We start from the raw sequence: 115,343 nt of genomic DNA on the forward strand, positions 1-115,343 counted from the left end.
GTTAATAATTTAAGGTAGTGCAGTTTCTTAGGCTGTTTTTAGGTGTCTGAAAACTTTATTATATTAGTTCGATCCTATTATTATATAACTATATTTTATCGTCGGTATAATAGATAGTTTTCTAAATTAGGAGAGAATAATTAAAAGATATTAACTCGTTTGGTCTATCTTAGGCATGTTTTCATTTGCTATAATGTGATATGAGATTATTTTGTAAATTATTCCAAGAGAGGATATAAATGAATCTAAAGGAGATATTTATAGTACTTTGCGTGAATTTACCTCAAATTCCTTAAACCTTAAACACTAAGACAGATTCTCTTCAAGGAGATTTAAGTAATTGTAAATAGATAGAGTATAAATACACCCTTCTTACATTGTAAAAATTAAATTGTAATTTTGCCACTTACTATACTCACTAGTATCTTTCTTATATTGTAAAAATTAAACATTATATACTGTACGTCATTTTCAGAAAACTACTACTATAGGTGTTGTTAGAGTTTTCACTTATGTGATAGTTCTCGAGGAGAATAGTTTATTAACCTATAGTCTATATACAGAATGTATGAAGACTATTATGATACGTGATGATGTTTATAAGAAGTTGGTGGAGATAAAGGGGGATAGGAGTTTTAGCGAAGTTATTGATGAGTTGATTGAAGATTCTAAGGAAGTTAGGAATAGGAGGTTAATGAGGTTTTTTGGGATACTAAGTGAGGATGTTGAAATTAAGAGAATTAGGGAGATGTTGAATGAGGATCTTAGCAGACACGTCAGCTCTGATTGAGTTTATGAGAGGTAATGAGGTAGTCAAGAATATCATGTTTGATGCGGATAAGATTTATGTGAGTTCGTTGTCTGTTTTTGAACTACTGTTAGGCAAGGATAAGAATGTGTTGGATTTTATTTCCTCGCTTGATGGAGTTCTTTCTTTAACTAAGAGGGATAGTGTTACTGCCTCTCTTATTTATAAGAGGTTAAAGGAAAATGGGAGTTTGATAGGATTGGTAGATATTCTAATTGCATCACAAGCTATGAATAGGAAGCTAACTGTTTTGACTAAGGATAAGGATTTTGAGAAGTTGGGAGCGATTGTTAATATTGCGTTAATAAAGAGTTAAGCCTATTTGTGCTGTATTTTTACTAACTATTATATTTCTTGTAATTACAGAAATGATATTATTAAAGCAAAAAGTTCGGAAAGTCCGCAAAGCATATTCTGTAATATTTTAAGGCTTAAGTTGTTGAAGTTAATTTTGGTTAAAGAAAGTATTTACTAAGTAATGCTAGGGCAAGTTTTTATTATATTTCTCCTTGACGTGCAGTCATCATTTATCAGCAAAGACCAATTAGAACATCTGGTAATTGTTTTAAGCTAGAGTTTAAATAAAGTTATGGGAAAAAGAAGTTAATGAGATCGTGAATATTTCTCTAGTTTTTTAGACTAAAAAGTATATTTACGTAAATCTGATTCTGGGTAACTAAAGTGGCTTTCATCTTAGTAGCTAATACTGGGGGACCGGATATTTTGACTAATCTTGTAGGTTGCTTACCTTATATAAGGTTATTTTAGTTATTGTTCGAAAGAATGCTCTAACGTTGTTTATATTTTCTATCTAGCCGGAGAAAGATTATAATCTGGGATAGTACTTCGCATAAATTTACCTCAAATTCCTTAAACCTTAAATACCAACATAGATTCTCCTCAAGGACATTTAAGAATTATAAATAGTTTAAGCGTAAATAGTATAAATACACCCTTCTTATATTGTAAAAATTAAATATTATATACTTTACGTCATTTTCAGTAAACTACTACTGGGATTTAACTTTTTTCTTTGGCTCAGTCCGGAAGAATAGGTAAGTCCAAGAGCTGATAGGATAGAAACGAAGGGTAGTTGAAGTCTTTACTCTTGACTATATTATCTTGTTTATGCTATTGTTATTGATATTCTGATCAACGATAAAGTTGTTATTAACTGTTACGGTAACTTAAGGGTAAAATGCAATATCCAAGCTTATCACGAAGTACTCTATCACTATACTAGGGTCTGAGGATTCGAATCTACAATCTGATTATGCATCATTAATGACTTTTCTTTCATCGTGATATGAACTTCACGGTTTGTTTGAAACTGTTGACAACGGTGTAATAGGTGTTTGGTGAGATTTAGGGAATTTGAGAGAAAAGAGGTTACCCTTAAAGGTGATAAGTCAGAATAAGGAACTGTAAAGGTATACGGTGTAGTTTACTTGCTTCTAGTCTGAATCTTATAGAGATTGTTGAGATAACACAGTAAAAAAATAAGAAGTGTCAAACAGTGAGAAAAGCTCACTCAAATGGTCACTGACGAGTTTAAGCTGGTTAATGACTTTATTACACATATGATTATTTCATGTATGGTATATGAGGTCTCCTTTATCTGGCATTTATTCTTAATGTTAACTTTTTCGTTTTATTATCTATATTTTTAAGTATTAGGAACTACTAAAGATCAAGTAGAAGACTAACTTTTTCACAATATAGAAGAGTGTGGTCAACAATTTCATGCATTTGAAATATTTGCATTTATTATCACTCCCCTATCCACTAAATACACTTGAGTATAAAGAATGTTGTAGATTAGGAAGAAGGTCGAGAGCCAACTCGTAATCGTTAACCTATTTGAACTCCAAGGGAAATGAAAGTCCATAGAGGAGAGCCTATGCTTTAATGTCCTAAACCCTTGCTCAGCGTAATCCCTCCTACCAAACGTAACCCACTTGTGCCCAACATTAAACCAGTCAAATGCATTATAAGCTGGTAAACCATCATGCAAGTAAACCACTCGATCAACCCTCTTAAAGTACCTACTCGCGATCTCCTCAATCCCCCTCATGTTAACTAGGACTATTAACACGTGAAAACCACTCCTCAAGCCATGAAGAAAGGAATAGCCTTTGTCACAACATCCCTAACGATCCAAACATAATAGTAATTACCCCTAACGCAAACAACCTTAGTCTCGTCAATAGCGTAAAGACTCAAGGACACTACATACTTAACCCTACCAAGCCTCTTATAATAGTAAAGCAAAGTGGAGTGTGGTAACGTAGTCCTCCAAGAGGATAAGCCAGCTAGATAACTCGCTAAGCCTAACGCGACCTCCTCCCTAACGTGAAATCTTGGCTTAAGATTAATATTATACTCCATTAGGATTAAAATAACTTGGGTGAGCACGGGAATATTCCATCTGTTCATCAAGTGCTCACCAATAAAAATCCCGTGCTCACCCAAAAAGGTATTACGCTAAATAAAAACAATTTATTTCTATAATAGAAGCAACTTATACGATTAATTTCAAATTAATTAAATTGTTGACCACACTCATATAGAAAGTGAAGCCAATTTAGATATATAATATACAAAATTAAGTTTAGATTTTACTCGGAAATTTATAAACTTTATAGAGTATACATTTCCTATGTCAGGTCAAAGATATAAGCGGTCTAGGTTAGATATTGAGCTTGAGATACTTTCAGCTTGCAGAAGTCCTATGAAGAAGACCCCCTTAATGTATAAGGCGAGATTAAGCTTTGAGTTAGCCAGGAAATATCTTGGAGACTTACAAGAGAGAAATCTTCTTTATTACATGGATTAACATTTCACACTACTCGTAAAGGGTATGCGTATCTGGAAAAACTTCAAGAATGGAAAAATAAGAGTGTTGAACTTAGTAGCATTACGGAAGATTTACAAAAGTTCACTTCAATAAATTTAGAAGATAAAGGCGATTATAAGAGGGAGAAAAAGCCGGAGAAAATAGCGGAGTCTTAAAGGTGTTAAGATATAGTTAAAAAGGAATAGGTTATATAAATAATGTTTTTTCAATATTTTTCTATTATAATTTTTCATAATAACATTTATCTTAACATATAAATATTGAGAACTTACGCTGATTTATTAAGAGATCTTAACAATGTAAAGCTGAGGAAATTTCCCAGATTCGTACAGACTTGAGAGAGTGTCCCAAACGCAAATAATTCAATAAATCTATGTACAAGTTTATAGATAATTATTCAAAATACAAGATAAACTGCTGAGAAATTCTGAATTTTCTCTTGAAGCAAAAGGTGGAGTAATACTTAAAGGGAACCGAGAGGGTGTAATACTGATTCCCATGAGCAAACAGGAAAGGATACTATACCCCACCGGTTCCCAAAGAATACTTATCGGCAAAGCATAAAACTCTTGTGAAAATGAACTACGTACTAACCACGTTCACTTCTCTGGTCTCTCCGACCTCTACGTACTGAGAGCATTAATAGTATGGACATGCTCCTACAGGGACGTATGGTGCTACTACCATACCGATATCGTAGTCAGATGGTTCCTAGGAGAACCAAAATCAGAAATCCATAGGAGAGCCAAGAGGCTCAGGATGGAGATAAAGGACGTGTTCCAGAAGTACGTAAAGGAATTGGAGACAAGAATGAACATGCTGAACAATTACCTACCGAGCAGCGCACTATACGGTAGAGTAGGGAAGCTCTGGGCCGTAGACTCCTTCCTCATTGAAGTCCCCTTCAAGACTAACAAGGAGACTTTTAAGAAGAAATTCGAACTTGAATTAAGGAGGAGGAACTACAAGCAAGCAGCTAAACTGCTTTACCATTACTTAAATAGTAAGGTGAGGTTCAAGGGAGAATTCGCTAAGAAGAGGAACTTCGGCTTCAAGGTATTCACTCTCATGTCACCAACAATGATCGTTCACGAGATTCAAGTGGAAATGGCTAACTTCCCCGACAACAAGGTCGGCTTCTCTGTCAGCGGTTACAAGGTGGTGGATAGGGGGTTTCTAGGCAAATCGTCAACTTGGTTGATCGGTTTTCCAAGTTTCAGAAGGTACGTGGAGTTTTTCGGGATCTTCTTGAGGAGGTATTGGAGACCCTACGCGACAAACCGGGAGATGAACTCTTCGTTTACGTAATAGCGTTGATCTACAACGCCATGATCTACACGTCTGTATTGTCACGAGTTCCAGAGAGTTAGGACGTTGAGAAACGAGAGTAGTGTAGGCTATGTTTGAAATTCTGTTTTTCTCCACAACCTATTATTTTCTATTACAATATAGGATTAATCTCTTGCTGTATTGAAAGATGTAATTGTATTTAATGCTTTATTTTATATAATATTATATTTCTCCCCTTCAAGCTTTATTGAATTATTTGCAATCGGGACACTCTCTCGACCAATACCAAGAGTCGAAGACAACCCTCATCACTTGAAACTTCTCTCTCAGCTTCATTAATGCAGAGGCCATCTGGATCTTGGTTTGGAACTCCTTCACCATTCGTACATTTCTCTAGTAGCGTAGGGGAAGGCTCCTATCATGTAAGCTTTCTTGGTGTTCAGATCGTAGATTGCGATTGTTAGTAATTGGACTCCGGATTCGAATCTCTTGTGTGCTTGACACATGATGTAGTTTCCTTGTCCGCTCGCTCTGTTTCTAGCTCTAGCGTATTCCTTGTGGTCGAACGTGTCGTCGATTATGATCACTACTGGTCCTTTGATTAGTTCTCTTAATTTGTCTAAGTAGTTCGTCCACGCTTTTTCCACTTCCTCTAACGCTTTGAGTAGGTTGTAATCTAGGTTGAACGTTTCTGAGATGTTCTTCACGCTAGCTTATGAATGCGATTAAGGCTAGCGCGATAACCTTTTTTGTTAGTCCTTGCATCCTTAGTGTTCCTACTACGAAATTGATGGTGTTTACGAGCTCTGTCTTAGCTCTACTTGCCAAGTCCTTGATCTCGTTTTTCATACCTTTTAATAAAATGACCTAGAATGTTAAAAACTTTCTAGGTAGTACCGTAGACTCGGTACTACTAAGGGAAAATATGATAACTGCTGAATATTATTTTTATTCTTGTACCAATTGTCCATCATTATACTTTCTGTATTTAATTATTTCAAATCTAACTTCTTGGCCTACATCATAAAATTCTTGAGATAGGATAGTTATATTATTATTTTTGAAATTACATATTAAATATCTTGACTCTCCCGAAGCTTCTACTGATTCTACTGTACAAGATAGATTACCTTTTCCTACTTCTACCCATTCTGGCCTAAACCCTATTTCTTGTACTTTTTCTTCCATTAAGTCTCCTGGTAAGAAATTCATTGGAAACTCGCCTACGAATTGCGCTACCCATTTTGTTTTTGGATATTCGTACAGTGTTTTAGGATCACTAACTTGTTCAAATTTGCCTTTATGAAGTACAGCAATTCTATCTGCTAGACTTAAGGCTTCTTTTTGATCGTGAGTTACGTAAATGAACGTACCTTTCAATTCTTTTTGTATTCTTTTCAATTCTCCCCTAGCTATTGTTCTTACTCTAGCATCTAGATTACTCAATGGTTCATCCAATAGGAAATAGTTTGGATTTCTTACAATTGCCCTAGCCAGTGCGACCCTTTGTTGTTGCCCTCCACTGATTTGTGTTACTTTTTTATCTAATATTTCTGTTATGCCTAAAAGTTTCGCCACTTTTTCTACTCTTTCCATTATTTCTTCTTTTTTGATTCCCCTCATCTTGAGTGGAAACGCTATATTATCTCTTACTGACATGTTTGGATATAGTGCGTAGTTTTGAAATACCATAGCAACGTTTCTCTTCTCTGGAGGTTTATCCGTAATGTCTACGCCATCTACTAAAATTTTTCCCTTATCTGATTTTTCAATTCCAGCTAGGATTTTCAATAATGTTGATTTCCCTTCTCCACTTGGTCCTAGTATTACAAAAAACTCTCCAGTCTCTATCTTCTCGGTTATGCCATTAATTACAATGTTTTTACCATATTTCTTTACAATATCTACTAATTCTACAGTCATCCTTTTATCCCTCCCGCTAGATATTCTCCTCTTAGATATTTTTGCAATGCGAAAGTTAAAATTATTACAGGAATTGTAAATATTAGCGAAAACGCTATCCCTGCTAATAGGTTTCCTCTGGTTACATCTTGATATATTGTTACTGGAAGTGTAGAGTGATAAGGGATTAATAGGATTGCATAAGTGAACTCATCCCATGAGAACATCCATGATATTAAGAATGCTGCCGCTATACCGGGTGCTGCTAGTGGCAAGAGAACCGAAAATAACCTATTAAATAAATTTGCGCCATCAACTCTAGCTTGATGTTCAAGGTCAATAGGTATTGACGAGAATGTGCCTTGCAAGATGAACGTAGCTAATGGTAGTGTTATTAGTGTCTGAGCTAGGGCTAGACCTATTACGGATTCAAAAAGGTGAAGTTTAAGAAAATCAACTACTATTGGGATGCCTATTACTATTGCTGGCATCATATTGGTAACTAGTAAAAGGATAATTATGGAATATGATATGGCTCTTGGTAGTCTACTTAAACCATATCCCGCTGGAATAGCTAATGCTATGGTAATGATTCCAACTAATGTTGCTGTTTCCAGACTTTTTATGAACGGATCAATGAATGCTGTACCTTGTAATGCTGTTATTAGGTTATTTAGTGTTAGTGATACCGGTAACAGTGAGGGAAATTTGGCTAAGACAGTATATTTCGGAGAATTAAATGCGAGTAGTACTAAAATGTAAAGTGGAAATAGAAAGTAAATTCCTACTATAATTGCACCTAAATATGTCCACCATCTCATGTTATCTACCTCCGGAGAGTTTGATTACTATGCCAGAAAATACTAGGATGAACCCAAGAAGTATCGTTGCTGAAGCTAAGGCTAATCCAACCTCTGGAAAGGTTGTAGTGTACAAATCGTATATTAAAGTAGTGAGAAGAGGGGGATGCTCGCCAATCAGTATTAATGGCAAAGCAAATATGTTGAATTCTTGCACTCCCCTTAGAATAAGTGATATCCCAATGAAGCTTCTAAGGTTTGGTAGTGTTATGTAGAAAAATCTCCTAATCGGCCCAGCTCCATCTATTGCAGATGCATAATATAATTCCTTTGGTATTGAGGACATTCCAGCCAACAAGATTAAGGCTATAATGGGTGTGTTTTTCCAGCTGTCCGCAATCATCACCACCAATAACGACGTGATTGAAGATTGGTACCAGTTTACGTTAAGACCAAAGAGAGAATGAAGAATTGCGTTAGCGTATCCTCCTGAGGTTTGAAAAATGAAGCTGAAAGTTACTGCTGCAACAACTGTTGCAATGCCCATTGGGATTATTGTTATTGTAGATAAAGCTCTTTTTCCAAAGAATTCTCTACTAAGAACTGATGCAACTAGAAAACCTAGAGCTAACTGTATTGCTAGTGCACCAATTGTAACTACAATTGTATCAATTATTGCGCCAGACAAATTAAAATACGATAGCTCTTTATAATTATATAAAGAGAAACCCCCATGCGGATCTTGAAAACTTAAATAAACGGCTTCAATAGTAGGAAAAAAAGCAAAACCAATTACGTATCCCAATGCAGGAAGTATTAATAAAAAAAGGGTTAACTTCACTTTACTCACCCATATAGTGGTCCAAATACTCCTTCCTCATACTCTTGTGCTACTGTCGCATTATAGTTTTGCAAGAGATACTGGTACATTTCCTTATTTGCTTGGCTCAATATCTGAGGTATTTGTGAATATGGTGCATGATTTACGATTATTTGATTAAACACATTATCTGCTATCTGTCCCCAAACAGTTATCCACGGTACTGGTTCTCTGAAAAATGAGTTCTGTAAGGCTTCCTCTTCAGCTTTGTATAGTGAACTTATATTACCTGGAAGGTTCTGATAAGCTTGCTGGTTCACCGCGGGCCATGAGAGGTATATGATAAATTCTCTTTGAACTTGTGGAGATAGTAAGAATTTAGCAAATTCTATTAGCGCATTAATGTCTGTTGCTCCCTTAGGTATTGCTAATACATCGCCACCTACTAGGTGATCATTGTTTACAGGACCAGTAGGACCAGGATAGAATCCTATGTTGCTCATATTAACACCTTCACTGGCCATAACGCTATAGATATATGGCCATTGATAATCAATAATATAGTAACTACCATCAATTAATCCCTCATAGCTTCCCCAATATCCATGAACGTAATCTGGGTTGAAATATTGTGAGAGATTGTATAGATATTCGAATGCCAGTATATCACCGGAGTCGTTAAATAAGAATGGATTTCCACCAGCCTGAACCATCCATTGATAAAGCTCAGTATAAGTACTATCTGCACCACCTCCTTGGAACATTATTGGTTTTATACCAGTTTTATTATAAATTATCTTTGCATATTGTAACAATTGCGACCAATTTTCTGGTGGAGAAGATAAACCTAATTGCTTGAATAGACTTGCATTATACCACACTAGAGGAATATTGGCTCTAAGAGGGATGAAGTAAATACCATGGTATACTTTTTGTTCATACTGGACTAATGATTGCATCGATGAAATTAGACTAACGTTCTGAGTAATTTGATTTAAATATGGGGTTAGGTTCATTAAATAATGACCATTAAGCAATTCGCCTATAACTAGGTTATCTTCACCTATTATAACTGGACCAACATTACCACTCATTACTAACTCTTCGACACTTTTTACTATATCGCCAGCACTTTCATCAACATAATTAATTTTAATATTAGGATGGGTTTTCTCAAATTGCGGAATTATTATTTTCTGTGTTATGTTAGCTTCGGATGGCGATAAATCGTCAAAATAGGTTATGGTAATTACTTGCGATGGAGATGTTGATGTAGCTGATTGTTGTGATGGTTTATGACTTAGTAGAGTTATCGCAGCAACAGCTCCTATTACGATTATTACTATTGCTACTACTATTCCTACTATTGTAGTTGTGGATAAACCACGTCTAGTTTTTTCCCTTTTGAAGAATTTGTCCGAGCGAGACACAGTATTATATATAGTTTATAGTGTCTAATAAACTTTTTTAAAAGTTAAAGTTACATAAGCTAGAACTTAGTTCTAATTAGATTTATTTATGGATGTTTAAAAACTTTAAATCTACTATATGACTATAATTATCTTTCAAGATAACTAGACGTATAGTTTAGAAATTCAAAATACGAACATCTAAGTTATATACAGCAAAAAGGGAGTAAATTTTTATGTAGTCAATAAGATTAATTTTTCACTATAATCCTAACAACTTTATAGTATTTTCAAATGCCGTCTTAGCCTTTTCTGCGATATCCTCTGGTACTTTAACCTCGTATATCTCCTCCTCTAAAGATCTCTTTACCTTATCTAAGGTTATCATATTCATATATGGACACCTAGCACAAGCACAAGCTTCCGTTGTTACAAGGGGGTAGAATTTCTTACTGGGATTCTTAATCTTCAGAGCGTTTATCATTCCTATCTCGGTTGCAACGATAAACTCCTCGCTTTTGCTCTCTTTTGAGAATTGTATCATTTGGTTGGTAGATCCCACAAAGTCTGCGCTTTCCAAAATTTCTAATGGTGCCTCCGGATGGGCCATTAACAAGGCATTAGGATACTTCTTCCTTGCTAATTCCACTAGTTGTTTAGTATAGTTGGCATGTACTATACATCTACCATTTGGCGGTACTTTGATAATCTTCTTGTTGGGGACTTTCTGTTGAACGTAATTGGCTAGATTAGCATCTGGTCCAAATAGTATTGTATCTGCGTTTAATTTCTGCACAACTTTCACTGCAGTTGAAGATGTTACTATGTAATCTGCTAGAGCTTTGGCGTAAATGCTGGTATTTATGTAAAGCACTACTGGGGCATTAGGATACCTCTCTTTATACTCTTGTAATGTTTTAACGTCAAGCGCGTCAGATAACGTACACCCCGCATTAGGGTCCGGTGAGAGTACTTTCTTGTCTGGATTTAATGCTGAAGCTTGTTCCGCCATGAAGTACACTCCTGCAAATACTATAATCCTAGCGCTAGTCTTCATTGCCTTAACCGCCAGATCGTAAGAATCTCCAGTGAAGTCTGAAACTAACTGAACAGCGTATTCCATGTAATTATGCCCTAAAATTATTGCATTCTTTTCGGTTTTTAGCTTCTTTATTTGACTGAGTAATTCTTCCACTCTTGCCATTTTCCGAACATGTGTTCGTATAGCGATCTAGTATAAAAACTTTTTGCAAATAATAAACTTTTTATTTAACCGAACATATGTTCGAATATGATCTACATTTTTGGCAGTGGCTTAGCGGGTCTTAGCGCTGCAATATCCTTACATAAATCTGGATACAAAGTAACTGTTATTTCAAAGAAAATTGATGGGGGTTCAAGTTATTGGGCCAAAGGTGGTATTGCTGCTGTTGGTAATGACGATTCTCCAGAGCTTCACAAGATCGATACTTTGAAAGTAGGTGATGGGTTATGTGACGTTAAAACTGTGGATTACGTTACAAGAGAGATTCGACACGTTATTAATACAATTGAAAGATGGGGTTTTAGATTTGATGAGGGTTTAAGGTTAGAAGGTGGGCATTCTAGGAAAAGGGTTTTGCATAAGACTGATGAAACTGGTAGAGAGATAACTAATTTCTTTTTAGACTTAGCTAAGAAAGAGGGAATTAATCTCGTTGAGGATAAGTTGATAGCCTTAAAGGTTAAGGATTGCAAGGTCGTAGGATTCGTAACGGAAAGGAGTGGAAGTTTCGATGCTAAAAAGATTGTTTTGGCTACTGGTGGTTATGGTTATTTATTTAAATTTACTTCTAATCCCAGTACGAACGTGGGAGATGGTATAGCCATAGCCTTTAGGGCAGGAGCTTTAGTTTCTGATATGGAGTTTGTTCAATTTCACCCTACAGTTACAACGTTTGATGGACAAGCTTATCTATTAACTGAAACTCTAAGAGGTGAGGGAGCTATCCTAGTAAACGAGAAGAGCGAAAGGTTTGCTTTCAATTATCACAGTAAGGGTGAATTAGCGCCAAGGGATATTTTAAGTAGGGCTATTTATGATCAGTACAAGAAGGGGCATATAGTTTATATCGATCTTTCACCAATTGAAAATTTTGATAAGAAATTTCCAGTATTGAGTAATTATGTAAAAAGGTACGGTAAGAAGTTGCAAGTTTTTCCTGGGGCTCACTATACTATAGGCGGTATTAGGGTTAATACTCGTGGCGAGAGTAATATTAATGGTTTATATGCAATAGGTGAGGTTGCCGATACTGGATTACACGGATCAAATAGGTTAGCTAGTAATTCTCTTGCTGAGGATTTGGTTTATGGTGTGAATCTTGCAAGGTATATTGATAATTGGGAGGGATTAAGTGTTGATGACGCTAAAGAGATTGTTGATGTGAAGTTAAGAAATGGTAATAATGGGCTGAGCTTAGAGGAAATTAGAGAGTATAATTGGAATTATTTAGGGATTGTGAGAAATGGTGAGGTACTGAACAAGCTAGTTAAGATTTACGAGTCTTATACCACTCTTAATGATAACGCTATGCTCGTTAGCTTATTAAGTGCTAAAGGGGCGTTGTTAAGAACGGAAAGCAGAGGTACACATTATAGAGAGGATTACTCAAATAAGAGTTGGGAAGACGGTAAGAGAATATATTTTATGGTGAGTAGGAATTGATTGATTGGATTTACGTTAAGAGGCTCTTAGACTATTTAGAAGAGGACGTAATGCCAGAGGATATTACTACTAAATTTTTAGAGGGTATAAAGGCAAGGGGTGTTGTCAAGTGTAAAGATTCTGGAATTTTAGCGGGTAATAGGTTTATTGTTCCTTTCCTAAAGTACTTAGGGTTTTCTAACATAAACGGGAAGGAAGACGCTAGTGAGATTAACAAGAGTGATGTTGCTTTGATTTTTGAGGGCGAGGCTGATATTTTGACTGTTGAGAGGCTTATTTTAAATTTCTTAGGCAAGCTTTCTGGTATTGCAACTATTACAAACTTGATGGTTAAGAGGGCTAGGGAGGTTAATCCTAATGTAAGAATTTCTGGTACTAGAAAGACTACCCCGGGCTTTAGATTATTCGAAAAGTACGCTATTGAGGTGGGTGGTGGTGATCCTCATAGGTATAATTTATCTGATGCTGTTTTGATTAAGGATAACCACATTGCTTTGTACGGAAATCTTGAGGAGTTGATTAAGAGGATTAAGTCTATGGTGAGTTTTACTAAAATTATTGAAGTTGAGGTTTCTTCTTATGAAGACGCAATAAGGGCGTATAAGGCTGGTGTTGATGCTATATTACTAGATAATATGAGACCTTACGAGATTATACCAATAGTTAATGAACTTAGGGGTAAGGTTATTTTGGAGGCTTCTGGTGGGATTACTCTCGATAATGTTGTTGATTACGCTAAGACCGGCGTTGACGTTATTTCCAGTGGTTATATTACGCATAGTTCAAAATCTTTGGATTTTTCCCTGAATGTAGAAAAAATTTAATTTTGGAAAAACTTTTTAAGTAATGTGTTATAACCTAACGTGTGTTAAACGTTAAGGAATGTAAGCTTGGTTTTAACGAGTGCGTTAAGGCATTAATTGAAAGGATAAAATCGTCAAGTGCTGAAGTTTTTGCTATTATTGACCACTCTGAGAACGCAAAAAAGGTTGGACTTAATTTAGAGCCGACTATCGTAATCTATTTTGGAAACCCTAGGGTTGGTACTTTGTTAATGCTCGAGAATAGGCATGTCGCTTATGAGTTACCGTTAAGGTTCCTAGTCTGGAGCGAGAATGGAATTGTTAAGATTGGTTATAGAAAGCCAAGTAAGGTTGGAGGGGAGTATAATATAAGGAATGGAGAGTTGTTGGAGAAGATGGATAAGCTCATGGAGAGTTTACTCTCTAACCTTTAATTTCTGGATATCTGCTATCAACTCGTCTAATACCATTCTTACGGCTATTAGAGGTTTCTCGTGGGATAGAAAAAATTTTTTGCCTTTTTCAGTTATAAAGTACTTCTTTATATCTTGTCCTCTATCGTTTTTCATAACTTGTGATATTGTTAGTCCTCTTCTTTCTAAGTTTTTCAATATAACGTATATTGAGCCTTCTGGCAGTTTATAATTCAACTTCTCTCTTATTATCTTTTCGAGTTCGTATCCATGTCTTGGCTCTTCTAAAAGTGTCTTTAAAATTAGTAATGTTATAATCCCACCAAGAATCTTTTCTGTTCTTCTCGCCACAAAGAGCTATAGAGGATTTACGGATAAAAAGTTTACCCAAATAATGGTACCTTACTTTTCTTTGGAGGTCTAGGAATCAATGCTATTAATGCTCCAGCGATGAAAGCCATTATGGTTACTATTTCGCTTGCAAATACTAAGTTTGAAACCTGAGATATCGCTCCTACTACTATTGGTCCAATAACTCCCCCACCAGTAACTCCTAGTCCCCAAACTAGCGAGTTGGCAAAACTGGCTGAGTTTCTAGGTACGAAATCTCCAACTATTGATAGCATTAATGGAAATGCGCTGAAGTTAAAGAATCCAAATAGTGACAGTAAGGCAATGTTTGGTATTCTTAGGAATAGAAGTAGCATTATGGCTGCACCAAAGGTCGATATGGCATAAATTAGCCTTCTACCTACTCTGTCTGATAGAAATCCCAGTATCGGTTGCCCAACTACAGCTGCAGCTAGGGCAATGGTAATCACTTCACCTAAATTAACGTTATAAGAGTAACCATAATTTTCTACTAATAATGTCGGAAGGAATTGTGAGATACCTTGGCCAAATATACTTCGTAATAGCGCAATAATTGTTAGTAAGATTACCACAAATAGTGCACTTCTGGTATTGGTCGTATTAGAAAGGGAAGGTGTTTTAGGATCTTCTTCTTTAGTAATAGTAATCTTTAGGAATAATGATGGTAATGCTGCTATTATTGATATTAAGCCTATTATTAAAGCATCTAAGGTCATGTCCTTATTCAATATTGCAAATAGGGATAATGTTAATGTTGGGTAAATCGCTCTACCTAGGCTACCCATTGATCCGTTTATACCCAATGCAATACCCGCATTTCCCTTGTATGTAATTGATAAAACAGCGGCACCTATTGGATGATAGAATGCTGATGCAAAACCCGCTATCGCTACTGAAATAAATGTTAATGGCAAGACGTGGAGTTGTAGTGAGTAGCCGAATAGTATTAGTCCAATTCCCCACAGTAGTATTCCTATTCCCATTATCCTGGAATAGTTAGTAAACTTATCTGCTATTCTAGAAACTAATGGTGAGGCTAATGCGGATATGCCAAAGAAAAATACACCGGATAATATTCCAATTAAGAATTTCGATATGTTAAGATACGTTATTAGAAATGTGAAGGCTACCGGAAGAAACCAGCTATTTCCGTCGTTTATAAAGTGAGATAATGAAGTTAAGGTTAATATTCTGACTTTCATAGGAATAGATTAAAATTTTACCCCTAAAAATTTTACCCCTATAGTTTGGATAAGTCAACAAGCACTCTATATACCTCTGCGTTACTCCACGCTTGTGCAAAACATCCCCTTGGCCTATATGGTGGTATATCATCAAAAATTTCCGGGATATATCCTTGATGTTTGCTGGCGTGGGTTAGAAGGGGATTTAGATATTCTAGCAAAAGTTTTAATTCCATTATGTTGGTTTCAAGTTTTAACTTAGCATCAACGTATGCACCTAGTAGCCAAGGCCATATGGGTCCATTATGATAAGCCTCATCCCTACTTTTCCTATCCCCCTTATATACTGGTTTATAGTTAGGATCTTCTCTACTTAAACTACTTAATCCGTATTGCCTAAGCAATTTACTTTCAATAAGTGTTAAGATCTTAGAAGCTAAATTCTTATCATCTATTATAGGGAATGGTAAAGAAATAGAAAATATCTGATTAGGTCTTAAACTTTTATCGGGAATGTTATCCCAGCTTATATAGTCGTAAAGACTGTTTTGTGAAATGAATTTCTCTGCAAATGATTTCTTAACTTTTTCTGCTATATCTGCTAAATATTCAGCTTTTTCTCCTAGTTCCTTAAGTAAGAATTCAGTTATCTTTAATGCGTTATACCATAATGCGTTTATTTCAACAGCTGCTCCTTCTCTTGGAGTTACTATTCTACTATCATAAGATGCGTCCATCCAAGTTCTTGGGGCTCCTTTGTGGAAAATTAGATTATTAATGTTATAGACTATTCCATTTCCCTTAGAATACCAGTCTATTATATCCAGAACCTTGTCAATCACGCTTCTAATGAAGTTCTTATCTCTTGAGTAAATATAAGTTTTGTAAATTGCGTTTATGGCCCAGAGTGAAATATCGACACCTTTGTATACTGGTTCTCCGTTATAGCTTATGAAATTGTTTGGTAGCATACCCTTCTTTTCAAGATTTAAATATCTGAGAATTATCTGTTTAGCAATATCGTATTGTTTATCAATAAGTAGAAGTCCCTCCAAAGATATGAAAGTATCTCTTCCCCATTCGTCGAACCAGTGATATCCAGCTATAATTGCCCAACCATCTTTTCCTTTAACTACAAAGTCTTTTCCTGCTACAGAAAGAAGCTTTAAAATATCATGATGGTCATTTTCTTCAACGTTTAAATCCTTTGGACGTTGGTCGTAATATACTGTAACTGAGATCTTATTTGAGGTTGAGATAATGCAGAATGGATTATATAAATCTTCTATGTAGTTATTTCCTAACTCTTGATCTAGTTTATAAATAAAGTTATAATACCAATAACCAGAATTCACTAGCTCATACTTATCATAAATTTCAAAGTTCAAAATTCTCTTTCCCTCATATAATACATAAATTATATTTGGCGGATAAATCTCGTATGTAAAGAATTCGTTTTGGAATTTTTTAGCTAGATGGTGACTTCTAAAAGTGATGAAGGGACACAATTTGAATTTACCCCTTGTTGCAATATAGGTAATTGTTATAGCATTGTAACCTTTATGAACCTTTAGAGTTTTTTCCACTTGTGAATAGCCGAAGTCATAATGCCAGGTTATTTTATTGTTACTGTTTTTTTCAACGTTGACTAAATATTTATACCCATCTGGATAATATATGTTAGGATAATAATTAGTTGACATCGGGTATGTATTCCCGTTAATAAGTAAGAAGTCTTCAAACTTAGAAAGTATTAGGAATCTGTGATGTGGCTGGTTTAATGGAACTATTAAGTATCCGTGATAAGTTCTGGAGTTTATTCCACATATCGTGGATGACGCATATCCTCCAGTCCTAGTTGGTAAAAGCCATTCCTCCTCGCACTGGTCTAAGGGAATCATCCAAGGGTTATATATGGTTTAAGAGCTTATTAATTGCTATTATGAATTCAGCGTGAGACCATACTAAAGGTGTAACTGATGTTGGCTCAAAAGTTTCTGGATCAACTTGTTCTGGTAAAAAGCCAGTAGGCAATGCCCTATTAATTACCCATTTTATGTACTCGTTTGCCTTATTTTTATCGTTAATTGACGCATAATATTCAGCTAACCATAATGTTGTAATTATCCAAGGATTCGGTTGTTTTTTCCTTCTCTGATACATATCGTTCTCATACCTTATTACTCCACCGTTTACGATCAATTTATTTTCAATCTCGTTAATGGTATTTATCATAACTTTGTCATTTGCATCTACAAGACCAAAGAAGAATGGAGCATAGAGACTCGAGTCCACGGTTAGATCTTGATTGTTTTCTTCATCTATTCTTCTAACAAACCTTCCATTATATGTCATTCGTTTCAAAACCATTCCTTTTAATAAACTTGACGTATCACTTAAGTCTTCACTTAATATTTCATCTCCTATGTCGTAAGCTAACTTTGCTCCCTTTGTCAACGCACCATAAACTGTAGATACTGTATAAATATGTATGCCGTATCTTTCTTCCCATAGATCAAAAGATGGTTTTGGCAATCCCTCTTCCATAAAGGACATCATAAATTTTAAGGCTGGTTTTACGAACTTCTTATATAATGGAAGTATCTCGTCAATATCTTCATATTTTTCGTAATGGCTAGCTATTGCCCATACTTCTAATGCTGTCTCATCTTCCTGAATCGGATATATTCTTTTCCCTTTATAAAACCAAGGATGCCAAGAACTAGCTAGAGTTGTATTTGGATTGTATTTATGGTATAAGAAACCCTCAGAATTTACTATATTAGAAATGAATTGAAAGTGTCTTAATGCTAATTCTTTGTAGCCAGCTAGATCTAGAGCATAAGCAGCTATTGCAGCATCCCTAGGCCAACAATATTGATATGAATCTCCATAGATCTTTACAAAGGAGAAGTCTGAGGAAGCTATTATTGACCCGTTGATGTCCATGTGATTTCTAATTACAAAAAGGCTTACATCGTAGATTCTCTTAATATCTTGCATTAAACTGTTTCTGAAGAGTTTATTTTTCTTTAACCAATTCCGCCAAAACATATAGGTTAACGTGAACGAGGTCTCTACGTTTGCGAAGTTTATTTTTCTTATTTTTTGCCTTAAATCCTCTAAGTTCTTATCTGCAACAATTACGTAGTATATTTTTACATAGGAATTAGGATCTATATTTGTTTCTATACCTATGCTCGAATTCACATCCCCATTTTCTATACCATTAAGCCCTAAATTACCATCATAAATATCTCCAATCAAATCGCCTTTGCCTACATTATATTCAGAAAATGTCGATGTTGTAGTAAATGCTTTAAAGGCTAGATATCGTTTAGATTTGTAATGGACAATTGAAAGAGATAGAGGATCATAAAATGCGGTATCCCCAAAGGGATTAGAGTATAAATTTATATCATGTATAAAAAATGTTTTTATATTTTTGTTATTACTTTCATTATTTGCTATTTTTATAATAGACATATATATTGGATCCTCAAAATCTAAAAAAATGTAAGAGAGAAGAGAGAGTCCTAATTTCTTAATATCGCTCCTAATCTCAACCATATTTGCTTCATCTAGATATAATACGGTAGTTTCCCATTCTTCATCTAGAGATAGAACGTTCCTATCTTTATCCCAAATAGCTAACCTAATCGGGTTTCCAGAGGTCTGGTTTTCCATTCCTATGTAAGGATAATAAATATCAACTATTCTACCTTTCTCATCAAAGTTTATCAGCATCTTACCATTTCCTATGGAAGAAACTCTCATGGTGAAATGCCTTTCACGTTAATATTGTATCATGAATTCTACTGCCGACATTTATAAACTTGTGTGGATAAATTCTAGAACCTATGATTTCACTACCTTCCCCTATTATTACATCGTCTGCAATTACACTATTTATTATTCTAACTGGTTTCTCATCATTTGACCTTATCTCGACATGCCTACCTATTATCGAATTTTCAATATATACGTTATCTCCAATATAACCTCTGTCCATAATCGCGCTTCTTATTATCTTAACTCCTTTGCCAATCATCGTGAAATTATCTATATTAGATTCCTCTATATATGTATACTCACCTATTTGGCAATGTCTTCCTATAAGCACATCCCCTTCAATTTTTATGAGCCCTTTTTTGAATTTTCTCTGTATTTCCTTTCTTCTCTTCCTTGAATCCGGACTTGTTCCTTGTACAAATATACGTCTATTAGGATCTATCCTTATCCCACCTATTTCAGAATCTGGTAATGTGTGCAAAAGCGTAATCATTGCGTCCAAATAACGCTCTGGAGTACCTATATCAAACCATATTTCCTTCATGGGATATCCATAAATAGGGTAACCCTTATTTATCAGATATGGAATTATATCCTTTCCGAAATCCATTTTACCCATCTTGTACATTTCCTTCACATCGTTACTCTTAAATATCTTCCTTATCTCAGGGGAGAGAATATAAATTCCCGTATTTATGAGATCTGAAGGTGCATCCTCCCTTCTTTTAGGCTTTTCAACAAATTTTCTTATTGCCAAGTCTCCAGTAGTATCGGCTACGCCAAATTCACTAAGGTCTCCTTCATATTTCTTTAACACTATAGTCATTAGCGAGCCTTTAGATTCATGAAATTCTAATGCCTTTACTATATCTAATTTGAATATATTATCACCTTGTACTACTATAATAGGTTCATTGATGTCATAATATTCGATATTTATTCTGACAGAGTCAGCGTTACCTATACTATCTACTCTCGGTTGATACTTAAAGTGAACTCTTGGCTTAATCTTATATCTTGCAGAAAAACCAATACCCTCCTTGAATAAGTCGAATAAAGACCTATAATTTACATATCCTCTTACACCAAAGATAAACTCCTTAATTCCTTGTTTAGCTAACTCTAAAATCGTGTATTCAATAAGGGGTCTATTAAGTAATCTAACAGCTGCTTTAGATGTCTCTATTGTTAAAGGTCGTAATCGAGTAGCCTCTCCACCTATAGGAATTATGACTTTTACATCTGATATATCCCACTTAGCCATCAAATAATATTTATGATTGTTGTAAGTTATAAAAAGATATGAAAAGAATAATATTGGGATTTGAAGTTCATCAACCATTTAGAATTAGAAGAGATTTCTTCTGGAACCCTAGATTTAGGCAAAACTTAGAGGATAGATTTTTCGATACGGATAGAAATAAAGAGATATTTGAGAGAATAAAGAAGAACTGTTATATTCCTGCAACTAATATAATACTCAACTCCATTGAAAGAGCTGAAGAGGAAGGTAAAGACGTTAAATACTTCTTTTCAATTTCAGGTACTTTCTTAGAGCAAGCTGAAAGATGGGGAAGAGAAGTAATAGAGTTGTTTCAACAATTAGCGTATACGCATAAAGTTGAGTTTCTAGCACAAACCTATTACCATTCAATAACTGGACTTTGGGAAGATAAAAGTGAGTGGAAAGAGCAGATTAAAATGCATAGGGATGCTATAAAATCGTTTTTTGGGCAATATCCTACTACTTTTGAAAATACAGAATTAATAACTAAAAGGGATATTATAGAAGAAGCTGAAAAGATGGGCTTTAAGATGATTTTAAGTGAGGGAACTAGCAAGAATTTAAATGGAAGAAGTCCAAATTATGTATATAAATTAAAGGGACATGAGATTAGAATATTGTTTAGAAATTATATATTAAGTGACGATATAGCTTTTAGATTTTCTAATCCAAACTGGGATCAATATCCGTTAACAGCTTCCAAATATGCTGATTGGATAAGTAAGAGTGAGGGAAATGTGGGATTAATATTCGTAGATTACGAGACTTTTGGAGAACACCACAAGGAACATACTGGAATTTTAGAATTTCTCAAATGGCTACCAATAGAGCTTGAGAATAAAGGAGTGGAAATGATAATGCCAAAGAACGTTTACAATGATGTCTACGATGAAATAGAGATCTCTCATATCACATCATGGGCAGATATAGAAAAAGATGAGAAAAGTTGGTTAGGTAATATAATGCAATGGGCTTACGATGACGCAGTCAGAAGAGCTGAAATGCCATCAAAGGAATTGGGTGGCGATTATTTAAGAGTATGGAGATATTTTACTACGAGCGACAACTACTATTATCTTTATTTAGGGCATGGGAGTCCAGCTGAAGTACATTCATATTTTAACGCCTTTGGATCCCCGATAGACGCGTTTATAAATGAATTTTATGCAATATCAACATTTATACATGAGGAGATAAATAAATTAAATATTAGGAATGAGCCTTATATATTCATGTTAGGAGATAAGAGAGCATCAATAGCTTGGAATGAAAAAGAGTTCATGGAAATTATAATGAGAGATGAAAGGTTTAAAACTCATTTGAAAAACTTAAGGCAGTGGTTAGGAAATGAGAAGGATTGAATCATTATGGTTACCTGAGGATATTAAAAAAGTGTGGATGATAACATTTGAATTGCAAAAGATAGCAAGCGTGGGAGGATTAGGAAATGCTGTATATAATATTGCTAAACATCTAGCTGAAAAAGGAGTAAACGTTACGGTTTTCTTACCATCTCATGGAAGACATCTAAATGAATATTATAGGTCTCTCTTAAGTTTAAGGCATATTGACATGGTTGTTGAAGGAAGAAGAAAGGGTATAGATAATAACTATTACAATTATAAAATAGGGTTTGAAGAAGGAAAAATAGATAATTTCAAGGTAATTCTGGTAAAAGGATTAGATTATAATACTGGTAGGGTATTGGATTCGTGGAACGTTTATGATAACACATTGGAGAAAATTTCGTTACTAACAAGAGGATTAGAGGGGTTCACTTTAGGCAATATGTCTAACCTTCCAGATATCATCCATGCACAAGATTGGCACGCTGTAATTCCCGCAGTTAGGATAAAACAGCTATTGGAAGAGAGACGAACAATCATCCCAGTTATTTACACTATTCACTTACTGAATTATATCGGTGTACCTTGGCATTACGCTTCTCAAGACTGGTCTGGAATTGAGGATTGCTGGCATTATATTTGGATGGTAGCTAAGCACGAATTATACAAATATTCATATGTATGGGATGTGTTGTCAAATGGAAAAATTGAGAAATTTGGTTGTTACGAGTCTGATATGGTAAGCAGTGTAAGTTACAGTTATTTAAGTTTCGACGTATTTAATTTTGTAGGAAATTGGGTAGCCAATAAATCATGTGTAACATATAATGGTACGGATTGGGATGTAGAAGAGATTCAGAATAAGGCTGTTACAATGTATGGGACTAAGGATAGAAGGGAGTTAAGGAGAAGGCTACTTTCATCTCTACACTCACTTAGAGTTATTCCAGAGGATTACACTACTGGCAATATGCTATGGAATAGTAGAGGTATGTTAGGATTAAGAGATGATTGGACTTATGATGATTTAGGAGAAGGACCTTTGGTTTTATTTACTGGGAGATTAGTATATCAAAAGGGTGTAGATTTACTTTTTAGGGCTATGAAAACTGTTGTGAATGAAATAAATAATGCTAGGCTTTTGGTTTTTGGAATTCCATCCGGAGATTATAACTTACTTTGGGATATTATACAGAGGGCTTCAGAAATTAAGGATAACATGAGGTTAATAGTAGGTAGAATGGATTTAGATTTATATAAGTTATTTCATTACGTTTCTTCAGTCTTCGTCATTCCATCTAGATGGGAACCATTTGGTATAAATTCAATTGAGGCTATGGCTATGGGGTTACCAGTAATTGCCTATGCTGTAGGAGGTTTAAGAGAAACTGTAGTCGACATTAGAGAGGATAAGGATAATGGAACAGGTTTCTTAATTAAACCTGAAAGTATAGACGAATTAGCTAAAGCTATAAAGACTGCGTTATATTTGTCAGAGGCTTCTGAGCTTAATAGAAGCGATTTACTATATAAGGTGAGTGAGGTCAAAGTAGATAATGCGAGATACTGGGATAAGGTACGTGAAAATGCAATAACTAGGGTTAAGACTAGATTTAGATGGGACGCAGTAATAAACTCTTTAATTGAGTGCTATAGAAAGACTCTCGATATGGCTAAATATAGGGCTTTAGCCTCCTTTTGAGGAGATATTATGAATATAAAGGACGCATTGGAAAAAAAGGACGTCAATTATCTGATAAGGAATATAAGAAGTTTACTCAATTTACTAAAAAGTAAAGATGGATTAGAAAGAGAAGTTGGATGGAAAGCTATAGATTTCTTAATTGAAACCGGGAATGTTAATGAACTAGTTCAGTACAAGAATTACCTAAGATCGTTACTGTGGCACAGATTAAAAGGAGTTAGAGATGACGCTTGGAAACACTTACATGTATATAAGATCTTACAGACAATCGGAATCGAGAGAGCATTAACTGCGCAATCAGACAAGATAAAATGGTCTGCTTGGAATAATGTGCTAAATTTAATTCAACTAGAGATAGTTTCAAAAGAACATATCAGAAGCGTTAGATACGCCTACTGGAGATTGTTAAGAAGTATATATCCGACTATTAGGAAAAAAGCTTGGAGACATTTTGTTAAATTAGTTCATGAAGGAATATTTGACTCCTCAGATAAGGATAGGTTCTTAGAATTTCTAAAGAGTAACAAAGCAAATATTAGAATACTGGCTTGGAAGACAGCTTTTATGCTAGTTAAAGAAAATTTCATCAGTTTAGACGAGTTAAAGACGAATATTAGATATCTAGAAGAGCTAACTATGCAACAAAGTAAAGTTAAAAAAGTTGCTGAGAAATTAATTAAAGAATTAACTTGAAAGTTGGAATTGTAGGAGGAGGGATAGTAGGTTTATTTACTGCTTATTACTTAGGTAAGGAAGAGATAAAAGACATTATAATATATGAAAAAAGTTTCTTAGGAGCTGGCTCTATACATGCTGCAGGATTAATAGAACCATATAGATTTGATAAAATAAATACCATTAGCATGATTAAAAAGATGTTAAAATATAAAATGAATGGAAGTACTGACATAAAGGAAGTTGATAAAGTTTGGCTGATTGAGCTCATTAAGAATCTTGAAAAAGATCCTCCAAAAGAAGCTTGGGATACAATGAGAGAGATGGCTAAATTTTCTTTGTCGGAATACAAGAGGATGGCTGAAGAAAAGAACGATTTCGATTACTATGAAGATGGTCTTCTTGAATTATATCACAATTCTAAAGAGTTTGAGAATGGGATAGAGGATGAGAAAAAGAGTCCTTTTAGTCCTAAGTTTGAAGTAGAGGAGATAAGGGGTTTCGCAGGCGGGATATTCTTTCCGGAACTAAGTAGAATATCTACTGAAAAATTTGTTAATAGAATTTCAAGAGAAATCAGTAACAATATAAAGGTTAGGAGTGAAGAGGTTAGCAAGGTATCTGAAGAAGGATACATAAATGAGGAAAAATATGATTTAGTAATAGTAGCAGCTGGGATTTGGTCTAGAATCCTTAAAATTCCATTAACTGCGTTTAAGGGTTATGGGTACAGAGTAAAAGGCGTTAGCAATTTAAATCGCGCTGCAGTTATTGTAGATTATGGTCTAGCTATCTCGCCATTAAGTGATCACATAAAGATAACTGGAGGATTTGATGCAGACTTTTCAATTGACTCTAAAAGAGCTGAAAAATTTCTAAAAAAGGCTGAAGAATTAGTTGATATTCAATACGTTATCGATCTAAACATGGGTTTTAGGCCATGCTCACCAGATGGTTTCCCAATAATAGGAAGGAGAAATAATCTAGTATTGGCTACTGGAGCGTGCAGATTAGGATGGAGTTATGGGCCCGCTATGGGTAGATACGCTGCCGATCTAGCTTTAGGTAAAGTGAAGGATGTCGGCTATCTTTCACGATACTATCATGAATAGAAGCTGGATATACCAGACCAATAATGTTTAAAGTATAGAAAATTCCCATAAAATTCTAGTGTAATTTAAAAGAAATGGGGCTTAAGAAATAATTTAAACTATTAATACGTAGAGTATTATTGATGAGCGAGAGCCAAGAACTAAGAAGAAAATTGATTGAAGCTAAAAAACTGATATTAGATGGTTTTGTTGACCAAGGAATTGAACTTCTCTCTAAGACAATTACCTCAGAAAACATTAAAGAGTCAAATTGGGTTATATGTAATATAATAGATACAGCAGATTGTGAGGCTGTTGTAAAAACCCTAGATTCCATAGGAAAAATATTTGACATGTCTCCTTGTGCTAATATAAAGAGAATAGTTTACTGTTATGCGTTAAAGAATAAAATGAGTGAATACGTTGATTTAACACTAGACATTATAGTTAAGTTAAATAAAAAGGATTTATTAGATAAACTATACAATGATTTGAAAAATGAAAAAATCAATCCAGAGTTCTTATTGAAGATAGGAATTGCTTACAAGAAACTAGGTGCAGTTAGAGAAAGTAATGAGGTCTTAAGGAAAGCATGTGAAAATGGGTTAAAAGAAGCGTGCGAAAACATTAAAGAAATAGCTAGTAAGATTATGTAATGAGAAAAACTAAAATAGTAGCCACTTTAGGCCCTTCCTCAGAAGAAAAGGTAAAGGAGCTTGCAGAATATGTTGATGTTTTTAGAATAAATTTTGCGCATGGAGATGAAACATCTCATAAGAAATACTTTGATCTCATTAGAACGTACGCGCCAGAGTCTAGCATCTTAGTAGATTTGCCAGGACCTAAATTGAGACTAGGAGAGCTTAAAGAACCAATAGAGGTGAAGAAAGGAGATAAAATAATTTTCTCCCAAAAAGATGGAATTCCAGTTGATGACGAGCTATTTTATTCGGCTGTAAAAGAAAACTCATACATCTTAATTGCTGATGGTACAATACGTATAAGGGTTACATCGAAAAGTAAAGATAGAGTAGAGGGAATTGTTATAGAGGGTGGGGTTTTATTATCGAGAAAAGGAATAAACATCCCTAACGTCAGTTTAAAATCTGGAATAACAGATAACGATTTAAAACTTTTGAAAAAAGCCTTAGATCTGGGAGCAGATTACATAGGTCTCTCTTTTGTAATCAGTGAGGATGATGTAAAGAAGGTAAAGGAATTTGTAAAAGATGATGCGTGGATTATTGCAAAAATAGAGAAGAGTGAGGCGTTAAAGAATTTGACCAATATTGTTAGGGAATCAGATGGAATAATGGTAGCCCGAGGCGATTTGGGAGTTGAGACTGGGTTAGAAAATTTACCTTTAATTCAAAGGAGAATAGTAAGAATCTCAAGAGTATTTGGTAAACCTGTTATTTTAGCAACCCAAGTGTTGACTTCTATGATAAACAATCCTATACCTACCAGGGCGGAAATTATAGATATCTCTAACTCAATCATGCAAGGTGTAGACTCTATAATGTTAAGCGATGAAACTGCAATAGGTAATTATGCAGTAGAAAGTGTAAGAACTCTTCATAATATCATAAGTAATGTCGAAAAGAGTATAAAGCATCGACCAATTGGACCACTAAATAACGAAAGTGATGCAATAGCTTTAGCTGCTGTAAACGCAAGTAAAATCTCTAAGGCAGACGTAATAGTAGTGTATACTAGATCAGGTAACTCAGTGTTGCGCGTATCGAGATTAAGGCCTGAATGCAACATAATAGGGATTTCTCCGGATCCTAAACTATCTAAGAAGTTCAAGCTATGTTATGGTGTAATACCCTTGAGTATAAGCAAGAAAATGGAATCCATAGATGAAATAATAGACATTTCAACCAAACTGATGGAGGAAAAAATTAAGGACTTAAGAGTTAAAAAAATTGTTATTGTAGGAGGGGATCCGAAACAAGAGGCAGGGAAGACTAACTTCGTTATTGTTAAGACATTAGAAAAGCAAAAGAAATGACAAAATTATTGCAAAGATTATGATTATAACAGAGAAGATAGTATTCTCAGTCTTTTTTGGTTTTATAGAACCTTTCTCCAAATCCTTTTCATAAGCTAAATACGTGTATAGACCGTAGAGTATAGTTAGTACACCTAAAATTATCATAACCTCACCGTAAATTATTGGTGCAGACTGAGTATTGTTAGTTGGTTTTAGAAGATGTAAAAAGAGTACAAATTTAGCTATAACAAACCCAAAACCTATTAGAGCGATTCCAGTTCTTATCCAGGCTAATAAGTCCTTTCATTTGCTAGATGATCAGAATTTGACATATTTAAACACCCTAAGGTTAAATACCTATGAATATAATTTGTTTATAAGTGATGAGCTTCCAGGCTTAGATCGATGAAGAGGGATGTGCAAACGCTGAGTTAGGTTTTATATTTACTTTACCAACCATTTACTCGTGGATCCAAAGGAATTGTTAGCAACGTACACTTTGAACTACCTAAGGGGAAAGAAGATTGTAGGCATTGGTACTGGAAAAACTGTTAGAAAATTGATAGAAGTTTTGAGTAAGGAAGAAAATCTTAAAGAAGGCGTATTATTTGTTGCAAGTTCGATCGATACTGAAATTGAACTAAGTAAACGCGGTTTTAAAGTAATTTCCCTTCTTTCTGCTATTCAACCTGAAATTTACGTTGATAGCTTCGATGTAGTTACTAAAGACGGTATTATGATAAAGGGTGGAGGGGGCGCTTTGCTTAGGGAGAAGCTTTTAACATATTTTTCTAAATATAGGATTTTTATAGGAGAATTTAACAAATTAAAGGATTCTAAATTGGTTGATGTTCCGATTGAGGTTATAAACGTTGGTGTAAGTTATGTTAAAGATAAACTAGAGAGAATGGGATTTAATGTGAGAATAAGAGAGGGAAGCGGCAAAATGGGACCAATTATTTCAGATAACGGAAATGCGATTTTAGACGTTTCCGTTAAGACTGAAGACTTGTGCGAGTTTGACAGAATGATAAAGACTATACCATCAATAGTAGAAACTGGGATTTTCTGCAAACAGTTATATAATAAGATAATATTAGCTAATGAAGAAGGTAGAATTGAGGAAATGTATGCGGGGGACGGGATTTGAACCCGCGAAGGCCTTCGCCAGCGGATCTCTCACTAAAGGGTCTTGAGTCCGCCCCCTTTGACCAGCTCGGGCACCCCCGCTCAATTTAAATATAAGCTCGTTTTCCTTAAAAAGTTTTAGAAGAGAATTTACATTTTCTTAAGGACTAATGACGTTAGTGTTGATCTCACACCTTTAGTCGCTCTTATACTTTCAATTATCTGGTTTAACTCGTTAGAGTCCTTAGCTTGAACCTTAACCAGAATATCGTAATCACCGGAAATTTCCATAACCTCTTTAACACCATTAATAACTGATAAACGACGAGTGACTGATGTGGTATAAACGTTAGAATCACATTTAACTGAAATTAGCGCTTCTATTTGTTCAGGTGGCCTTGGCTTTAAAACTCTTCCAGTTACCTCTTCAGCTAATTCTAGTAAATCTACATCTCTATAAAACCTTATAGTTGTATTTGATTTGATTTTAGCTAGAATCTGATCTATTTCAGCGTCACTAATCTTCACACCGAGTTTTTCGTATTTATCCCTTAACGCATGTTTTCCCGTATATTTATCAATAGTATAGTCTCTTGTTCTACCAAACGTCTCTGGAGGCATAAATTCATATGTTCTAGGATCATTTAGCACTCCTGCTACATGAACCCCTGCCTTATGTAGGAAAGCATAATCTCCAGTAATGGGATAGTTAGGTGGCATCGGAATTCCACTGTATTTTTCCACCAAACTCGAAACATATTGTAATTTATCTAGTTTAACGACTTCTATACCAAAATGATATTTAATAGCTGCTGCTATTTGTTGCAAAGGTACTATACCAACCCTCTCTCCAAGCCCATTAACTGTAGCATGAATAATTGTGGCTCCGCCTTCTATAGCGGCTAATGCATTTGCTACCGCTAAACCTAAATCATTGTGAGCGTGAATATCAAACTCTAGGTTTGGTACTTCCCTTGTCAACGCACTGAATAACTCCTTCGTTTTGGATGGATATAGTATGCCTACAGTATCTGCTATACTGACCCTATCTGCTCCTGCATCTCTAGCCGTTTTCGATACTGTTACTAAGAAATCGAAATCAGTCCTTGAACCGTCTTCTGCGGTAAATCTGACTTTTACGCCATGACTTTTAGCATAGCTAATTGTCTCAGCTATTGTCCTTAAGGCCTCCTCTCTAGTTACTTTGTGTTTTGCCTTTAAATGTATATCGCTTACACCATAGAATATTGCTATCCTATCTACTTCCAATTCTGCTGCAATTTCTATATCTCTTTTGACGGCTCTACTATGTCCTACAATTTCTGATGTTATAACACCCTCTTTTTTCAATTTCATTATTCTTTTTATCCCTTCATAAATATCTGGAGATACAGCTGGATGACCAGCTTCTATCATAGATACTCCTAAATCGGATAAGGCTTTGGCTATCTCTACTCTTTGATCTACAGTAAATATTACTCCGGGAGTTTGTTCTCCTTCCCTTAACGTCGAGTCTAAAATACCTACTTTTATCATATAAGTGAGAATCAAGGTAAAGGATATATAATGAATTCGGTAAAGAAAGGTTCGAATTACAAACTATTTTATAGTACTTAGTATCAACTGGTTCACATTCTCTATGCCTATTTTTTTGTAATATCTTTGCAGGATCTCTGCAATCATATCATAAAATTCTTTATTTTTTCTTACCTCATCAAAATGGCTCGAATATACATATATTATAGATGTCTTGATATTATCACTACTTCTTATATCTAGCTCTATCTCATCTAATATCTGCATAACCGTATCGAAATTTACTTTACCTTTAAATTGTCTTAATTTCATAAATTCTGGATCTTCTAGTATTGACATAACCATCACGCTGGCTCTATAATTGATGAAACTTCCTCTCCTTTTAATATGTTAATTATCCTATTAAGCTTTCTATAATTCATTACCACTACCCTTATCTTGGAACGCTCAACTATCTTTATTGCTAGAGGATCTAATAATTCATACGTGCCAGCTTGAACAGATTGAGAACCCTCTAAAATTTTCCGTAAGTCTTGAGTAGTTAAGTGAGGAATAAGTTTTACATCCGCATATACTCTTGGATCTTTCTCGTAGACACCATCCACATTAGTTGCAACAACTAAAGTTTTTGAAGAGGAGGCCTCAGCAACTAGCGCAGCTACTGCCGCAGTTGATTGCCCAGGCTGAAATCCACCTGTAACTACTACCTTTCCATGAGACCAATCTTGTATAAATTCCTCTAAACTTTGAGGGACGTGCATGTACGCTAAATCTTGCAAGGAGAACATTACTAGATAAGCATTAAGCCTTGATGCCCATATACCTAAAAGATCTAAGTAGGCTTCTCCTATTCCGATTTCTCTTGCTAGCTTTATATACCTTCTTGCAGTAGAACCTCCGCCTGTTACAATACCTACTCTAAAACCATTATAAACAAGCTCTCTGATACTCTCCCTTAAGACTATTAAATTGTTTACATTATCTTCATCAAAAAACTTACCACTTATCTTTAAAATAATGTTCATCACTTTACAAAAAAGAGGAAATAATTTTAAAGTTATATTGGATAATCATCTGGTAGCTTATGTCTGAAGTACTTTCCAGTTTCCGGATCTTTAAATAGACCTATCTTCACACCTTTTCTGCCTTTTGGTGCCAATGCCCATACCTTCTCTGGAACTAATTCAGCCTCTTTACCACCTGGTGTTTTTACTTTTACTGGTTTTTTACCCGAACTCATACTTTCTCTATAATACTACTATAGGACTAATTTTATAAACCTTTCCATGAGTTAGATGAAGTATAATGCCTTAAGTCCTTCAAGGGTAATATTAAAGGTTTATTTTAGCCCTTAAATCGCCCTTGTCATCCCACCATCAATTAAAATTGACGTTCCATTAATGTACCCCGCGTAATCTGATGATAAAAATACTAAAAGAGAACCTAACTCATTCTTTATATCCCCAGTCCTTCCAATGGGAATTTGAGAGATTACCTCTCTCTTCCAAATTGCATTAAATGGCTGACCGACTCTTTCTGCGTACCTTTTTAAAGATCTCTTGGCTCCTTCAGTTTCGAAGCTACCCATTAAGATTACATTAACATTTATGTTGTATTCACCCAATTCTTTACCAAGTAGTTTTGCCATTTGGATTAGAGGCGATCTCGTAATATCTGCTAATGAGAACATTCGTTGAGGCTCTTTAACTGTCCAAGAGGATAGAAAGAATATTCTACCCCATCTTTGAGCCTTCATGTATGGATATACCAGATTTGTCAGTTTTATTGCACTTAATAGATATAGTTTAATAGCGTATTCCCAATCCTCCATAGTATTCTCAAAAAAATATGAGGGTTCTTTGGGAGGATTCCCAGAGTTTACAATTAAGATATCAATTCCGTTCATAGTCCTTAAACTGTAGTTAACCAATTCCTCTAGAGATTTGAAATCAGTTAGATCTGATACAAAACCCCATACTGATGGTCCTATTTTCCTCATTTCTGAAACAGCTTTCTCTACTTTATCTCTACTTCTCGAAGATATTACAATATTACACCCTTCCCTTAAAAAAGCCTCAGCAATTCCCCTCCCAATTCCTTCTGTAGATGCTGTAATGAGAACTCTTTTACCAGAAATATTAATGTTCATAATAATTTAGGTATAAAAAGGGATTTTTAGGTTTTGGGAGAAAGCCTCTTAAAGACTTCAGCAATTGAAATAAAATCGAGTTCTGAATATCCTAAGGCTTCAGCTATTTTGTATAATTGAAGTACTAATGATGAAATCGGTGTAATTATCTTTAAATTTTGAGATTCCCTTACGACAATCTCAAGATCTTTCCTCATATGTTTAGTAGCAAACTGAGTAGAGTAGTCTTCTTTTAGTAATTTGGGTGCTTTTAATTCAGTCGTGGGAGATCTAGCACTACTTAACGTAGTTAAAATATTAACAACTTGCTGAGGATCTAACCCAGCTCTTATTCCGAAATTGTAGGCTTCCGCTATAGCTGCCACATAGGAGCCTAAAAGTAAGTTATTTACTAGCTTTGCGTAAAGTCCCATACCATTAGGACCCATGTAAACAACTGACGATGCCGTCTCTTTAGCTATGTCATTAACGATATCAAACTTATCCTTAGGTCCACCTACTAGTACTATCAATTTCTTTTGTTCAACAAATATTGAAGTTCCTATGACTGGAGCATCGAACATTGTACCGCCATTACTTTCTATTCTCCTAGCTAAGTTAATACTTAATGTTGGGCTAATAGTACTCATATCGATTAAAATCTTACCTTTCATCAGTGGTATTAATGGTTCTACTATAGACCTCACTGCATTATCATCAGCTAACATTGTTATTATAACGTCTGATGATTCTATAACTTCTTTAGGATTTAGAGCCCTATTTACTTTATACTCCTTTGCAAAACTCTCAGCTTTCTCTTGAGTTCTATCGTACACCACGTTAAGTTTATTGGCTTTAGCGAGATTAGCTCCTATTCTATATCCCATTATACCTAAGCCTATAAGACCTACTTTCATAAGCTAGCATTGCGTTTAATAGCTAAAAAGATTTTAGATATGTCACAACTATGTCCTTAATTCTTCCCTTAACATCGATTAAATCAATCGATAGTATTATAATTTCGTATTGAGACTGTAACTTACTTAATTTCTCCTTAAGCTCACTAAATGATTTAGCCTCGATAAAGAGATCATATATGTTTCCATATATTCGAACAGCTTCACTCAAATTACTTGTAGAATAAACTGTAACTCTATATCTCCTCATAGATGGTTTAGCAGACGATATAGCTTGTAATTCCCTTTTTCCCACAGTCATTACTTTGGAAATATTGTACCCTCCTACCTCTATCTTGTCTCTTTCCTCGTTTTCTATAACAATAGGGTAATCTGCTAGAACCCTTATACTTGTGGGTTCAGAAAATGCGAAAACAATCTTTTTCTGAAGTAAGGTATCAAGTCCTTTATTTCCTTTTTTAGAGAACCAAGAGGATATCGGTAGGTCTCTATTTAGACGATTATAAACGTATAAGGTCCTTATATTTTTAGATATAACAAAAACTTGTCGATCAGATAGCTTGTAGACTAGTTCTACATCAGGTTTTTCCAAGTTTGGGGGATATCCCCTTTCCGCTAACATTTTACCTACTTCCCTTTTTATTTCATGTTTTATACTCTCGTAATATATTAGGGCGAATTCTCTAATGAGTTCATTTTCCTTCTTCTTAGTCTGTTCATCTAATTCAACACCAAGTACATAACTTTTAGTAAATAATCCAGATAATAACTTGAGCGCTTTGTCAAAGAAATCTTGTTTTATATCTTCTATTTTATTTTGGCACAGATAGCAAGGATGAGTTTGGAATTCTGAAGAGAAATAAAGTTTATACCACTTTTCTGCTATTGGTCCGAGATTCTCCATTGTAGTTTTTATTGAAATAAGATCAGCTATCTTATGATCTTTTATCTTTTCGTCCAAGAACATCATTAATGAAATCTTAATAGCCTTACCCCTTTCTTTATTCTCTAATCCATATCCTAGTCTTGCAAAGCATCTTCCTAAACAGCTGTCACACAAGGGATATTTTGATAGTATTTGCATAGCTTTCTCAATTATCTTATTATCTGATTTTCCCTCCGAAGAGCTTATCAATATTGCCCCTCCTTCTTTTCACCATTTTCAAAAGCTTATTCATGTTGTTATACCACTCTAAAAGTTCTTTTACCTCTTCAACCTCCAACCCTGATCCTTCAGCTATTCTCCTCATTCTCGACTTATCAATGAGACTAGGATTTTCCAATTCCTTATATGTCATAGAATTTAAGGCAGCTAGCCATCTCCTAATTTTTTCCTCTCCTAATTTCAATTGGTCTTCACTAGGAGTGGGAAGAACAACTCCCAAACCCGGAATATGTTGTAGTACTTTAGAAAGGGGACCCATTTTCCTCAAAGCGATGATTTGTGCATAAACATCTCTAAGTGTTAGCTTTCCTTTACCTTCCATAACATCTTCCATTTTCTTTTGTATTTTCTCGTACTCCTCTAATCCTTTAACTTTCTCCAAAATTGATTCTATATCTCCCATTCCTAGTATCCTAGAAACATATCTCTTAGCATTGAATATTTCTAATTCGTCTATTTTTTCTCCAGTACCTATAAACTTTATCGTAGCTCCAGTAGCTGCTACTGCCGACAATGCTCCGCCTCCTTTTGCAGTACCATCCATCTTTGTTATTATTATAGAACCGATTGGACTTACTTGATGAAATCTAGACGCTAAATCGTAGGCTTTTTGGCCAATGGACGCCTCTATGACCAAGATTACATCATCGGGCTTTAATGCCTCGTACATTTCTTTCATTTCCTCTAGAAGCTTATTCTCTTCACCATATCCATGCCTTCCTGCAGTATCAACTATGATTATATCTATTTTGTTCTTTACAAACATATCAACTCCTTTTTTAGCTATCTCAACTGCATTGTAGTTATTTGGTTCTCCATATACTGGTACTCCAATCTGATTGCCTAACTGCAATAATTGTTCATAAGCAGCTGGCCTATACACATCAGCTGCCACTAAACCTACTTTAAAGCCTCTTCTTTTGTAGAAATACGCTAATTTCCCTGCAGTAGTTGTTTTTCCGCTTCCTTGAACACCAACTAGCATTATTATAAAAGGTAACTTTGTGGGATTAACGTTAGGCTCCTTATCTCCGCCAAATAATTTGGAAAGTTCATCATAAACTATAGAAATAAACCATTCTTTTCTTTCTAGAACAGATGGAGGTTTTTCTTTATTCAGCCTTTCTTTAATCTTAGCAGTTAATGAAAAAACTAGTTTTACATTTACATCGGATGAAATAAGAGACTTCTGAAGTTCTTTTATAAACTCGTCTACAGCCTTCTCATAGGGTGTAGATCCCGTGAGGAACTTTCTTACGGCATCCCTTATATTTTCTAACATTATTACTTGACCCTAACTATTTTTCTCCTTCCCATTATTTCCCAATACTCTAATTCCGCATTAGGTCTTATTTTAGAGGCTAGTTCATCTTCTGTTGGTTTTTCGATCTCGAAGGTCTCATAAGTTTCTAAATCCATTACTTGTATTTTGTCACCCATATCTGCAATTATTTGACCAATATGCTTTTCTATAATAGGAACTTCAACTTGCTGATCCACTGGAGCCATTAAAGTTTTCTTAGCTCCACTAAAAACGCCGATTGCAACTACATTAGCTTTTGCGCTGCCGTGTTTACCCGTTTTAGCCTTAGTGATTTCTACAACCCTACAAGGTTCTCCATCTATTACTACATAACTACCTACCTTGAGATCACCGACGGTCGTGTACGTAATGCTCATCTTTAACCCTCTTATGATATAAAAGGTGTTAAACTTTAAACTCTTACTCTTATTAAAAGCGCTCCGAGCTTTGGCCCCTCATCACTTTTCAGGCCTAGCTAGGTCTTCACAGCAGTTTTATTTTATTTAAACCAGATATTAAAGTATGCCATGGAAGATAAGGTGTACAAACTGCAATACTGAAAAAGTATTAAATATTAGCTTTGATATAAGTTCACAAAAAGCCATATATATCTATTGTAATGTGTGTAAGAGGAATACTTTTAATGAGATTCTAGGTTATTATGAATAGGAGTGATGAAATCTATAAAATTGATAGGAATGAAATAACCTGTCTCGGCTGATTAAGCAATATAGTCTTTGTTGGTTATTTTCTCTGGAATATATTGAAATGCGAGAAACTTTAGACCCTTGCTTGCCATAGCTTCAATTTCTAACTTAGCCTTCCTCTGTAGAAAAGTACTTATCTCCTCTTGCCATGCTTTAGTCTTAAACCACTCATAGTTCTTAATCTCCTCAGCTCTCTTTATGTCTGCATCCTTGGCCTTTATTATATAATTCTTTCTCTCAGCTTCACTTAGATAGGGTTTCTTTCTGGAGTTACCAAAGATATCACTCATTGATACGCCCAAAAACTTAGCATCCGGGGTAGCTAGCCTCTCACTCTCATAAGATAAAGATATTGAACCTATCCTGAACACACTGAATATATACCATCCATAGGGATCAGCGTCAGTTAAGATATAAACTGGCAATTTTAGCTCTTCATTAAGCCTTCTAACAAATCTTCGAGTAGCCCTATCTGGTTGACCTGCGCTTGTTACTAAAATGGACTTGTATTGCTTCCAAAAACCAGCTCTATGCAACTGTTGGAATACTGCATCTTTCTCCACTACTAGTACAAATTCTGCATCGACATCAATGAAATCTATCAAATCTGGCGTAGGTTCAATTGCATAGGCACCATGACCGGTTTTACTTAGATCTATTATATCATTTCCACTCCTTATTCTTAAATTACCTACAACTTTACCTTTTTCCTTACTGAGGATTAACATTTCTTCTCTTAGTAGAGATGTAAATACTTCAATATCAACTATAACACTATCAGATTCTTTTTGCTCATCCCACGTATTCTCTTCGGATATAATCTTATTGCCTTCTATTGACTTTAACAAAAGTGAGTGTTTCCCTCTGTAATAAAGGTCACGTATTGTGGGATATTCGTCACTGACTAAAGCATCGTAAATTATTGATGCCATTAACACAGTTTGCATAAATCGCTTCGCTTCATTCAAATCTAGGAAATTCCTCTTTAGTTTCTTTTCTCCCAATAATAACAGCTTTCTTTTTTCATCATAAATTGCATTAGATAAAGTTCTCATCGGAATTTCCATCACCAATGGTTCGCCTTTCTTGAGCTGCTCAACTAGATTAAGGAACTTCTCACGCAATATATTAGCGGCTTTCCTTCTCGCTTCCTTATCAACTTTTGATATAAATTCAGAACTCATTCACTATCCACCCTATATACCTTTCTATATTCTTCGATATTAATTAAATCTAATTTCTTAGAAATAAGTTTAAATAAATCTTCTGAGATCTCACCCTGGTACTTAGACACTAACTCTTTATTACCCGACGCTAAAAAGGTCGCTAGAGATCTACTAACCTCTGGTATATATTTTAAATACGCAAGTAATTTCTTCTTAGCTTCTTGTTCCTTTCTCTTCTCACTCAGATACTGTTTAAGTTTTCGTGCAACTTCCATCAATGCGTTCTTTATTTCCTTCTCTATGTCCTCTACTTCAGCTATACTTTCTTTACCAGCACTCTTATAAGGTATCTTGGTACTACATAAATGAACCATTACTACCATTTGATATTGATCCGACTCAATACCATACCTTTTCCAATCTAGCTCTTCAACGACTTTCCATATGACATCTGATTTCTCATCATAAATTAACGGAATCTTATTGGCATATCTTAAAACTATAGGCTCTTCGCTAACGGGTATACTGCCGCCAAATGCAACACCCGCTTCAACTATGAATGGATGCCCTTGGTAAGCTTTAGGTTTCCTAGTTATAGATGCTGCAAAGTCTGGATTAAAGATCTTTTTCAAACCTAATTCAATTAAATCTTCCCCTATTACAGATAATGAATCCGCTGATGGGGACCTAAAATCCTCATACTTTTTAAAAGTTTCAACTAGCCTAGTTATTTCCTCTTCTGTTAAATTCTTAACTTTCTTATTGGGCTTTAGTCCAGCTAATTCTAAGATTTTATCTGCAGTAGTATCTCCTATACTTTGAAATTCATTCACCAAAAATTCCTTTATGGTATAATCTCTCTTTAAATTATTTATTAGTATCTTTATTTCTTCCCTATCTACTCCATAGGGATGAGGCTTAACTTCTTGCGGTGGCTTAGGAATCTTATTTGTTAATCTTGGATAATATGTTATATTTCCTTCAGGATCTTTAAAGATAAATTCTGCATAGGGGGTTATAATGTAAGTCCTCTTAATATATTCGTAAATTCTTGATTTAGCCTTAGGCCAATCGCCCGGTATAGAAATTGCCACTGACGTTCCATGAAAACCCCTAGTGTTTTCAACAGATCCTCTTTCTACAATTACTGGTTCATTCTTATTTATATCAATTTTTAACTTAAAAGTGTATATTCTTTTAGAATTTATTGGAGAAGTCTCTATTTCTATAGGCTTATCTTGATGCATTTGACTATAGAGAACAGCAGCCTTTACACCCAGACCATACATACCCCTAGTTTGCCTATTTACATATTTTGAACTGTACAATACTCTACCAAAGGCATTAGGAACCTCCTGGGGAGGAATACCTATTCCATTATCAACCACATTAACCTTATATATTTGCCTAGCTTCATCAATTAAGTCAATCGTAATCTTAATATTAGGCAATATCCCATGCACGTCAGTAGCGTCCAGCGAGTTCTCTATTAACTCTCTAACTGTTTGATAAAGAGCCCTCGCTGGATTAGGGAATCCGGCTAGCTCCGGATTCCTTTTAAAGAATTCTGCGGGGGATAAGCTTGTAAACTTTTCTTTAGCAGACATAAATGTTACACCCTATATATTCCAATATTTAGCTTAATAAAGACGCGGCCAAAATAGGAACTATTATTGTCGCGTCTCCGTATATGGTTGCGTGTTTGGCATTTGGTCTAATCTTATTCCAAGATATTGCTTCTCTTGGTTTGGCTCCACTTAAACTACCATCATATTCTTGAGCAGTAGTTACATATACAGCGTAATCTAAACCATCTTTAAACTGATTCCACCATATCGTATGGTGCTTACTTATACCACCTCCTATTATTAATGCGCCACTCTTTTTGCAAGAAAAGACCAGATCTTTAATAAGCCGCATATCCTCAAATAGATTAATCTTAAAGTTCAGAAATTGAGATTGTATAAATAGATTTGTCCCAAAACTACCATCTACTATTCCAGGGACTATTATTGGAACCTTCTTCTCATAAGCTGCTCTTAGAATCGAATTAGAGTCGTTTATTTTCTTTCCAAACTCCCATAGTAACTCATACGCGGCTATTTCCTTTTTATCCTTAGTCATTTCAGGCAAGAATTTCCTTACAACGTCTTCAATAATTTTGCCATAGGATTCAAAGGGAACTAGAATATTTCCTAATCTGTGAATCTCTAGATCTTTTAGCATAGCATCATCAATATCAAAGGAACCTTTGTAATAGACCCCACCAAAGCTTCTAGCCAAATCATGATCTATCGTACCCCCAGTTGTTACTATTATGTTAAAGTATCCTCTTTTCACAAGATCTGCAAATAAGCCTCTTAATCCTGTAGAAACGAGATTTGCAGTAAACGATAGAAACCTCAAATCCGCGTCTTTAATCATTTCTTTAAGAATCTTAGAACCTCTTACTATGCCCTCACTACTAAAACCGTATATCTTATCAAATACATTAATTATATCACTATATTTCTCTAGATCGCTCAATGTTATATCTTCGACTGGATTTTTTAACAAATTCTCTCTATTTATCATCCTTTAGTAACCCCTATAGGTCTTAATCGCATAACCAATTTAGCGATTTTAACCTCATGAGCAACTTTAGCTACCCTATCAACGTCTTTATAAGCTCCTGGCGCCTCTTCAGCTACTACTCTCCTAGTGGCAGCCCTTACTACAATACCCTTTTCAGCTAAAGTTTCAACTACCACATTAGCAGGGTAATTTCTCACTGCAGCTTCTCTAGACATCCACCTACCAGCTCCATGAGGCGCTGTAAACCATGTCCTTCTACCCTCTGGAATTCCAACCATAACGTAACTAGCAGTACCCATACTACCTGGTATTAAGACGATCTGACCAATATTTCTATGATCAGCAGGGATTTCTGGACTACCAGGTGGAAAAGCTCTAGTAGCACCTTTTCTATGTACCAATACTTTCTTCCTTTTTCCCTCAATTACATACTCCTCAATTTTAGCTATATTATGCGCTACATCATAAACTATGTTAAGGTCTAGTTTCTCTGGGTCGACACCAAATACTCTGCCAAAGCTCTCTCTCGTCCAATGAGTAATCAATTGTCTATTTGTCCACGCGAAGTTAGCTCCAGACGCCATTGCATGAAAATAATCTTGACCCTCTCTACTTTCAAATGGAACTGCAGCTAGTTCCCTATCTGGCAGTTGAATGTTGTACTTCTTCATTGCTCTTTCCATAATTTGCAAATAGTCACTAGCTATCTGATGACCTAGGCCTCTTGACCCCGTATGAACCATGACCATTACTTGACCTTCGTGATCTATTCCTATTGCTTTAGCAATTTGAGGATCAAATATCTTATCAACAACTTGAATTTCTAAGAAGTGATTACCAGCTCCTAAAGTTCCCAATTGAGAAGCACCTCTTTGTTTAGCTATTAGACTTACTTTTGAAGGATCTGCCAACTCCCAGCTGCCATGTTGCTCCATATGATTCATATCTTCTTTCCATCCAAAACCCTTATCGACTGCCCATGCTACTCCCTCTGCTAATACTTGGTCTAGTTGTTGAGAAGTTAGTTTTACTTTACCCTCACTTCCTACACCGCTAGGCACGTTTCTATGTAGCTCCTCAACTAACTGAGCTAATTTTGGCTTTACATCTTTATAATCTAAATTGGTTCTGAGTAATCTAACACCACAATTTATATCATATCCTATACCTCCAGGACTGACAACCCCTCCTTCATCAATAGCAGTAGCCGCAATGCCGCCTATAGGAAAACCATAACCTTGATGACCATCTGGTAAAACGTAAATTGATTCTTGAACACCGGGTAAGCAAGCCACGTTAGTAGCTTGTCTTAATGTCATGTCTTGTTTCATTTTCTCGATTAAAACATCATCTGCAAATACGGTAACGGGAACTTTCATACACTCTTGAGTGCCTTTATCGATACGCCACTCGTATGAACTAACTTTAGTAATGTTAATCTGCATTTTTCAATCAAATACAGATATTACTTAGCCTAAATAAAACTATACCTATTAGTGGACTATTTATTTCAATAACCTTAAATTTTCTTTTCAGCTTTTTTGCTCATTTGTTCTAATATCTCATCATATTTCTTTCTCACCTTCTTTAATGAAGAATTAATGCAATCCGTATCAGCCTCCATAACTATCTCTTTAAGAAACTTGTAGGCACAACTTTTACTGTGGAAATATAGTTTATCATTACTAATTTCAATTATTATTCCTTGACCTTCCGGAAAAGATCTTCCACATACATTACAAGTGTATTTATGAGACATAGATTGAACGTTGATTTTATATTTTTAAAAATAACGGTAAATGGTGCTATTCAGTAAATTTGGCGTGATAATTAATGCTAGATCATCTGGACCAGCGATTAAGAAAGCTAATAGAGGAAAAAAATTGGATTAAGCTAACTAAAGTACAAGAGATGTCCTATGAACCAATTAGTAATGGATACAATACACTCATCATTGCACCTACTGGTTATGGGAAGACTGAAGCAGCAATGTTTCCGATATTAAATAGGATGTTAAAAGAAGATGTTAAGCCTGTTACTGTAATTTATATTACACCTTTGAAAGCACTAATTAATGATCTTCTTTATAGAATAGACTGGTGGGCTTCTAGACTAGGTTTTTTAGTTAACAGAAAACATGGAGAAGTTCCTCAAAAGGAAAAGAACTTACGATTAAAGAAAATACCTCACATAATTGTTACTACACCTGAAGGATTAGAAATAGATTTAGACTGGGCTAGTAGATTTAGAGAGCATTATAAAAACGTTAAATGGGTCATAGTTGACGAGATCCATGAGTTAATAAACTCGAAGCGAGGAACTCAATTATCAATACTACTTGAAAGATTAAAGCACTTCATTGGTTACGACTTTCAACGAATTGGCTTATCGGCTACAGTAAGTGATGAGAAAAAAGTAGCTCAATTTCTCTTCGGATCTTCTGAAAGAAAGATGAAGATAATAAGATTAAATGATACGAGAAATTTCGAAATAAAAATAAATAAGATTGACAATAATAATTTTGCTTTGTGGAGGAATGCTGCAGAAAAAATAAACCAACTAATAGAAAAACCTACATTAGTCTTTACGAATTCTAGGTTTTCTACTGAAAGACTTCATGAAGAATTAGAGAAATTAGGAAATAGAGAGATCTATGTACATCATTCGTCAGTTTCTAGAGACCTTAAGAACTTAGCTGAAGGAGAATTAAGAAATGGAAATGCCAAAGCGGTAGTATGCACTAAGACCCTAGAACTAGGAATTCACGTAGGAGATATAAAGAAAGTAATAATGCTTAGACCACCAACTTCAGTATCCTCATTTCTCCAGAGGCTAGGTAGAAGTGGACACATAGTCCATGGAGTTCCTAAGGGAGAAATCATATGCTTCTATGATTTTGACGTATTAGAGTCATTAGCACTATATCTTTCGGCAAAAGATGGAAAAATGGAAAAGCCTTTCATAGATGATGGGCTAGATGTTGTTGCAAGAGAAATAGTAGGTATGATATTGCAAAATCAAAAAATAGACATAAAAGAGGCTTTTGATATTATTCGAGGAACTTATATTTATAGGAATCTAGAATTGTCAAAGCTAATGGATTTAATACAATATTTAGTAAAGAATAATATAATAAAGATTGAAGAGAACTACTTGAAATTAGGACAAGGGTTCTTTAAGATATGGAGGTTCAACAGAGATGCTAGGAGCAGCTGGGGAAAAGACTTCTCAGAGTTCTTTTCACTGATTAACAACGATGAAACATTTACCTTAAAACATAATGGTGTAACCGTAGGTGAGATAGACGCAGTTTACGTATATAAGCATGTGAGAGCAAATGATGTAATAAGGATAAGTGGGAAGTTCTGGAAAGTATTGCGTATAAATACTCATAAGAATACGATAGATGTTACTCCAGCAAATGAGGGTGAAGGTGAGATACCAATATGGAAAGGAGAAAATACATCTAAATCTCCATTAATAGTAGATTATATCAAAAAAATTATAGAAAATTTCAACGAATATTATCTTACAATGAACGAGATAATGGATAAAAGTTCGAAGGAAAGTATAATTAAGATATTTGAAGAGTATAGAAAGTTAGGACTAAAAATACCCTCTGGAGATATAATACTAGTGGAAAATAAGGAGGATGAATGGCTTTACACTGTATTAATTGATGAGAGAATTTCAAATACTTTATCCCATATATTACTTTATCTAGTGACTAAAAAATATACGCTAAACGCTTCTAGTAGAAGTTCAATATATGGCTTTTCAATAAAGGGGACTCCAGTAGATTTATTCAAAGATATCATAAATATGGATCACAGAAAAATCGTAAAAACCATATTGAGATCCATATTGAGATCACCTCTTTATATAGCAACACTTAAGGAGATCCAACCAAGTTTTGGTAAGATATCAAAAATTAACCCAAAAGAAGATAAATTCTTAATAAAAGAAGCACTAAGGCAGACAATAAAAAGATACTTTAGCATAAAGAAAACATTAGAATTTATCAGCAAAGTTAAAGAAGGTAAAATAAAAATGATATATACTGAAAACGCAGGATTGTTGAGAGAAGCGATATTCGCTCATGCACAGATTAGACCTTGGCTGTCTGATCTAAATCTAACCATATATCAAGCGCTAAAAGGTGGCGCGTATACAGTTAATGAGCTATCGGAGATTTTAGGAATCTCAGCTAAAAGTCTTGAAAATAAGTTAAAACAGCTTAGAAGAAATAATAATAAATATAAAGTAACGTCATTCGTAGATGTAGATAGTAGGGAAATTAGATGGTGTTTGTACGAAGATTTCATTGATATCGTTAAATCTGAAGAATATTATTCCTCATTCTCACCTTTAAATAATAATGAGATATTTGCAGTTAGCCTTAAGTCAGGGGATAACCAAGTAGAAATCTTATTTAAACCGTTTGATTTAAGTAATAATCCAGAAGAGATATTAAGGAAAATTCCATTTAATAATATAGAGGAGGCTAAAGTTAGAGAAGCTATAGATACTTCCTATCAATTTCTACAAAAATATTACCATGTAGGTAAAGACATTATAATATACTTACTGCTAAATGCTGTTGCTTACTTGCAAAGCTTAAAATACTCCTAAATAATAATTATCTTATACGTGATGATGCCCTTCAATTTGATTGATGATAAGGGCCCGTGTTACTGAACATTAGATTTATTTTTGCATATCCACTTATGACTCGTGAGAGAAGATGACAGAAAAATTAAATGAGATAGTAGTTAGAAAAACAAAAAATGTAGAAGATCATGTTTTAGATGTAATAGTTCTATTTAATCAAGGAATAGATGAAGTAATATTAAAAGGGATAGGAAGAGAAATTTCTAAAGCGGTAGACGTTTACAATTCATTAAAGGATAGATTAGGAGATGGCGTACAATTGGTAAATGTACAAACTGGAAGTGAGGTTAGGGATAGAAGGCGTATATCATACATTTTGCTCAGACTTAAGAGGGTTTACTAAAGTAGATATCTCACCAAATATTTCTAATAACACTGTAGATGCACTTAACTTGCTTAGCGCAATATCATCCAGTTTACTCATCAATTTCGCTGTTGTACCTTCAGATACCAGATCGTGGAATTTGGAACTTAGAAACTGATACACTGAGATACCACGATTTGTTGCTATTAGATATGACTTTCTTTTGCTACTTACTATATACCCATGCCTCACTAGATTTTCTATAGTTTTTGCATATGTACTGGGTCTTCCAATCCCTTTTGATTTCATTAACGATATTACGTCGGAGTAACTTAGCAATTGCTCGCTTGATCCCTTCCCAGTGCTAACTTTAGGTTGAACCTCTCCTAAAGGTAAATTATATATCTTGAGTGGATACACCTTAATAAACCCACCTTCAGCATTACTTAATAATTCTATATTGACATTATCGTCCTTGCTTAGCTTTATCAAATATTTACTCTTAGTACCCACTGCATGAGACATCTGACTCGCCATAAATCGCCTAAAGATTAAGTCGTAAATTGAGAAGTGCAATTTGCTAAACCTTATTGGATATTTATAAGGATTCTCCTCAATTTCTTGAATTAGTTCATTAACGTCTATAGCTCTAGTTGGTCTTATTGCCTCATGAGCACCTTCTTCTGACGATTCCCACGATCTGGGAACAAAATCCTTAAGTAGACCTTGCTTTTGAAGGTACTCCTTAGCTATTTCTATTCCTACAGAGGAAATGTGAGTACTATCAGTTCTATGATATGTTATTAGGCCAGCCTCAAATAGATCCTGAGCAATCTTCATTACAAGATTAGCTGGTAGTTTGTATCTCATATTAGCCTCAATAAGTAGAGTATCTGTAGTAAAAGGAGGTAAAGGAGACAGCAATATTTTTTCGTCAGAGATTTTTTCAATCTTAACAAGTTTTAAGTTATTTACATACTCCTCCATTTTCTTTCTCTCGCTAAAATACTTTTTAATGGAGTACCCTGCAATGTCAATATAGACCACATAACCCATTGTACTCTTATACTTCATCGTTCTGTCCACTATCCAACCTAAAACCGGAGTTTGTACCCTACCCGCACCATGATTATAACCATTAAACTTCGTTTTTAGCAAGTTACTTAGCGTGAAACCAATCCACCTATCTTCTATCCTTCTAACTATCTGACTCATTACTAGATTAGTATTAATTTTCATAGGATTCCTCAGTGCCTCGAGTATCGCCCTCTTAGTAATCTCATGGTATACTATTCTGTACACATTGGAGTTATATGGAGACAAAAATGAAGCTAAGTCATATGCTATTTTCTCACCTTCAGTGTCTGGATCAGACGCTATGAACACTTTATCCACTGACAACGATAGCTCTCTGAGTAAGTTAACCGTAGTCCCAGATGTTTGAACATTTGTAGAGCCACAGTAGGGACATATATCTGAAGTACCAGAAAATGTCTTATTACAATCTAGGCACTTCTTTACTAAGTCGTAGAATGGCCTTATAGTCCCATTATCCTCTACCTTTACCCCATAATATCCTATGTCCTCTAAGGTTAGATCAACAATATGACCTTTTGAGGCTACTACATCTAGCACATATATTTGATTGCCATCTACTATAATAGTTTCGTATACTGGTACTCTATTTATCACCCTAACCGAAGGTCTGCTAAACATTTTAGCTATAGTCTTTGCTTTTGTTGGAGATTCTACTATGAATAAACCAGTTGATATATTAAAATGTGCTCTATTTCCCTCTTCTTTTCTGGATTCTTCCAATTTAGTTTTTATTTCATGCAAATTTAGACTGGATAATGAAGTAAAATTAGTGTTAGGAAACAATTTCTGCATCTTCTTTTTCAATATTTCAAAGATGTATTTATCATCTACTAGAATTATTGACAACCCAAGAGTTAATCCTCCATTGTAAAGTCTGCTTGCCCTTCCAGATCCTTGCAAATATGTTATCATATCTGGGTACATAATATAGTAATTTGTATTTTGCTTGGTAATCACAAAATTATCTGAAATTAAAGTCTCCTCTCCTATCTCCTTTAACTTATCTTTAACTAGGGAGATATAGTACAGTAATTCTTGTCTTAGTTGTTCTAGTTTTGGATAGTTTATGATCTCCCCTTTTATTATAGAGAACTTTAACAACTGAGCCTCAGAAGGATTCAGTAGTAAAATCTTATTTTGTAATTCCGAGAAATCAATCCCAATCATTTTGCCTACTCTTAGTAAAGTAAATGGATTAGATAACGCATCAAATAGCTTAGCCTTTATTTTTGGGACTCCATAGTATATTACGTATTTTAATCTTTTAGGTTCATCAATCCCTCTAACAGCAACACCATAGTAAGATGCAGAACCTATTAGAATATCTACTTTACCCTCAGAAAAATCATCAAGGAATTTTCTTCCACTAATCGCTAACTTAGCATTAAAACCTAAATCCTCAACATATTTCCTTATTTCATTTAATCCAGATCTCCCATATTCTTTCGAGACCAGAATCAATCCACCACTTCCCAGCTCCTTAACTATTGAAAGATCTAAATTATCAGTGTAAGTGTCAATGATATTCCTAACGTATAACTGAATAGAAGATGGTTCAAAACCAGTTAGTAATCTTAAAGCCTTTTGCTTAATACCTTTAGGTCGTATTGTTGCGCTAGCTATAACTAGTTGGGAAATTTTATCCTTAAATTCGGCTAACTTGAGCTCCAATTCCCTAATTTTCTCTTTAATTTCTTCCGTGTATTCATTGGAGAAATAGTATTTATTTCTTAGTCTAATCAGTTGAATTGCGCTTTCATAGACATCCTTTGGTATCCCTAACAAGCTAACCAATCTATCAGTAGTTTTACCACTTTTGATTACGGCATCTGCGTCGTCTATTGCTACAAAATTTGGCTTAAAACTTGTTATTGAATCCGCGTTCTTATTTAAGTAACTTATTGTTATTACGCTCACTTTCCTTTGATCAACTTTTCCACAAGATACTTGAGCACCTAATTTTTCTAGTCTTTTACAAACTTGTTCCATTAAGGACTTTGTAGGAACAATATATACTACGTCTTGACCGATAAATACGGAATATGTCATCAATGTGGTTGTCTTTCCTAATCCAGTAGGAGCTGACATAGTGAAGCTCTGATTACTTACGAGCCTTCTTAACCACAGTTTTTGGAGTGACCAAGGTTCATATCCAGTTTTATCTTTAAAATATTTAAACACAGTTTCAAATGTTGTAACGTTATAATATAAATTCCAATAATTTTTAATCTTATCATTATCGAGTAGGATATTGTATATTGCCTTTACTTTTGAAGTATGATCTACACCATCTATTTCAGTAATATACGGTAAACAAGTCTCGCATGGTAAACCATTTAGTAATCTGTCACCAGAAATATCCCCACCACAATTAGGGCAGGAATTTTTATACATTACATTAATCATAGCTAGAAAAAACTTTATGATGGTAAGATCTTTTAAAAGAGTTATCGAAGTGTTACTCTATTCGGTTAACTTTTTTAGCTTTATATGAATGTCTATTTGAGATTAAAAAGGTGGAAAAGATGAGCAGCGGAACCCCAACTCCAAGTAACGTAGTCTTAATAGGAAAGAAACCAGTAATGAACTATGTTTTAGCAGCATTAACTCTGCTAAATCAAGGAGTAAGCGAAATTGTAATCAAAGCTAGAGGAAGAGCTATTAGCAAAGCTGTAGACACAGTAGAAATAGTAAGGAACAGATTCTTACCAGACAAGATAGAGATTAAGGAAATCAGGGTAGGAAGTCAAGTAGTAACAAGCCAAGACGGAAGACAATCAAGAGTTTCAACAATAGAGATCGCTATAAGGAAAAAGTAAGTGTCTTAGTTTTTTAGACTTTTCTTTTATTATGCGCTACTTTTAATAGGGAGCTTAACATAAAATATTCTTGCGATATAAATGAGTCAGCCTACAATTAAAGTTGAATTTGAGGGAAAGGCAAAAATAGGGGAAATGATGGGCAATTTTAAAGCTATACAATTAAGGCCAGAAGATTTCTCCAGTCCATTAGCATTGCAAATGGCACTCTCTAGAATATACTCTGAGTTGATGAACATGATGAATCAAAGGCAAGAGCTCCACTATGTTGCTGATGTAAAATTTACAGACTCTATGGGAAACCCAGTAAGCGTAGGAGTAGATTTTGGAGACAAAATACCACCATTAAGCAAGAAAGAAGTAAAAGTAAAGATAACTATTGAATTCTATGACGAAGAGTAGCTCTTCTTTCCAAATAAGGTTTTGCCAAGAAAGAAAGAACAAAGTCGTCAAAGGGATTAAGCCTATATTCAACATTATTTACTTTAGTTATTAGTCCTATTTTAGACATATAGCTTATACTATTGTATGCAACTTTTTTAGAAAAATAGGGCCCTAAAACACAAAAAGCATCACCTATATTAAATTTCTCATATCTAAATTTCTTGTAAAGAAGAAAATATATTATTACCTCCCTCTTTTTAAGCCATCTCATATTCATCAGCCTGGTTATTCATCAACTATTCAGCCCTTACAAGTCCATACATCATTAATTACTTTTTATATTTATAGTATACCTCTTTATATTGCTTAATATGCCTTACGTAGATGTTGGCAATAAAATATGTAGACCTAATGAAGTAAAGGAAATAGAAGAAGGAGATATAATAGTAGTATATCCAGTTACTCTAAACTTAAATGGAAAAATGATAACTTTCCCCCCGCTTTCATTAATCAGCAAGAGGTGCCCAAACGAGATTAAAAATTTGAGCTGGATAGAAGGTATAATATTAAATCAAGAAATTTTTCATAACGTGACTTTTCTCAAATGTGAAAACTATATTGAAGGAGAAATAGAAATTTTAGAACCTGCTCTTCTTACAGCTTTCACTTTTAAACATATGATTGGAGGTAAAATAAAAGGATACATAAGCAAGCTTATTAAAGGTATACCTCTAATAAAAGTAAATAATCAACCAATAATAAGCATAGATAATGGAAAAGTTAACGTTGGACTCTGTTTTTTAGATAAGAGAGATATTCTAGTAAGATTACTGGCATATTCTGTATTTTACTACATAAATCCATCCTTATCGATCTAAGAACTAAGCTTATCCTAATCTTTATCTAAGTTTTCAAAGGATGGATAAGACATCCCCTCAAATGTGAAAATATCCATTTCTTTTCTCTTTTTAGCCTGATACTCCTCTGGAGTACCACTTACGACTATTTCATAAAGCTTTGCTTGTTTGCCATTATAAGGCCTCATAATCCTACCTAATCTTTGAATAAATTGCCTTCTAGAACTTGTTCCAGTTACAATAATTCCTACATTAGCATCCGGAATATCGATTCCCTCATCTCCCACAGTAGTCAAAACAAGAATTCCTGCACTCATAGTTTTAAAGGTCATTAAAATTCTCTTCCTCTCCTCTTTAGACATCTTACCTGTTAAAATTAAGCAATTATACCTTTTTGCTATTTCTTCGGCTTGGTCAACATACTGCGTAAATACTAGAATTTTTCCTTTTTCGGATTTAAGTATCTCGTCCAATGCTCTCATTTTCTCTGAAGCAAAATTCACTATTTTTCTCATTTCATTATAAACCTTCATGGCTTCAATAGCACTTTCATCACCTTTCTTTACTAGTTCAATTAACTCACTTACCTTTCTGCCTTTAGATAGTGTCTTAAACTTATTTAATAGTTCATTGTATCGCTTTCTCTCTTCTAAGGTTAGTCTTACTTTTTTCTGAATTATCTCATAGGAGGCTAGATAACCTAACTTAGCTAGTTCAGTGACTGATTTATAATATACTATTCCACCTATAAGACTAAATAACTCATTGTGTTTGTTATCTTCTCTATGAGGAGTTGCCGAAAGACCCATTCTATAAGGAGCTATTAAACCTTCTGCTATTGCTTTAAATTTATCTGCAGGTAAATGATGAACCTCGTCAACTATTAGCAGGTAAAATTTGTCAAATAGTTGTGGAAGATGCCTATACGCCGTATGATAAGTAGTTATGGTTATTGGCCTTATTCTCTTTTCCTCTGAGTAATAAAATCCAATGTCAGGCCTTTTTGAGGTAAACCTTAGTATAGCCTCTTTCCATTGTAACATTTGCTCTTTGGTAAAGGTTACAATGAGAGTAGGCTTTCTGATCACATCTATACCTTTTATTCCAACTATCGTCTTTCCAGCTCCTGTCGGCAGTGCTATAACTCCCCTATTTCCATTCTTAATCCAATTTTCTATGGCCTCTCTCTGATATTCCCTTAATTGTCCATTGAATTCAAACTCAAACTCTTTGAATGAAAGGTTTAATTCCTTGACCTCTAATCCATTTTCTCTCAATTTTTGCAATAGATTAAAATAATCCATCGGACGTATTATAAATCTTCTATTTTGCTTATCATATTTAATTTTGAGCTTATATTCTCCATTCTCATTTCTTTCATTAATTTTCTCTAGAACGTCCGCAAGATAAGTATATGGTTTCATAATTAGTTTGCCACCATCTATTTCAAAGGAACAATCTAAGAGGTTTTCCTTTAATCTTGTAACATCCTCTTGAGAAAGCTTCACGTCATAATCCTCTAAGATTTCTATTATCTCGCTAGGTTTTACTCCATTTCTTCTAGCTCTTTCCAGATCAATTACAAACTGAGATCCGTTAGTATCTCTTCCCAAATATCTCGAGAACAATAATAATCTCTTAAAATCATCTTCATCCAACCACTGTTTGATATAGAAAGTCCTCAAGGACATTTTTAATCACTTCAACATATATAACCTTTAAATTAGAACCAAGAATATTTATAAGTTCCGAAATATCCCCTACATCATAAATAAAGTATTTATCTCCATTAAAATTCGAGAAAACCCCTATCGAAGGCAAATTATATTTTGACTTGCTCATTAAAAGCAACTTATATATATCATTTAAAAATGGATTTACGTATAAAATTAAACCATCTCCATTATCTAAAGTGATCCCTATAAAGTTCTTGCCTAAGGTTTCCGCTTCAGAGAAACCATATTGTAATGCTTCTTCCAATCCAATCCATGGTAAATTTGTAATTAATTCCTCTACTTTCACAACTATTATGATAGGAAAAGCTGGGTTTAAAATGTATCGTGACCATTAGATTTAATTTAGGAAGATTTTTGCTGAATGAAAATATAAACTAGTTCTCTGAAATGTTATCAATGAAAATAGAGGTCAATGAGAATTTAATTAAACATTTAGAAAACTTATCTTTAATTCAATTAAGTAGTAATGAGGAGAAAATGTTGGAAAATGATATAGCAAATATCATAAAATTCTTTGAGAAGATAAACGAGCTTGATTTAAGTAATGTAGAACCGCTATTTCATCCTCTCCCGCAAGGGAGACTAAGAAAAGACACTCCAAGAGATCCATTAGATAGGGAAAATGCACTCAAAAACGTAAAAAGAAAAGAAAACGGATATATAATAGGACCTAGAACTTACGGTGAATAATATCATGATACTCGATTTAGTAAATGATTTGAAAAATAGGAACTTAGAAGCTGAAGAATACGTTGAGAGAACATATGAGAAAATAGGTAAATATGATAAGTATATCAACGCGTTTATAACTATTAGAAACAAGGAAGAGGTGTTAAGGGAAGTAAAAGAAAACATTAACAAAGGGGGTAAATTAGCAGGAGTACTAATTGCTATTAAGGATAACATCTCAACCAAGGGAATTAGAACTACTTGTGCATCAAAGATGTTAGAAGATTATATACCTCCATATGATGCTACAGTAATTGAAAAATTAAAGAAAGAAGGAGCTGTAATTGTTGGAAAAACAAACATGGACGAATTCGCTATGGGTTCAACGACGGAAACGAGTTATTTTGGTCCTACTAGAAATCCTTGGAACTTAGAAAGAACCCCCGGTGGTTCATCCGGAGGTAGTGGAGCATCTCTAGCAGCCGGATATGTCGAATTAGCATTAGGTAGCGATACTGGAGGTTCTATAAGAGCACCAGCTGCATATAATGCAATTTTTGGTTTAAAGCCATCTTATGGTACAGTGAGTAGATTTGGTCTAGTGGCTTATGCAAACAGTTTAGAACAAATAGGACCAATGGCTAAAAATGCAGAGGATTTAGGATTACTTCTCTCAATAATAGCTGGACCTGATGAGAGGGACGCTACTACAATTGATTTTTCTCTAAATTTTGAGTTAAAGGAGCAAAGCGTAAAAAACGTTAGGATAGGTGTTCTTAGTGATATCTTAGAAATGTCAGAAAAACCAGTGTCTGGTGTGATAAAGGACGTTATAAATAAACTATCTAGTGAAGGAGCAATAATTGAAGATACTAAATTAGGTTATGCAGAATACGCACTACCAGCATACTACATAATAGCAATGTCTGAAGCAAGTTCTAATTTAGCTAGATATGATGGAGTTAGATATGGATACAGTAAATATATGGAAGGTAATTGGAGAGAGGTTTATGCTAAAAATAGAGGAGAAGCGTTTGGTATAGAAGTAAAGAGAAGAATTCTCCTTGGTAGTTTTATCTTAAGTGCTGGATATTATGAGGAATTTTACCTCAAGGCGTTAAAGGTTAGAAATTTAATTAAGAAAAGCCTAGACGAGTTATTCAAAAAATATGATATTTTACTTTCTCCTACAATGCCTATATTACCGCCTAAATTAGGTGAGGTAGTTAATGACCCAGTGAGAATGTATGCAATGGATCTAAATACTGTAATAGCTAACTTAGCTGCAATACCAGCATTATCTATGCCAGCAGGATTTTATAATAACTTACCAATAGGATTACAATTAATGGGAAAATATCTATCAGATATTTATTTAATTAACATATCATCCTATATAGAGAGAAATGTAACAAAATTGTACAATTTAACTGCACCAATTAAGATCTAATAATTTTTTAATCCTATATCCGGTAGAATGTACAATATGCAAAGTAATTTAAGAATCGATACAATAAGTGAGATATTTAAGGAGTTACAGAAAGAGAAGTACCACCTCATTGGCACTCATAGTGCATATAAGAAGTGTCATTGGACTCATTCTGCTCTTGTAGCTAATAGATCTTGCTATAAGGGCAAATTCTATGGAATTGAGAGCCATAGATGCGTACAAATGACTCCAACTGCAGCGTGGTGCTGGTTTAGATGTGTACATTGTTGGAGATTAGAACCAGAGGATGTTGGGCTAGAGTGGGACGATACGAAAATGCCTGCATACGACGATCCGGAATATATTGTAGAGAGGAGTATAGAAGAACATAAGAAAGCCGTTTCTGGATATCTAGGAAGAAATGATGTTAACATTCAAAAAGTAAAAGATGCGATGAGACCAGCGCATGTCGCAATAAGTTTGACAGGAGAACCTACACTTTATGAGAAACTTGGTGATCTTATAAAGGAGTATCATAAAAGAGGTATGACAACCTTTCTTGTAACTAGTGGTGTAAGACCAGATATATTAGCAAGTTTAGAAGAAGAACCTACTCAGTTATTTGTATCTCTACAGGCTCCGAATGAGATGAAACATAAAATGATTAATAGACCAGTAGTTGCTAACTCTTGGCAACTAGTTATGAAGACTTTAGAGATCTTACCAAGTTTTAGTTCACCAACTGTAATAAGATTTACAATGATAAAGGGATACAATATGAGTGAGCAAGATGCAAGAGAATTTGCGAAGTTAATGGAAATTGCAATGCCTACATATATAGAGATTAAGGCTTACATGCACGTTGGACCATCAACCTATAGGTTAAGTAGAGATGCTATGCCAAAACATAAGGAGATAAGAGAATTTGCGAAAATCCTAGCACAATATACTGGGTATAATATCTTATCAGAGCATGTACCCAGTAGGATAGTTCTCCTAAGTAAATTGGATAAGCCGATTAAGATTGGTAATGCGTGGAATGAAAAATGGGATTGGTCTACTATTGATATGGAAGATGATATGAGTGGAGAATATAAGGAAGCAGAACAAGGTTGTACAGAGGGATCAACTTGAAAAGATGAGTCAAACGCTTGTATATTAGCTAAAATTATAGCCTACTCAAAGGACAAGTCGTACGTAACACAATCAGAGCTAGCTAAATTACTTAATTTCTCACAGCAATCAATATCTCGTAAATTAAAGGAATTGGAAGATGATAAACTGATAGTAAGAATAATATCTAAAGAAGGAGAGATCATAAGATTAACAGAAGAGGGAGAAAGATTTTTGCGTTCATGTTTAAGTAACTTAAAAGATGCCATATTGTCGCTTCATAGTCTCGAAATAAAAGGAAATATTGTATCTGGACTTGGAGAAGGAAAAATATTTCTATCAATGGAGTACTACAAAACTCAAATAAACAAAATAATGGGATTTGATCCTTATCCAGGCACGCTAAATATTGTAATATACGACAAACTGTCTCTAGAGAATAGATTACTCTTAGATTCATCACCTTCTTTAATTATTCCAGAATACAAGCAGAAGGATAGAGTATTAGGCGCAGTTAAATTATATCCTGCATCAATTAATAAATTAACACCAGCTGCAGTAGTCATTCCCTTAAGAACCACACATCCAAAGAGTGTAATAGAAATAATTTCCCCATTTCATCTCAGGGAAAAATTGAATTTGAAGGATGGCGATGAGGTAACAATAGAGGTTTATGTTTAACATTGTTGTAAATTACAATACCTCTTTTTAATTTCATTTATTATATCTGTTGTACTTGAATGGGGCCATTTCCTTATTCTCTCTTTTAATCTAATTATTTGAGGACTTAAGCCTCGTTTTTTTAATTCCTCAAGGAGCTTAGTTTCATCAACTTTCTGATCTGGTCCTAGGAAAATTATATCGGGATTTACTCTTTCCACACTTTTTAGAAAATCTTCCTGATCACCTAATATTGCATCAAAAACGTATCTTATACTCTTAATAATTTCTAACCTAGTTTGCTCATCGTTAATGGGCTTTCTACCTTTGATTCTTTCTGAATTAGAATCCCTAGCCACAGTCACGTAAACTCTTCCGTATTTCGATGCCTCCTTCAAGAATTCTATATGTCCAGGATGCAATATGTCAAAAGTACCTGCTACAAATACTTTTTTCGATACATTAGATTTGGGATCTTTATTCTCATAAATCTCCTTTGCGTCTAACAAACCCTCAGCGTAAACAATATCAACTAATGCAGTTACATAATCACCTTTCTCTAAATAATATTTAGAATCCTCAGTATACAATCTAGCTAATTCTACCACTTTATTATTGGCACTGTTAATATCCTTTAATCGTTCATCCATTCCTTTAATATACTTTTCTATTCTTTTCCTTAACTCATCAATATCCATTTTATAGCCTCAGCCTCCATATAATGAAGGTTACCAGGAATTATAATAATATGTGGTGTATTGCCAAAGTCATATGATATAGCCTCCTCTACGGTGAGAGCAATAATTTTCTCATTATCACAACCTAATCTAGCACCAACTATTACAATATCGGATTTGGAAAGTACATTTTTTCTATGTTTCTCTTCAAGTCGCAATAAGATCTGTAATGCTTCATTAGCTGTCATAGCTTTCTCGTCTTTTAAATCTAAATATAGTATGGTATGAAGACCTCTTTTTCTGTTATCCTCAATCACATTATAAGGAGTAGGATCTATAAAATCGTTGTAAGGAAATGTCACTGTAACTGACTTACCGAATTTATAGGAAGATAATAGAGATTTCGATATAAGATAACAATGTACTGAAATTCCTGGAATCACTTTTACCTTATGCCCTCGCTGTTTAGCTTCTACGAGCAGTGAAACGTGAGTTGTAGCTATTAATACATCTCCGATACTAGCTATGCTCACGTTATAAGTTTTATCTAAATAATCCATAATAATCTTCGAGTTGTTCTCTAACAAACTCCTATCCGCTTCAATGAAAGTCTTCTCTCCCTTTACTAATCTCCTTAATATATCAACGTTTATATCGCAAGATCTAGATGTGTATTTATCAAAAATTATAATATCAGAATCATTTAATGCATTTATTGCACTCTCAGTTATGAATTTTTTAGAGATTCCAAGACCTATTAGACTTAAAACGCTCACAAAAAGAATGTATAAAATGGTGTTTAATATTATCTTATCTTAATGCTAGAGCTCACTAGAGGTATCTTAATTGCTGAAGACCTACCAGCACTTTACGTAAAACAAGCTAATAGTGTGGTAATGTCTGACGTGCACATAGGTTATGAAGAGGAAATGTCAAGAAAAGGCATATATATCCCTAGAATACAGAAAAAAAGATTTCTTAATATAACGAACAGAGTACTCTCAGTCTTTAATACTAAGAAGTTAATAGTAAATGGAGATTTCAAGCACACATTTGAAAAACTTACTAGGCAGGAAAAAGAGGAATTAACCGAAATACTGAAATATTTAAAGGATATTGGAGTAGAAATTACAGTAGTGAGAGGAAATCATGATAACTATATTTCATTAGTTACAGAAAAATTTGATAATGTAACATTAGTTGATGAGTTAGACCTTGGAGAAATACTAATAACCCACGGACATAAGGTAATAGAGCCGAGAAACAATACAACTTACATCATAGGTCATGAACACCCGAGATTGTCAATAAGAGATAAGTTAGGCTTTTCTAGGAAACTACAATGTTTCTTGACAATACCTATAAAGGAAAGGGAAAACTCTCAAATTATAGTATTACCCGCAATTGGAATATACCAAGCGGGAAATGATATATCATTGATACATTCAAATTACATGAGTAATTTGATAAAAGAACACGCAATATTAGAAAAAGCGAAACCTTATGTTATAATTGAGGGAGAAGGTATAATGGAGTTCCCCGAATTAGGCTTAATTAAGAACATACTTATTTAAAAGAGGGATTTATAAATGCAGAATCAAAAAGTTTTTAAGGTGATCTTTTATCTCCAATTCAGCGGTATCGTATAAACCCATTGTAAATATAGAAAATATCGTGGCAACAGTTACATTAGAGCAAAGTTTGGACTTATACGCTATGGAGAGAAGTATTCCCAATATAGAATACGATCCAGATCAATTCCCAGGGTTAATTTTCAGATTAGAACAACCTAAAGTTACTGCTTTAATATTTAAATCTGGTAAGATGGTAGTAACTGGGGCTAAAAGTACAGAAGAGCTAATAAAGGCTGTAAAGAGAATAATTAAAACACTTAAAAAATACGGCATAAAAATAATGGGTAAACCTAAAATCCAAATTCAAAATATAGTAGCATCCGCTAACTTACATGTGAACGTTAACTTAGATAAAGCTGCATTCTTACTGGAAAATAATATGTACGAGCCAGAACAATTCCCAGGATTAATTTTTAGAATGGATGATCCTAGAGTTGTACTGCTAATTTTCAGCAGCGGTAAGATGGTAATAACTGGGGCAAAGAGAGAAGATGAAGTATCTAAAGCGGTAAAGAGAATATTCGATAAGCTAGCCGAATTGGATTGCGTCAAACCTATAGAGGAAGAAGAGGAGTTAGAGCTCTAGAAGCTTAAGTAAACCGTTTATTACACTTTTACTTTTAACGCTTTTTATTCCCTTCTTTTCTAATTCCCTACTGAAAAAGGATAAGTAAACTGGAGATTCATACATACCACCAAAATAGTAGACCACATTCGAATTTACAGCTTTACATACTATTTGAACTAAAGTAGAGAATTCTGATATACAAGTGTTCAAAATTCTAATGGCCTTTGTGCTATTTTGCTTTACAGCGTTTAACAAATTAACTGAATATTGTGCTATTTTGGCTGGATTACAAGAGTTTTTATAGAGGAACCTCACTAGATCTTCTTCACTATTAAAATTAGAAAATCGAATTAAGCTTCTATCATTAGATAGCCCCTGAAACTCTCTTAACAACTCATGTAAAAACTCTCTACCTAACCAGAATCCAGAACAGATATCGCCAACTAACCATCCTCTATCGCCCTTTATTATCCTTTTACTTCCATCAAAACCATATACTATACTACCAGTCCCTGCTATGGTTATACATCCCTTATCCGCATTAGACATGAGTACAACATGAGCGTCATGTTCTATAATTACTTTATCCGCGTATTTACTTAGGAGTGGATATAATTTACTCTTTACCTCTTTTGCAATGCCTTCACTGTCAATGCCAGCTAAAGATATTGCAATTCCATTAAATTTCTTATTAAATGATGAAATTATACTATTTAATCTTAAAACCGACTTATAGGGACCTACTTTATCCACACTTGCAGGCTCGTATTTATACTGTCTTACTACTTTTTCACCATCATAAACGAAAACTTTAGTAGATGTACCACCAGCATCTATTAATAGGTATTCCACAAAAGATATAAATGCTAACCTACATTAAAATTTGGTGCCTAGAAATGCTCAAACATGGTAAGTATGTTTATGTAGATCTAAATAACGGTAAATACGTTAAGGTAAGGGTACTTAAATCAAGGGATGACAATTCCGCTGAAAAATACATTCTAACCAGTTATGTGAATAAGAATAAACCTAAAAATAGCATAGTAATAAAGATGGATAATCTACCAATAGAAGTTAAAGATAAATTAACTAAATTCTTTTTATAAGCTTCTCTAAAATTCCATATTTTTCTAATGCTGTTAGAGTAATATATATAGAAATAATAACTATAGAAGCTAATATTAACGTATATAGTGATTGAATAGTTAAAATATATGTATTATCTATAATATCTTTCACGACAGTAAATAATATGAAATAGATTATAACTATATTTATAATCTTAATTATATCATGCCATACCCTAATATCTTTATTTAATCCCTTTGAGACAGCCTTACCACCAAACAAGATTATGGCGGAAAATGAAGCATATGGTAAAATTTGAAGAATTGCAAAAGCAAATTCTTGAATACTACTTAGTCCTCTAACCAGCTGAAGTTGTATATAGAGGTTAATCACACCTATTAAAAGTGAGATAATAGACACTGTAGCTGTTATTACCATTATTGTGGAATTCTCCCACCAACTTTCTATGAGATCATCTATTTTGAGACCTTTTATAACCATTGCACTTCCTAATATAATTAGTATTGTTGGCTCTATGTAAACTGATAAATTCAGAGCAGCCAATATTCCGGCTAAGGCTAATACTATACCAGGTACACCTAAGAAAATCCTCGCATATCTCTTTTCTGTTACGGCTTTTCTTATATACTTTGCAAGAAGCATATACGTTTCCTCTACTCCCCTATATTGCTCTACGATAACTTGCTGAACTGCAGAAATCTTTAATCTAGATTGAATTATAGGTATTGCACGAGCATCGTCTGGACTGTCATAGACTACTACTGCATATTCTGGTGATAGCTCTTCAATTACTTTGTCTAACTTTTTTGAGAATTCTAACTGTGACTCAGTACCACCTTTTTTTGAACCGGATATGAAGACTATCTCAGCGTCTTCTCCTTTTCTTTTTAGATCAAGATAAGTATTAAATGCAACTACCATCGAATTAAAATCGGAGTCCGTTGGCATAAAATACGCTGCTTTAACAAGAGCTAGCTTACATTTTTCTTCTCCTATTATTGGTGAAGAAAACCCTAAATCTCCTATATCATCATCAATATCAACGTATATTACTATTGTCTTTACCATCCTTATTATCTACTTCCCCATAAAGTATTAAAAATTCTTCAAAAGATAACCTCTTGTTCTGCTTAAGCTTTTCCTCTATACTCTTCTTCTTTTTCTCAATAACTTCAGTAGTATTAACTTGTACTGGATTTTCTTGAAGGCTTTTTAGTCTTCTTTGGGTTTCATTCAGTTCATTACTCTTATTTTTAATTTCTGTATTTAACTCTTCTATTTGTTTGGAAATGTTTTCTATTTCAGTATTTAAATTATTTATTTCATCTCGTAACTTATTTCTCTCTTCGACCAATTTCTTTATAATGTTCTTCTTTTCTCCTATCTCGTTAATAAGTGCCTTAATCTTCTCCCTAATTGTATTTAACTCAACTCTTTTTGCTAGTAATTCAGCTTTTTCTTCAGTTTTCTTCTCTCTTATTTTCATAGCTTTTTTAGCATCTTGTAATTTTTTCTCTAGCTCAGCGATTCTCTGTATGACTTTTTTCTCTTCCTCTAACGTTAAAGAACTAGTTTGTAATTTCCACTCTAGCTCCCTTATTCTCCTTTCTATTAAATCAGGGTTGCCTAGTTTCTGAGAAGAAAGTTTTTTAACTTCCTCAAAATCTTTTCTCATTTGTTGAATTATTTCTACCAAATTTTTTCTTCTTTCCTTTAACTGATTAAACTCCTCTAATTTCATTTTATACTCTTGTCTCACTACGTTAATTTGTTGCGTCAATTCCTTTGCTTTGGTTATCTTTTCCCTTCTCTTCTCTCTCATTTTTTTAGCTTTTTCAATAAGTTCTAACTTAAGTTGCTTTAGTCTAACTATATTCTCTTTAAGCTCAGATATCTTCTTATATAACTCGTCTGTGTCCGTTGATATAGATGACATTCTTGTCTATTTTAGTAGCGAATCGTATAAATAACTATTTCCCACATAATAGCCTTCAGAAAGCCCTAAAAATCAGCTACAGCAGTTAACATGAATGAATAGGTATTATCAACAAATAATAATAAACCTATGTAGATGTAACATAAAAGTGAGATGAAAAACAACTTTAATGAAATAGGCACATTTACAAAGAATGTTTTAAAAGATAAGATTCTTATTAAATTAAAGAACAATTTAGACTTTACGAAGTATAATATAATAGGAAAAGCTATATATAATGAAAAGCAACAAAAAATAGGAAAGATCCTAGATGTATTAGGAAACGTAAGAGAGCCTTATGCTTTAGCTATGTTAGATAAAAATTCAAAAATTTCATTAAACGAGAAGATATTCGTTAGCTATAATGAGAGGAGGTCAAGAAGATGACATGCCCATTTTGTGGAACAGAAAACTCAATAACATATGACATGGAAAAGGGAATGTACATATGTACAAACTGCGGCAGTGTGATAGAAGATAACGCGATAGATCCTGGTCCAGATTGGAGAGCGTATAACGCGAAAGACAGAAACGAGAAAGAAAGAGTAGGTAGCCCAGGTACTCCAAAAGTACATGACTGGGGATTTCATACTGTTATAGGCTACGGTAGAGTTAAGGATAGACTAAAAACATTAAAGATGCAAAGAATGCAAAATAAAATACGTGTGTCGCCTAAGGATAAAAAACTAGTCACCTTACTTTCTATTTTAAATGATGAAAGCTCAAAATTAGAATTACCAGAGCATGTCAGAGAAACTGCATCATTAATAATAAGGAAAATGGTAGAAACTGGACAAACCAAAAGGATAGATCAGTATACGTTGGTAGTTGCTACACTATATTACTCCTGCCAAGTGAATAAAGTACCTAGACACCTCCAAGAGTTTAAAGCTAGATATTCCATATCTTCTAGTGAACTTTGGAACGCCTTAAAGAGAGTTCAATCTGTTGCACAATCAATACTTGACTTTCGACCCAAAATCAGTCCAACAGAATATATACCGAAAATAATATACAGACTAAATTTACCCCCAATTATAGGAACAAAAGCATCTGAATTAGTAGACCTGATGCATAAGCAAGGGTTGAGTAGCGGGAAAGGCTATTTATCTTTAAGCGCAGCTTCAGTTTACTTAATATCAGCACTAATGGATATAAAAAAGACACAGAAAGAGGTTGCAGATTCGTTAGATATTACTGAAGTAACTATTAGAAATAGATATAAGGATATTGTAGATAATTTTGATATTATCGTTACATTATGATTTTTATAGAATAGAGTAAAATGCTTTTGAATAGAATTTATTTCTTTTAAATCTTATTTGTGATTAAAACTACTGAAAAGTGGCCAATTATCACTAAAGTGTATTTAGCGTATCCATAAAAACAGTAAAATAAATAAGCATGGAATGTATATATATATTTTAGCCAACACGGGTGTAAAAGATGGAATCAGATTCAACAAATAATTATGAAGCAATAGTACATAAAAAGATAAAAGAAATGGGAGAAAAAGGAATTTCACAACAAGAACTTGCTAAATCAGTTGGTTTGCCTATAAGAGAAATTAGTAGCATTATAAAAAGATTAGTTGAGAAGAAGCTAATTATTAAAAAGGCTGTGAAAGAAAATGGAAAAAATATAGTTAAATTGTTTGCAGTCGATAGTAATTATAATATAAACATTTATATAAATCTTAACGGTTTAGATGAGATTCCCTGCTTGAGTTGTAAGAGCTTAACCAAATGTGGAAATGGAATACATGTAAGCCCACAGACTTGTAATAAATTATCAGGCTGGATCTTAGAAAAAGCTTTATCTTAAATTCTTAATGCACCTTGTTATTTCTTCATACTCCCTATCAGTCCTTATCCCAGTAGGAACAAAATGAGTCCTAGAAGCGTCCCCTAGACATTCTAAAATCGAATTAATTGGAGGAATAGCTGAGATTTTTAATTTAGATGCAAGCTTACTAATATTGTAAAATACACTTTTATATTTTGCTTCCTTTTCTATTACATTAAGTAGCTTCTGTATTCTGTTAAAAGAGGACAAGTAATTAAAATCACTGTATGTATCAGTTATTCTTTTTAAAAATTCCATATTGTGAAGAGGTCCACTATATAGAGGACCGATAATGATAAAAATTTCGCCACAGACTGGGCACTTAATCTTACAATTCTCGTCTACGAAAGACTGAAATCCACAGCGGGGACATTCCCCGAAATATTTAAGATTCTTATTAATGTTCTCATCTGCTTTTCTAGCGCCACTTTCCACTCTTACAAATAGTCTATAATAATAGTCTGCATAAAAAGAGAATAACGGATACACGGTCTTTTCTAATATTGCAGCTTCTCTAATTATCTTACCAATAAGTATTCTTAATCCAAGCTCCTTTGACGAGGATAGTTTGTAGTTAATAGCATCATATTTTCGCCTACAAGAAGTTCGTGAAGAACCCTCAAGTGGAGATAAATCAGTTGCTGTAAACGCTACTATTCCATTTCTTATCGTGGCATTTATGGATGAAAGAATAAACGGTGCTGGAGATCCAAAGGGATCTATATCAATGTAATCGCTCTTTATTTCGTAGAGTAATGCATTCGCATCCTTATTATAAATTTTAGCATTTTCAATTCCATTATTTTTCACATTTATTTGAATTAGGGAAGTAGCAGTTGAATTTTTGTCGTTAAGAATTAGTTGTTCACTTTTCCAAGATTCAACATAATATCTAATTCCTCTTATACCCGTTGCACTTAATGTATCTAGTATTATTTTAGGCTTTAATAGATTAACCACGATTACGCTGAGGTCTCTGTTAAAAGTCATTTTAGAATTGTAGAATACTGGAGCCCACGATGGGTCAAATTTCCCCTCTATCATATATTCTTTAGGATCTGGTACAAATACTCTAACTTTGCCTTCCGTTACTTCCTTTAATTTCATCTATTAAAGAATGTATATCATTTTCTTCATAAGCTTTATATCCTAGATCTTCACATTCCCTTAACATCTTTGAAGTCCTTATGATTATAAATAATTCAGATTTAGTATAAGATGCAAGTTTCTTAGCTTCATAAAATTTCTTCATTGACTTATTATAATCCTTGTTCTCTATTGTAACTAAATATCTATTATTATCGTTGTCTTTAACTATCAAATCTGCAGCAGTTAATTTCAATGATAGGACATTTAATCCACTTTCTTTCAATTTATATATCAACTTTGATTTAAAATTCTCCGGAGAAAACTCTATTATATCATCTTCAATGACTTCTTTTTTACTTTTTATAGAATCCCATATTACATCACCTATTATATCATCCCCGAACAAATCTATCAACTTCTCTGCAACTTCAAGCGATACGTCAGAATCTCCTTTCTCGTAATCGTAAATGGCCTTTCTAGAAACGCCAAGATATTTAGCTACATCTCCTATACTATATCCCATTTCCTCCCTCTTATGTTTTAATATGTTATTTCTGATCTTTATGAATATACCTCCTCTAGTTCTATAAAGGAAAATTTTCTCACCATTAATTAGTCTCTTAAATCCTTCAGGCGAGACTGCAAAAACATTATCAGCCTTAACTGAGACAATATCCTCCTCTTCTTCATTAGTAACTACTAATGACGCAGTTAACGTAGATACTGCAATCTTCTTCAAATCTGAAATTTCCTCTTTGGTCACTTTATCCTCAGATACTCTAATTAGAGTGGGTTCCTTAGAGTTGAGAACGATATCTACGGATTTTCTATTATGTTCTGGATATTCAATCATTGTATAAGTATAGTTTTTATCCTTCAATATGTCTATAACCTCGTCAATAATTCTTTTACTCATACCTTACATCTCACTTAATTATTCTGTTTCTTCTGTATAACTTGTAATGGGGCTAAGAATTATAAATATTAATGATGTATATTCCCTTAATAGCTTCTCGACATCCACATTTAATATTACATCAGATATTTCTCTCCCAAGTAAAATTGAAATTGCCTTTCTGTTCCATTGTTCACCGCTAATGAAATATTCACCAACTTCGGGTGATTTAATAAATGTAAAGGGAATTTTTACTAAGGACCATAAATAAAGTGGAATTTTACTGGAAAGCCTTTCCACTTCGTCTTTTTTTATTTCATGATAAAAATTATTATTTAATCTAATTTTTAGTTTACCTTCCAATGCATCTTTAATGGTAACGTATTCAGCTGGAGAAGAAGAGAATATGTCTTTAAGTCCAAATTCAAAAATCTTGTCTATCAAACTCCTACCCTTTATATCTACTTAGAACTATTGCATGGTCTTTATCGTATGGATCTAGATTAATAATTTGGATTGTCTCAAAATTAGAATTTTCCAGTTTTTCTACTTCCGATTTATATATTTCTTTAGGGTCTTTAGTAACATCAATACTTCTGGCTTTAATCACTAAGAGCATATGTCCATTTAATTTAAGAAAGAATCTAGCATTATATATAGCTATGTCTGTCTGATCTGGTTGAGCAATATCGACGTAAAGTACGTCAACGTTCTCTACTACTGACTTATAGCTCTGAGGGAATCTGGCATCCGCCAATATTGGAAAGATATTAGGCCTCCTTTGAGCTACTAATAATAATTCTCTTACAACTCTTGGAGAAAATTCTACACCATAAGCCTTACCATTTAACTCTATAATATCAGAGACATGACTTATTGTAGTTCCGGAAGCAGCTCCTAAATATAAGACCTTAGTGCCTTTCCTAATAGGATTACTCTTAAGACCTTTAAGTATCGCTCCTGCTAATTTACTTCTAAATGCATTCCATTCCCTATATTCAACACCCTCATACTTGATTAGTCTTTCACCATAAACATTAAAGCCTGATACCAGGTTTCTTGTACATAACCTAAAGCTACCGTCGTTAAATTCGCATTCGTAAATATTTTCCATATTGGTCTGTTTTACGGTAACTACTTCAGACATTTTTATCACTTTCTTTTACCTCTTCTCTTTTCACCTTTTTTACCTTTTGCTTGCTGTTTTTGTGGTTGCTGTGGCTTTTGTTGTTGTGGCTTTTTAGGTGGAGGTTGAGCGAATTTCTCCTTAATCTCATCTATTCTCTTCTTTAATTGTTCATTTAGTTGATCTCCTATGAATCTCCCACTAAAAGCATCAACTCTGGCTGCTATTGCCAATTTAGCCGCTAAAGCTCTGGCAATCTTGCCTCTTTGCCATCTGGGTGATGTGTGAATAGCAGGATACTGAAATATCACACCATGTTTAGGTGGTCTTCCTCCACTTCTTAACGCCCTGAATAAGGCTTTTTCAGCACCCAATACCTGGATCGTACTAGCCGGCATTTTAGCTAACTCTTCCAGACTTCCTGATATACTCAATAATCTAGCACCTAATGCTGGACCAACTAAGGCCGTTATATTTGGTGCAACTTCTTTCATTACACCTTCTAGATAATTATTAAGGTTTCTCCTTATATTATACAGTTCTAAAATGGTGTTTGCAATCATCCTCATTGCAGATAAATCATCTTCTGAGATATCTGCACCTATACTTTTCTTTGCAGCATCGACTATCCTATTTATTCTTTGCTCATTGAAACCTAATTCCTTTAGAGCATCAGTAGTTACGAGTCCTCTATCACCAAACTTGGACACTATGGTTGCGTATTCTTCATGGTCCTCAATAAGCTTATCTAGCTCTGGAAAATGAATACTATACCATTCTCTTAATCTTTCTGAGAAAAGATTTATGGTCTTATCTATATCATCCATTGCCCTTACTGCTTGAATAGCCAAAAGATCTCTTTTTTGAGCTGCAGATCTTAGCTTCCTTCTAGTATACTCTAACGAAAGTTCATGAAGAAAATTATAATACTCCTCTTCATTACTTACAAATTTTATATCTATAGCTACTTTAGGTAATGATTCCCTAAATATCCTCGAAATCTTACTATATGGTTCATATGTAACCCTATAACCTAGGGCTTGTAATTTAGGAACTTCAGCTTCGTTCTCGACTACTACTTCTTGTGGGTTAACTTTCTTTAACAACTCAACTGTTGCATTAAATGGTATGCCCTTTTCATTATTTAAAAGCTCCTCAGTTATTTTTCCCAAATCTCTTGGATTTGTAATATAGTCTACAATATTACCATTTTCATCGTAAGCAATTGCTCCAATAACATGCTCGATTAGGTATATTTTCATCATCTCTCACTACAAACCTATCTGACAAATTTTTAAGTTTAAATGCTCAAGTTATAATAAGAGTTAATATGCCTTCGCACGGTTCGTTAACCAAGGCGGGAAAGGTTAGAAGTCAAACACCCAAAATACAACCTAAAGAAAAACATAAAGAGGTACCAAGAGTAAGAAATAGAAAGGAATATGAAAAGAGAGTAGTAAAAGCTAGGCAACAAGCTCCCGCTAGATAATAAACTATTTTTGCTATTACCTAATCTTTTTCTGTGCAAGAAAATTATAAAGGAAAGGCTTATGATATTTTGAAAAATCTAAATATAGAGGAAGGGGACCTAATAGAGGTTAAGAAAGGGGACCTAAGAATAAGAGGTATACTGTTACCAAGTTACTCGAAAGATGAAAGAATATTCGTAATAAAATTAGATAATGGCTATAATATAGGAATATCCATAGATAATGTATCTGAGATTAAACTAATCACAAAAAATTCAAGTAAAGCTCAAGAGAAGAGTGAAAGAAAGGATACTAGTCGTGATGGCACTAAAGGTGAAATAAAGATAATCAGCACAGGAGGTACAATAGTAAGTAAAGTTGAGTACGAAACTGGTGCAGTCAGACCCGCGCTAACCACTGAAGAAATAGTACAATTTCTGCCAGAAATAAACGAAATAGCAAAAGTTGATGCAGAGGTACTTTTCTCGATATTAAGTGAAAACATGAAACCCGAATACTGGGTTAAGATAGCTGAATCAGTAAAGAAAGCGTTTGATGAGGGAAACAGTGGAGTAGTTATTGCTCATGGTACGGATACTATGGCATATACAGCATCTGCGTTAGCTTTCTCTCTAAGATCTTTACAAGGACCGGTTGTGCTGGTGGGTTCGCAGAGAAGTAGTGATAGACCTAGTAGTGATTCGGCAATAAATCTCTTATCTGCAGTTATCACAGCCAAATATACACCATTTGGAGAAGTAGTAGTAAATATGCACGCTGAGTCCTCAGACTCTTACGTATTAGTACATAGAGGAGTAAAGGTTAGAAAAATGCATAGTAGTAGAAGAGATGCCTTTCAGTCAGTAAACAATAAGCCTTTAGCTAAAGTTCTTTGGAAAGAAAGGAAAGTGGTAATGCTTGACAATAATTATATAAGCAAGAAAGACGAGACTACACTTGACGCTAAATTTGATAATAGAGTATTTTTACTATACTATTATCCTGGATTAGATAGAGAGTTCTTAGAGCACATTTTAACTAATACTAAAATAAGAGGTATTATAATAGCTGGTACTGGTTTAGGTCATACTTCATCAGATTATGTGGAATTATTCAGAAAAGCTACTAAAGATGGCATATTTATAGGAATGACAACACAGTGTTTATTTGGAAGAGTTAATATGAATGTGTATACTACCGGAAGACAGTTACTCGATGCTGGTGTTACCCCATTGGAAGACATGCTACCAGAGGTCGCATTAGTTAAATTAATGTGGGTACTTGCACACGAGCAAGATTTAGAAAAAATACGAAGCCTAATGATATCAAATCTAGTGGGGGAGATAAATCCTCGTCACACTTTAGATCTTTTCCCAAGGTGGTTATATGAGTGAGTTAAATTATGAAGAGCTAGGATTAAAAGTAGGATTAGAAATTCACCAACAGCTTAACACATCTCACAAATTATTCTGCAACTGTAGTACTAATTTGGAAGAAGATTATAAGCTAACCTTAGAGAGGTATTTAAGACCTGCATTAAGTGAATTAGGGGAAGTCGATGTTGCTGCGTTGTTTGAGTGGAAAAAAGGTAAAAAATACGTATACAGAATACCTACAACAACAAGTTGTCTCGTAGAAGCTGATGAAGAGCCTCCACATGCAATAAATGAAGAAGCGTTAAAAATAGCATTAGCTATTGCCATTGCACTAAACAGCAACATAGTAGACGAAATTTACGTCATGAGAAAAATTGTAATAGATGGTTCAAACACTACTGGATTCCAAAGAACCGCAATAGTAGCACTTGGTGGAATGCTAAAAGATGAGGGAGTTACAATACAAACTATTGCAGTTGAGGAAGATGCTGCAAGGAAGATAGATGAAGGAACAGATCAAGTAACCTATTCGCTAGATAGATTAGGGATTCCATTAATAGAAATTTCAACTGGACCGGATATAAGGAGTCCAGAGCAAGCTGAAAGAATTGCACTAAAGATTGGCCAATTGCTTAGAATGACCGGTAAAGTTAAAAGAGGTATAGGCACAATAAGGCAAGACCTAAATATCTCTATAAAAGGTGGTACAAAGATAGAAATTAAAGGAGTACAAAAACTAGAATTAATACCGGATATAGTTAGATATGAAGCAATGAGACAATTTAACTTGCTTAAGATAAAAGAGGAATTATATAAAAGAGGTGTGAGTAAAGATCTAATTTTATCCAATTTTGTTGTGAAAGATCTCACAGAACTTTTTAAAAAGACAAATAGTAAAATCATTAAAAGCGGAATAGAAAAAGGAGGATTAGTATACGGAATAAGAGCGTACAAGTTAAAGGGAATATTAGGTTGGGAACTAATACCAAAAAAGAGAAGATTTGGAACAGAAATTGCGGATTACGTTAGAGCACTTGCAGGATTAGGTGGACTTTTCCACTCTGATGAGCTACCCAATTACGGTATAACTGAAGAGGAGATAGGCAAAGTTAGAGAAGCCCTTGGTGCAACAACTGAAGATGGTTTCATTCTAATTGTTGGCGAAAGAGAGAGGTTGAATAAAGCTGTAGAAGTAATAAGGGACAGAATATTACTCGCATTTGAGGGTGTTCCTAAGGAAACTAGAGGAGCGTTAGATGATGGAACCACGAAATTCTTAAGACCACAGCCAGGCTCAGCTAGAATGTATCCAGAAACTGATATTCCACCGAGAAGAATAGATGAAAAACTCCTTGAGGATGCTAAAAAATTGGTTCCGGAATCGCCAGAGTCTAAAATGAAAAGGTATATCACATTAGGTTTAAGTGAGGAACTAGCTAAGGAGATAATTAGAGATCCCAGACTCGACCTATTTGAAGAATTAGTTAACAAATATTCCCCAAAGGTCTCTCCAGTTATAATAGCTAGTACAATCACCAACACACTAAAGTATGTTAAGTCAAAAGGTGGTGATATATCAAAGATAAATGAGGAAGATATAGAGGAGCTAATAAAAAGCGTTTATGAGAACAAAATTAGCAAGGATTCAATCTCGGAAATACTCCTAGAATACACTACTAATAAAAATGTAGAACTAAAGGATATCATACGTAAATATGAGACATTACCAATTGAGGAATTAGAAAAGATAATAGATGATGTAGTTAGTTCTAATCTAGTTGAGATAAAGAAAAGAAAAGATAAAGCGGTAAACCTAATAATGTCAAAAGTAATGAGTAAAGTAAAAGGAAGAGCTGATGGGAAAGTTATATTAGAATTAATAAAGTCAAGACTCAAGAATGTTATAGAGTGAAGAATTACCCTCGGACAGATTATTGATGAAGAGAAGGCATTTGTCGGATTTAAATGATGAGCTTGACCACTTATGAAGCTAGATGATATAATAAAGGTAGCCGCTGAGTACCCATTTAAAAATCTTAGTGAAAATATAGAGTTACAAGATGAAATGCTTAGCATAGAACAACTTCCACAATTGTTAACTATTGGTGGAGTTAAAAGAATAAAATGGAAGTATAAGGCAAAAATTCTTGGTCCCGATCTCTCTACAATATCAACTGAAGGCGAAGAAAATAGCGAAGAATTAATAATGAGGACGCCATTAAACAAGACTTCAATTCCTTGGACCTTTACCAGGTTAGACACAAACTCATTGAAAAAGCTAGTAGAATATTTAATACCTTGTAAAGAAGGAACTTCACTTTTTAACGTCTCTCCTTGGTCAAGATATTACTTTACCAGAAATAGAACTATAGAATTAAAGGAGGGTGAAATTGGGAATGGCAGGAATGTTGAAATGCAAGGAAATATGAAATTAGTAGAAAACCAGATTAGTATAAACACGAAATTCTTAAATCCACAATTCTTCTACATAAATCCATACTACATAGAAAGTGATTATAATTCAGTATTCAATACCTTTGCTGCAAGCTTAGAACTCACAGAAGCATATTCTTTTGTAAGTAATTCGCTCCTTGACTTAAAATTTGAGCTAGGGAAAATTAGTGTAGAAACCAATGGAAAAATTTTAGTTTCAAAGACAAAGACTTTTGCTGAATCTAAAATCCATAGATTATTATGGGATATGATGAACGATGTGATAGAGATAGACTGTAGTCCACAATTTCCTCTTTCACTATATCGAATCGAGCCTTCTGCTGTAGTCCCGTTATATATAAAATTTGATGAGAAAACCAATATCTTACAAATGGTATTAGAAAACTTCAGCAATAATCCAGTTATAGCTACAGTTTATCTCTCAGCAAGAATAACTAAAATAATAAAGCCGAATAATACGATAACAACTGAGTACGATAGAATTAAAATTCCTATCAGAAGGTGGGGAATCATCAATTTAGAACTAGAAATAAAAAAACTACCAGACTTATTACTTAAAAGAAAAGCTATTTAGGTTCAACTGTAGTCTCATATAGGCATAGGCTTAGATTATACCCATGCTTTGTAAGAACTTTTTTACCTTCAGAACATAAAATACAATAATATACAGAAAGATTAGAATTTGAATTTAAAATTCTTTCCATAACTTCATTGACGAGGTCCATAAATTTTTCATCTTTCTCAAGAAGAGATCTTAAATTACTACCTCTTCTACTCTTAAGATAATTTGAGACCGCTGCTGGTGTTAAACCCATTAAATTCGCTGCCTTATACTCAGATAAATTTCTCTCCTTTATCAATTTTTGAGCCACTATACTTCTAACTGCTGGTAAAATCTCCCTAACGGAAAATTCACATGGTAACTGTAATGACATGTTAATACACTTCGGTCCAATATAATATAAAAAACCGATAAATAAAAATGTTTTTATAATTCACACGTCTTACATCCACCAGCATAAGTCTCCGATACTTCGACAAATTTCTTTTCCATCCTTAAACCAGAAGGAAGTAACTGAGTTTTCTTTATCTCCTCTTCTTTTTTCTTCTCGTATTCTTCCCTTTCTTTTTTAACTCCGAAGTAGATCACTTGTTGTTGCTTACTTTTATCTCTATAGACAGTTATACCTTTTATACCCAGTTTCCACGCTAACAAGTAAACCTTCTCTACAGTCTCTGGTGGTTCTTCTGACCTTAAGTTAATAGTCTTAGAGGTTCCAGAGTCATTCCACTGTTGCCAGGCCGCTTGATGTAGAACATGATAAATTGGTAGAACCTCATGAGCAGTTCTGAATAATCTTCTTAATGACTTTGGCATAAATACGTTATCTCCGATCATTCCACTTTCAGCTATCTTCTGAATGACTTCCGGATCATCTAGCTCATATTTTCTGAGATATTCTAAGAAAAGTGGATCAATCTCTATAAACTTTCCTACTGCAACATTTCTGACAAACGCTAACGCAAAGAGTGGTTCTATTGAAGATGAGGTTCCGGCTATTATTGAGATAGTACCTGTTGGGGCTATAGAAACTACAGTGGAATTCCTTAAACCATATTTTAACCTTTCGCTTTTTAGCAAATCAAAATCTAACTTATCTACTACACTAGTTAGCTTTTTAACATAATCTGATGGTTTATCAACAACTTCAGCAATTTGAAGTAGTGAATTGAAATCCAATGCACTCTCCCAAATATCTCTATACATTTTTGGATCATAGGCAGGGAATGAACCCTTCTCCTTAGCGATTTCGACAGATGCCTTATACGCGTGATAGAATATAAACTTAGCTAATTGGTATGATAAGTATATAGCGTCTACACTATCATAAGCAATACCCAATTTAATAAACATCCTTGCTAATCCCATAACACCTAAACCAACTTTCCTGGTTCTCTTGGTTGCATCTTCAATTTGCTTTAATGGGTAACGATTAGCATCAATTACATTATCTAAGAACCTTACTCCATAACTAATAATTTCTGCTAATCCGTCCCAATCTATTTCAGCTTTACCATTTCTCTCTATAACAAATTTCTCTAGATTTATAGAACCTAAATTACAACTCTCCCAAGGTAATAGTGGTTCTTCACCACATGGATTAGTAGCGTTAATCTTACCTAAATACCATACTGGGTGCCTTCTATTAATAGTATCAATAAAGAGAAGGCCAGGATCACCGCTGTCCCAGGCTCCTTTAACGATTTCATCGAATAGCGATCTAGCATTAACATATCTTACAATAGCACCCTCCTTTGAAGCTATTACGAGAGCTTCGTCAACTGTAATAATTTTACTCTCATCTAGTGAAACAACTCCACCTTTTTCTTCTAGTTCTGATAAGATAACCTCTTGAATCCATTCTTCATTCATATAACCTCTAGCCTTTGTAATATAATATTCGTGGTCCTTTCCGGCTATTTTAGTCTTTCTAGGGTTAACCAAAGGTACACTCTCACCCTTCACAACAGCCTCCATAAAGTAGTCATAAGCACCTACAGAAATATTGAAATTCTGTAACTGAACATCCTTTAATTGTCCAGTTTTAGCCTTTATAAAATCCTCAATATCGGCATGCCATGCGTGCATAACTCCCATATTAGCTCCTCTTCTCTTTCCACCTTGCTTTATGACATCAGTAGAGGCATCAAATACTTTCATAAATGATACCGGGCCAGAGGCTACACCCGCAGTCGAAGCAACAACATCACCCTTAGGTCTTAATTCCGAGAAATCGAACCCAGTTCCTCCACCTTGTTGATGAACCAGTGCAGTAGCTCTTAATGCGTCATATATACCATCTCCTTCTGGTGTTGTCATAGCATCTTTAACCGGAATTACGAAACACGCTGATAGGATGCCTAATCTAGTTTCGCTATTCATTAACGTTGGTGAATTAGGCACAAACTTTAAGCTGCTTATCATTTCGTAAAACTTCTCTTCTAACTGTTTAACTTCAGCCTCAGACTTACTATACTTTCTCTCAACTGACGCAAGAAATCTGGCTACTCTTCTGAATAACATCTGTGGTGTCTCAATATATCTTAAGGTATTAGGATCTTTCAATAAGTATCTAGCCTCTAATACTTTTAATGCATTGTAAGAGAGAAGTAAATCTTTTTCATTGAAATCTTTCCATTTTCCTTTACCGAAAACGTGATTGTAAATTCTAGCTAAGACATATCGCTTTGCTAATTCCATTAAAAAAGGATACTTTAGGGAGTTCTCTATGAGATTTCTTTCCACTATATCAGCAATTACTCTAGTATCTATAGCATTATCTTTAACATTAGCCTGAACATCATTAGCTATACCATCTATTACCTCATCTGGCACAGAAGAAAGTTTAGATAATATCTTCTCTAGTTTAAACTCGTCAATCCTCCCATCTCGTTTAATTACTTTAATCTTTCTTAAAGATGTAGAGTATAGTAACTGCTCCATTGTCTTCTATACTTATTATAGCTTACATCAATATAATTTTATTCTATACGTGAGAAGAGTATTACCTCGTCATATTTCAAAAAGATAATATCTACTTTTTCAGAACTCAAAATTTAAAGGCAATTGCGAAGTAACTGAATAATTTAGAGCAAGAACTTCCTATATTCACTAGCTAGGTAGCCGGGCAGGGATTCGAACCCTGGTCCCAGGGGCCAGAGCCCTGGATCCTTGACCACTAGACTACCCGGCTGTATTTAAATAGGGGAACATTACTTAAAAATTTATTACCACGTAGATAAGAAAGACCTAGATAGAAAAGACAATAAGAAAAACAAGAATTGGAAAAAGTTACTCCTTCCCTTAACCGCAATAAGCTTTAAATCCTTATTATATGATAGTTTTCTTAGTGCCGCCGTAGCTCAGCCTGGTTAGAGCGCCGGCCTTGTAAGTTACTGCCTAGATAGCCGGCGGTCGCGGGTTCGAATCCCGCCGGCGGCTTCTTCCAAATATTTTTCTATAGCTATTCTAATTACTTCACTTCTACTCATTCTACTATTTAACGCAAACAGATCTAGCTTTACTAAAAGTTCCTCCTCTGCTTTAAAAGTGATTACTCTAACCAATTTTCCTCTTTTATAAATCGGCTAAGTAGTATATTATAGGAAAATTTCTATTATAAGCAAATAGAGAGGGAGTTGAGCGAAACTAATATCCCAAAGATTTCAAGATTTCTTCTATCTTATTCTTAAGCGTCTCTGGATCTTGCTCCTCAATTATAAATCCCCTTATTATAATCCCTTCGGCTTCTCTTTTATTTAGTCCCCTAGTTTGTAAATAGAAGATTTGATTTTCGTCTATCCTACTTATTGCAGCAGAGTGTTTAGCCATAACTACTCTGCCAGTTTTTACTTCAAGCATGGGAGAAACTACTGCTTTAGCATCTTTTCCTAAGACTAATGATCTGCCAACTATCGACGTGGAAGAGTTAGTTGCAGTCTCATCTATAGTTGCCACGCCCCTTACCACAGTAAACGCTTGATCGTTAGAGATTGCCTTCATAAAGCCATTGCTTGCACTCTTCTGGCCTAAATGAATAACATTGTTAACTACATCTATTTTATTGCTATGCGTCCCAAAAGCTCTTGATGAAAATTCACTCACACTGCCCTCCTCTAGTCTAGTGTTAAACTGAACATGACCCATCTTATTACCGTTTACAAATATTGATGAATGCATTGTACCTTTTATGTTAGCCTTAATGTAAGAGAAAAGAAGACTGTTGTCACCAGAGAAATTTACAAATTGGAAATCTAAAGTAGAACCATCTTCTATATTAACAGATATAATTGGAATCGTTAGGGATCCTTCACCTAGATTTAGAACTTCATAAATTACCTTAATTTGCTTATCTTTAGGTACGTTAATTATTAGATGCGAAGGAGAAAGATATTTATTTCTATTGACGACGTGCTTAACATGATACTCTCCTTCATTGCTTATTGTTATCCGCCTAGAGAGAGAATAGGCCAGTGATACTAATTTATGCTCATCGCTACTAATAACATCATCATTCAGTAAGTCATCTATTTGTATATTATTTTTCGGAATTCTTATAGTATCATCTATAATTTCAGTTATATTTTCAGTTTCACTATATTTTACTTCTTGCCTAGAAATATCATTGAGGTTTAATGACTCATATAAATCCCATTCAGTATAGTGCTTGATTGTTGGCGAATCATGTATTAATTGATATGGCTTAGAAAGATACAAAGAAAACGCTTTTTCTCTCTCTCCTCTATCTTGTGTAAAGTTTTCATTAATTATTTTTTTAGCTGATTGTATATCAACTACTCCCAACTTAAGCCACTGCACCTAGCTTATCTAATTCTAGCTTTATAACCTTATTTAACATGGTAGCGTACTCAAATGGCAGTTCTTTCATGATCTCGTCTATGAACCCTAATACTAGCATTGAAGTTGCCTCCTTTTCATCTATACCCCTTGTCATTAGATAGAAGAGTTGATCCTCATTCATTCTGAATGTATGAGCTTCATGTGCTACATCTGCGTCCTCTTCTAACACTTGATTATGTGGATATGTATAAGCTTTTGTTTTATCATCAAGCATTAAAGAGTCACATTTAACAAACGCCTTAGAACTTACTGCCCCTTTATTTACTTTAATTAATCCTCTATATACGTTAACACCTCCATTGAAACCTATATTTTTGTTTACCACTTTACTCTTAGTATAAGGTGCTGCATGGATCATTTTCGAACCACTATCTTTCCACTCACCCTCTCCACTGGTCATTGTAACTACTAAACTGGTAGATGAAGCGTTTTTCCCTCTAAGGATAGTTGATGGGTATACAAAACTGTACTTGGAACCCAATGACCCCTCAACCCATTCCACAGTTGAATTTTCGTCAGCCCATGCTCTCTTATTATTGAAATTAATCACGTTTTTGCTCCAGTTCTGGATTGTAGTAAACTTTATGTAAGCATTCTTTTTGGCATATAATTCTACCATACCATCATGGAATGAGTACTTCTTAAGTTGCGGTGCTGTACAGCCTTCAATAAAGTGGATATACGACCCCTCGTCAGCTATTAGTAAAGTATGCTCAAACTGTCCTTCAAGCTCTGATCCTATTACGAAGAATCCTTCTACTGGTGTTGTTATCTTCACGTTCTTTGGAACATATACGAATACACCCCCACTCCATAATGCACCATGTAAAGCTGCAAACTTGTGATCAGAGGCTGGAAATATTTTCATAAAGTACTCCTTCATAAGGTCCGGATATTTAGTCACAGCCTCATCTATTGGTAGCATTACTACTCCTTTTTTCATTAGTTCAACTTTAACATTAGAATAAATGGGTTCCGATTCTAATACTGCTACAAGACCTCCTAAGAACTTTTTCTCGCTTTCAGGTATACCTAACTCATCATAATATTTTCTTATTTCTGGTGGTAGTTCTTCCCAGCTTTGGGCTTTGTCGACACCAGGCTTAACGTAAAGTTCTAATGCTGAAATGTCTAAACTTGATAAAACGTCTGGTAACCAATTCGGTGTGGGTAACTTTTCGAATAATTCCAAGCTCTTTAATCTTAATTTTAACATCCATTCTGGTTCTTTCTTTATTCTGGAAATTTCCTCTATCGTAGACCTACTTAATCCTGATTCTACTATTCTCCTATGAAATTCTAATTGATTAAGCTTGTTGTATTTGGCATCTATGGTAGCATTTATTATCTCATGCAGGTCTAATGATATCTTATCTTCTTGCATACTTATAACCTATTCTTTAACTCTGTTAAAGACGAATATAAGTCTATCTTTAATAAAAAATAAACTCATGAATTCCTCTCTAGGACCACTTCATATCCTTTCTCGTCAATTAATTTGGCTAGTTCCATTCCCCCTTCTGCTATAATCTTCCCTTTATATAATACGTGAACTTTATCTGCACTTATATGATCTAAAATTCTCCTATAATGAGTTATTATTAAATAACCAACATTTAATTCATTCTTAAGCTTATTTATAAAATACGAAATCATTCTAAGTCCATCAACGTCTACACCAGAATCTGGTTCATCTAAAATAGCTATCTTAGGCTTTAATAGAAGCATTTGCAGGATTTCTACTCTCTTCTTTTCACCACCACTAAAGCCCTCAAAGACTCCCCTATTTAATAGAGAATCTGCTATCCCAACTTCTTTGCTAATATTTTTAACTTTTGATATTACCTCCATTACTGAAGCGTTAGTACCACTTACCTTATTATACTCTGCAACTAGGAGTGTTGATAATCTAACTCCTGCAATTTCTATCGGATTTTGAAAGGCCAAGAAAAGACCTCTTCTAGCTTTCTCATGAGGTTCTAAATTAGTTATATCCTCGCCATCTAATGTTATTCTTCCCTTAGTAATTTTATATTTAGGATGTCCCATTAATGCTAAGGATAGTGAGGTCTTGCCGCTCCCATTTGGACCCATTAATGCATGTATTTCTCCGCTCTTAACTTCAAGATTTATACCCCTAAGTATTTCTTTGCCTTCAACCTCTACATGTAAATCCTCTATTTTTAGTGTTACCATACTCTATCCTCTCCTTTTACGCTGTTAAATCTTTTTCTATCCAAGGTAAGTCCTCTAAGAAAATCCCACACATAGAATTGTTTAGAGCATTTTCTAATAGATTTACTAAATCTTCTAAATACAAACTAAACGAATTCGGTAAGGAATCTTTGATTTTTATGAAGTTTTGCCTTATTTGCGATATCAGATTGAATCCATTTGATATTCTTTTTACGCTAGGGAATAGGATACTCATCACTATCTCATCTAATACGTCATTTATGCTAGTGAAAATCGATTTTAACATATCCGTGTGGTTAGGGCTAATATTAAAGTTACCTCTAATTTCATAAATTTTTGATACTATATAATCTATATTTATCAAAATAGATATATTAAGCAAAATAAATGAATTTCTATAATATTCCATACTACTGGACTGATACTTATTTCCTATTATTCTCCTAAGTAACATCAAGTATATTTTCCTTAAATCATCAGCATTAGTTATAGCACTTTGATAAGCTAGATTAGAATTAGTTAGAAACTTAGATACTTCATCAATTCTTTTTGAAATAATATTTAATATACGTCTCAATAAGGATTCAACTCCGACTTTCTCCGTATCTAGTAAACATTCTAATTTGATTTTTTTCTCGGAATTCTCAACAACTTCTGCTCCAACTAGATGTTTAGATATGTAAAGAATATCTTCGAAATCCTTTTTGGTGAAATCTTTCTTTGTTTCAAAAACTATTTCATCAAATCCCAAAATGTACAGACATGGAATTATATTAATGAGTGGCTGCTTTAGCGAGTCCGCGTCAACTAATATTGTCTTTTTTCCTGCGTTAGTCTTAGCCTTTTCTGCTATTAATCTTAAGCTACCGTCATCTAAGGCCTCAAGAATTACCTTATCACCAGGCTTTATGCTCCATTTATTTATCCATTTTTTCGGGAGTGTGATAAATAATGATGAAGAACCTAATTTCTGGACCTTTCTAGTCTCTATATCCCTAGCTACTTTTTCCTCACTCAAAAATAGTCCCTCTATATTATTTTCTTAAACAGTGTTTATAAAAGTCTTTCAAACTCTTAGAAAAACGAGTACTTAATCTTTTCTTCGCTTTACAGTAATTTTAACTAACCATTTTACTCTTGTAACAGATAAACTATCAATATCAGCATCTTCTGGTACCTTTATATTTAGAGTATACTCCCGATTACTTTTATCTTTACAACTGATTTTCATACTATTATTGTTTTCAACTTTCACGTATATTGTAGATGTATCGACATTAGGAATATCGATCAAGTAGTAATAGAAATCCTCAGATTCGTAAAAGGAATATAATGGGGCATTATATTTTTCAATTTCCTCTTTAATTTCACTCTCTATCCTTCGGAATTCTTTCTCCATCCTGCTTATTTCCTTTTCTATTATCGACTTTACCAGGTCGTATAAGTCCTTATATGCAGGCATTGAAGATCACGCATATGTATACGGACGCAATCCAGAATAGTTAGGAAGTTCTTGTCTTGTCTGTTGCATTAAACCCTTTATTCTTCCTCTAATTTCCTCTGCTTCTTTAAGCAAAGAGGAAGTATCAACTTTAAATCCTAACAATTTAGACACTACATCTAACGCTACTGCAGCAGCTTCTGGATCAGGTAAATCTAGAAATGATTCAACTATTATAACCAGGTTTCTGATAAACTTTTTAGCGGATTCGAATAAAATGGGGGCATAGGGCCCAGTTACGTAGCCTTCTACAAATTTCTTCATTAAATTCAAACTATCTAACTCTTTAGCGAAATCTTCAGAGCTAACAACCCAATAGGGGGTGGGTTTCTCTAGCTCTAATCTATTTGACACTGGAACTCCAGTTATCGATATTATTGTCTGTATCCCGTATTTCTCTGCATAGTCTACAACTAAATTTGCTAAATGATATATACTATTTGCTGGGATTGCAACCCAAGAATGAAGTAAAAGGAAATTATCATAGTGATATAAACGTATAGGTGACTTAGCTACTCCGTTAACTACATGAGAAATGGGAGGTAAATATTTACGTGAATAAACTTCTCCATACTCTTTTAAATTTAGATAATTAATCAAAAATTCCCCAGATATACTACCTACTAAGCCAGCATCTGGTAAGCTTACTAGCAAATACGAGGGTCTACCTATCTGAGGAACGTATCTTTCCCTAATTTCAAATGCTTCACTCAACTCATCCACCCTTTATTTTTTCAATATACTTTTCTGGGCTAAGTAGTTTTTCTTTTTCTTCTGATAACCTGGATGGCCTTAACTTGAAAATCCAGCCTTCACCATATGGATCCTTATTTATTATCTCTGGATGCTCGAGTAATTTACTGTTTACCTCAACTATTATTCCACTTAACGGAGAGAAAATGTCTGCTGCTGCTTTAACAGATTCTATAACTCCTACAGATTCTCCGGCTTTAACCTCTTTCTGCAATTGAGGTAACTCAATTCCTACTATATCTCTTAACTTCTTCTGTGCATAATCAGTTATTCCAATCACTACTAAGTTATCACTAGAAACTACTACCCACTCATCAGTCTCTGTATACAATCTATCTGTCAGAACTACATATCTACCTACTTTTATCTCACTCATACAATATTCACCTAGATAAATGGAAACTCATCGATTTTTATATCATACTGTCTACCCCTAATTTCAACTGACAAATTATAGCCTAGATAGAAGTACTTGGGATTTACGTAACCCATGCCTATAACTCTATTTAAGTAAGGAGAAAAGGTACTACTCGTTACATATCCTGCCTCATTTCCAATTGAGTATATCTTAGAGGAATGCCTAGGTATAGCTCTTTCACCTTTTTTCATCTTAAAGCCAATCCTAACTTTCTCAATGCCACTCTTTATGCGTTCAACTAAACTATCTTTTCCTATAAAATCCTTTTCCAGCGAGAAAACCCAATATCTTGCTTCAACCGGAGTAGTGGTCTCATCAATGTCTTCTCCATAAAGGACAAAACCCATCTCTTGCCTTAAACTATCTCTTGCAATTAAACCAGCAGGCTTTATTCCGATTTTCACTAACTCCATAATTAGTTGTCTACCAACATCTAATGTAACCCAAACTTCTAATCCATTCTCGCCTGTCCATCCAGATCTGCTAATTAAAAAGACTTCATATCCCATAAATTTAGTATTAAGCTTAAATTCTAACAGTTTTAATTCATTTTTACCTAAAATTTCTTCTAATTTCCTACCTTGTATAGCAATCATACCATACTTGAATGTTAAGTCTTCTACATCCAAATTCGAATTAGATTTTATCCAATTTACAATTTTCTCCCTATTTACTGCATTGGTTACAATTAACCATTCATTCTCAGATACTTTATAAACCATCACATCATCTTTAAAGCCAGCCTTATCATTCAAAAAAGCAGTAGGCCCTATCATATTTCCAGAATTTGCCTTACTAACTTCCTTAGCTACTAACATTTCAAACTCCTTTGGATTACCTTTAACCCTTAATCTGCCCATATGAGATAAGTTAAAAAACGCTACTGAGCTCCTCACACTCATGTGCTCTTCTGCGTAACTGTTGAAGTTCATTGGCATTTCCCAGCCAGCGAACTCTCCAAAATTAGCTCCCAATTTTTCCTCAAGGTCATGAAAAGGTGAAACAAACATATATTACAAATATCTTAGAGTTGTATTAAGGCTTATGTATAAACATCCATGGCTTCCAAACCTAGACCTAATAGATGAGATGCTGAAAGAGATAGGGGTAAAGTCTCTTGACGAGTTGTTTAACGATATACCGGCTGAAATTAAAATAAATAAATTGTTAAATGTAGCAAAAACCAAACCGCTATCAGAATATGAGATTGAAAAAGAAATTAATGAAAAAGTGAAGAAGAACGTGGAGCTAGAAGCGCCACCTTTTATTGGAGCTGGTATTTGCCCCCATTATATCCCTAATGTCGTGAAATTTATCATAAGTAGATCAGAGTTTTATACATCCTATACTCCGTATCAACCAGAAATTTCTCAAGGCCTATTACAAGCATTGTTTGAATATCAAAGTTTAATGGCTGAACTACTAGAGATGGATGTAGTTAACGCCTCAATGTATGATTGGGGTTCAGCATTAGCTGAGGCCGTACTAATGGCTAATAGGATAAACGGGAAAAGGACTGTATTGGTACCTGAAAACGCTAACCCGTTTCATAAAGAAGTACTAAGAACTTGGATACAAGGAAAGGGGATAAAAATAGAGGAAGTTAAGTATGATAAGAATTCTGGTGAAGTTGATATAGAGGATCTAGATAAGAAATCTAATAATGATGACATATCTGCAATATATATACAACAACCGAATTTCTTTGGGATCTTCGAAAGTAATATTGAGCATATTATCGATACTGCTAAACATAAAAGAGCGTTAAGTATTGTGGGAGTTAATCCACTTTCGCTTGGTCTAATAAAGCCACCTGGAAGCTACGAAGCTGATATAGCTGTGGGTGATGGTCAAGAGTTAGGGCTTCCGTTAAATTTTGGAGGACCCTTAATGGGATTATTTGCAGTAAGATGGGATATGAGTTTAGTAAGACAAATGCCAGGTAGAATAGTGGGAATTACAAAAGACGTAAATGACAAAACAGGGTTTACACTAATTCTTCAAACTAGAGAACAATTCATCAAAAGGGAAAAGGCAACATCTAACATAACTACAAATGAAGCCTTACTGGCCATAGCTAATGCGATCTATTTAAGCTTGTTAGGCAAAGAAGGAATAAGAGAGCTTGCAGAGGAGATTTACTTTAGAAGTCATTACGCTTCTAAAAAGTTGACTGAAATAGATAACGTAAGCATGGCATTTAGGTCTGACTTTTTTGAAGAATTTGTAATTAAATTTCCTATAGAATATGATAAGATAAGTAATAAACTAAAAGAAAGAAGACTGCAAGGAGGACTAAAATTGTCCGATTATACATCCCTCTTCTGTGTGACAGAAGTTCATGATAAGAAGTCAATAGATCTATTAGTATCGACGATACAAGAGGTGATAAATGGTGTGGAGGCAAGCTAAATGGGATGAGCCTTTAATATTTGAGCTAAACAATAGTGGTGCAACTAGACAAGGTTTCTTGATAAATAAGGATGATGAGATAAGAAGCGAGATAAAGGAAATGAAAATACCTAAAAATCTACTAAGGGAAACTGGACCTGATCTGCCTAGTTTAAGTGAGCTAGAGATAGTAAGGCACTTCGTCAGATTATCTCAGATGAGTTTTGGTGTAGATAATGGAATTATGCCACTAGGCTCATGCACAATGAAATATAATCCAAAGATTGAGGAAAAAGCCACAGCAATTACAGAATCGCATCACCCTTTAGAAGATGAGGATAATGTTCAAGGAATACTAGAGATGATTTACGAACTCCAAAATTGGTTTAGTGAAATAACTGGTATGGATGAGTGTAGCTTACAAGTACCTGCTGGATCTGCTGGTGAGTTTGCGGGAGTGCTAATGATTAAAAAGTATCATGAGGAGCACAATAGAAATTACAAAGATACTATGCTGGTTGCAGATACTGCTCACGGAACCAATCCTGCAAGTGCTGCAATGGCTGGATATAAAGTTATATATGTGAAATCAAATGGAGAAGGGCTTATTGATATGGATATCTTAAGAGAGATCGTAAATGATAAAACTGCAGGTTTTATGCTAACTAATCCAAATACGTTGGGATTATTCGAAGAGAATATTCTAGAAATCTCTAAGATAATACATTCAGCAAATGCAATACTATACTATGATGGAGCCAATTTAAATGGAGTGTTAGGAATTGTGAGACCAGGGGATATGGGATTTGATATTGTGCACTTAAACCTACATAAGACATTCGCAGTTCCGCATGGAGGTGGTGGACCTGGGGCTGGAGCGATTTGCGCAAAGGGTGAGCTTGTTAATTACCTCCCATATCCAATGGTTGAGAAGGTAAATGGAAAGTATAAATTAAGTAAGATTCCGAAGAATAGTATTGGTAAGATAGCTACATTTTACGGTAATGTGGGCAATTTAGCGCGTAGTTTTGTATACCTATTAGGACTAGGACCTCAAGGTGTTCAAATGGTAGGAAAAATGAGTACTTTAGCGACCAATTATCTCATAGCTAAGCTAAGAGACGTTAAAGAGCTGGAGCTGATTGCACCAAATAGACACAGGAAGCACGAGGTAGTGTTCAGCGTGAAACAGTTAATGGAAAATTACGGAGTAAGCGCTAACGATGTTGCCAAAGCCCTACTTGATAGTGGATTTTACGCTCCAACTATATACTTCCCACCAATTGTCGAAGAAGCGCTAATGATAGAGCCTACGGAAACAGAGACTAAAGAAACTTTGGATATGTTTGCCGAAGCTCTCAAAAAGATTGTAGAGAATGCTAAAAGAAACCCAGAACAACTTCTAAAGAGTCCTACTAATACAAGTGTTTCAAGATTAGATCAAGCTTATGCTAATCATCCTTCTACTATAACGCCAACGTATAGAGTGTTAAGGCTGAGAAGGTTAGGTAAAATAAATTACCTTAAATAATAGATGAGAAAAGTATAGAGATATACCCAAGATAGGGTATTGAAAATGTAAAGTTACCAAACTCTATTATCTTTCCTACCACTAAATTTTCCGGTATACCACTAGGTGGTTCTAACCCAATCCTATTATCTGGTATTGGATTAGTTATTTTGTCTATACCTTGAGTAATATAATAACCATTGTTTGTAGCTACGACTCTATGAATTACGTAATTATTAAAATAAGGCGATTTATATATTATCACATTACCTACGTTAATCGAAAATGGTTTAACGTAAAAAGTTAATGCACCGTTTTGAAATATTGGATACATTGAAACTCCTTCTACGCTCGCACTTTGAACGACATTAGAAAACATCAAAATATAAATCAATGCAATAAATAAGATAATGACTATATCACTCTTCTTCATCTTCATCTAAATCACTTAGGTCTAATTCTATAACCTCTCCTTCATTAGCTTTTTCCTCTGAATCCTTAGATTCTATTTTCTTAACACCCTTCTTACCTTCAATCTCTACTGAAGAACCTCCTGCTTTTATCTTAGATACCACAGATTTCCATTTATGGGCGCAATTCGGACAAACAAAAGAACCCATAACTGTTATTGTAATTCTACCGTAAGAATCTGGAAGAGGTGAAACTAACTGCCATGTCTTCTGAGCCTTCTCTACCTTTGTCCCACAATTTGGACAAACGTATGGGTCAATTTGTTTCTTTTTTGGCATCAGTTCTATAATCTAGTTAAAGGATTAATAAATATCTGTATAATTACTGCCATAAATAAGAACGTAACTCCTGAGTATATAATTCTAAATTTCCCTTTATAAACAATAAATAAGTTAATGGATAAGGATATCAAAACTAACAGTGTGATTAAAACAGAAGGTGAATATATTAAACCTACCAGATGAGGAGCTAAAGACCATGCAACTAGAAATAGTCGTTCATTACTTATTTTATCTTTGAAAAGTCTAGAGAAAATAATAGAAAGTAAACCGTATGCTAAAAATACTATCGAGGCCATGCTAGGAGTTAACATTTAATTATTGCTAATTCGCTATAGTAAATATGCTTAACCGTTTTATCATAGAGAAGGTTAAGGGATTAGAAATCATAGATTCTAGGGGCAATCCCACTATAAGAGTTTTCATAAGAACTAGTGATGGTGTTGAATCCTTTGGAGACGCACCGGCAGGGGCTTCTAAAGGAACAAGAGAGGCAATTGAAGTTAGGGATGAAAATGGGCTTACGGTAAAGAGAGCTGTCGACATAGTAAACTACATAATAGATCCTGCGTTACACGGAATTGATGTAAGAGAACAAGGTATAATCGACAAAATACTAATAGATATGGACTCAACTGAAAATAAGTCTAAATTAGGAGGAAACACAATAATTGCAACATCTATAGCTGCACTAAAAACAGCTTCTAAGGCCTTAGGCTTAGAGGTTTTTAAATACATAGCTGGGCCTCGATTACCGAAAATCCCAATACCTTTACTTAATATAATAAACGGCGGCTTACATGCTGGAAATAAGCTAAAAATACAAGAATTTATTATAGTACCAATTAAGTTTAATACTTTTAAAGAAGCTTTTTTCGCTGCCATAGAAGTATATAGAACTCTGAAAGGGTTAATAACAGAAAGATATGGTAAAATTTATACAGCAGTTGGGGATGAAGGAGGATTCTCTCCACCTTTAGAAACAACTAGAGAGGCCTTAGATCTAATATATACTTCAATAAGTAATGCAGGATATCAAGGAAAAATATATATGGGAATAGATGCTGCAGCAAGTGATTTCTACGATAGTAAAAAAGAGAAATATATAATTGATGGTAAAGAATTGAATCCTACTCAATTACTAGAATTCTATCTAGAATTAGCTAAGGAATATCCCATAATATACTTAGAAGATCCATTTGAAGAGAATTCTTTCGACTTGTTCAGTGAACTGCAAAATAAACTAAATTCAACAATAGTAATAGGTGACGATTTATATACTACAAATATAAAATATCTAAAAATAGGTATAGAAAAGAGATCAACTAGAGGTGTTATAGTTAAGCCTAATCAAGTCGGTACAATATCCGAAACGTTTGAATTTACTAATCTCGCCAGAAGAAACTCAATAAAGTTAGTAACTAGTCATAGAAGTGGAGAGACAGAAGACAATTTCATAGCAGAATTTGCAGTAGGGATTGAATCAGATTTCATAAAAACTGGCGCACCGGCGAGAGGAGAAAGAACTAGCAAATATAATAAGCTACTAGAGATAGAAAACAAATTTGGATTAGAATATGGAGGAAAATATTTTTATCTTTAAGGCAATAATATGCCTAGGATCACAAGGAAAATTGCTATCCCTAGTAATAACAATATGAACTCCTTAGTTGACATTGATGGAACTGCTCTAGCTGCTTTCGCTAAACCATAAATTACACTACCTATTATAATAATTAGTAAAAGGGCGAAGCCTATAAGAACTAATATGTAACTTATTGGCTCTAAGTTTAGGTTGCCTACTAAATGAGAAAGCTGCGAGGATATATTACTAAGAGCTTGAGTTGACATAACTCTATTCGAAATGATAATAATATTCGCTATGCTTTTTAAGCTTGGTCACATAATATTCCCTAGTTGATGATGAAGGTTAAAAGCTCCTATTAGATGACGAGTCTCCGCTATCTGAAGAGCCCCAATCTTTATAAGTATTGCTTAAAAGACCAAATATTTTTGAGGAGTATTACCATGCCCGTATCGTACGAAGTACTAACGAAATTTATTGGACAAAAGGTTAAAGATATTTATGGAAGGGAATTTGGATACCTAATTCACGTATACAGCGAGATAGATGGAAGTATAACCGGGATTGAGGTATCGCAAGGTTCTTCTATCTTGACCATAGGACCAGAAAGGATAAAATTAGATGGAGATAGTGTATTAATTCTCCCAGATTGGAAAGCAGAAGCAATAAGAATATTGAGCCTAATGGAAAAAATTAGAAAAAGACAGAGAGCATTAGAGGAATTATATAGTAAGCAAGAGATTCCTAAAAGCGATTACGATGATATGAAAAGGAAACTTGATACGGAAATGTTAAAGCTAAAGGACGATCAGAATAAGTTAAAAGTGAGGTTAAAATCCAGACTTAACGACATAGAAGATCAATTAGCTCATATAGATAAAGCAGTAATCTCATTAAAAATGAGTTATATCTCAGCTGAAATTCCGGAAAATGCGTATAAAGGTTCAATGGAAGTTCTAAGGCAGTCAAAAGACAGTTATACTTTAGAAAGAGATGATATTAGAAAAACTTTAGATAGATTAGACTCGTTAGATAAAGAATCTATAGAACTTAAGCCTTTAGGCTCCTTATCTACCTCACAACAAGGTGAGACAAAGAGCGATCAATCCAAATCGGAAATACCATTGCCAATACCGGTAAAGGTAATAAATACTCTTTAACTAAACTAGTGAGTTAGGATGTTTGATAAGTTACCATTTATTTTTAACAATGAAAAGAGGCGAAAGTCTCAACTAGGTAAGATACTCACTGAGATATCATTAAAATTAAAAGATCAACAAACCAGATTAGAAGAAGCAATAAGAAGGTTAAAAGATAGAGATAAGGAATTATTTGAGAAAGTAGTAAGGGCACAAGTAGAAGGAGATGATGCAAAAGCAAAAATATACGCTCAAGAAATAGCTGATATTAGAAGAATAATAAAGGTAATTTATACAGCATTCCTAGCTATCGAGAAAGTTAGGTTAAAACTAGATACTGTACAAGAACTGCAAGGCGTTTCTCTAGTATTATATCCCGTTGCTAAAATATTAGGAGATTTAAAGGATCAAATAAAAGGAATTGCTCCAGAAGTCGCAATAGCCTTAGACTCTATCATAAGCAGTGTAAATGGCATAGCAGTAGAAACGGGTGCAATAAACGATAGAGGAGTAGTTCCTGCGGTAGTAGATGAGCAAGCTAGACAAATCTTAGATGAAGCACAAAAAATGGCTGAAGTAAAAGTTAGGGAACTATTGCCAGATTTACCACATCCACCAGTAGAGCAATCGTCAAGAGTTTCACAATCTAAACCAACAGCAAGAAAGATCACTGAAAGAGAATTATTAGATTACATAGTAAATAATGGTGGCTTCTTGGATATAGAGCACTTTAGCAAAATATATGGCGTTGAAAAGCGTGAAGTAGTAAAGCTTCTTGAAGTGTTAAAGAGTAAGGGATTAATAGCAGTAGAGAGCTAAAGGGGCAATGTAGATGAGCGCTCAAGTAATGCTAGAAGATATGGCTAGAAAGTACGCTATCCTTGCAGTAAAAGCTGATAAGGAAGGTAAGGTAGAGGATGCAATAACATATTATAAGAAAGCCATAGAGGTTTTGAGCCAAATCATAGTCCTTTATCCAGAATCTGTAGCGAGAACTGCATATGAGCAGATGATTAACGAATATAAGAAAAGAATAAGTTATCTGGAAAAAGTCTTACCAGCATCTAGTGATGGTGGAGGAGATAGTGGAAATCCACCTGAGGAAGTAATAGTTACCGAGAAACCAAAGGTCTCGTTCAAAGATATAGTCGGTTTAGATGATGTGAAGGAAGCATTAAGAGAGGCAATAATATATCCCACCAAGAGACCAGATCTATTTCCCTTAGGCTGGCCAAGAGGAATTTTGTTATATGGTCCTCCAGGTTGTGGTAAAACTATGATAGCTGCTGCAGTAGCAAATGAGATAGACTCTATTTTCATACAATTAGATGCTGCATCAGTAATGTCAAAGTGGTTAGGAGAAGCCGAGAAGAATGTAGCTAACGTATTCAAAATGGCTAGGGAAGAATCTAAAAAGCAAAATAAACCTGCTATAATCTTTATAGATGAGTTAGACGCTTTGCTAGGAGTTTACTCTACGGAGGTAGGAGGGGAGGCAAGAGTAAGGAACCAATTTTTGAAGGAAATGGATGGGCTTTTGGATAAATCGGAAAACTATAAAGTATATGTCATAGGTGCTACAAATAAGCCTTGGAGATTAGATGAAGCCTTCTTGAGAAGATTTCAGAAAAGAATATACGTACCGCTACCTGATTATGAACAAAGATTATCGCTATTCAAATATTATACATCGAAGGTTAAATTAGATCCTGAGGTAAGTCTAGAAGAATTAGCTAAATTAACTGAAGGATATACAGCTAGCGATATTAGGGATATAGTTCAAGCAGCACATATTAAAGTTGTTAAAGAGATGTTTAAGAATAATTTAGGTGAGCCAAGAGCAATTACTCTCCAAGATTTTAAGGATATATTAAAGGTCAGAATGCCAAGTGTTAATCCAGAATTAATAAAGGCTTATGAGGCATGGACAGAGAAGTTTAAGGCACTATAGTAATTCAGTTACCCCAGAGTTTACCTCATCTTTTTCAGATTGGCATGACTTTCATCATTCATATTAAGCATATAAGTTGCTATATCTTTTACATATTTACCCGTTGATTTACTACTACTGATTCTTTTTAAAATCTTTTTATGGTCATATTTTGTCCTTTCCTCCCAAATTTTCACAGCATCCAAAAGCTTTACTTTGGCTTCATAATGATATTTGCATAATCCATCCTTATACTGTTCCAAGTCACAAAATTTACACTTTACAATTTTTATGAGACCTAAAGCTTTAGCTAAAGATTCCCCTACCTTATCTTTATTCACTTTATATTCCTCTATAAATTTATTTAATTTTTCTATATTTTCTTTAATGACTTCACTTTCTAGAACTTTACTAGTCTTTATCATTTCTAATTTATTTTCCATATCTGCAGTCATTTTAACATCAACAATATCTGGGAAAAATTTGTTTAATATCTCGGCGATATAGAAACCTAATTTTGTCGGAACTACATAGCGACCACTATTAGTCAAATATCTTCTCTTCACTAGGATTTCAATTATTCTTCCTCTAGTAGACTCTGTACCTAAGTTGGAAGATTCCATCCATTTGAGTAATGAAACCTTTGTATACCTAGAAGTGGGTTTACTTAGACTAATATTTACTTTTCCATCTAAAACTATACCCTCATCACCTTTTGAGAGAAGTATGGGATTATCTTCCCTCACATTATGAAAATGATATATATCTAGCCAATTTCTTTCTAATATTTTTGTATATGAAACTGAGAACTCTAAGGGGATATCAGTTACTTTCAAGGTGTAAGTAGTGTTAGATAGTTTAGCATCAGCAGATACTGAAGCCAAGAATCTTCTTAGTATTAGATCATATATCTTAAATTTATTAGCAGATAAATTTTTAGGAGATTCCCCTGTAGGGTGAATTGCGGGATGTGCAGGATCATCCTTAAAGCCTTGCCTAACAATATATCTACCTCTCGCAATTTTCCTCACTAAATCAACTAGCTTTCTATATGAACTATTCTCTAGACTTTTGATTATGTTATAGATGTCAATAGTAGGTGGTATTTTTTGGCTATTAGTTCTTGGGTAACTTATTAGCCCATCTAAATAAAGATCTTCTGCTATACGTTCTACATTATATGGAGATATTCCATATATTCTGCCAGCTTCTACTTGGAGATCAGTGAGATTAAATGGAGAGGGTCTTTCCAATATCTTAATCTTATTTTCAACTTGAACGACTTTTACGGTCTTATTTATTAATTTATTCAGAAATTCCTTTGCTTCTGTAATTTTTTCGAAATCTCTATTTATCTTAATATTAAGTGAATAATCTTTAATTTTTACTATAATTGAAACAGTAAATTTGGGTAATGGAATAAATAGGTTTCTTTCAGTTTCCGAGTTAACGACCTGAACGAGAGTTGGGCTTTGAACTCTACCCGCACTTAATATCACTCTTTTCTTTGCGAAATCTTGTAAAGAAATCATAAGAGCTCTACTAACATTAATTCCCCATAGCCAGTCAATTTTATGCCTAGCTAGTCCAGCATTTATCATATCGTAATCTAATGTAGACATATTTCTAAATGCTGACAATATATCACTCTTAGTCAACGCGGAAAATTTCATTCGTTTAGCCTTCTTAATATCCCCTAGATATTTGATTATTAAATAGCCAATTACAGAACCTTCAATATCGTAATCACATGCATTAATAAAGCCTAAAGCATGCTTACTAAGAGACGAGATAAGTTGATAGTACCTTTTTGTATAGTAGCTATTCTTATCCACCTCCCATAAAGGTTTCCAGTCAGCATCATATATAGGAAAGCCACTTTTACCTTGTAACCCAAAAAGATGTCCTGCCGCAGGCACAATAACATATTTACTGTTATCATGATCTCTTACTACCCAATAGTTAACATTATATTTTTTACACAAAATAGGCTTCTCTGAGAGAGATTCAGCGATTTTTTTAGCTGCTTTTGATTTTTCTGCAATTATAAGGTAATAGTTGTTTAAATTGCATAAATCCATCTTATTTAACTCTTTCTAAGAGATAATAAAATTATTTTTCCATTTGGTAATCTTCTCCTAATAGTTATTGGAAGAACCCCTCTCTTAAACTCCTCCTCAGCTATGCTAATAACATCAGTCGAACTTAGGTTATTTATATCAATTAAAGCTGGTGCACCCATGGCTAATTGTAATGCTCTAGCACTTATTACTCTGGCAATCTCGTATCTAGTTAGTCTATTCTGCCATAAGGAAATAAAAACTTCATTAAAATGTAAATCATGGGACAAAATTTCATCCCTCTCTAATCCCATGAAACTTCAACTTTTAACTCTTCCGGCAACTTACATTCTTTTGGAACCTCGAACTCAACATTCTTTTTAATTATTTCACTCATACTATTAACTAATCTTCTAATTGCTCTATCATCAACTACACCTAAAATTCCTATTCTTACTATCTTATCCCTTAATTCGCCCATACCCTTAGCAATCTCAATATTTCTCTTCTTTAGCTCTAATACAAATGTATCTAAAGGAATAGGAGGATATGCCGCAACTACCGTGTTGGAGAAATTAGTATCATCGCCTAACAATTTAAAATTCATTTCTGACATTACTCGCCTTAAATATATTGCACAAGATTCATGTCTCTTCCATCTATTTTCTATTCCTTCCTTATCTAATAATTCAGCAGCTCTTCTAGAAGCAAAAAATGCTCCTACTGTAGGAGTAAATGGTGTCTCTCCCTTATCTTGAAACTTTAAATGAAGAGATAAATCTAGATAACTAGGTAAATCGGACTCTATCAGTTCATTCATGCCCTCTTCAGATAAGGCAGCAAAACCTACACCTGGTATGCTCGCTAAGGCTTTCTGGCTACCAGTTACTACACAATCAATTTTCCACTGATTAACATATAGCGGATAAGCAGCAAATCCTGATACTGAGTCGATAAGAAGCTTTAATCCTGCACCTTTTACAACATTAGCTATTTTTTGAAGGTCTCTAAATGCTATACCCGTACTAGTCTCGTTATGAACTAACGCTACTGTAGTAGCATCTTTATTTTCCTCAATAGCCTTTTTTATTTCTTCAACTGTAAAGGATTCTCCTAATTTTTTATCGTAACTAACTACCTTTGCTCCACGTCTAATTAACGATTCCTTTAACCTATATCCGAACTCACCATAAGGAAATGTTAGTACTTTTTCCTCTCTTTTTACCATTGAATAGACCATGGATTCTACAGCTAATGTGCCTGAGCCACTTAGTAGTGCAACACGAGTAGATCCAAAATGTTTATTCATCAAAAATTCTAATGTTTTTACAGTCTCTCTAAATTTCTCTGATCTATGATTCACTAAATTAAGGGAAGCTTGTAAAACACTGTAAGGTACATTTACTGGACCGGGAATTAACATCATTTGAGAACACCGATTTCCCTTAAAGCAGCAATGAGATTATCTGTTGTAACTACTGCTACTCTATGCTGTGCCTCTTTAGTTTGAGCACCAATATGAGTAGTTACTATCACTCTCTCGTGTCTTAACAACTTAATCTCCCAATCTTCTTTAGGTGGCTCATTCCATAAAACGTCTGTAGCATAAGTTAAGTGCTTTTTATCAATATATTCTAGTAATGCTTTACCATCTATTACTACGGCTCTACTGGTATTGATTATGATTGAATTATCTTTGATGTAATTAAATGTATCTTTATTAAGGATTGGTTTAGCGTCTTTACCTACTGTAACGTGAAAGGTTATTACGTCTGAGCTCATTAGTAATTCTTCTAAACTTTTAGCTACTTTAACCCCAAGCATATTCGCCTTTTCTTTTATATCGATAATGTCATATGCAATTACGTTCATATCCAATGCCTTACATACCTTAGCTACTTTGGCACCTATTCTACCGAATCCTACGATACCTATAGTCTTACCTGCAAGTTCAATTCCCTCTATCTTCTTGAATAAACCCCCCTTTGCCATATTCATAGAATCATAGAGTCTTCTAGCTGCAATAATAAGTAATCCTATAGTTAGTTCCGCCGCAGAATCTGTAGAAGCTCCAGGTGCGTAAACAATTTTTATATTTCTCTTAGATGCCTCTTCTGTATCTATATTGTCTAGCCCTATCCCAGCTCTGGCTATAATCTTAAGATTTGTCCCTAAACGGATTATCTCTTTATCTACCTTAGTTCTGCTTCTTACTACTAAAACTTGGTACTGGTTTATTATCTTTAGTAATTCCTCTCTTGAAATTTCAGGTTTATAGTCAACTGTTAATCCGATATTTTGTAAAGTTCTTATCATGTATTGATCTACTGGATCAGTTATTAATACTTTGAAATCTAATTTGTTTATAGAGTTTACACCTTGTATAGTTTCCATACATATCACCTAAAACTTTCAAGAATATGATTTAGTTTAACATGATGATGAGAATGAGCTTGAGAAAGATGAGGAGAATAAAATAATAATAAGAACTAATTTGCTTAAAAGTTGAGTAAATTTGAACTCCCTTTTCAGCATACTAGGGTTTTGCATTATGAGTCATATCACACTATAACTACTGGTTTATATTTTTTATTGCTACTTAACTATAGTATTAGTCTCATTATACCATATAAACAAATCCAATATACCGACACTTAGATTAAAATTTGAAGCGATACTTTTCAAAACATTTTCAAAATATATATAGCGACTTTTTGATAAATGTTTAACGTCAGTTTCTCCTATCGCACCTATTCTTTTCATAAAATTTATTAGATGTCTATCTATAATTGCCAGATCGAAATAGCCAACATTCCTAAGAAAGTGACTAGCTTCTTTCATCCCTATTCCTTTTATATTTAATAACTTCTCTCTAGCCAATTGTTGGTCATTATCTGCTAAAGGCTTTATCTCCTCTTTTAACTTTCCATATACCTTCTCCCTAGCCATAATAATATATTTTGCCTTTAAATTATAAAATCTATATTTACATGATTTAAGAATATTTCTAACTACTTCTTCATCGGCGTAGTAGATTTTATCTCCCAAGCAGTTTAGTGCTTGATAGGCCGAAATGAAAGATGAGTTAGCAGTTAACAAACAAAACGTGAGTTCCCTAAACCACACTTCCTCATTTGATAGATTATTTAGCTTAAATTCGTCAACTCTTTCTAGAACTCTTGCTCTTACTTTTGGATTTTGAACTAGATTTCTTAGCACGCTTCTTACTCCTCTTTTTCTTCTTTTTAGCCCTCTTCTTTACATTATCTTTCTTTTCTGGAATAGGTGGATTAATATCTGACATTGATAATATTTTAGTGCCATCGTGAGTAAAGAATACTATAAATGGTAAATCTCTTTTGACCAAAACTCCGCCAATAACATCGTTTACATTTACGTCTATTCTTGTAATCTGAACTTGATCTCCATTTACAACTTGAGGAATACCTATAGAAATAACATTTAATGGACGAAAGAATTGAAAATCCGAATCAAATCTGCCATTAATATATTTCTCATTAATTCCTTGAATTATTACAATATCATTAGCCTCATCTGGCATTATTGATTCTAAATCACTAATTCCATCTATAATCTCAGCTTCTTTAGTCCTACGTAAAGTATAGAGAACTACTACATCATCTATTTTTAAAGGTTCTAGCTTATAATACGATACTAAGTTCATCTAATAACTACACCTCTTCTTAGACTATAAAGTCTTTTAAAGTAGACAAAGGTATAACGTCGAGAATAAAAATTTAAGTTAATTTGTATGAAGTGGTAGTGGATATAAGATGAGCATTAAAAATAGAGGTTCAAATGCGTATGGACACCTAGGATGGTTAACAGTATATTGTAGAATATGTAATAGAAAACTAGTAATAGGAACGGATATCATCTATAAATGCCCTAAATGTGAAAAGAAATATTCAGCATACTTCTGCGAAGCAGATAAGAGAGGATTAAAGGGAAAGTGCCCATATTGTGGAACTGAGTTGGTACCGATTTTATGACAGTAACAAACTACAACATTAATGGTCTAAATTTTTCTGTAATCGTTGAGAATAAAATAGTACTAGTATATATGGATGTAAATAAAGAAATAAAGAGAAGAAAACATATAGAAGATGAAGAGAGATTGATATATATGGATGTAAATAAAGAAATAAAGAATGGAATATTAAGAAAACTAGTAATATGTAACACTAAAATCTCATCTTATATTTGTAATGCAGTAGTAGAAGTTACTAATGATAAGAAGAATATAAATGAGGAGTTACTCTTAAATCTCTATAACGAAGTAGTAAAGGCTTCCGAAATTGTTATATAAAAACCTTGTGACCTTAACCTATTATTAACTTCTCTCATAATGTCAACAACATAAGTTGCATTATTTGACATAATTTTGAGCGACACATTCGTATCTTTTGAAAGCTGAGAACTGAAATAGATTAAGATAAGAGTATCTTGATTTGGAGCACAAATGTACGATGCTCCTATTTTTACAGGTTCGCATAGATCTTTAAATACATCGTTAATAGATTGTGATAAGTACTTTATTCTAAAAGTATCCTCAGCTAAAATCTTAAATCCCACTTCAAACATTTTCTCACTTCTTCTTATTAGTATTTATTTTCTTGAACGGAATTTTAAGTTGCTCAAAAATTCTCTTTATAATTATTACGTATTTATCATCTCCATCTATTAACTTTAACTTTAACTTTCTATATTTCATTGTTAGTACTACCTTTCCATCATTAATTACAATTATCCTACCTATTACACGCCCGTATAGGTTTCTTAGAAGGAAAAGATAAACGTATGTGCCTTTATTTGGAATATTTACAACTTTCGCTTCACCTACCTTATATGTAGGTTTTACTGATTTTCCAGGTAATTCTATCTGTTGTATTGTCCCATTTGCATCTACTTTAAATAGAAAGGTTCTTAATACATGCTTATTTTTCCTGCTCCTCGAATTTTCTAACAATATCTCCATTCCCTCTCACACTCTTTAGAGATTCGATTATTCCATTCAAATCTATCTTATCTTCTAAATATGTGTCTATAAGAACATCGTTTTTAAAGAATATTCTCATAAAAGTCTTTCTTAAACTTAGACTAGAATATCTATATAGATCTAGTAGCATTTTTTGAATTTTAATTCTTTTCTCAATAATACTGAGCTTTTCATCGAGAAACTCATCCAGATCTTTTTCTTTATATATAGCGTCAAAAGCGTATTCAGCTGAAATAGCTGATGGCCTTATACCTTCGCCACTTAGTGGAAATACAAGTCCTCTTGCCTCACCTATCCTCAGCTTCTTATTTTTAACACTTCCAACACTAATAGGAGCTCCTCTAATATCCTTAATTTCGAAATTCTTAAATTTCTTCCTCAAATAATAATAAAGTAGTTCTTTTGAATTCTTGTACTCCAAAAAACCAGCTCCAATATTATATTCATTCTCTCTGCTAGGAAATATCCAATAAAAACCTGTATAGCGAGTGTCAAATTCCAATATAGCCTCGTCGTTAAACTCCTCAGTCTCTATTATGGCTCTAGTAGTATAAACTACCTCTCTATCCATTGGATACGGTCCTCTACTATCTATTACGTAATCAAAGTCTTTAACAGTAATATCGTGAGTCACAATTATTTTTGAATTTTTTCGCATATCATTTATCCACTTCCACTTATCTATAACCAGCCACTTTGTATGTCTATATTCAACATCGTAAATTTTTTCGCCATCTATATAGAAGGAGAATCTTCTTATACCAAAAGTTTCCTCCCAATTAAAGGGGGGTGTATAAACATTTGGGACTATATCTCCACATGGTTTAACGTAATGTTGATTGATATCAAAGATTGTAACTTCATGACCAGTTCTTGAAAGTAGGTATGCCAATGTAGAACCTGCTACTCCTCCTCCCAAAATTGCAATCCTCATTACGAAATTTTATAAGCTATTCGAATTTATATTTATATAAAAATCGTCCAGATAGGTGGTCAGTTATTGTTAAACCAAGATGAAATTTTAAAGAAGATGGAAGAGTGGCCAAAACATTATAATCCTAAGGAAATTGAGGAAAAATGGCAAAAGATATGGTTAAGTGAAGAGTATTGGAAGGACGTATTTAGATTCAAAGATGAGGACGATAAATCCCCAAGATTTGTTATTGATACTCCTCCTCCTTTTACTAGCGGAGAACTTCATATGGGACACGCATATTGGGTCACAATAGCTGATACTATAGGTAGGTTTAAGAGATTAGAAGGATATAATGTACTATTACCTCAAGGATGGGATACACAAGGTTTACCAACTGAACTAAAAGTACAGTATAGATTAGGGATTCCGAAAGATAATAGGCAACTATTTCTCCAGAAATGTATAGAATGGACAGAAGATATGATTAAGAAAATGAAAGAAGCAATGATTAGACTAGGATATAGGCCAGAATGGGAAAGATTTGAATATAGAACTTATGCATCGAACTATAGAAAGATTATCCAAAAAAGTCTAATTGACATGTATAAAATGAATTTGATAGAAATGAGAGAAGGACCAGTGATTTGGTGCCCTAAGTGTGAGACTGCTTTAGCACAAAGTGAAGTAGGTTACTTAGAGAAAGATGGAATTCTTGCTTATATAAAATTCCCATTAAAAGAAGGAGGAGAAATAATTATAGCTACTACTAGGCCGGAATTGCTAGCAGCAACTCAAGCTGTAGCCGTAAATCCGAATGATGAGAGATATAAGAGTTTCATAGGAAAAACTGCAATAGTACCAGTGTTTAATATCGAGGTTAAGATAATATCTGACCCAGATGTAGAGAAGGAATTCGGAACTGGAGCAGTAATGATAAGTACCTATGGTGATCCCCAAGATATAAAGTGGCAATTGAAATATAACTTACCGACTAGGGTTATAGTTGACGAAAAAGGAAGGATAATAAATACAAATGGTATAATTGATGGATTAAAGATTGAACAAGCTAGAAATAAAATGATTGAAATCTTAAAGACTAAAGGATATCTTGCGAAAGTGGAGAAAATAAAACATAATGTACTATCACATGTTGAGAGAAGTGATTGCCTGTCGCCAGTAGAATTCTTAGTTAAAAAGCAAATATATATTAAAGTTCTAGATAAAAGGCAAAAATTATTAGAAGAATACAAAAAGATGAAATTTAAACCAGCTAGAATGTCGTATTATCTTGAGGATTGGATTAAGAGTATGGAGTGGGATTGGAATATAACTAGGCAAAGAATTTATGGTACCCCATTGCCATTCTGGTACTGCGAAAATGGGCATTTAATACCAGCTAGAGAAGAAGATTTACCAGTAGACCCTATCAAAACAAGTCCACCATCAGAGAAATGTCCATCGTGTGGATTGCAGCTTAAGCCAGTTACTGATGTAGCGGACGTGTGGATAGATTCTAGCGTAACAGTCCTTTTCCTAACCAAGTTCTATGAAGATAAAAACGTTTTCAATAAGACTTTTCCAGCATCACTAAGACTTCAAGGTACTGATATAATTAGAACTTGGCTATTTTATACCTTCTTTAGAACTTTAATGTTAGCTAATAATATACCTTTTACTACAGTTCTTGTTAATGGTCAAGTCTTAGGTCCAGATGGAACTAGAATGAGTAAAAGCAAGGGAAATGTAGTATCACCATTAGATAGAATTGATGAATTTGGAGCAGATGCGATTAGAATGGCACTTCTTGATGCAAGCATTGGCGACGATTTTCCGTTTAAGTGGGATATAGTAAAGGGGAAGAAAATGTTATTACAGAAATTATGGAATGCAAGCAGATTAGTATACCCATTTATAGCGAAACAAAGATTTGATAAACCTGAAAGTCTGCATATAGTAGATAAGTGGATTTTACAAGAACATAAGAAATTTGTAATTAAAGCAATAAACGCGTATGAAAACTACGACTTTTACGTGGTACTTCAAGAACTTTATAACTATTTCTGGGAAATCGTAGCTGACGAATATTTAGAAATGATAAAACATAGGTTATTCGAGGACGATAAGTCCGCGAAATATACTATACAAAGAATAATAAGAGATATAATTGTATTGCTACATCCTATCGCACCCCATATAACAGAGGAAATCTACTCTAAGTTATTTGGTTATAAGAAGAGTATTCTCCTAGAAGAATTGCCTAAAGTAGATGATATTAAAGAGGATAAAAGAGTAGGAGAAATTGGGGAAATGATAAAGAAAATTAACTCTCTAATAAGATCAGAAAAGATTAAGAATAGGTTATCAATGAATACTCCAATTAATGTAAAATTATATACAAATACACAATTTATTGAATTAATTAATGAGATAAAAGAAGATATGATGAAGACGCTAAAGATAGTTCACCTTGAACTAATAGAATCAAATGAAGAAAAAGTAGAAATTAAACCTGCTAATCAGACCATGGGAGTTTAGCTCATCAATCTTACTATCGGGAATTCATCATCTGTTCTGCAAACTCTCTAATTTTTTGTATCCCCTCTTTAATAACTTCTTCGTTTACAGCGAAGCTTAGTCTTAAAAATTCCTTACCAATATTCAATGGAAAGACTTCACCAGGTATTGTGACTACACCTTTCTCTTCAATTAGCTTTATTGCAAGTGATTTGACGTCGAGTCCACTTATTTTTAGTAACTTACTAACATTTGGGAAGATATAGAATGCTCCATTTGGTTTAGATACTTCAACTCCTTTAACCTTAATAAGCTCGTCATACATTACATCTCTCCTCTTCTTAAATAACTTGACCATTTCATTAACCTCATCGAAAGTATCAAAGGCTTTTACAGCACCTTTTTGTACAAAACTCGTAGGAGCAGTGTATATATTAGCAGCCAAAACTCCCATTTTCTGGATAATTTCACGCCTAGCTACAATATACCCTAATCTCCATCCAGTCATTGAGAAAGTCTTACTAAATCCATTAACGTAAATTAAGAAATCTCTCCAATCTGAGTCTTCAAGAGTACTTCTCATCTTACCTTCATATACAAAATTATCATAAATTTCATCAGATAGTAGGATAATTTTATTATCCCTACTTATATCTACAATTTTTTTAACATCGTTAGGAGAAAATAGAGTACCAGTCGGATTATGAGGATTATTGAATACTATCATTTTGGTTCTTTTTGAGATTTTAGACTGTAGATCATCCACATCTATTGAGAATCCTTCCTCTTTGCTCCACTTTAAATTAGTATATATTGGCTTTCCTCCGAGTAACTTAACAACCTCTGCATAAGAGTAGAATGAGGGATCTGGAAGTATTACCTCGTCACCAGGATTAATATACAGTATGAAGACTAAGAAAAGCGCAGACTTAGCGCCAGGTGTAACTATCACTTCCTCTTTCTTCACGTCAGTAGCGTATCTAGTATTAAGGTATTGAGCTATTTTTTCCCTTAATTCATCAATACCGAATGCCGAAGTGTAGAAAGTGAAGCCTTGATCTAGAGCCTCCTTTGCGGCATCTCTTATACGCTTAAATGTAGGTAAATCTGGCTGTCCTATCCCAAAGTCGATAATTTTAATCTTCTTAGTCTTCTCTACGTTTCTAGCAATTTCTTTATACAATAACGTAGTCTCTCCAGTAACTTGTGACATATTTCCGTTAAAGTCTAGTAGTGAGACCACAAGTGTATATGAAGAACGTTATAGTATAAATTCTTTAATCTTTTCTGGGTTTTGCATTAGTGAGGACCCTATTAGGAAAGCATTAACACCTAATTTTCTTAACTCATCTATTTCATTTCTCTCAGAAATTCCGCTTTCTGCTACCTTTACTACATCAGATGGTATCATAGACAGGAGCTTTCTTCGATTCTCCTTATTTATCTCAAGGGTTTCCAGATCTCTTGAATTAACTCCTATAAACTTAGCCCCTATTCTTAGGGCTATCTCTAAATCCTTCTCGTCATTAATTTCTACTAATGGTTCCATGCCATAACTTCTGGCATATTCCAATAAACTCTCTAATTCTCTTTCAGTAAGTATTTTGACTATTAGCAATACAGTATCTGCACCTAGGTTATATGCATCATCGATTTGCGATTCCTTAACGATAAAATCCTTCATTAGTATGGGAATTGAAACTGAACTGGCTATCTTTCTCAAAATTTCATATGAACCATTGAAGTACTTTTCCTCGGTTAGTACACTAAGACCTACTGCATACCTTTCCATGAATTTCGCATATTCTATTGGATCCCTTTCAACATCTAATCCAGAGGGAGATTTGCGTTTGTATTCAGCTATTATAGCTGTGACATTACGCTTATTAAATTCCAAAATTCTTTCATTTAAGGAAATAATCGGTTTTTGTCTTGAAGCCCTAAATGGGGGCCTCCTTAAAGATAATTGCACGACGTCTTTAAGCCATCCTTTAAGATAGCGTGGCATATGCTATACTCTATTCAAGAAATTATAAAGTATCTTATACCCTGATGAGGTTCCAACACTCTCTGGATGAAATTGTACACCATATATTGGATATTCTTCATGATGTATGCCCATTATCTCATTATCTTCAGCAGATATCGCATCTACAATTAGAGGTCTATGGACCTCGTCCACAACAAGACTATGATATCTGGTAGCTTTAAACTCCTTAGCAATACCGTAATATAGTGAAGGTGATGCGTTATTTACTATAATTATGTTACTTATTTTTCCGTGAAATACTTTTCTAGCTCTTCTTATCTTAGCTCCAAATGCATAACCTATAGCTTGATGACCTAAACAAACTCCTAGTATTGGAGTCTTTTTGCCTAAATATTTAATCACATCTAATGATACCCCTATATCCTCTCGTTTTTCTGGTGTCCCTGGTCCTGGTGAAATTATAATCCTATCTGGGTCTATTCTCTCTATTCCTTTTACACTTATTTCATCATTTCTGATAACTATTGGATAACTCCCTAATTCTCCCACTATTTGAGCTATATTGTAAACAAAACTGTCATAATTATCTATTATTAAGGTTATATCCATTTAACTCACCCCTATTGCTGTTTTTAATGCTTTTAACTTATGTTCAGTTTCGAAATATTCAGCTTCTGGATTAGAGTCGTATACTATACCAGCACCTGCATGTATTCGTAATAATTCTTTGTTCAGAAATGCGGTTCTTATTGCTATTGCGAACTCTGCGTTACCATTAGCTGAGATAAAGCCTACAGCACCAGCATAGGGACCTCTTTTGTACTCCTCTAACGTTTCAATTATATTCATCGCCATTGGTTTTGGTGCTCCGCTCACTGTACCTGCTGGGAAAGTAGCTGATAAAACGTTTAATGCGTTATACTTCTTCTTTAGGGTCCCAATCACTTTTGATACTATATGTTGGACATGGCTGTACTTCTCTATATACATTAATTCTGGTACTCTCACGGTTCCGGGAACACATACTTTACCTAGATCGTTTCTAGCCAAATCGACTAACATTAAGTGCTCAGCCTTATCCTTTTCTGAGTTCATCAATTCCAATTCCAATTTAAGATCTTCTTCTTGATCAGAACCTCTGGGTCTCGTACCAGCTATAGGATAGGTTTCGACTATGTTATCTTGAACTCTGAACAGTAATTCGGGACTAGATCCTATTAAGTATCTTTCATCGAATTTAAGGTAGAACATATATGGAGAGGGATTTATTCTCCTGAGATTATAATATATTCCTAATGGATCTCCAGCAAATAAATATCTATAAAATCTAGATAATACAACTTGAAATATATAACCAGATCTTATATATTCTAGTGATTCGGAAACAATCTTCTCATAGTTGCTCTTATTAAGAGACTCATCATAAAAGCTTATTTTAAATTCACCAATATTTCCACATCCGCCTACAGAGCTTAAATCGGCATTAACGTATACTTTACCCTCATTATGATCATATACTATGATATTGTCTGGGGCAAAGAATTCAGCATATGGCCAATCTTCAGCTGCTGGCTTTAAGTCTCTTATTTTCTCCCAAAATCTTACTGCATCATAACTTATATAACCTATCATACCTCCTTTGAATAACCCCGGTATATCTACTAATTTCAAGTCTTTCAAATAACTATTAAGAATATTCACTGGATCATCATAAATTTTCAAATGTCCACTAGTTGACCAGGCTATCACACTATATCTTGCCTTATACTGAGGACCACCTATGCTCTCTAGTAACCCAGCTACTTTAAAGTCCCTCTCTATACACTTAAATACCTCAAATGGCGAAGCGAATTCACTTATTGGATGAACTTCCATATTTTACCATCTCAACTATTTTTTTCACAATATTAATATCTTTTTTACCAGGATAAATCTCTACACTGCTGGAAATATCAAGCCATGCGGGATTTAGATCGATAAAGTTAGAAATGTTATCTATACTTATTTTTCCACCTACACCTAGGTAAGGATAATCCTTAAGGAAACTCGAAACAACATTATAATCAACACCTATTCCCTTCTTTACAGAGTCTATTAATACCATGTCCACAGTATCTATAGCCCTCTCTAGGTATTTCTTATACTCGAAGGAGGCTGGTACGTATAATATAATTCTTTTTCTAAAATTATATGATTTAAGTAATTCTAACTCTGAATCATCCAATACTCTATGTATCTGCAAATAATCTGATAATAATAATTCTTTTTCTATCTCACTAATTTGAATATTAACTTTCACGTTAACTATAGGTTTTTCAGTATATTTTTTAGCAAATGTTAAAAACTCGCTCTTTACGAATCTTTGACTTACGGCATCGGTTATTATTCCTATATAATCCACATTAAGTTTTGAGAGCTCTACGATATCTGACAACGTCGCATTACCACATATCTTTAGTTTAACCACCACTCTTCACCATTATTGTTTTCAATTTGGTTATATCTCCATTAAGTGAGATTATTTCGTTCAATTTAGTTATTGATTTCTCCATTAAATACTTAGCATACTCATATCCTTCCTTGAAATCATTCACTTTATCTAATGTAAAAAGCGCAACTGCGGTGTTTATGTTAATGAATTTAGCTACATATTCATCTTTCCCTAAAAATGCTCTAACTATTTTTATTGCTGAATCCTCAGCAGAATTCACTATTAACTTGTCTATTGGAATTGATGATATACCGAAATCAGTTACATCCACTTTGACTTCTTCTATACCGCGTTTACTTACTATTTTCATAAAAGTTTTTCCTATCGGACTTACTTCATCTATACCTGGCTCTCCATGTACTAGAATTACTTTATTAAAATCTAATTCATATGCGCTTTTCGACAATAAATCCAAATGGTCCCTGGAAAACACTCCCATTAACTGATACTTCGCATTGGCTGGATTAGTCAATGGACCTAGAATATTGAAAATGGTTCTAATCCCCAAAGTTTTTCTCACATTGGCAACGTTTTTCATTGCAGGATGATAGTATTGTGCAAAAAGGAAAACGAAATTCGTTTTATGGACTAATTCCTTAGCCCTTTCTGGAGGAACTATAATATTATAACCTAAGGCCTCAAGAACATCGGCGCTACCACTCTTACCACTTATTGCCCTATTGCCATGTTTAGCAACTGGATTAACTAAACTCAATAAAATTGCAGATGCGGTACTAACGTTTACTGTCCCTAATCCGTCGCCACCTGTACCAGCTGTGTCTATTGCGTTAGATATGTCTATTTTAATTGCTAGTTCTCTCATTGCTCTAGCAAAACCTACTATTTCATTTTTACTTTCACCTTTCATTCTTAGTGCTACTAAAATTGCTGATACTAAAATCTCTGGAACTTCTCCTCTAATTATAGCCTTAGCTAATTCTTCAGCCTCATCAATTTCTAAATCCGTTTTATTTATGAGTTTTTTAAGAACTTCATTTATATTCATCCAATATCACCCTAAATTTTTTAACTAAGTTTATTGCAGATTCTATGCCATTTTTTTCAATTTCTTCTATAAAAGCAGTTCCAATTGCTATTCCATCAGCACCAGCACTTAAGGCATCTCTTAAATCTGACTCAGTTGATAGGCCAAATCCTACTATCAGCTTATTCTCAACCAGATTTCTAACTCTATTAATCAACTGCTTAACTGATACTGGTATAGGTACGCCAGTAGTTGGTCTAACACCATAATATAAGAATAAATCGCTAATCTTAGAGACCTTATGTATTAGAAAATCTGGCACAGAAGGAGATGTAAAAATAACATTTTTTAATCCCTTATTTTTTATTGTCCTATCAATTTTATCCAAATTATCTATATAATCGATAAGTAAGTCTGGAAATAGAACTCCATCTAGTTTGACATCTCTTACCATATTTAGAAAATTATCTAGTTGATCAATCCAATCTTCTAAATAAGTAAGTGCAATTATGGGAATGCTCACATTTTTTCTAATATCCGCTATTAATGGCCAAATATCTAGGCCTCTAACTTTATCATAGCTCTTCCTTATAACTGGACCATCATACTTTGCATATTTAGGGGGAATTCCCAGCTCTAATATGTCGGCTCCATTTTTAACTGCTCCAATAATGAAATTCTTGAAACTTTGAACATCGGGATAACCTAACGTCATATAAACTACAAGTAATTTACCCATTTCCATTCAGCCTTTTCATCATTGATTCGTAATTCGATAGATCTAACAATCCATGCCCACTTAGATTAAAGACGATAGTCTTTCTTTCATTATTCTTTCTAGCCTCTATAGCTTCGTCAACCACTGCCTTTATCGCATGGGCTGACTCTGGAGCTGGTACAATACCTTGAGTCTCCATAAATATCTTAGCAGCTTCGAAAATCTCCCTTTCATTATATTCTCTCCATTCCACAACACCCTCCTTTGTTAACAAACTTAATGTGGGTGCTACACCATGATATCTTAACCCGCCCGCGTATATTGGTGGTGGAACGTAATCTTTACCTAAAGTTATCATTTTCACTAAAGGTAATAATCCAGCAGAGTCTGGAAAATCATACTTATATTCCCCTTTGCTGAACTTTGGGACTTCCGCGGAACTTACTGCAATGTAACGTTTGCCTTTCTTGTTTCCGATAAAGGGATACGCGAAACCACCAAAATTACTCCCACCCCCTACACATCCAATTAAGATATCAGCTTCTTCTCCTAGCAAATCCAGTTGAGTAATAGTCTCTTGTCCAATAACACTTTGATGCAAAAGTACTACATCTAAAACGCTACCTACTAAGTATCTAAATTCGTTCTTAAGAGCATACTCTATTGCTTCACTCATTGCTATACCTAATGATCCAGGATGTTGTGGATTCGCCTCCAATACCTTCTTACCGTATTCAGTTAAGTTTGTAGGACTTGCATAAACATTAGCTCCATATAATTGCATTATGCTCCTTCTCATCGGTTTTTGTTCATAACTTACCTTTACCATGAATATAGTACTTTTCATATTGTACATACTAGCTGCAAGTGCGACTGCAGTTCCCCATTGCCCAGCTCCAGTTTCGGTAACTATGTGCTCAATTCCCTCTTCTTTTGCAAAATAAGCTTGAGGAATTGCTGTATTTATCTTATGAGATCCAGTGGGTGTAGCACCCTCATATTTAAAGTAGATCCTTGCTGGTGTCTTTAAGTACTCTTCTAACCTTTTAGCTCTAAATAATGGTGTTGGTCTTCCTATCGATAAATATCTATCTCTTACTTCCTCAGGAATCTTTATGTATCTTTCTATTGTGAATTGTTGTCTTAATACCTCCTTAGGTAGTATACTCCTTAATAAATCAATTCTCGAGAAATCAGCTCCTTGTGGATCCCTTGGTGGAGGTAAGGGTTTAGGTAGATCAGGAATTATATTGTACCAATACTTAGGCAAAATCTCGTCTTCTTTTACCATTGGTACATTAAAAACACCGATACACTATAAATGTTTTTACCTTATAAACTTTTAGTATGTTTCAAAATCCTCAAATTCTCCTTTATATTCAGTGAACGAGTAATCTACTTTCTTCACTTCAGCTGCCGGTGGACCTTGTTTAATACGTTCCAATAATTTATTTAACGCTTCCTCATAACCTTCTGCAACTACTTCCACTGAACCGTCAGGTAAATTCTTAGCATACCCCTTTATACCTAACCTTATAGCGTGAATTTGAACAAATTTTCTAAAACCAACACCTTGCACTAATCCATACACACGAGCATACATACGCTTTAACATTTTCAAGCACCTCAGTGTCGCTCCACTTCTTCACAGATCTGTTTTTCCCTTTCATCACAACATATTTTATCTAGTTATTTTACTTAAAGTTGATGATTCGAGTAGCAATAGCTGGCTTAGGTAATTGTGCATCAATGTTAATTCAAGGAATAGAATATTATAAATCAAAAGGCGACAATTATTATGAGGGACTAATTACCCCGATAATTGGAGGTTACAAAATTACCGATATAGAGATCGTAGCAGCATTTGACGTTTCGAAAAATAAAATAGGAAAGGATATTGCAGAGGCCATATTTCAACCTCCAAATATTACACCAAAGATAGTTAACATGGAAAAGAAGGGCGTAAAAGTAAGTGCTGGGCCGGTTCTTGATGGTGTAGCTCAACATATGATTAGCGTTTTTAATCCTACTTATGATGGCACATTAGAAAAAGCATTAGATGAATTAAAGGCTAGTAAAGCAGAAATTCTACTTAATTTATTGCCAGTTGGAAGTGAAAATGCAACGAGAACATATGCAAATATAGCACTAATGGCAGGAACTGCATTTATAAACGCAATACCCGTGTTTATTGCTAGCGACCCTTCTGGTTACTTTCCTAACAAATTTAAAGAGAAAAACTTACCGTTAGCAGGTGATGATATTAAAAGTCAATTAGGGGCTACCATATTCCATAGATCAATTACTTCACTCTTCAGATTAAGAGGAGTAAAAGTTGAGGAAACTTATCAATTAAATGTTGGCGGGAATACAGACTTTCTGAACATGAAGACAGAAGAAAGGCTAATGTCTAAAAGAATAAGCAAAACAGAAGCAGTAACTAGTACACTGGATAACGGAGAGGTAATAAAAAGTGAGGGAAAAATAAGGATAGGGCCTAGCGATTATGTTCCATTTTTAGGAAATACTAAAGTAGCTTACATTTACGTAAAAGGAAGTGCATTTGCAGGTATGCCAATTAAAGTAGAAGCTTCCTTAGAGGTTGATGATAAAGCTAACTGTGCAGCAGTATTAGTAGATGTAATAAGAGCAGTTAAGGTTGCCCTGGATAGAAAGATAGGTGGTCCACTTGAAAAAGTATCTGCATTTTACTTTAAACACCCACCAATTCAAGCTAAAGATGACGAAGAAGCCTATAGGTGGTTTAAAGAGTTCATTGAAATGTGAAATCTGTGAAGAGAATATCTCACTTTTTAAGTGCAATTTATGTGGAAGGCAAGTGTGTAGTAATGATTACATAATGGATAAAGAAATTTGTAAAGTTTGTGAAATGAGCCTATGCAAAATTTGCCAAAAACACTTATCAATAGGCTCATGTGAAGTATGCGGAAATATAGTTTGCGAAGAGTGCACAGCGTATTTCGACGGCGCTAGAAGAATATGTAAAAATTGTTACAATAAAAAATAATAAAAATTATCTATTTATTCTTCTTTTTCCGTTAAGGTTTCTAAGTATAATTTGTTGTTCGATAGAAGCTACTTGCCTCCTAACATTAATAACTGCATCTGGATTTACACTAATACTATCTATTCCAGCTTTGACTAAATATTCAACAACTGCTGGATAAACACTAGGTGCTTGCCCACATATTGATACTGTTTTGCCATACTTATGAGCAGCCTTGATTAGCTTTCTTATGGACTCTAAAACAGCTGGATCCCTCTCATCATAATATCCCATCCTCGCTAGTAACTCAGAATCCCTGTCAACACCTAAAGTTAATTGTGCTAAATCGTTACTACCTACGCTGAATCCGTCAACTATCTTCGCAAATTCTTCAGCAAGAACTACAACCGATGGAACTTCAGCCATTATCCATACCTTGAAATCTGAATCTCTTCTTAAACCTTCCTCCTCCATTATTTTTATAGCCTTTTCTAGCTCCCATGTAGTTCTGACAAAGGGAAACATTACCCATACGTTCTTAAGTCCCATCTCCTCCCTTACTTTACGTATAGCCTTAACCTCTAGCCTAAATGCTGGCTCGTATTCTCTGCTTATATATCTGGATACTCCTCTCCAACCTATCATTGGATTCCTCTCCTCTGGTTCAAACTCCTCTCCACCAATCAATTTCTTATATTCATTAGTTTTGAAATCTGAAAATCTAACAACAACTGGTCTAGGGTATATTGCACTTGCTACTTTAGCTATACCCTCAGCCAACTTGTCCACAAATAATTCCGCATTACCTATTTTTATTAGATAAAGCGGATGATATCTAATCCACTCACTTACTATAAACTCAATTCTCATAAGGCCTATTCCATCAAAGGGAAGATCCAAATATTTATCTATAACGTCTGGTTCACCCAAGTTCATATAGATTTTAGTTGCAGTAACTGGATAAAGACTCAATAGAACTTCCCTACTTATTCCTTGAATTCCAGTAGATGGTTGGGTTTGTGTGGATACACTCTCCGTGGCCTGTAGTACCTTACCCTCATACACAATACCCCTAATTGCATCTACAGTAATCTCTTGATTCTCTTGAATTACCTTAGTTGCTTCTCTACTACCAACTATAGCTGGGATTCCCAATTCTCTGGATACAATAGCGGCATGGCTTGTCATCCCTCCCTCATCTGTTATTATTGCCCCAGCCATCTTCATTAACGGTACCCAATCTGGATCTGTCATTTTAGTAACTAAGATTTCACCCTTCTTGAACTCATGGACTTTAGGATCTTTAATGTCAAGTATGATTTTTGCCTTACCAAAAGCAATACCTGGAGACGCTGCAAGCCCTCTAACTAATACTTTGCCACTTAAGGAAGCAGAACTCTTTTCCACAGCACTCTTAGTTTCTTTCTTTTTAGAAGACCAGAAAGTTTCTGGTCTAGCTTGAACTATAAAGATATTCTCAGGGAAACTTAGATCATTATCGATAGCCCACTCGATATCCATTGGCCTCTTGTAATGCTCTTCAATCTTAAGTGCTAATTTTGCTAGTTCTATCGCCTCTTCGTCTGTTATACTCATTGATCTGGATTCCTTCTCATCTAAGGTAATAGTAACATTCTTCTTAAGTTGTTTATCATATACGATTTTAATATTCTTATTGGAAACCTTTTTTTCTGCAATTCTTAATGTAGATTTTTCTATTAAAACCTCATCCGGGGTAACCTCACCACCAACTACACTTTCTCCCAAACCCCAATTAGATTCTATCATAATATACTTTTCATCTCCTGTAACTGGATGTAAAGTAAACATTACTCCAGCAGATCTTGAATTAACCATTTTTTGAATAACTACAGCTATAAGTACTGATAAATCGTCTATACCTTTACTCTTTCTATATTCTATAGCTCTTGCATTATAGAGACTAGCCCATACATCCTTAATCCTATCAATAAGTTCATCCTTAGTAACATTAAGATAAGTATCCTGCTGTCCAGCAAAACTGGCTGTCTCGATATCCTCTGCAGTAGCTGAAGACCTTACAGCTACTAAGATTTCTTTTCCAACTTTTTTACTCAATTCATCATAAGCTTGATATATCATGCTAACTAATTTCTCTGGCATCTTAGCGTTCTTTATCAATTGTTTTATTCTTTCACTAGCTTCCTCTGAGGTTTCATAACTCTTCAAAGTCTCTCTAATTTTGTCGAAAAGGTTGTTGTATTCAAGAAAATATTTAAAAGCTTTAGAAGTAAGTATAAAGGCTGGAGGTACTCTAACTCCAATACTCGTTAACTCCCCAAGGTTAGCGCCTTTTCCTCCAGCTAGTTGTACCATATCCTTAGTAACTTGATTTACATCGAGAATGAGATCTTCTTCACTACTAATTGCCTCAACCAAAAGGAAACTCCCCAATATATATTACCAACCTACACCTTAAAAAACTATTTTACCGTATAAACCTTAGGGAAAAAACTATGAATCAGATATTATTTCTGTTCTTGATTAGATACTTTCTGAGTAGAGGTAACGAAGCTTGGCAATTCTGGGAACTTCTCCTTCATTCTCTGTTCAGCAACAACAGAAGCTTCCTCCAATATCTTCCTTGCCTCTGGGCTTGAAGCGCCATAATTGGCTGGCGCACCGGTGAAGTCTCCTGACTCTATAACTACCTCTTGCAATCCTTCCTCTAATTCTGCTAGCTCCAGACTTATCTCTGGCATAACTCCTTTCATCGCATTTCTTAGCTCTTTTATAACACCAAGTACTGGTATTAAATTGTTAAATACATCTCCAAGCTCAGTTATCGTCTCTAGCCTTAGTTGTACTTGCTCTAGAGCAATTTGTGTCGTAATTAATTGCCTGGAAATCTTCCTAATTTCAGCTATTTCATTAGCATACATAGCCGCTCTAGCTGTATCCTTAGACATCTGTGATTCTACAACCTTTTCGAATAGGGTCCTATCTCTCTCTTGTAATCTTGAAATGTAAACGTCAAGACGACTTACCATTGTCCTTAGTCTGTAGTTTGCCATTACCAATCTATACCTTAATGGTCGCTGTGGCTTAAACGCATTCTTTATTCTTTCGCCGATACTTGGCTCTTGTCTACCTCCCCAGTTCCTTACGAAATCTTCCACTTTACTTGAGGCCATTTCGGCTCTAATCTATGTCTTTGTAGTGTATGCTTTTTAAGTACGATAAGGCATAATACTCAAAAAAACTATATTCATATATGAATCCTTTCGTAGTGAAATTAACGGGAAGAATCCTTAAAATAACTAGTAATTTAGAGTATCCAGTACGAATTCTGGAAATAATTCTAAAATATAATGTCACTGTGAGTATGATAGACGATAAAATCGGCCTCAAGGCAATTACAGATAGTATAAAGGTGAATAAAGAATTAGGAAAAAACGAATCATTGGAAGTAGAGACTAAGTTAGAAGATATAAGCGAGGTTTCGATAATATATAGAGATACAATGATGGTTAGGAGATTTGATATCTCTTTATAATTTTATTCAATACTTCATCTGCTTTTTTAGCGACCCTATCGTCTGATCTGACCTCTTCTGGCCATTCTTTTCCCATTTCTTCTTTAAACTTCCTAGTAGCATCTATACCCAGTTTACTACCTAATGGTGGAAATGGAACACTAGGGTCTAATGAGTCCGTAAGTGCATTTTCTATTACCCAAACATCACGCTTAGGGTCTACATTGGCTGCAATAGCGTAAATAACTTGATTAATGTCTTGAACGTTTATATCGTGATCAACAATTATTATCGTCTTTAAAAGGCTAAGCTGACCAGTACCCCATAGAGCCATCATAACTCTCTTCGCTTGGCCAGGGTAATATTTCTTTATAGAGAATATACCAATCCCAGTAAACAGACCATATTCTGGTAGATTCATGTCAACTAGTTCCGGAACTAGCATCTTGGCAAAAGGTAAGAATATCCTTTCTACAGCTTTACCTATCCAAGCATCCTCAAGTGGTGGTTTGCCAACTGATGTCACGTGAAATATAGGGTCTTCTCTAATATACACCTTGTCCAATTTGAAAACTGGATAGTAATCTGCTGGTGTATAATAGCCCATATGATCTCCAAAGGGACCCTCTAAACGTAAATCATTCAAGTCAACATAACCAGTTAAAACTACTTCAGAATGACTAGGTACTAGTAACTTATCATCGAGTTCAGTTACGTC

Annotated in this window: 117 protein-coding genes, 3 tRNA genes and 5 pseudogenes (1 of these 125 only partly in view); 45 read left to right on the forward strand and 80 right to left on the reverse strand. The window is 34.3% G+C overall.

Translation table 11 applies throughout. The features are described 5' to 3' along the window. Positions 1-568: 568 nt before the first annotated feature. Positions 569-790, forward strand: coding sequence for an antitoxin VapB family protein (locus tag GFS03_RS06855; protein WP_153423118.1), 222 nt, complete (start codon positions 569-571; stop codon positions 788-790). Then, the gene (locus tag GFS03_RS06860) at positions 756-1,124 is read left to right on the forward strand and encodes a type II toxin-antitoxin system VapC family toxin (protein WP_153423119.1); all 369 of its coding nucleotides are present in this window, start codon (positions 756-758) and stop codon (positions 1,122-1,124) included. Before GFS03_RS06855 ends, GFS03_RS06860 begins: the two co-directional genes overlap by 35 nt. A 1,425-nt stretch (positions 1,125-2,549) precedes the next feature. Here GFS03_RS06860 and GFS03_RS06865 read toward each other — a convergent pair. Beyond that, positions 2,550-3,255 (reverse strand): annotated as a pseudogene (locus GFS03_RS06865) (IS6 family transposase). A 212-nt stretch (positions 3,256-3,467) separates the two neighbouring features. On the opposite strand from GFS03_RS06865, the gene GFS03_RS06870 reads away from it, so the two are divergent. Together GFS03_RS06870 and GFS03_RS06875 are read left to right on the forward strand one after the other, a co-directional pair. Beyond that, on the forward strand, positions 3,468-3,644 hold the full coding sequence (locus GFS03_RS06870) for a winged helix-turn-helix domain-containing protein (RefSeq protein WP_153423120.1): 177 nt from the start codon (positions 3,468-3,470) through the stop codon (positions 3,642-3,644). A 538-nt stretch (positions 3,645-4,182) separates the two neighbouring features. Next, a pseudogene (locus GFS03_RS06875) lies at positions 4,183-5,035 on the forward strand (IS5/IS1182 family transposase); the annotation flags it as partial. Positions 5,036-5,207: 172 nt separating this feature from the next. Here GFS03_RS06875 and GFS03_RS13570 read toward each other — a convergent pair. From GFS03_RS13570 to nadA, 7 genes and pseudogenes are all read right to left on the reverse strand, one after another. Beyond that, a pseudogene (locus GFS03_RS13570) lies at positions 5,208-5,662 on the reverse strand (hypothetical protein). A gap of 1 nt (position 5,663) precedes the next feature. Beyond that, on the reverse strand, positions 5,664-5,804 hold the full coding sequence (locus GFS03_RS06890; RefSeq protein ID WP_153423123.1) for a hypothetical protein: 141 nt from the start codon (positions 5,802-5,804) through the stop codon (positions 5,664-5,666). 99 nt (positions 5,805-5,903) lie between these two features. Next, entirely contained in the window at positions 5,904-6,878 is a 975-nt protein-coding gene (locus tag GFS03_RS06895) for an ABC transporter ATP-binding protein (RefSeq protein WP_153423124.1), read from the reverse strand. After that, positions 6,875-7,678 (reverse strand): carbohydrate ABC transporter permease, encoded by an 804-nt coding sequence (locus tag GFS03_RS06900; RefSeq protein WP_153423125.1) that lies wholly within the window; start codon positions 7,676-7,678, stop codon positions 6,875-6,877. The genes GFS03_RS06895 and GFS03_RS06900 overlap by 4 nt, the downstream gene beginning before the upstream one ends. Position 7,679: 1 nt before the next feature. Further along, positions 7,680-8,498, reverse strand: a complete 819-nt coding sequence (locus GFS03_RS06905; protein ID WP_153423126.1) for a carbohydrate ABC transporter permease — start codon at positions 8,496-8,498, stop codon at positions 7,680-7,682. A gap of 5 nt (positions 8,499-8,503) precedes the next feature. Continuing rightward, a complete protein-coding gene (locus tag GFS03_RS06910) occupies positions 8,504-9,907 on the reverse strand; it encodes an ABC transporter substrate-binding protein (protein ID WP_153423127.1) in 1,404 nt (467 codons plus the stop codon). 241 nt (positions 9,908-10,148) lie between these two features. After that, positions 10,149-11,090 (reverse strand): quinolinate synthase NadA, encoded by a 942-nt coding sequence (nadA, locus tag GFS03_RS06915; RefSeq protein WP_153423128.1) that lies wholly within the window; start codon positions 11,088-11,090, stop codon positions 10,149-10,151. Between the two features lie 87 nt (positions 11,091-11,177). Between nadA and GFS03_RS06920 the strand changes: the two genes are divergently transcribed. The 3 genes from GFS03_RS06920 to GFS03_RS06930 are packed head-to-tail and all read left to right on the forward strand — an operon-like array spanning position 11,178 to position 13,830. After that, positions 11,178-12,593 carry an L-aspartate oxidase gene (locus tag GFS03_RS06920; RefSeq protein WP_153423129.1) on the forward strand — a complete coding sequence of 472 codons (1,416 nt, stop codon included), beginning with the start codon at positions 11,178-11,180 and terminating at the stop codon, positions 12,591-12,593. Then, entirely contained in the window at positions 12,590-13,417 is an 828-nt protein-coding gene (gene nadC / locus GFS03_RS06925) for a carboxylating nicotinate-nucleotide diphosphorylase (protein WP_153423130.1), read from the forward strand. Before GFS03_RS06920 ends, nadC begins: the two co-directional genes overlap by 4 nt. A 41-nt stretch (positions 13,418-13,458) precedes the next feature. Further along, a complete protein-coding gene (locus tag GFS03_RS06930) occupies positions 13,459-13,830 on the forward strand; it encodes a DUF302 domain-containing protein (RefSeq protein ID WP_153423131.1) in 372 nt (123 codons plus the stop codon). Here GFS03_RS06930 and GFS03_RS06935 read toward each other — a convergent pair. The 5 genes from GFS03_RS06935 to GFS03_RS06955 are packed head-to-tail and all read right to left on the reverse strand — an operon-like array spanning position 13,813 to position 20,421. Further along, positions 13,813-14,160 carry a PadR family transcriptional regulator gene (locus GFS03_RS06935; protein ID WP_153423132.1) on the reverse strand — a complete coding sequence of 116 codons (348 nt, stop codon included), beginning with the start codon at positions 14,158-14,160 and terminating at the stop codon, positions 13,813-13,815. The two genes, GFS03_RS06930 and GFS03_RS06935, sit on opposite strands and share 18 nt — an antisense overlap. 32 nt (positions 14,161-14,192) lie before the next feature. After that, positions 14,193-15,383: an MFS transporter gene (locus GFS03_RS06940; RefSeq protein WP_153423133.1), complete on the reverse strand. Its 1,191-nt coding sequence runs from the start codon at positions 15,381-15,383 to the stop codon at positions 14,193-14,195. Positions 15,384-15,421: 38 nt separating this feature from the next. After that, a complete protein-coding gene (locus GFS03_RS06945) occupies positions 15,422-17,266 on the reverse strand; it encodes an amylo-alpha-1,6-glucosidase (protein WP_153423134.1) in 1,845 nt (614 codons plus the stop codon). Between the two features lie 7 nt (positions 17,267-17,273). After that, a complete protein-coding gene (locus tag GFS03_RS06950; RefSeq protein ID WP_153423135.1) occupies positions 17,274-19,142 on the reverse strand; it encodes a glycoside hydrolase family 15 protein in 1,869 nt (622 codons plus the stop codon). Between the two features lie 13 nt (positions 19,143-19,155). After that, a complete protein-coding gene (locus GFS03_RS06955; protein ID WP_153424569.1) occupies positions 19,156-20,421 on the reverse strand; it encodes a nucleotidyltransferase family protein in 1,266 nt (421 codons plus the stop codon). 38 nt (positions 20,422-20,459) lie between these two features. On the opposite strand from GFS03_RS06955, the gene GFS03_RS06960 reads away from it, so the two are divergent. From GFS03_RS06960 to pyk, 6 genes are all read left to right on the forward strand, one after another. Further along, entirely contained in the window at positions 20,460-21,803 is a 1,344-nt protein-coding gene (locus tag GFS03_RS06960) for a glycoside hydrolase family 57 protein (RefSeq protein WP_153423136.1), read from the forward strand. After that, positions 21,790-23,490 carry a glycosyltransferase gene (locus GFS03_RS06965; RefSeq protein ID WP_153423137.1) on the forward strand — a complete coding sequence of 567 codons (1,701 nt, stop codon included), beginning with the start codon at positions 21,790-21,792 and terminating at the stop codon, positions 23,488-23,490. Before GFS03_RS06960 ends, GFS03_RS06965 begins: the two co-directional genes overlap by 14 nt. A gap of 9 nt (positions 23,491-23,499) precedes the next feature. After that, positions 23,500-24,186 (forward strand): hypothetical protein, encoded by a 687-nt coding sequence (locus GFS03_RS06970; protein WP_153423138.1) that lies wholly within the window; start codon positions 23,500-23,502, stop codon positions 24,184-24,186. Next, the gene (locus tag GFS03_RS06975; protein ID WP_153423139.1) at positions 24,183-25,280 is read left to right on the forward strand and encodes an FAD-dependent oxidoreductase; all 1,098 of its coding nucleotides are present in this window, start codon (positions 24,183-24,185) and stop codon (positions 25,278-25,280) included. Before GFS03_RS06970 ends, GFS03_RS06975 begins: the two co-directional genes overlap by 4 nt. Positions 25,281-25,402: 122 nt before the next feature. Beyond that, a complete protein-coding gene (locus tag GFS03_RS06980) occupies positions 25,403-25,915 on the forward strand; it encodes a DUF1955 domain-containing protein (RefSeq protein WP_153423140.1) in 513 nt (170 codons plus the stop codon). Beyond that, positions 25,915-27,273 carry a pyruvate kinase gene (gene pyk, locus GFS03_RS06985; RefSeq protein WP_153423141.1) on the forward strand — a complete coding sequence of 453 codons (1,359 nt, stop codon included), beginning with the start codon at positions 25,915-25,917 and terminating at the stop codon, positions 27,271-27,273. The genes GFS03_RS06980 and pyk overlap by 1 nt, the downstream gene beginning before the upstream one ends. Here the strand turns inward: pyk and GFS03_RS06990 are convergent. Then, a pseudogene (locus GFS03_RS06990) lies at positions 27,253-27,587 on the reverse strand (YidH family protein). The gene pyk and the pseudogene GFS03_RS06990 sit on opposite strands and share 21 nt — an antisense overlap. A 134-nt stretch (positions 27,588-27,721) precedes the next feature. On the opposite strand from GFS03_RS06990, the gene rpiA reads away from it, so the two are divergent. Continuing rightward, the gene (rpiA, locus tag GFS03_RS06995) at positions 27,722-28,405 is read left to right on the forward strand and encodes a ribose 5-phosphate isomerase A (RefSeq protein ID WP_153423142.1); all 684 of its coding nucleotides are present in this window, start codon (positions 27,722-27,724) and stop codon (positions 28,403-28,405) included. On the opposite strand, the gene GFS03_RS07000 is transcribed toward rpiA, so the two are convergent. From GFS03_RS07000 to GFS03_RS07070, 15 genes are all read right to left on the reverse strand, one after another. Further along, positions 28,387-28,485 (reverse strand) — tRNA-Leu (locus GFS03_RS07000). The two genes, rpiA and GFS03_RS07000, sit on opposite strands and share 19 nt — an antisense overlap. 48 nt (positions 28,486-28,533) lie before the next feature. Then, the gene (gene lysS, locus GFS03_RS07005) at positions 28,534-29,919 is read right to left on the reverse strand and encodes a homocitrate synthase (protein ID WP_153423143.1); all 1,386 of its coding nucleotides are present in this window, start codon (positions 29,917-29,919) and stop codon (positions 28,534-28,536) included. Between the two features lie 63 nt (positions 29,920-29,982). Then, positions 29,983-30,258, reverse strand: a complete 276-nt coding sequence (locus tag GFS03_RS07010; RefSeq protein ID WP_153423144.1) for a hypothetical protein — start codon at positions 30,256-30,258, stop codon at positions 29,983-29,985. Positions 30,259-30,263: 5 nt separating this feature from the next. Further along, positions 30,264-30,944 carry a UMP kinase gene (gene pyrH / locus GFS03_RS07015; protein WP_153423145.1) on the reverse strand — a complete coding sequence of 227 codons (681 nt, stop codon included), beginning with the start codon at positions 30,942-30,944 and terminating at the stop codon, positions 30,264-30,266. Between the two features lie 32 nt (positions 30,945-30,976). After that, positions 30,977-31,159 (reverse strand): chromatin protein Cren7, encoded by a 183-nt coding sequence (gene cren7, locus GFS03_RS07020; protein ID WP_153423146.1) that lies wholly within the window; start codon positions 31,157-31,159, stop codon positions 30,977-30,979. A 111-nt stretch (positions 31,160-31,270) separates the two neighbouring features. Next, positions 31,271-32,068: an SDR family oxidoreductase gene (locus GFS03_RS07025; protein WP_153423147.1), complete on the reverse strand. Its 798-nt coding sequence runs from the start codon at positions 32,066-32,068 to the stop codon at positions 31,271-31,273. Positions 32,069-32,094: 26 nt separating this feature from the next. Beyond that, entirely contained in the window at positions 32,095-32,964 is an 870-nt protein-coding gene (locus GFS03_RS07030; protein ID WP_153423148.1) for an NAD(P)-dependent oxidoreductase, read from the reverse strand. Between the two features lie 22 nt (positions 32,965-32,986). Next, positions 32,987-34,099: a pseudouridylate synthase gene (locus tag GFS03_RS07035; protein WP_153423149.1), complete on the reverse strand. Its 1,113-nt coding sequence runs from the start codon at positions 34,097-34,099 to the stop codon at positions 32,987-32,989. Then, on the reverse strand, positions 34,068-35,411 hold the full coding sequence (locus GFS03_RS07040; RefSeq protein ID WP_153423150.1) for a signal recognition particle protein Srp54: 1,344 nt from the start codon (positions 35,409-35,411) through the stop codon (positions 34,068-34,070). The genes GFS03_RS07035 and GFS03_RS07040 overlap by 32 nt, the downstream gene beginning before the upstream one ends. A 2-nt stretch (positions 35,412-35,413) precedes the next feature. Continuing rightward, the gene (locus tag GFS03_RS07045; RefSeq protein WP_153423151.1) at positions 35,414-35,809 is read right to left on the reverse strand and encodes a translation initiation factor IF-5A; all 396 of its coding nucleotides are present in this window, start codon (positions 35,807-35,809) and stop codon (positions 35,414-35,416) included. A 344-nt stretch (positions 35,810-36,153) separates the two neighbouring features. Beyond that, positions 36,154-37,323 carry a DNA topoisomerase IV subunit A gene (locus GFS03_RS07050; RefSeq protein WP_153423152.1) on the reverse strand — a complete coding sequence of 390 codons (1,170 nt, stop codon included), beginning with the start codon at positions 37,321-37,323 and terminating at the stop codon, positions 36,154-36,156. Then, complete coding sequence (locus tag GFS03_RS07055; RefSeq protein WP_153423153.1) at positions 37,320-38,912, reverse strand: DNA topoisomerase VI subunit B; 1,593 nt, start codon at positions 38,910-38,912, stop codon at positions 37,320-37,322. Before GFS03_RS07055 ends, GFS03_RS07050 begins: the two co-directional genes overlap by 4 nt. A 28-nt stretch (positions 38,913-38,940) precedes the next feature. After that, on the reverse strand, positions 38,941-39,879 hold the full coding sequence (locus tag GFS03_RS07060) for a deoxyhypusine synthase (RefSeq protein ID WP_153423154.1): 939 nt from the start codon (positions 39,877-39,879) through the stop codon (positions 38,941-38,943). Then, positions 39,876-41,324: an RtcB family protein gene (locus tag GFS03_RS07065; RefSeq protein ID WP_153423155.1), complete on the reverse strand. Its 1,449-nt coding sequence runs from the start codon at positions 41,322-41,324 to the stop codon at positions 39,876-39,878. The genes GFS03_RS07060 and GFS03_RS07065 overlap by 4 nt, the downstream gene beginning before the upstream one ends. A gap of 74 nt (positions 41,325-41,398) precedes the next feature. After that, on the reverse strand, positions 41,399-41,638 hold the full coding sequence (locus GFS03_RS07070) for a hypothetical protein (RefSeq protein ID WP_153423156.1): 240 nt from the start codon (positions 41,636-41,638) through the stop codon (positions 41,399-41,401). Between the two features lie 74 nt (positions 41,639-41,712). Between GFS03_RS07070 and GFS03_RS07075 the strand changes: the two genes are divergently transcribed. Together GFS03_RS07075 and alba2 are read left to right on the forward strand one after the other, a co-directional pair. Continuing rightward, positions 41,713-44,511 (forward strand): DEAD/DEAH box helicase, encoded by a 2,799-nt coding sequence (locus GFS03_RS07075; protein ID WP_153423157.1) that lies wholly within the window; start codon positions 41,713-41,715, stop codon positions 44,509-44,511. Positions 44,512-44,623: 112 nt separating this feature from the next. Continuing rightward, entirely contained in the window at positions 44,624-44,893 is a 270-nt protein-coding gene (gene alba2, locus GFS03_RS07080; protein ID WP_153423158.1) for a chromatin protein Alba2, read from the forward strand. Here the strand turns inward: alba2 and rgy are convergent. Then, positions 44,858-48,358, reverse strand: a complete 3,501-nt coding sequence (gene rgy / locus GFS03_RS07085; RefSeq protein ID WP_153423159.1) for a reverse gyrase — start codon at positions 48,356-48,358, stop codon at positions 44,858-44,860. The two genes, alba2 and rgy, sit on opposite strands and share 36 nt — an antisense overlap. Positions 48,359-48,477: 119 nt before the next feature. On the opposite strand from rgy, the gene alba1 reads away from it, so the two are divergent. Continuing rightward, positions 48,478-48,771, forward strand: coding sequence for a chromatin protein Alba1 (alba1, locus tag GFS03_RS07090; protein WP_009992406.1), 294 nt, complete (start codon positions 48,478-48,480; stop codon positions 48,769-48,771). Between the two features lie 81 nt (positions 48,772-48,852). Then, positions 48,853-49,173, forward strand: coding sequence for a hypothetical protein (locus tag GFS03_RS07095; RefSeq protein ID WP_153423160.1), 321 nt, complete (start codon positions 48,853-48,855; stop codon positions 49,171-49,173). Here GFS03_RS07095 and GFS03_RS07100 read toward each other — a convergent pair. Continuing rightward, positions 49,148-49,432, reverse strand: a complete 285-nt coding sequence (locus GFS03_RS07100) for a hypothetical protein (RefSeq protein ID WP_153423161.1) — start codon at positions 49,430-49,432, stop codon at positions 49,148-49,150. The genes GFS03_RS07095 and GFS03_RS07100 overlap by 26 nt on opposite strands. A 94-nt stretch (positions 49,433-49,526) precedes the next feature. Between GFS03_RS07100 and GFS03_RS07105 the strand changes: the two genes are divergently transcribed. Continuing rightward, a complete protein-coding gene (locus tag GFS03_RS07105) occupies positions 49,527-50,033 on the forward strand; it encodes a hypothetical protein (protein ID WP_153423162.1) in 507 nt (168 codons plus the stop codon). Positions 50,034-50,047: 14 nt separating this feature from the next. Here the strand turns inward: GFS03_RS07105 and GFS03_RS07110 are convergent, their stop codons facing one another. Further along, positions 50,048-51,703 carry a DEAD/DEAH box helicase gene (locus GFS03_RS07110; protein WP_153423163.1) on the reverse strand — a complete coding sequence of 552 codons (1,656 nt, stop codon included), beginning with the start codon at positions 51,701-51,703 and terminating at the stop codon, positions 50,048-50,050. Next, on the reverse strand, positions 51,663-52,034 hold the full coding sequence (locus tag GFS03_RS07115; RefSeq protein WP_153423164.1) for a hypothetical protein: 372 nt from the start codon (positions 52,032-52,034) through the stop codon (positions 51,663-51,665). The genes GFS03_RS07110 and GFS03_RS07115 overlap by 41 nt, the downstream gene beginning before the upstream one ends. Before the next feature lie 110 nt (positions 52,035-52,144). Between GFS03_RS07115 and gatC the strand changes: the two genes are divergently transcribed. From gatC to GFS03_RS07135, 4 genes are read left to right on the forward strand one after another with little or no spacing between them, the layout of a single operon-like run. Continuing rightward, positions 52,145-52,438, forward strand: a complete 294-nt coding sequence (gene gatC / locus GFS03_RS07120; RefSeq protein ID WP_153423165.1) for an Asp-tRNA(Asn) amidotransferase subunit GatC — start codon at positions 52,145-52,147, stop codon at positions 52,436-52,438. Positions 52,439-52,442: 4 nt separating this feature from the next. Next, a complete protein-coding gene (gene gatA / locus GFS03_RS07125) occupies positions 52,443-53,867 on the forward strand; it encodes an Asp-tRNA(Asn)/Glu-tRNA(Gln) amidotransferase subunit GatA (RefSeq protein WP_153423166.1) in 1,425 nt (474 codons plus the stop codon). Positions 53,868-53,894: 27 nt separating this feature from the next. After that, positions 53,895-54,980 carry a 4-demethylwyosine synthase TYW1 gene (gene twy1 / locus GFS03_RS07130; protein ID WP_153423167.1) on the forward strand — a complete coding sequence of 362 codons (1,086 nt, stop codon included), beginning with the start codon at positions 53,895-53,897 and terminating at the stop codon, positions 54,978-54,980. 36 nt (positions 54,981-55,016) lie between these two features. After that, positions 55,017-55,640 (forward strand): DUF120 domain-containing protein, encoded by a 624-nt coding sequence (locus GFS03_RS07135; RefSeq protein WP_153423168.1) that lies wholly within the window; start codon positions 55,017-55,019, stop codon positions 55,638-55,640. Here GFS03_RS07135 and GFS03_RS07140 read toward each other — a convergent pair. After that, the gene (locus tag GFS03_RS07140) at positions 55,637-56,317 is read right to left on the reverse strand and encodes a DUF357 domain-containing protein (protein WP_153423169.1); all 681 of its coding nucleotides are present in this window, start codon (positions 56,315-56,317) and stop codon (positions 55,637-55,639) included. The genes GFS03_RS07135 and GFS03_RS07140 overlap by 4 nt on opposite strands. Further along, entirely contained in the window at positions 56,299-57,072 is a 774-nt protein-coding gene (gene dph5 / locus GFS03_RS07145) for a diphthine synthase (RefSeq protein ID WP_153423170.1), read from the reverse strand. Before dph5 ends, GFS03_RS07140 begins: the two co-directional genes overlap by 19 nt. Positions 57,073-57,114: 42 nt before the next feature. On the opposite strand from dph5, the gene GFS03_RS07150 reads away from it, so the two are divergent. Together GFS03_RS07150 and GFS03_RS07155 are read left to right on the forward strand one after the other, a co-directional pair. Next, positions 57,115-57,870: a metallophosphoesterase gene (locus tag GFS03_RS07150; protein WP_153423171.1), complete on the forward strand. Its 756-nt coding sequence runs from the start codon at positions 57,115-57,117 to the stop codon at positions 57,868-57,870. An 88-nt stretch (positions 57,871-57,958) separates the two neighbouring features. Then, entirely contained in the window at positions 57,959-58,516 is a 558-nt protein-coding gene (locus tag GFS03_RS07155; RefSeq protein ID WP_256365649.1) for a TATA-box-binding protein, read from the forward strand. Here the strand turns inward: GFS03_RS07155 and GFS03_RS07160 are convergent. Continuing rightward, entirely contained in the window at positions 58,505-59,350 is an 846-nt protein-coding gene (locus tag GFS03_RS07160; protein ID WP_153423172.1) for an N-acetylglucosamine kinase, read from the reverse strand. The genes GFS03_RS07155 and GFS03_RS07160 overlap by 12 nt on opposite strands. 44 nt (positions 59,351-59,394) lie before the next feature. Here GFS03_RS07160 and GFS03_RS07165 point away from each other — a divergent pair, with 44 nt between their 5' ends. Next, positions 59,395-59,604: a DUF5622 domain-containing protein gene (locus tag GFS03_RS07165; protein ID WP_153423173.1), complete on the forward strand. Its 210-nt coding sequence runs from the start codon at positions 59,395-59,397 to the stop codon at positions 59,602-59,604. Here GFS03_RS07165 and GFS03_RS07170 read toward each other — a convergent pair. Together GFS03_RS07170 and GFS03_RS07175 are read right to left on the reverse strand one after the other, a co-directional pair. After that, positions 59,588-60,655, reverse strand: coding sequence for a DUF373 family protein (locus tag GFS03_RS07170; protein WP_153423174.1), 1,068 nt, complete (start codon positions 60,653-60,655; stop codon positions 59,588-59,590). The genes GFS03_RS07165 and GFS03_RS07170 overlap by 17 nt on opposite strands. Next, the gene (locus GFS03_RS07175; protein WP_153423175.1) at positions 60,627-61,523 is read right to left on the reverse strand and encodes a coiled-coil protein; all 897 of its coding nucleotides are present in this window, start codon (positions 61,521-61,523) and stop codon (positions 60,627-60,629) included. Before GFS03_RS07175 ends, GFS03_RS07170 begins: the two co-directional genes overlap by 29 nt. Before the next feature lie 153 nt (positions 61,524-61,676). Here GFS03_RS07175 and GFS03_RS07180 point away from each other — a divergent pair, with 153 nt between their 5' ends. From GFS03_RS07180 to GFS03_RS07190, 3 genes are all read left to right on the forward strand, one after another. Then, positions 61,677-61,949, forward strand: a complete 273-nt coding sequence (locus GFS03_RS07180) for a Gar1/Naf1 family protein (RefSeq protein ID WP_153423176.1) — start codon at positions 61,677-61,679, stop codon at positions 61,947-61,949. Next, complete coding sequence (locus GFS03_RS07185; RefSeq protein ID WP_153423177.1) at positions 61,946-62,827, forward strand: transcription initiation factor IIB; 882 nt, start codon at positions 61,946-61,948, stop codon at positions 62,825-62,827. The genes GFS03_RS07180 and GFS03_RS07185 overlap by 4 nt, the downstream gene beginning before the upstream one ends. Positions 62,828-63,008: 181 nt before the next feature. Further along, a complete protein-coding gene (locus GFS03_RS07190; protein WP_153423178.1) occupies positions 63,009-63,386 on the forward strand; it encodes a helix-turn-helix transcriptional regulator in 378 nt (125 codons plus the stop codon). Here GFS03_RS07190 and GFS03_RS07195 read toward each other — a convergent pair. Genes GFS03_RS07195 through GFS03_RS07215 form a run of 5 tightly spaced genes read right to left on the reverse strand, consistent with a single transcriptional unit; the run spans position 63,378 to position 67,782 of the window. Further along, on the reverse strand, positions 63,378-64,514 hold the full coding sequence (locus GFS03_RS07195) for a tRNA (guanine(26)-N(2))-dimethyltransferase (RefSeq protein ID WP_153423179.1): 1,137 nt from the start codon (positions 64,512-64,514) through the stop codon (positions 63,378-63,380). The two genes, GFS03_RS07190 and GFS03_RS07195, sit on opposite strands and share 9 nt — an antisense overlap. After that, positions 64,480-65,412 carry a transcriptional regulator gene (locus GFS03_RS07200; RefSeq protein WP_153423180.1) on the reverse strand — a complete coding sequence of 311 codons (933 nt, stop codon included), beginning with the start codon at positions 65,410-65,412 and terminating at the stop codon, positions 64,480-64,482. Before GFS03_RS07200 ends, GFS03_RS07195 begins: the two co-directional genes overlap by 35 nt. Before the next feature lie 18 nt (positions 65,413-65,430). After that, positions 65,431-65,835, reverse strand: a complete 405-nt coding sequence (locus GFS03_RS07205; protein ID WP_153423181.1) for a DUF61 family protein — start codon at positions 65,833-65,835, stop codon at positions 65,431-65,433. A 4-nt stretch (positions 65,836-65,839) separates the two neighbouring features. Then, positions 65,840-66,538, reverse strand: coding sequence for a fibrillarin-like rRNA/tRNA 2'-O-methyltransferase (locus tag GFS03_RS07210; RefSeq protein ID WP_153423182.1), 699 nt, complete (start codon positions 66,536-66,538; stop codon positions 65,840-65,842). Positions 66,539-66,543: 5 nt separating this feature from the next. Beyond that, positions 66,544-67,782: a C/D box methylation guide ribonucleoprotein complex aNOP56 subunit gene (locus GFS03_RS07215; RefSeq protein ID WP_153423183.1), complete on the reverse strand. Its 1,239-nt coding sequence runs from the start codon at positions 67,780-67,782 to the stop codon at positions 66,544-66,546. Between the two features lie 65 nt (positions 67,783-67,847). Here GFS03_RS07215 and GFS03_RS07220 point away from each other — a divergent pair, with 65 nt between their 5' ends. From GFS03_RS07220 to GFS03_RS07235, 4 genes are all read left to right on the forward strand, one after another. After that, positions 67,848-68,006, forward strand: coding sequence for a 30S ribosomal protein S30e (locus tag GFS03_RS07220; protein WP_009992370.1), 159 nt, complete (start codon positions 67,848-67,850; stop codon positions 68,004-68,006). A gap of 33 nt (positions 68,007-68,039) precedes the next feature. Beyond that, a complete protein-coding gene (gatD, locus tag GFS03_RS07225) occupies positions 68,040-69,380 on the forward strand; it encodes a Glu-tRNA(Gln) amidotransferase subunit GatD (RefSeq protein ID WP_153423184.1) in 1,341 nt (446 codons plus the stop codon). Beyond that, the gene (gene gatE, locus GFS03_RS07230) at positions 69,373-71,274 is read left to right on the forward strand and encodes a Glu-tRNA(Gln) amidotransferase subunit GatE (RefSeq protein WP_153423185.1); all 1,902 of its coding nucleotides are present in this window, start codon (positions 69,373-69,375) and stop codon (positions 71,272-71,274) included. The genes gatD and gatE overlap by 8 nt, the downstream gene beginning before the upstream one ends. A gap of 72 nt (positions 71,275-71,346) precedes the next feature. Then, complete coding sequence (locus GFS03_RS07235) at positions 71,347-72,390, forward strand: hypothetical protein (RefSeq protein WP_153423186.1); 1,044 nt, start codon at positions 71,347-71,349, stop codon at positions 72,388-72,390. On the opposite strand, the gene GFS03_RS07240 is transcribed toward GFS03_RS07235, so the two are convergent. From GFS03_RS07240 to GFS03_RS07250, 3 genes are all read right to left on the reverse strand, one after another. Then, the gene (locus GFS03_RS07240) at positions 72,383-72,751 is read right to left on the reverse strand and encodes a transcriptional regulator (RefSeq protein ID WP_153423187.1); all 369 of its coding nucleotides are present in this window, start codon (positions 72,749-72,751) and stop codon (positions 72,383-72,385) included. The genes GFS03_RS07235 and GFS03_RS07240 overlap by 8 nt on opposite strands. 53 nt (positions 72,752-72,804) lie before the next feature. Further along, positions 72,805-75,321, reverse strand: coding sequence for an adenosylcobalamin-dependent ribonucleoside-diphosphate reductase (locus GFS03_RS07245; protein ID WP_153423188.1), 2,517 nt, complete (start codon positions 75,319-75,321; stop codon positions 72,805-72,807). 177 nt (positions 75,322-75,498) lie between these two features. Next, positions 75,499-75,571 (reverse strand) — tRNA-Gln (locus GFS03_RS07250). Between the two features lie 158 nt (positions 75,572-75,729). On the opposite strand from GFS03_RS07250, the gene GFS03_RS07255 reads away from it, so the two are divergent. Then, positions 75,730-75,819 (forward strand) — tRNA-Thr (locus GFS03_RS07255). An 11-nt stretch (positions 75,820-75,830) separates the two neighbouring features. Here GFS03_RS07255 and GFS03_RS13680 read toward each other — a convergent pair. From GFS03_RS13680 to gcvT, 9 genes and pseudogenes are all read right to left on the reverse strand, one after another. Then, positions 75,831-75,944: pseudogene (locus GFS03_RS13680) on the reverse strand (ribbon-helix-helix protein, CopG family); the annotation flags it as partial. Between the two features lie 82 nt (positions 75,945-76,026). Further along, positions 76,027-77,196, reverse strand: a complete 1,170-nt coding sequence (locus GFS03_RS07265) for a SufD family Fe-S cluster assembly protein (protein ID WP_153423189.1) — start codon at positions 77,194-77,196, stop codon at positions 76,027-76,029. After that, positions 77,183-78,622 (reverse strand): Fe-S cluster assembly protein SufB, encoded by a 1,440-nt coding sequence (sufB, locus tag GFS03_RS07270; RefSeq protein ID WP_153423190.1) that lies wholly within the window; start codon positions 78,620-78,622, stop codon positions 77,183-77,185. The genes GFS03_RS07265 and sufB overlap by 14 nt, the downstream gene beginning before the upstream one ends. Positions 78,623-78,687: 65 nt before the next feature. Continuing rightward, positions 78,688-79,434, reverse strand: a complete 747-nt coding sequence (gene sufC / locus GFS03_RS07275; protein ID WP_153423191.1) for a Fe-S cluster assembly ATPase SufC — start codon at positions 79,432-79,434, stop codon at positions 78,688-78,690. A 16-nt stretch (positions 79,435-79,450) separates the two neighbouring features. Further along, complete coding sequence (locus GFS03_RS07280) at positions 79,451-80,452, reverse strand: AbrB/MazE/SpoVT family DNA-binding domain-containing protein (RefSeq protein ID WP_153423192.1); 1,002 nt, start codon at positions 80,450-80,452, stop codon at positions 79,451-79,453. 72 nt (positions 80,453-80,524) lie between these two features. Further along, the gene (locus tag GFS03_RS07285) at positions 80,525-80,896 is read right to left on the reverse strand and encodes an Hsp20/alpha crystallin family protein (RefSeq protein ID WP_153423193.1); all 372 of its coding nucleotides are present in this window, start codon (positions 80,894-80,896) and stop codon (positions 80,525-80,527) included. 6 nt (positions 80,897-80,902) lie between these two features. Next, positions 80,903-81,658 carry a proteasome assembly chaperone family protein gene (locus GFS03_RS07290; RefSeq protein WP_153423194.1) on the reverse strand — a complete coding sequence of 252 codons (756 nt, stop codon included), beginning with the start codon at positions 81,656-81,658 and terminating at the stop codon, positions 80,903-80,905. Next, positions 81,651-82,064: a glycine cleavage system protein GcvH gene (gene gcvH, locus GFS03_RS07295; RefSeq protein ID WP_153423195.1), complete on the reverse strand. Its 414-nt coding sequence runs from the start codon at positions 82,062-82,064 to the stop codon at positions 81,651-81,653. The genes GFS03_RS07290 and gcvH overlap by 8 nt, the downstream gene beginning before the upstream one ends. A gap of 11 nt (positions 82,065-82,075) precedes the next feature. Then, positions 82,076-83,116, reverse strand: a complete 1,041-nt coding sequence (gene gcvT / locus GFS03_RS07300; RefSeq protein ID WP_153423196.1) for a glycine cleavage system aminomethyltransferase GcvT — start codon at positions 83,114-83,116, stop codon at positions 82,076-82,078. A 34-nt stretch (positions 83,117-83,150) separates the two neighbouring features. Between gcvT and gcvPA the strand changes: the two genes are divergently transcribed. Next, positions 83,151-84,518, forward strand: a complete 1,368-nt coding sequence (gene gcvPA, locus GFS03_RS07305; protein WP_153423197.1) for an aminomethyl-transferring glycine dehydrogenase subunit GcvPA — start codon at positions 83,151-83,153, stop codon at positions 84,516-84,518. Continuing rightward, positions 84,499-86,028, forward strand: a complete 1,530-nt coding sequence (gcvPB, locus tag GFS03_RS07310) for an aminomethyl-transferring glycine dehydrogenase subunit GcvPB (RefSeq protein ID WP_153423198.1) — start codon at positions 84,499-84,501, stop codon at positions 86,026-86,028. Before gcvPA ends, gcvPB begins: the two co-directional genes overlap by 20 nt. On the opposite strand, the gene GFS03_RS07315 is transcribed toward gcvPB, so the two are convergent. Genes GFS03_RS07315 through GFS03_RS13780 form a run of 3 tightly spaced genes read right to left on the reverse strand, consistent with a single transcriptional unit; the run spans position 86,021 to position 87,070 of the window. Further along, on the reverse strand, positions 86,021-86,446 hold the full coding sequence (locus GFS03_RS07315) for a signal peptidase I (RefSeq protein WP_153423199.1): 426 nt from the start codon (positions 86,444-86,446) through the stop codon (positions 86,021-86,023). The two genes, gcvPB and GFS03_RS07315, sit on opposite strands and share 8 nt — an antisense overlap. After that, positions 86,427-86,756 (reverse strand): chromatin protein Cren7, encoded by a 330-nt coding sequence (locus tag GFS03_RS07320; RefSeq protein WP_153423200.1) that lies wholly within the window; start codon positions 86,754-86,756, stop codon positions 86,427-86,429. Before GFS03_RS07320 ends, GFS03_RS07315 begins: the two co-directional genes overlap by 20 nt. Positions 86,757-86,761: 5 nt before the next feature. Next, positions 86,762-87,070, reverse strand: coding sequence for a hypothetical protein (locus GFS03_RS13780; RefSeq protein ID WP_153423201.1), 309 nt, complete (start codon positions 87,068-87,070; stop codon positions 86,762-86,764). A 29-nt stretch (positions 87,071-87,099) separates the two neighbouring features. On the opposite strand from GFS03_RS13780, the gene eno reads away from it, so the two are divergent. Next, on the forward strand, positions 87,100-88,359 hold the full coding sequence (gene eno / locus GFS03_RS07330; RefSeq protein ID WP_153423202.1) for a phosphopyruvate hydratase: 1,260 nt from the start codon (positions 87,100-87,102) through the stop codon (positions 88,357-88,359). Here the strand turns inward: eno and GFS03_RS07335 are convergent. Next, positions 88,356-88,607, reverse strand: a complete 252-nt coding sequence (locus GFS03_RS07335) for a hypothetical protein (protein ID WP_153423203.1) — start codon at positions 88,605-88,607, stop codon at positions 88,356-88,358. The genes eno and GFS03_RS07335 overlap by 4 nt on opposite strands. Before the next feature lie 96 nt (positions 88,608-88,703). Between GFS03_RS07335 and cdvA the strand changes: the two genes are divergently transcribed. The 3 genes from cdvA to cdvC are packed head-to-tail and all read left to right on the forward strand — an operon-like array spanning position 88,704 to position 91,431. Beyond that, complete coding sequence (gene cdvA, locus GFS03_RS07340; RefSeq protein ID WP_153423204.1) at positions 88,704-89,501, forward strand: cell division protein CdvA; 798 nt, start codon at positions 88,704-88,706, stop codon at positions 89,499-89,501. Between the two features lie 18 nt (positions 89,502-89,519). Next, complete coding sequence (cdvB, locus tag GFS03_RS07345; protein WP_153423205.1) at positions 89,520-90,299, forward strand: cell division protein CdvB; 780 nt, start codon at positions 89,520-89,522, stop codon at positions 90,297-90,299. Positions 90,300-90,312: 13 nt separating this feature from the next. Further along, positions 90,313-91,431 carry a cell division protein CdvC gene (gene cdvC / locus GFS03_RS07350; RefSeq protein ID WP_153423206.1) on the forward strand — a complete coding sequence of 373 codons (1,119 nt, stop codon included), beginning with the start codon at positions 90,313-90,315 and terminating at the stop codon, positions 91,429-91,431. Positions 91,432-91,451: 20 nt separating this feature from the next. Here cdvC and GFS03_RS07355 read toward each other — a convergent pair whose 3' ends face one another. The 6 genes from GFS03_RS07355 to GFS03_RS07380 form a co-directional block, all read right to left on the reverse strand. Continuing rightward, positions 91,452-93,491 (reverse strand): DNA topoisomerase I, encoded by a 2,040-nt coding sequence (locus GFS03_RS07355; RefSeq protein ID WP_153423207.1) that lies wholly within the window; start codon positions 93,489-93,491, stop codon positions 91,452-91,454. Between the two features lie 5 nt (positions 93,492-93,496). Next, entirely contained in the window at positions 93,497-93,784 is a 288-nt protein-coding gene (locus GFS03_RS07360; protein WP_153423208.1) for a DNA-directed RNA polymerase subunit K, read from the reverse strand. After that, positions 93,775-94,896, reverse strand: coding sequence for an aminotransferase class V-fold PLP-dependent enzyme (locus tag GFS03_RS07365; protein ID WP_153423209.1), 1,122 nt, complete (start codon positions 94,894-94,896; stop codon positions 93,775-93,777). Before GFS03_RS07365 ends, GFS03_RS07360 begins: the two co-directional genes overlap by 10 nt. Next, positions 94,893-95,864, reverse strand: a complete 972-nt coding sequence (locus GFS03_RS07370; RefSeq protein WP_153423210.1) for a D-2-hydroxyacid dehydrogenase — start codon at positions 95,862-95,864, stop codon at positions 94,893-94,895. Before GFS03_RS07370 ends, GFS03_RS07365 begins: the two co-directional genes overlap by 4 nt. 201 nt (positions 95,865-96,065) lie before the next feature. Continuing rightward, a complete protein-coding gene (locus tag GFS03_RS07375) occupies positions 96,066-96,689 on the reverse strand; it encodes an N-glycosylase/DNA lyase (protein WP_153423211.1) in 624 nt (207 codons plus the stop codon). Next, on the reverse strand, positions 96,631-97,155 hold the full coding sequence (locus GFS03_RS07380) for a hypothetical protein (RefSeq protein WP_153423212.1): 525 nt from the start codon (positions 97,153-97,155) through the stop codon (positions 96,631-96,633). The genes GFS03_RS07375 and GFS03_RS07380 overlap by 59 nt, the downstream gene beginning before the upstream one ends. Before the next feature lie 109 nt (positions 97,156-97,264). Here GFS03_RS07380 and GFS03_RS07385 point away from each other — a divergent pair, with 109 nt between their 5' ends. After that, positions 97,265-97,483: a hypothetical protein gene (locus GFS03_RS07385; RefSeq protein WP_012711324.1), complete on the forward strand. Its 219-nt coding sequence runs from the start codon at positions 97,265-97,267 to the stop codon at positions 97,481-97,483. Further along, the gene (locus GFS03_RS07390) at positions 97,480-97,800 is read left to right on the forward strand and encodes a hypothetical protein (RefSeq protein ID WP_153423213.1); all 321 of its coding nucleotides are present in this window, start codon (positions 97,480-97,482) and stop codon (positions 97,798-97,800) included. The genes GFS03_RS07385 and GFS03_RS07390 overlap by 4 nt, the downstream gene beginning before the upstream one ends. On the opposite strand, the gene GFS03_RS07395 is transcribed toward GFS03_RS07390, so the two are convergent. Genes GFS03_RS07395 through GFS03_RS07405 form a run of 3 tightly spaced genes read right to left on the reverse strand, consistent with a single transcriptional unit; the run spans position 97,761 to position 99,424 of the window. Further along, complete coding sequence (locus GFS03_RS07395) at positions 97,761-98,075, reverse strand: hypothetical protein (RefSeq protein WP_153423214.1); 315 nt, start codon at positions 98,073-98,075, stop codon at positions 97,761-97,763. The genes GFS03_RS07390 and GFS03_RS07395 overlap by 40 nt on opposite strands. Before the next feature lie 4 nt (positions 98,076-98,079). Beyond that, on the reverse strand, positions 98,080-98,469 hold the full coding sequence (locus GFS03_RS07400; RefSeq protein ID WP_153423215.1) for a hypothetical protein: 390 nt from the start codon (positions 98,467-98,469) through the stop codon (positions 98,080-98,082). Further along, positions 98,429-99,424, reverse strand: coding sequence for an NAD(P)/FAD-dependent oxidoreductase (locus GFS03_RS07405; RefSeq protein WP_153423216.1), 996 nt, complete (start codon positions 99,422-99,424; stop codon positions 98,429-98,431). Before GFS03_RS07405 ends, GFS03_RS07400 begins: the two co-directional genes overlap by 41 nt. 96 nt (positions 99,425-99,520) lie before the next feature. Between GFS03_RS07405 and GFS03_RS07410 the strand changes: the two genes are divergently transcribed. Further along, the gene (locus GFS03_RS07410; protein ID WP_238699230.1) at positions 99,521-101,941 is read left to right on the forward strand and encodes a valine--tRNA ligase; all 2,421 of its coding nucleotides are present in this window, start codon (positions 99,521-99,523) and stop codon (positions 101,939-101,941) included. Positions 101,942-101,954: 13 nt separating this feature from the next. Here GFS03_RS07410 and GFS03_RS07415 read toward each other — a convergent pair whose 3' ends face one another. Genes GFS03_RS07415 through GFS03_RS07455 form a run of 9 tightly spaced genes read right to left on the reverse strand, consistent with a single transcriptional unit; the run spans position 101,955 to position 109,719 of the window. Next, positions 101,955-103,163, reverse strand: a complete 1,209-nt coding sequence (locus tag GFS03_RS07415) for a pyridoxal phosphate-dependent aminotransferase (RefSeq protein ID WP_153423218.1) — start codon at positions 103,161-103,163, stop codon at positions 101,955-101,957. 18 nt (positions 103,164-103,181) lie between these two features. Next, on the reverse strand, positions 103,182-103,928 hold the full coding sequence (gene trpC / locus GFS03_RS07420; RefSeq protein WP_153423219.1) for an indole-3-glycerol phosphate synthase TrpC: 747 nt from the start codon (positions 103,926-103,928) through the stop codon (positions 103,182-103,184). Positions 103,929-103,931: 3 nt separating this feature from the next. Next, on the reverse strand, positions 103,932-104,519 hold the full coding sequence (locus GFS03_RS07425) for an anthranilate synthase component II (protein ID WP_153423220.1): 588 nt from the start codon (positions 104,517-104,519) through the stop codon (positions 103,932-103,934). Then, positions 104,520-105,785: an anthranilate synthase component I gene (locus GFS03_RS07430; RefSeq protein WP_153423221.1), complete on the reverse strand. Its 1,266-nt coding sequence runs from the start codon at positions 105,783-105,785 to the stop codon at positions 104,520-104,522. It abuts the gene before it with no gap. Continuing rightward, a complete protein-coding gene (locus GFS03_RS07435; RefSeq protein WP_153423222.1) occupies positions 105,763-106,377 on the reverse strand; it encodes an N-(5'-phosphoribosyl)anthranilate isomerase in 615 nt (204 codons plus the stop codon). Before GFS03_RS07435 ends, GFS03_RS07430 begins: the two co-directional genes overlap by 23 nt. Then, the gene (gene trpD, locus GFS03_RS07440; RefSeq protein ID WP_153423223.1) at positions 106,370-107,407 is read right to left on the reverse strand and encodes an anthranilate phosphoribosyltransferase; all 1,038 of its coding nucleotides are present in this window, start codon (positions 107,405-107,407) and stop codon (positions 106,370-106,372) included. The genes GFS03_RS07435 and trpD overlap by 8 nt, the downstream gene beginning before the upstream one ends. Continuing rightward, complete coding sequence (trpA, locus tag GFS03_RS07445; protein WP_153423224.1) at positions 107,394-108,125, reverse strand: tryptophan synthase subunit alpha; 732 nt, start codon at positions 108,123-108,125, stop codon at positions 107,394-107,396. Before trpA ends, trpD begins: the two co-directional genes overlap by 14 nt. Then, the gene (locus GFS03_RS07450) at positions 108,118-109,395 is read right to left on the reverse strand and encodes a TrpB-like pyridoxal phosphate-dependent enzyme (protein ID WP_153423225.1); all 1,278 of its coding nucleotides are present in this window, start codon (positions 109,393-109,395) and stop codon (positions 108,118-108,120) included. Before GFS03_RS07450 ends, trpA begins: the two co-directional genes overlap by 8 nt. A 51-nt stretch (positions 109,396-109,446) precedes the next feature. Beyond that, positions 109,447-109,719, reverse strand: coding sequence for an acylphosphatase (locus GFS03_RS07455; protein WP_153423226.1), 273 nt, complete (start codon positions 109,717-109,719; stop codon positions 109,447-109,449). Between the two features lie 92 nt (positions 109,720-109,811). Between GFS03_RS07455 and GFS03_RS07460 the strand changes: the two genes are divergently transcribed. Beyond that, positions 109,812-110,891 carry an inositol-3-phosphate synthase gene (locus tag GFS03_RS07460; RefSeq protein WP_153423227.1) on the forward strand — a complete coding sequence of 360 codons (1,080 nt, stop codon included), beginning with the start codon at positions 109,812-109,814 and terminating at the stop codon, positions 110,889-110,891. Between the two features lie 247 nt (positions 110,892-111,138). Here GFS03_RS07460 and ppsA read toward each other — a convergent pair whose 3' ends face one another. Together ppsA and cdvB1/B2 are read right to left on the reverse strand one after the other, a co-directional pair. Beyond that, positions 111,139-113,544 (reverse strand): pyruvate, water dikinase, encoded by a 2,406-nt coding sequence (ppsA, locus tag GFS03_RS07470; RefSeq protein ID WP_153423229.1) that lies wholly within the window; start codon positions 113,542-113,544, stop codon positions 111,139-111,141. Positions 113,545-113,618: 74 nt separating this feature from the next. After that, complete coding sequence (cdvB1/B2, locus tag GFS03_RS07475) at positions 113,619-114,284, reverse strand: cell division protein CdvB1/B2 (RefSeq protein WP_153423230.1); 666 nt, start codon at positions 114,282-114,284, stop codon at positions 113,619-113,621. 80 nt (positions 114,285-114,364) lie between these two features. Between cdvB1/B2 and GFS03_RS07480 the strand changes: the two genes are divergently transcribed. After that, positions 114,365-114,646, forward strand: coding sequence for a hypothetical protein (locus GFS03_RS07480; RefSeq protein ID WP_153423231.1), 282 nt, complete (start codon positions 114,365-114,367; stop codon positions 114,644-114,646). Here the strand turns inward: GFS03_RS07480 and GFS03_RS07485 are convergent. Then, on the reverse strand, positions 114,621-115,343 hold the end of the coding sequence (locus GFS03_RS07485; protein ID WP_153423232.1) for a UbiD family decarboxylase. The gene runs 723 nt beyond the window's last position; only the last 723 of its 1,446 coding nucleotides appear in the window; its start codon lies beyond the right edge, outside the window; the stop codon is at positions 114,621-114,623. The genes GFS03_RS07480 and GFS03_RS07485 overlap by 26 nt on opposite strands.

It is taken from the genome of Sulfolobus sp. E5-1-F, assembly GCF_009601705.1.
Lineage (GTDB): Archaea > Thermoproteota > Thermoprotei_A > Sulfolobales > Sulfolobaceae > Saccharolobus.

What these genes read in the sequence shown, in the direction of transcription:
- GFS03_RS07150 (WP_153423171.1), top strand. Translation starts at nt 57,115, where the DNA reads ATGCTAGAGCTCACTAGAGGTATCTTAATTGCTGAAGACCTACCAGCA.
- cdvC (WP_153423206.1), top strand. Translation starts at nt 90,313, where the DNA reads ATGAGCGCTCAAGTAATGCTAGAAGATATGGCTAGAAAGTACGCTATC.
- GFS03_RS07460 (WP_153423227.1), top strand. Translation starts at nt 109,812, where the DNA reads ATGATTCGAGTAGCAATAGCTGGCTTAGGTAATTGTGCATCAATGTTA.
- GFS03_RS06895 (WP_153423124.1), bottom strand. Translation starts at nt 6,878, where the DNA reads ATGACTGTAGAATTAGTAGATATTGTAAAGAAATATGGTAAAAACATT.
- GFS03_RS06920 (WP_153423129.1), top strand. Translation starts at nt 11,178, where the DNA reads ATGATCTACATTTTTGGCAGTGGCTTAGCGGGTCTTAGCGCTGCAATA.
- GFS03_RS07245 (WP_153423188.1), bottom strand. Translation starts at nt 75,321, where the DNA reads ATGGAGCAGTTACTATACTCTACATCTTTAAGAAAGATTAAAGTAATT.
- eno (WP_153423202.1), top strand. Translation starts at nt 87,100, where the DNA reads ATGCTTAACCGTTTTATCATAGAGAAGGTTAAGGGATTAGAAATCATA.
- GFS03_RS07400 (WP_153423215.1), bottom strand. Translation starts at nt 98,469, where the DNA reads ATGGAGATATTGTTAGAAAATTCGAGGAGCAGGAAAAATAAGCATGTA.
- GFS03_RS07195 (WP_153423179.1), bottom strand. Translation starts at nt 64,514, where the DNA reads ATGAAATTAAAGGAAGTAACGGAAGGCAAAGTTAGAGTATTTGTACCA.
- GFS03_RS07055 (WP_153423153.1), bottom strand. Translation starts at nt 38,912, where the DNA reads ATGTCTGCTAAAGAAAAGTTTACAAGCTTATCCCCCGCAGAATTCTTT.
- GFS03_RS06900 (WP_153423125.1), bottom strand. Translation starts at nt 7,678, where the DNA reads ATGAGATGGTGGACATATTTAGGTGCAATTATAGTAGGAATTTACTTT.
- GFS03_RS07100 (WP_153423161.1), bottom strand. Translation starts at nt 49,432, where the DNA reads ATGAATATGAGATGGCTTAAAAAGAGGGAGGTAATAATATATTTTCTT.
- gcvT (WP_153423196.1), bottom strand. Translation starts at nt 83,116, where the DNA reads ATGTTTGTTTCACCTTTTCATGACCTTGAGGAAAAATTGGGAGCTAAT.
- GFS03_RS07430 (WP_153423221.1), bottom strand. Translation starts at nt 105,785, where the DNA reads ATGGAAGTTCATCCAATAAGTGAATTCGCTTCGCCATTTGAGGTATTT.
- GFS03_RS07190 (WP_153423178.1), top strand. Translation starts at nt 63,009, where the DNA reads ATGGAATCAGATTCAACAAATAATTATGAAGCAATAGTACATAAAAAG.
- GFS03_RS07110 (WP_153423163.1), bottom strand. Translation starts at nt 51,703, where the DNA reads ATGTCCTTGAGGACTTTCTATATCAAACAGTGGTTGGATGAAGATGAT.
- GFS03_RS07380 (WP_153423212.1), bottom strand. Translation starts at nt 97,155, where the DNA reads ATGAACTTAGTATCGTATTATAAGCTAGAACCTTTAAAAATAGATGAT.
- GFS03_RS07395 (WP_153423214.1), bottom strand. Translation starts at nt 98,075, where the DNA reads ATGTTTGAAGTGGGATTTAAGATTTTAGCTGAGGATACTTTTAGAATA.
- gcvH (WP_153423195.1), bottom strand. Translation starts at nt 82,064, where the DNA reads ATGAGTGAGATAAAAGTAGGTAGATATGTAGTTCTGACAGATAGATTG.
- GFS03_RS06870 (WP_153423120.1), top strand. Translation starts at nt 3,468, where the DNA reads ATGTCAGGTCAAAGATATAAGCGGTCTAGGTTAGATATTGAGCTTGAG.
- GFS03_RS07045 (WP_153423151.1), bottom strand. Translation starts at nt 35,809, where the DNA reads ATGAGCATTACGTACACGACCGTCGGTGATCTCAAGGTAGGTAGTTAT.
- GFS03_RS07075 (WP_153423157.1), top strand. Translation starts at nt 41,713, where the DNA reads ATGCTAGATCATCTGGACCAGCGATTAAGAAAGCTAATAGAGGAAAAA.
- GFS03_RS06890 (WP_153423123.1), bottom strand. Translation starts at nt 5,804, where the DNA reads ATGAAAAACGAGATCAAGGACTTGGCAAGTAGAGCTAAGACAGAGCTC.
- GFS03_RS07025 (WP_153423147.1), bottom strand. Translation starts at nt 32,068, where the DNA reads ATGAACATTAATATTTCTGGTAAAAGAGTTCTCATTACAGCATCTACA.
- GFS03_RS06855 (WP_153423118.1), top strand. Translation starts at nt 569, where the DNA reads ATGAAGACTATTATGATACGTGATGATGTTTATAAGAAGTTGGTGGAG.
- sufC (WP_153423191.1), bottom strand. Translation starts at nt 79,434, where the DNA reads ATGGTAACACTAAAAATAGAGGATTTACATGTAGAGGTTGAAGGCAAA.
- GFS03_RS07455 (WP_153423226.1), bottom strand. Translation starts at nt 109,719, where the DNA reads ATGTTAAAGCGTATGTATGCTCGTGTGTATGGATTAGTGCAAGGTGTT.
- sufB (WP_153423190.1), bottom strand. Translation starts at nt 78,622, where the DNA reads ATGCAAGAAGATAAGATATCATTAGACCTGCATGAGATAATAAATGCT.
- GFS03_RS07370 (WP_153423210.1), bottom strand. Translation starts at nt 95,864, where the DNA reads ATGGAAACTATACAAGGTGTAAACTCTATAAACAAATTAGATTTCAAA.
- GFS03_RS07315 (WP_153423199.1), bottom strand. Translation starts at nt 86,446, where the DNA reads ATGAAGATGAAGAAGAGTGATATAGTCATTATCTTATTTATTGCATTG.
- GFS03_RS07405 (WP_153423216.1), bottom strand. Translation starts at nt 99,424, where the DNA reads ATGAGGATTGCAATTTTGGGAGGAGGAGTAGCAGGTTCTACATTGGCA.
- GFS03_RS07360 (WP_153423208.1), bottom strand. Translation starts at nt 93,784, where the DNA reads ATGGGATTAGAGAGGGATGAAATTTTGTCCCATGATTTACATTTTAAT.
- GFS03_RS07240 (WP_153423187.1), bottom strand. Translation starts at nt 72,751, where the DNA reads ATGTCATTACAGTTACCATGTGAATTTTCCGTTAGGGAGATTTTACCA.
- nadA (WP_153423128.1), bottom strand. Translation starts at nt 11,090, where the DNA reads ATGGCAAGAGTGGAAGAATTACTCAGTCAAATAAAGAAGCTAAAAACC.
- GFS03_RS07165 (WP_153423173.1), top strand. Translation starts at nt 59,395, where the DNA reads ATGCTCAAACATGGTAAGTATGTTTATGTAGATCTAAATAACGGTAAA.
- GFS03_RS06940 (WP_153423133.1), bottom strand. Translation starts at nt 15,383, where the DNA reads ATGAAAGTCAGAATATTAACCTTAACTTCATTATCTCACTTTATAAAC.
- GFS03_RS07060 (WP_153423154.1), bottom strand. Translation starts at nt 39,879, where the DNA reads ATGATAAATAGAGAGAATTTGTTAAAAAATCCAGTCGAAGATATAACA.
- GFS03_RS07335 (WP_153423203.1), bottom strand. Translation starts at nt 88,607, where the DNA reads ATGTCAACTCAAGCTCTTAGTAATATATCCTCGCAGCTTTCTCATTTA.
- GFS03_RS07065 (WP_153423155.1), bottom strand. Translation starts at nt 41,324, where the DNA reads ATGCAGATTAACATTACTAAAGTTAGTTCATACGAGTGGCGTATCGAT.
- GFS03_RS07140 (WP_153423169.1), bottom strand. Translation starts at nt 56,317, where the DNA reads ATGGATATTGATGAGTTAAGGAAAAGAATAGAAAAGTATATTAAAGGA.
- GFS03_RS07320 (WP_153423200.1), bottom strand. Translation starts at nt 86,756, where the DNA reads ATGCCAAAAAAGAAACAAATTGACCCATACGTTTGTCCAAATTGTGGG.
- pyrH (WP_153423145.1), bottom strand. Translation starts at nt 30,944, where the DNA reads ATGAACATTATTTTAAAGATAAGTGGTAAGTTTTTTGATGAAGATAAT.
- trpC (WP_153423219.1), bottom strand. Translation starts at nt 103,928, where the DNA reads ATGCCACGCTATCTTAAAGGATGGCTTAAAGACGTCGTGCAATTATCT.
- twy1 (WP_153423167.1), top strand. Translation starts at nt 53,895, where the DNA reads ATGTACAATATGCAAAGTAATTTAAGAATCGATACAATAAGTGAGATA.
- cren7 (WP_153423146.1), bottom strand. Translation starts at nt 31,159, where the DNA reads ATGAGTTCGGGTAAAAAACCAGTAAAAGTAAAAACACCAGGTGGTAAA.
- gatA (WP_153423166.1), top strand. Translation starts at nt 52,443, where the DNA reads ATGATACTCGATTTAGTAAATGATTTGAAAAATAGGAACTTAGAAGCT.
- GFS03_RS07425 (WP_153423220.1), bottom strand. Translation starts at nt 104,519, where the DNA reads ATGGATATAACCTTAATAATAGATAATTATGACAGTTTTGTTTACAAT.
- lysS (WP_153423143.1), bottom strand. Translation starts at nt 29,919, where the DNA reads ATGATAAAAGTAGGTATTTTAGACTCGACGTTAAGGGAAGGAGAACAA.
- trpD (WP_153423223.1), bottom strand. Translation starts at nt 107,407, where the DNA reads ATGAATATAAATGAAGTTCTTAAAAAACTCATAAATAAAACGGATTTA.
- GFS03_RS07215 (WP_153423183.1), bottom strand. Translation starts at nt 67,782, where the DNA reads ATGATGAAAATATACCTAATCGAGCATGTTATTGGAGCAATTGCTTAC.
- GFS03_RS06945 (WP_153423134.1), bottom strand. Translation starts at nt 17,266, where the DNA reads ATGATTCCCTTAGACCAGTGCGAGGAGGAATGGCTTTTACCAACTAGG.
- GFS03_RS07410 (WP_238699230.1), top strand. Translation starts at nt 99,521, where the DNA reads ATGGAAGAGTGGCCAAAACATTATAATCCTAAGGAAATTGAGGAAAAA.
- GFS03_RS07480 (WP_153423231.1), top strand. Translation starts at nt 114,365, where the DNA reads ATGAATCCTTTCGTAGTGAAATTAACGGGAAGAATCCTTAAAATAACT.
- GFS03_RS06950 (WP_153423135.1), bottom strand. Translation starts at nt 19,142, where the DNA reads ATGAGAGTTTCTTCCATAGGAAATGGTAAGATGCTGATAAACTTTGAT.
- GFS03_RS06860 (WP_153423119.1), top strand. Translation starts at nt 756, where the DNA reads ATGAGGATCTTAGCAGACACGTCAGCTCTGATTGAGTTTATGAGAGGT.
- GFS03_RS07390 (WP_153423213.1), top strand. Translation starts at nt 97,480, where the DNA reads ATGACAGTAACAAACTACAACATTAATGGTCTAAATTTTTCTGTAATC.
- GFS03_RS07105 (WP_153423162.1), top strand. Translation starts at nt 49,527, where the DNA reads ATGCCTTACGTAGATGTTGGCAATAAAATATGTAGACCTAATGAAGTA.
- GFS03_RS06955 (WP_153424569.1), bottom strand. Translation starts at nt 20,421, where the DNA reads ATGGCTAAGTGGGATATATCAGATGTAAAAGTCATAATTCCTATAGGT.
- GFS03_RS06960 (WP_153423136.1), top strand. Translation starts at nt 20,460, where the DNA reads ATGAAAAGAATAATATTGGGATTTGAAGTTCATCAACCATTTAGAATT.
- GFS03_RS06965 (WP_153423137.1), top strand. Translation starts at nt 21,790, where the DNA reads ATGAGAAGGATTGAATCATTATGGTTACCTGAGGATATTAAAAAAGTG.
- GFS03_RS07210 (WP_153423182.1), bottom strand. Translation starts at nt 66,538, where the DNA reads ATGTCTGAAGTAGTTACCGTAAAACAGACCAATATGGAAAATATTTAC.
- alba2 (WP_153423158.1), top strand. Translation starts at nt 44,624, where the DNA reads ATGACAGAAAAATTAAATGAGATAGTAGTTAGAAAAACAAAAAATGTA.
- gatE (WP_153423185.1), top strand. Translation starts at nt 69,373, where the DNA reads ATGAGTGAGTTAAATTATGAAGAGCTAGGATTAAAAGTAGGATTAGAA.
- GFS03_RS07175 (WP_153423175.1), bottom strand. Translation starts at nt 61,523, where the DNA reads ATGTCATCTATATCAACGGACACAGACGAGTTATATAAGAAGATATCT.
- cdvA (WP_153423204.1), top strand. Translation starts at nt 88,704, where the DNA reads ATGACGAGTCTCCGCTATCTGAAGAGCCCCAATCTTTATAAGTATTGC.
- GFS03_RS07235 (WP_153423186.1), top strand. Translation starts at nt 71,347, where the DNA reads ATGAAGCTAGATGATATAATAAAGGTAGCCGCTGAGTACCCATTTAAA.
- GFS03_RS07030 (WP_153423148.1), bottom strand. Translation starts at nt 32,964, where the DNA reads ATGAAAGTAGGTCTTATAGGCTTAGGTATAATGGGATATAGAATAGGA.
- GFS03_RS07220 (WP_009992370.1), top strand. Translation starts at nt 67,848, where the DNA reads ATGCCTTCGCACGGTTCGTTAACCAAGGCGGGAAAGGTTAGAAGTCAA.
- rgy (WP_153423159.1), bottom strand. Translation starts at nt 48,358, where the DNA reads ATGATTAATGTAATGTATAAAAATTCCTGCCCTAATTGTGGTGGGGAT.
- gcvPA (WP_153423197.1), top strand. Translation starts at nt 83,151, where the DNA reads ATGTATAAACATCCATGGCTTCCAAACCTAGACCTAATAGATGAGATG.
- pyk (WP_153423141.1), top strand. Translation starts at nt 25,915, where the DNA reads ATGAGAAAAACTAAAATAGTAGCCACTTTAGGCCCTTCCTCAGAAGAA.
- GFS03_RS07050 (WP_153423152.1), bottom strand. Translation starts at nt 37,323, where the DNA reads ATGAGTTCTGAATTTATATCAAAAGTTGATAAGGAAGCGAGAAGGAAA.
- alba1 (WP_009992406.1), top strand. Translation starts at nt 48,478, where the DNA reads ATGAGCAGCGGAACCCCAACTCCAAGTAACGTAGTCTTAATAGGAAAG.
- GFS03_RS06970 (WP_153423138.1), top strand. Translation starts at nt 23,500, where the DNA reads ATGAATATAAAGGACGCATTGGAAAAAAAGGACGTCAATTATCTGATA.
- cdvB (WP_153423205.1), top strand. Translation starts at nt 89,520, where the DNA reads ATGTTTGATAAGTTACCATTTATTTTTAACAATGAAAAGAGGCGAAAG.
- GFS03_RS13780 (WP_153423201.1), bottom strand. Translation starts at nt 87,070, where the DNA reads ATGTTAACTCCTAGCATGGCCTCGATAGTATTTTTAGCATACGGTTTA.
- GFS03_RS06980 (WP_153423140.1), top strand. Translation starts at nt 25,403, where the DNA reads ATGAGCGAGAGCCAAGAACTAAGAAGAAAATTGATTGAAGCTAAAAAA.
- gatC (WP_153423165.1), top strand. Translation starts at nt 52,145, where the DNA reads ATGAAAATAGAGGTCAATGAGAATTTAATTAAACATTTAGAAAACTTA.
- GFS03_RS07070 (WP_153423156.1), bottom strand. Translation starts at nt 41,638, where the DNA reads ATGTCTCATAAATACACTTGTAATGTATGTGGAAGATCTTTTCCGGAA.
- GFS03_RS07355 (WP_153423207.1), bottom strand. Translation starts at nt 93,491, where the DNA reads ATGGATTTATGCAATTTAAACAACTATTACCTTATAATTGCAGAAAAA.
- GFS03_RS07365 (WP_153423209.1), bottom strand. Translation starts at nt 94,896, where the DNA reads ATGATGTTAATTCCCGGTCCAGTAAATGTACCTTACAGTGTTTTACAA.
- GFS03_RS07180 (WP_153423176.1), top strand. Translation starts at nt 61,677, where the DNA reads ATGAAAAACAACTTTAATGAAATAGGCACATTTACAAAGAATGTTTTA.
- GFS03_RS07185 (WP_153423177.1), top strand. Translation starts at nt 61,946, where the DNA reads ATGACATGCCCATTTTGTGGAACAGAAAACTCAATAACATATGACATG.
- GFS03_RS07200 (WP_153423180.1), bottom strand. Translation starts at nt 65,412, where the DNA reads ATGAGTAAAAGAATTATTGACGAGGTTATAGACATATTGAAGGATAAA.
- GFS03_RS07095 (WP_153423160.1), top strand. Translation starts at nt 48,853, where the DNA reads ATGAGTCAGCCTACAATTAAAGTTGAATTTGAGGGAAAGGCAAAAATA.
- GFS03_RS07285 (WP_153423193.1), bottom strand. Translation starts at nt 80,896, where the DNA reads ATGCCTGCATATAAGGACTTATACGACCTGGTAAAGTCGATAATAGAA.
- GFS03_RS07170 (WP_153423174.1), bottom strand. Translation starts at nt 60,655, where the DNA reads ATGGTAAAGACAATAGTAATATACGTTGATATTGATGATGATATAGGA.
- GFS03_RS07010 (WP_153423144.1), bottom strand. Translation starts at nt 30,258, where the DNA reads ATGTCAATACTAGAAGATCCAGAATTTATGAAATTAAGACAATTTAAA.
- cdvB1/B2 (WP_153423230.1), bottom strand. Translation starts at nt 114,284, where the DNA reads ATGGCCTCAAGTAAAGTGGAAGATTTCGTAAGGAACTGGGGAGGTAGA.
- GFS03_RS07385 (WP_012711324.1), top strand. Translation starts at nt 97,265, where the DNA reads ATGAGCATTAAAAATAGAGGTTCAAATGCGTATGGACACCTAGGATGG.
- GFS03_RS07450 (WP_153423225.1), bottom strand. Translation starts at nt 109,395, where the DNA reads ATGGTAAAAGAAGACGAGATTTTGCCTAAGTATTGGTACAATATAATT.
- trpA (WP_153423224.1), bottom strand. Translation starts at nt 108,125, where the DNA reads ATGGGTAAATTACTTGTAGTTTATATGACGTTAGGTTATCCCGATGTT.
- GFS03_RS07040 (WP_153423150.1), bottom strand. Translation starts at nt 35,411, where the DNA reads ATGTTAGAAAATATAAGGGATGCCGTAAGAAAGTTCCTCACGGGATCT.
- gcvPB (WP_153423198.1), top strand. Translation starts at nt 84,499, where the DNA reads ATGGTGTGGAGGCAAGCTAAATGGGATGAGCCTTTAATATTTGAGCTA.